Source organism: Rhodopirellula islandica (assembly GCF_001027925.1).
Lineage (GTDB): Bacteria > Planctomycetota > Planctomycetia > Pirellulales > Pirellulaceae > Rhodopirellula > Rhodopirellula islandica.
In genome coordinates this window covers 115343-230685 of sequence record NZ_LECT01000044.1, presented here as the reverse complement: position 1 = coordinate 230685, position 115343 = coordinate 115343, and the positions used below count along the sequence as shown (strand labels likewise).

Sequence of the window (115343 nt, the reverse complement as noted above, 5' to 3'; positions counted from 1 at the left end):
GGGAGATCCGTCTGTGGGTCAATGGCGTGGAGGTTTCCGGCGGCCGAAGTTGCTCGCCCGATGAAGGCTACTTGTGTCTCGAATCCGAAGGCAGCCCGATTCGATTCCGCGAAATTTGGCTGCGTGAGCTCCCCTGAGCACCGATTTAGGAACCATTCGGGATCAAAAAGGTAGCGGAAGGGCGCGAGCCCTCCGGTGACACACCGGGCGGCTCGCGCCGCTCCGCTATAACCGAACTTGATTCCGAACGGTTCCTGAACACCAACAATTGTGAGACCGGGCGATATTTCGCTCAACCGAGAGGTTTCCGAGCGACGATCAACTGGATTCGGACGCATTCGAAAAATCAGCCCTGGTAAATCCACGGGCCAGACACTATCCTTCGCGATTCGAAAATACGACCTTCGGGTCAATTCCCAATTCTCCACGAACCTTTTTCCCGCCATGTATGCCATCTTTGTCGACGGTGGACGCCAATACCGAGTCGAACCAGGAATGGAACTCGACGTCGATTACCGTGACATCGCTGCAGGAGAAAACCTGAAATTTGAAACCGTTTTGGCCGTTGGCGCTGAAGACGGTCTAAAATTGGGTGCTCCGACTCTGGACGGTGTTTCCATCAGTGCGTCGGTATTGGGCATGTCCCAAGACAAAAAGATCTACATTCAAAAGTTCCGTCGTCGCAAACACAGCAAAAAGCGAACGGGACACCGCCAAAAAAACACCCGCATCCGAATTGAAGAAATCGCGGGCGTATGACGCTTTCCTGATCGGCTGGTTCGATGCCCCATCTTCGCCTGAATGATTTTGAACTGGGCGCGGTTCTTGGAGTGGGCACGGTCGGCACGGTTTACGACGGGAAAGTTCGCGACGACATCGAAGTCCATCCTGCCGCTGATGAAATTCGCGGCCAGGATTTGGCCATCAAAAAGCTGCACCCGGCCGTCTCCCAAGACGAGCTGATCCAAGCCCGTTTCCGTCGCGAAATGTTGATTTTGGAGCGTTTGCAGCATCCCAACATCATTGGGTACTTCGGTGGCGGTTCCGAAGACGGACAACTGTTCTATGTGATGGAACGCGTTGACGGCGGAACCATCAAAGACTTGCTGGAAACCAACGGAGCGTTGGCCTGGCCGGTGGTCGTCGATGTGGCTCGGCAAGTTTGCTCGGCACTTCAATGCGCCCACAACCACGGTGTGATTCACCGTGATCTCAAACCGGGCAATCTGTTTCTCACACGAGATGCACTCGTGAAATTGGGTGACTTTGGGATCGCTCGTGACCAGCATTCGTCGGACCTGACGTCGCAGGGTTTGACGGTCGGCACCCACGCTTACATGGCACCCGAACAGATCACTGGGGATGAAGCCATCAGCGGAAAGGCAGATTTGTATGCCCTCGGCTGCGTGCTGTTTGAAATGCTTGCCAATCGCAAAGTGTTTGCCGGCGAAAACTTTGCCCAACTGTTTGAACAGCATTTGCGGACGAAAGCCCCCACCATCGCTTCGCTGGTGCCAGATGTTCCTGCGGAACTGAGTCAAGTCATTGCCGAATGCTTGGAAAAGCAGCCCGATGATCGACCCTTCAACGCTCGATCCGTTCAAGGGGTGATGATTGAGATCGGTGAGAAATACGATCTGTCAGCTCATCCCCAACAATCCCCGCCCACCGCGGGTGATTCCCACGCTGAGAACCATCCTGCTGACGTCAGTGCCGACAGCGTGACCGAAAAAGGACGGCGGTTGTTGGAAGAGCAAATCCATTTCCGCTTGGGCGGAACAAATCGCGAGCCAGTCAGTTTGGCCAAGATCAGTGTCATCGTGGTGGCGCTCATTGTCCTCGTTGTGTTGGCGGTTTTTCTGTCGGGTGGTTCGTAACGATCCAACGGCGTTGGATTCAGCGAGCTCGGGTGAAAGAAAGTACCGTTCCACCGCAACCGAACCATGGCGGACTGTGTCCAACCTGAAACGGTGTTAAAAAACGCCAATTCTGAACCGTGGATTGCCCCCACTTCACCCGGGCGTGAAGTATTCTGCCACGACTGGTATCTTGAATGCAGGCAGCACGAAGTCTCGAAGGTTGTCGGCAATTGTCTGCCCACAACGCGTCTGCTTGCCTCCCTCTTAGGACTTTACCGATGCCCCGTCTCTCCCGCCTGCTTCCCACCCTCTGCTTGGCCACGTTCATCATGACCTCCCCCGGCAACGCTCAAGATGATTCAGCGGCCAAGGTCGATGACCAACTTGGCTACTTCCTCGGATTCACTGTTGGCAGTTCTTTCGTTCAACAAGGTTTCCAATCCACTGACTTCACCGTCGAAGGAATGAACCAAGGTTTGCAGGACGCGTTGTCGCAAAAAGACCCCGCTCTGAGCGACGAACAGCTGCAAGAAATCCAAGGCAAAATTCAGGCCATGATGCAAAAGCGTCAGGCTGAAAAGATGGCCGAGCTGCAAAAACAAGGCGTGCTGAACCAAGAGAAGAGCGCGTTGTGGCTCAAGCAAAACGCCAAGGTCGAAGGCATCAAAGAACTCGAGGGTGGACTGCAATATAAAGTGGTCAAAGAAGGCGAAGGCGCCTCCCCATCGGCCGAAGACACGGTCGCGGTTCACTACACGGGCAAATTGACCAATGGCGAAGTCTTTGACAGCTCGGTCGAGCGTGGCCAGCCTGCCAAGTTCCCCGTCGGTCGCGTGATCCAAGGGTGGCAACTGGCGCTTCAAAAGATGAAGGTCGGATCGAAGTGGATGCTCTTCATTCCACCAGAATTGGCCTACGGCGAAAACGGTTCGCCACCCAAGATTGGACCCAACGAAGTGTTGGTCTTCGAAGTCGAGTTGCTCGAAATTTTGTAGGTCGCCACGGCGGTCCCAATCCAATCGAATGTTCCTGGACGCTCGTCATTTGACGAGCGTCTTTTTTGCTACCTCCACTCATTTCGTTCGTTCTCGCGAAGGTTCCCCCATGAAGAAATCTTGGATTCAACAGCTGCTGCTCAGTGGAGCTGCGACGGCTTGCTTGGCCGCGCCACCCGCGAACGCTGAATCACCGGACGCGGTTGCCAAGCAACCCACCCAGGCTTCGCCCACGATCAACTTGGCCGAGCCTCCCGCATCGCTCGACGTCTCACCGATGCCCGTCGAAGTCGTGGAAGCCTACCCGAACCTTCGCATCAGTCGGCCGGTGATCATCACTGGTGCGGGTGATGGAAGCGGACGATTGTTCGTCGCCAGCCAAACCGGCGAAGTCTACTTCTTTGACGAAAGCGACAGCGAAGTCTCTGAGCCAGAACTGTTCGCCGACTTCAGCGATCTGGTCACGTACAAAGACCGCGAAAATGAAGAAGGCTTTTTGGGAATGGCGTTCCATCCCCAATTCAAAGACAACGGCCTGTTCTATGCCTACTACACCACGTCGGACAAACCGCACGTTTCGGTTCTGACCGAGTTCAGCACCGTCCAAGGCAGCGACAACCAAAAGGGTGATCCCTCGTCCGCTCGCGAATTGCTGCGGATTGAACAACCATTTTGGAATCACAACGGTGGCACCGTTGCGTTTGGCCCCGATGGTTTCTTGTACATCGCGTTGGGCGATGGCGGGAAAGCCAACGACCCACTGCAATCGGCCCAAGACCCAAGTCAGTTGCTCGGTTCGGTCATGCGAATCGACGTCGACCAACGCGAGGGCGACAAGCCGTACGGCATTCCCAAGGACAATCCTTACGTCGGTCAAACTGATGCCCGGCCTGAGATCTATGCGATCGGTATCCGCAACATTTGGCGGATGGCGTTCGATCCCAAGACCGACTTCCTGTGGGCCGCGGACGTCGGGCAGAACGAGTGGGAAGAAATCAACCTGATCCGCCGCGGTGGGAACTACGGATGGAGCCTGCGAGAAGCCAATCACAAGTTCACGCTCAATGGCAACGGTTCTGACGCTCGTCCCGATTTGATCGATCCGCTGATCGAGTATCCCCACACCGATGATTGGGGAAAATCAGTCACGGGTGGAGCCGTCTATCGCGGGACTCAAACACCGATGCTCGATGGTTATTACCTTTACGGCGACTATGTCACCGGAAAGATTTGGGCGTTGAAGTACGACGCAGAGACATCAACGGTCACCGAAAATCGCCCCATCGCGGCAACCGGATTGCCCGTCTTCACCTTCGGTCAAACGGACTCAGGCGAAGTCCTGGTGAGCACCATGATGGCCGGCGGACGAATCTACAAATTCGTCGCCAAGTGAGTCGCGTCACCTCGTGGTTCGTCACAGCTAAAAGTGAGGGTTGATCGTAGTGGACGAGGCGACGAGTCCTTGGATTTGACGCCAGTTCAGGACTCGTCGCCTCGTCCACTACCCTAAGAACAAGTCCTGACAGACCACGAGTGAGACATTGAGGCTCGCGGCGTTCGCTTCCTCCTCCGAACTTGGCATCCGATCAATGGATGTGTCCGGAGGAGGAACATGGAATGAGACTTAGCCACGCGTGAACAACAAGTGACGATGTTAGCGGTGTGGCGCAAGCCGCCCGGTGAGGGACCGGAGGGCTCGCGCCCATCCGCTACTTTTTAAAATCCCGAAAATGGTTCCTCAGCGAGCGATGTCAAACGCGAAAATCAGGTTTTGATCGCGAATGAACAACGTCTGATCCGCCACCACGGGGTGGGCCCAAATCGCACCGCTTCCACGAGGCAAATCTGTTTCGCGAGGGATGGTCAACTTGCCCAGTGGTGACCAACGTTCGGGATTGGGTTCCAACAGAATCACCGTGCCATCTTTATCGTTGTAGCAATACAAACGACCATCGGCGAAACAGATCGAACCGCTCGTGTTGGGACGCAGTTTCTCTTGCCAAAGCGTGTCACCGCTTTCGATGTCCTGTGCCATCCAAACGCCACCACTGGCTTTGGTGAGTCCGTAGATCGTGCCGTCCACCGCCACCACGCCGCCGTGGTGATTCATCATCGACTTTCCGTCGAGATGATAGATCTGTTCGGCGTTGATTCCACCATCGGCAGAAGTCAACTTCAACAACACGTTGCCGGCGCCGTAGTCGCTGGTGTGATAGATGTGGTCACCGAGAATCAGTGGCGTCGGAATGGTGGCGACTTTGTTTCCTGACAAAGGGTTCTCAAACAGCTTTGCACCGGACTCACAATCAAACGCAACCACACCAATGCTGCTGGCGGTGACGTAGTAATTGGTTCCGCCCAGGGAACCCTTCATGGCGGACACGTAGTGTGAGGGCGCGTCGACGCCCTTGGATTGCCACAGCAATTTCCCGGTGCGACGATCCAAAGCAATCATGAAATTGCTGCCGCCCGGTGTGACGACGACGCGATCGCCATCGATCAACACCGACTCGCTGTATCCCCACTTGGGAATCCCACCGCCGTAGTCGGCGACCAAGTCGACGGACCAAAGCTTGCGTCCGTCTTGGCGTCGCAGGGCCGAGACGACACCCACGTCGGACAACACGAAGACCTGATCGCCATCGATGGTCGGGGTGCTGCGTGGTCCGCCACCCCAACCCGTGTTGTAGTCGTCGCCGCTGCCGGCACGCGACACGGGAACTTGCCAGATCGATTGCCCGGTTTTGGAGTCGACGCAAATCGTATAGCAGTTCTGCTCATCCGAGCCCATCGAGAACAGTTTGCCGTCCACAATCGCGGTGCTGCTGTACCCACGTCCGGCGGTGGAAAATGTCCACTTCAGTTTGGGGCCGTCCTCGGGCCAGGTGGCAAGCAAATTTTGGTCGGCTGCCTTGCCGTCTCGGGCAGGACCTCGCCATTGTGGCCAATCGGTGTCACCGGCCAGCAGGTTGGTTCCCAGCACCGTGGTGCCGAGGATCAACGAAGTGGCTGCAATTCGTTTTACCTTTGCCAAGATCGGCCGAGCAGTTTCGAATGAGGGCAGGATACGAAGTCGACGAAGCATGGTGGCTCGTTCCGGAATGGTGTGAAGGCGGGGAAGGTCGGAACTTTTGGTCGAGTTCCGCCTAGGCACTTTAGCAAACCACCCCACGCGATCCAAGCAAGCGGAACGCCCGTCAAGGAACCTCCGGACACCCAGGACAGCATTCGTTCCGGTCAGGGGCTTCGTTTTGCAAACCAAGGTCTGGGAAGAACTTAAGAAGTTGGTCGAAATTCGTAGCGGACGCTAGAATCAGCCCCATTTTGGATCTGAAAACGACATGATTGACCGTGCCGCTGCGATCTTTCACCGATCCCAGTTCAGGCGGGCAATCAACCAGCCGGTGAAACTGGACTAAACTGACAGACACCGTTCCTGCCGAGAGATTTCTGTTGAACCCACCGCGATCTGATTCGACGTCTTCGGACACCACCACCGCTTTGGTGATCGCCTCCAAAAGAGGCGACAACGAAGCGTTGGGGCAATTGATGTTGCGCTACCGGGGATACCTGTTGATGCTGGCTCATCGCTATCTCAGCGATCAATTGCGTCGACGCATTGATCCGGCCGATTTGGTGCAGGTCACGTTCTTGGAAGCGAAACGCGACCTGCATGCGTTTCGAGGCGAATCCTCGGGCGAGTTCGCGGGCTGGTTGCGAGGCATGCTGAAAAACAATGTTGCTTCCGCGGTCGCTCACCACGTGATGACCCAGAAGCGTTCGACAAAGAAAGAAGTGCACGCTGGAGGAGCAGGTGGCGATGGCAGCCAGCCCGACAACTGGATTGCGCAAATGCCTGGAGCCAAGACCAGCCCGAGCGGTGTGGCGGTTCGGCAAGAAGCGGTCAGTGCGATGATGGAAGCACTGCATGAGCTGCCCGAAACGCAGGCCGAAGCCATCCGACTGCGCTACATGGAAGGACTGTCGTTGAAAGAGATCGTCGATCGAATGGACAAAAGCGAGACCGCGGTCGCCGGTCTGCTCAAACGAGGTTTGAAGAAGCTTCGGACGATTTTGGACACCGACAGCAGTCCTTGGTGGAAGACCTGATGGCTGAAACCAACGACGACGGTTTGGACGAGATCTTCGCGTTGTACCTGTCCGCTTGCGACACGGGTGAACTGACTTCACGAGATGACTTTCTGAAACAGCATCCTGAACACGCCGATCAACTTCGCGAGTTGATGGACGCAGCCGATTTGATCGGGACCTTCTCCATGGCTGGATCGGCTCCTGGGGAGACGTCCCACCCGTGGACCGAACCAATCACGTTGCCGCCTGATGTGGATGCCCACGAGGTGGATTTGCGTCTGGCATCGACGGCCAGCCAGATTGATGTTCGAACCGACCTCGCCGACACAATTGGAATTGGCACCGCGTTGTCGGATGATGGTCTGGGGGAACATTCCAACGTGGATCCCAATTTGACGCTGCCAATGGCCAATCGCTCCCAAGGTGATTCGGGTCCGTCGCTTCCATTCGATCTGGGCGACTACCAACTGCTCAAAGTTTTGGGCGTCGGTGGGATGGGAGTGGTTTATCTGGCCAAGCAACGTGACTTGGACCGGTTGGTGGCCGTGAAGATGATCCGCAGTGGCATCTTGGCTGGCCAAGACGAAGTCAAACGTTTTTACATTGAAGCCAAAGCCGCTGCGAAACTCAAACACCCCAACATCGTCGCGGTTCACCAGTTCGGGCGGCGTGCCGGTCACCACTTCTTCTCGATGCAGTATGTCGAAGGGGAAGACCTTCAAAAGGTATTGGCCAAAGGTCCGCTGCCATCCCGCCGAGCGGCCGAAATCGTTCGCGACGTGGCGCAAGCGATTCATCACGCCCACAGCCGAGGAGTGCTGCACCGAGACCTCAAGCCTGGCAATGTGCTGATCGATCCGTCGGGCCAAGTCCATGTGACCGACTTTGGTCTGGCCAAACACACCGACGCGGACAGCAGCGTGACCGGCAGTGGTGCCGCGGTGGGAACTCCTCACTACATGGCTCCTGAGCAAGCCCTCGGACACAGCGACCGCGTCACCCATCACAGCGACATCTATTCCCTCGGTGCGATTCTCTTTGCGGCGATCACCTCACGCCCACCGATCGTTGGCGACACTGTGATGCAAACGTTGTTGAAGGTCGCCCATCAACCCCCGCCAACCCTGCGATCGGTTTGTCCGCAAGCGGAATCGGATCTGGAGGTGATCGTTGCGAAGTGTTTGGAGAAACAACCCAAGGATCGCTACAAAACGGCCAAAAACTTGGCCGATGATCTGAATCGTTTCTTGTGCGGCCAGACCATCCATGCTCGCTCGAGAAGTCGTGCTCGCAAAGTCATCGACTGGTTTGGACAAGTCCCGGTTGTCGCCGCGGTCACAGGGCGTCAGACATCCGGCACACCCATTGGACAGCGCCGATTCCAGAATGGAATTTTGTCCGCTTCGCTGGTTCTTCCGGTGCTGTTGTTTGCCGCGTTGGTGTGGCAACAACGAATCAACAACGCGATGCCCACGCGAATTCGAATCGCAGGCGGTCTTCCCGGCGGCTTGTACAATCGCGTCTCCGAAGAGTTGTCCCAGGGCCTGCAGTCACGCACCTCCGTGCCTTGCGAAGTCATTCAGACCAATGGCACGTGGGACAATCGCGAGCGTTTGTTGGCTGGCGAATTTGAGTTGGCCCCGATCCAAGCCACCGCGGTCAATGGAGAAACGCTTCGCGTGGTGGCACCTTTGTTCTACGAAGCCGTCCACATTCTCATTCGCGATGACAGTGAGATTGATTCCGTCGAAGACCTCTCGGGACAACGAATCGCCGTGGGTCCACACGGCAGCGGTTCACGTCGAGCGGCTGAGATGGTGCTCGAGTCACTCTCCTTGTCTGAGTCCGTTTCGCCTCGCGTTGAGATGCCTTGGGAGACGCTGCAAGAAACCAACCCCGAGGTTTCCGCCGAAGCCGCGATCATTTGCATCGGCGTCGGCAGCGACCTCGTCACGCGAATGCTGACAGAGCATCGATGGCATTTGTTGCCGCTTTCCAATGGGGTCGCGATCGCACTGCAGCATCCAACGCTGCACGCGATGACGATCACCGTCGATGCGTACTCCGGATCCAGCATCCCCGCGTCGGGTATTCACACGGTCGGAACCACCGCGTTTCTGGTTTGTCGCGACACAGCCCCGGATCCTTTGATCGAAAGCACTCTGCATTCGCTTTACGAGGAACCATCGATCATCGGATTGATCCCGGCTCGCCAAGCCGCCGAGTGGCAAGGCCTCGCTTTCCACCGGATCTCCCGTCGCTACTACGACGAATTGGAAGCTCCAGCGGACAAGGCTCCTTGAGCCAGTTCGTTCGAGGTTCAACTGGACTTTGCTCGCTTTTTCGTACGTTTGGGTTGGCCGCGTTTCATGTGGTTGAGGGCGTCCAGTTCGGTTGCTTGGCCTTGGTCACCGCAATGCTGCATCCATCGATCGAGTTCCTGCCGCATTGACCGCATGATGTCTTGCTGTGCTGGGTCGTTGGCCAGGTTGTTCATTTCCAGAGGATCCACTGTCAGATCGTAGAATTCGATTTCGGGACGTTGCGTGTATCGCTGGACCAGTTCGATTGCTTGGCTGTTTCCTGCATCAGCCTCACGTACCCAACTGACAAATTCTTTGGAATTCGTGCAGGCATTTTGAAACGTCACTTCGGGAGTGAAGTTCCAAATGTACTTGTAGCGATCCGATCGAACGCTTCGAATGCCGTAGTGATCTGAACCATTGTTGATGCCGCGAGTCGTCATCTCGCCAAACACCAGCTCTTTGTGAGTTGGTTTGCCAGCCAATACCGGCAGCAAACTCTTGCCGTCCAATTTGGCAGCGGCGTCCGAACTGAGATCACCACCGGCCACCTCGATCCAGGTCGGAAGAAAGTCGATGTACTCGATCATGGCATCGTTGGTCGAGCCGGCGTCGACATGCCCTGGCCAACGAACGATGCAACCTGATTGCAGACCGCTGTCATAACAAGTCCATTTCGCGAAGGGCATGGAGTTGCCTTGTTCGCTGACCACGATCAACAGGGTGTTGTCTGCCACTTTGTATTGGTCGAGCAAGTCGATTGCCTCTCCCACCTGAGAATCAAAGTAGGTGATCTCGGCCAAGTAGCGTGACATTCCCTCGCGAGTTTCGGGCGTGTCCAGGATGTACGGCGGCAGCTCGAGGGTTGCCGGGTCGTACCGTGAGGCGTCGCCTTTGTTCCAAGGCGTGTGTGGTTCGTTGGAACACAGAAACAAGCAGAACGGTTGCTCGGTTTCTGAGCAGCCTTTGACGAATTCTTCCACCGCCTCAAAGTTGGGATTGGAGTTGCCCGGCAAGTGTTCCCAGTCAAACACCGAGGGCGGAGCAATGTGTTTTTTTCCGCTCTGTGCGACCTGGTAACCCAATGGTTTCAGGAACTGAACCACGCTTGCCGTCCCATCCGGAACAAACGTGTGGTTCGGATAAGCACCGGATTTCACGGGATACTGACCGCAGTAAATGCTGTGCCGGGTGGGCGAGCACATCGCGACGGATTGGAAACAACGCGTCAACCGCATGCCTTCCTCTGCCAAGGCATCGATCCGGGGCGTGTGGGCTTGGCCGCCGTAGCAACCGATGTCACGAAAGGTGCAATCGTCTGCAATCACAAAAACCAAATTGGGTTGTTCATTCGCGATGGACGTTTTTTGGGTGCAGATCAGGGCGATGACGAAGGCGGCTGCCGCGAGTAGAAATCGATTCATGAGTCCGCCTTCTTTCGCCACACAGGACGGGCATTGGCTGTGATTTCTTCGTTCAGTTCTTCCATTCGAGCGTGCATTCGCTGCAAGCGTTCTGGCTGTTGTTCAGCCAGGTTGTTTTTCTCGCCGATGTCTTCGGAAAGATGAAAGAGCAAGATTTCTGGTTCCGGAGCAGGCCCCTTCGCGTTCTTTCCTCGGCGAGCAACCTTTCGCAGATACTTCCAGTCACCGATGCGAATGCCCTCGAGAACTCCGTGCGACGAATAAAAAACGAATTCGTCCCGAGGGGATTCTTCCGACGTGAAGGTGGGTGTCAAATCCATCCCATCGATCTTTCGATCGTTCTCAAGTGGCACGCCGGTCACCGAAGCGATGGTGGGCAGCAGGTCCATGTTGGTGGCGAAGGCGTTGCTGGACGTTCCCGCGGGAATCCGTCCTGGTGACCACATGATGCAGGGCACTCGTTGGCCGCCTTCAAATGTGGTTCCCTTGCCGGCTCGCAGGGGACCGGCACTCCCGCCGTGGTTCTTGAATTGCAACCAAGGGCCATTGTCGCTGGTGTAAACGATCAAAGTCTTTTCTGACAAACCAAGGTCTCGAACCGTTTGAACCAGACGTCCCACTTCCGTGTCGATGTGCTCGATCACACACTTGTAAGCGTTCTGTGGATCGGGATCGTAGACATCCTCCGGCACATACAAAGGAATGTGCGGCATCGAGTGAGGCAGGTACAAAAAGAACGGCTTGTCTTGGTTTGCTTCCACAAACTCAATGGCCCGATCCGTGTACCGACGGGTGATGGTCCGTTGATCGGCGGGCAGTTCAATGATTTCTTCGCCTTCTACCAACGGTGTGTTGAACAACGTGACCGCCGAGGATTGGTCCCTCCAACGATCATCCGACGACATTTTGCCGAGTCGCTTGTTGTCGGGGTGATTCATGTCATTGGAATACGGAATCCCATAGTAAGAATCAAACCCGTTGGATGTCGGCAGGGTTTCCTTGTGGTGACCAAGGTGCCATTTGCCGACGCAAGCGGTGGCGTAACCCGCCGACTTCAGGTGGTCAGCGATGGTGACTTCCTCGGGATGCAGCCCGTAATTGCTTTGCGGGAACAGGACATGTTGATGCAATCCAACCCGCTTGGGATAGCAACCCGTCAGCAACGCTGCTCGCGAAGGCGAACACACCGAGCAAGCGGAATAGAAACTTGTGTAGCGACGTCCTTCCTGTGCCAAGCGATCGATGTGAGGCGTCTTGATGTTGGGCGAACCAAAGCATCCCAAATCGTTGTAACCCTGGTCATCTGTGAAGATCACGATGACGTTGGGTTGCTCGGACGTGTTGGTCGACTCGGCCGCAAAGCTCGAGCCACTGAGCAGTGTGAGAAACGCCAGAAGACCGAGGATGACAGCTCGGAAGCGAGGGATTGGGAAAGCACATCTGGAGGACATGACTCGCCTTGCGAAGGAGGGAGGGGCAAAGGTTCCAGCCAGAGCGAAAGAACCGGTGGGTTGCTCCCCATCATAACCACTGCTGCCCGACGACGAACCATCGGCGTTTTGAAGGTCGTAGGCCAGGTTGGAATTGGCAGGGTCCCCTGCCGGTCCACAATGAACTCGCGATCGGTTGCGGAACGCCTCGCTTTGTTCCAAAGCATCGGCTGGGACGCCAGGTCAGGACCTGGCCTACAGATGCGCGACCTCCAAGGCCCCGCCGGATTCACGGTGTTGCCCGTTGGGGCTTGGTAGACCATTTCGAACTTGCATCCGGGCCTTCACAGGCCCAGCGAAGGCTGTGTCGCCACTCCCGATGCTAAACGCTGAACCCCCAAAGAAAAGTCGCCGAATTTCATCGCCCCCAAAGGACTTGCATGAGCCTGATCCGCCTTACGGTCGCCACACAAATTTGCCGTCAACATCAACATGGCCATGCTCGCACTTTCGATCGCTGGCCAAACCATGAACAAACGGATTCCAGTAGATCCCCGGAACAGATTTCCCGATCTCGCCCGAGCGACTGAGGATCCTATTCCGAAATCCCATGATGTCGCTTTTGCCAATCAATTCCGCTTGTTGCAAAATCAAATGATCTTCGACAAAGAGTGCCGAGATACTCGGGCCGCGGAGATTAGGCTCGAACAACCAAGTTCCATCTGGCTTCAGGAACCCATAAAGTTGCGTGCCGTCATCCGTCACAGGCCCCCACAGATCTCTGAACCAGAGCATCGCCTGTCGAATCGATGGCCGAAAAATGATTTCGACCGGTCGGTATGGGATAGAAGGTCTCTGCTCCCTGCGGAACCAAAGGCAGTTCCAACACGAGCCGAGTGCTTTTTGGATTTGTCGACTGACCACCACAGGACGGCAACGCTAGCGCCAATGAGATGCACGAAACAATCAACAGGAGAACCCGGATGAACCGTGGCGGCTTAAGCAGGTCGGCAGGAGTGATCAAGCACAACCATGTGAGCCGTTTGGGCGTTAGCCCCGGTTGTGCGTGAAAACCGTGGCTAACGCCAGCGGCTCACATACCCGATGACACCTGCTTAGCTTCAAGTCGAGGCTCATCCGTTGATTTCATCGGGCTGGATCTATTTGAGAGTGGAGCAGATCTGCCGGAGCTGCGCCGAAGCGGCTTGATCCGGCCTACGTGAGAAATCCCTCTTCGATCAAATCGGTTTCCAAAGAGAGGGTGATGAAACGGCACGACCTCCTCAGCGGGCAAGCAACGCTTTGGTGGCGATCGTGATGTCGGGCTGGCGCATCAGCGATTCGCCGACCAAGATGGCTTTGATGCCACCTGCTTTCAGCATCGCAACATCATCCGCGGTTCGGATGCCGCTCTCGCCGACCACCAAGCGATCCGATGGAATGTCCGCGGCCAAACGGACGCAGTGCTGCAGATCGGTTTCGAACGTTCGCAGGTCTCGGTTGTTGATTCCAACCAACCGGGTCTTGGTCGCCAGAACCGGAGCCAGGTTCTCTGGTTCGTAGAGTTCAATCAGCGTTTGCAAACCCAACTCAGCGGCTTGCTCATCCATCTCGATCAGTTGCTGCGGCGAGAGACATTCGGCGATCAACAACACCGCATCGGCACCGGCGACGCGGGCTTGCAGCAGTTGATAGGGATCGACGATGAAATCCTTGCGAAGGATTGGCAAATCAACCGCCGAGCGAACGGCCCGAAGAAAGTCCAGCGACCCCTGAAAGAACGGTTCGTCGGTGAGCACGCTGATGCAAGCGGCTCCTCCGTCTTCGTATGACTTGGCGATCGTCGGTGGGTCAAAGTCTTCTCGGATCAGTCCGGCTGATGGACTGGCTCGTTTGACTTCGGCGATCAAGCGAACTTGCTCGGTCGCCGCAAGCGAGCCATGAAAGTCTCGGCATGCGGGAAGATCCTTCGCCGCCGCGACGAGTTCCGCAGACGGCACGGAAGCTTGATCACGCGCGATGACTTGGCGGGTTTTTACCAGGATGTCGTCGAGAATCGTCATCGCAATGCTCTCGGTCGATCAGTGTTTGAAGTGACGACGACCGGTGAAGACCATCGCGATTTCGTGTTCGTCGCAAGCCGCAATCACTTCGTCATCACGACGTGAACCGCCGGGTTGAATGATTGCCAGCACGCCGGCTTTGGCGGCCGCTTCGATCGAATCGGGGAAGGGGAAGAACGCGTCGGACGCCAAAATCGATCCCTCGGACCGCTCACCGGCTTTTTTGATCGAGATTTCGACACTGTCGACGCGGCTCATTTGGCCGGCTCCCACACCGATCAGCGATGTGTCTTTGGCCAACACAATTGCGTTGCTCTTCACGTGACGAACCATTTCCCAACCAAACGAGATGTCGTCCCACAAGTCATCGTCGACAGGCGTTTCGGTGACGGTGTTCCACTGCAAAGGCGAGCTGACCATCCGGTCGGCGTCTTGCACCAGCATGCCGCCGCTGATGAATCGGCGTGCGACTTTACGAGCGGGTTCGTCCAAACGGCCGACTTGCATCAACCGAACGTTGTCTTTCCAACGTGGTTTGGTCGTCAGCAATCCAACGGCGCCGGCCTCGTAATCCGGCGCCACGATGGCTTCGATGAACAAACCGGGCTGGCAGAGGAATTCGGCGGTGGCTTCGTCGAGCGTTCGGTTCATCCCAATGACGGAACCAAAGGCGGACAACGGGTCACCGGCCATCGCTTTGTCGACCGCGTCGGACAAAGTGTCGCCGGTCGCAGCACCACAGGGGTTGTTGTGTTTGATGACCGAGACGGCGGGGTCAGCAAAACCGCGAGCGATGTCGAGTGCGGCATCCAGATCCAGCAGGTTGTTGTACGACAACTCCTTGCCACTGATCTGGCGAGCCGAGACCAAGTTCGCGGATCGTTCTGATGAATCGGAATACAACGCGGCGCGTTGGTGTGGGTTCTCGCCGTATCGCAATTGAGTTTTGCGTCGCAGCGACACGTGCATGGTGGCTGGAAATTCGCCACCGACGGCATCACCTTGCATGTAATCGGCAATGGCTCGATCGTAGCCAGCAGTGTGATCAAAGGCTTCGGCGGCGAGCTGGGTGCGAAGCTCATCGGTCGTTCCGCCCGAGTTTTCCAGCTGGTCGAGGATCTCGCTGTACTGCTCGGGGCTGGTCGCGATCGCGACATCGCCGTGGTTCTTTGCGGCAGCACGGACCAGGCTGGGGCCGCCAATGTCGATCTGTTCGATGCACTCTTCGCGGGTCGCTCCAGTTCGGCTGACCGTGGCGGCGAAGGGATACAGGTTCACGACGACCAAATCGAATGGCTCGATGTCATGGTCGGCGATGGTGTCCATGTGCTCGTCGAGATCTCGGCGAGCCAGGATGCCCGCGAAAATCCGTGGGTGCAGCGTTTTGACACGGCCGTTGAGCATTTCCGGAAATCCGGTGTACTCGGCCACGTCTTCGACCTCGATACCGGATTGCTCCAAATGGGCCCGAGTCCCACCAGTGCTGTAAATCGTGACTCCAGCGGCGGACAATCCGGCGGCAAAATCTGCCAGCCCCATCTTGTCGCTGACACTGATCAATGCGTTTCGGACGGGGACCACATCAGACACGGTAAACGACTCGGTTCAAGAAAACGGTTGGAAGCTCGAAAGCTGCTTCCGCCAACGGAAACCGCCATGTTCCTTCCCACCGCCAAGACGGTCAAGGCACCGTTGACGATCCGTCATGTGGCAAAAGGTTCCGCGGGCATCCGAACGGGGATCCCAGCCTCAGCCATGTGCTGCTTGGTTTGCCCGATTGGGTGGGTCCCGAAGTGGAAAATGCTGGCCGCCAAAACCGCGTCGGCTTTGCCATCCCGAATGGCTTCGACGAGGTGATCTGGGTGTCCAGCACCGCCACTGGCGACGACAGGAATCCGAACCGCTTCACTGACCGCCCGGGTGATCGGAATGTCGTAGCCATCGCAGGTCCCGTCTGCATCCATGCTGGTCAGCACGATCTCGCCGGCTCCCAGCTCCTCGACTCGTTTGGCCCACTCGACCGCTTGCAGTCCGGTCGGTTTGCGGCCGCCATTGATGTGCACCTCCCAAAACTCCTCGCCGTCTCTCTGGACTCGTTTGGGATCGATGTTGACCACGATGCATTGTCGCCCGAAACGATCGGCGGCTTGCCGGATAAAATCGGGGTTGGTCACAGCCGCCGAATTGATCGAGACTTTGTCGCAACCGGCCGACAGCAACGCTCGCACGTCATCGACCGTTCGCACACCGCCGCCAACCGTCAGTGGCATGAAGACCTGTTCCGCCGTGCGACGAACGACATCCAACAGGATCGCTCGTTCTTCGTGGCTGGCCGTGATGTCCAAGAACACCAGTTCATCGGCGCCTTCGGCTTCGTACCGCCGAGCCACTTCGACGGGATCGCCCGCGTCTCGCAGGTTCACGAAGTTGGTGCCTTTGACGACGCGTCCGCCATGGACATCGAGGCAGGGAATGACGCGAGCGGAAAGCATGGGGAATCCAGTGGAAATGGCGGACGAGCGAGTGGCTTGTCAAAGCCTCATTTGAGGGTAGCGAAACTCGTCAAGAGTTTTGACTTGCATGACGAAATCTCGAAAGTCTTGACGACTTCCGCTACGGTGATGCTCCTCAACTTTGGTGCTGACGAGGTGCTTACTAACGTACCCAATCGGATTTCAAAAACGCAAGGATGCCAGTCCGACCGATCGAACTACTCCGCCTGGACCTTGAAACGCAGGTCCTGAATCTTGGCTTGCGGGTGTTCCTTGGCCAACTTTTTCAGAATGCGGCGTTTTTGAAAGGTCAGCTCCTGCATCACGACGCTGTCGACCGCGTAGATCATCAGCACGCCGCGTTGCAATTTGCCAACTCGAAACGAAGAAGCGATCGAGGCATCAACGGCCGACTTGATCGTTCCCGTCAAAGCCGACTCGGCCCCCACGGAAGCGTAGCCTCGTCGGCTCATCAATTGTGAAACCAAGCTGCCGATTTTTCGCGGCCCGCTGGGTTTCTCTTCGACCAGTTTAGGAGGTCGTCGTTTCGACGAACTCGCACCGCGACCTGGTTCCTCGCGACGTCGTTCACCCCGACCGGATTCACCGCCGGATGACTGGGGCGGCTGTCCCATGGCGATCACCGATCACGAGCCATCGGCATGATGACGTAAGCGTATCCGTCGTCGGTCTGCATCAGGGCGGGGGACTTCGCCGATTCAATTTCCATCACCACGGTCGACTCGTTGTCCATCACCTTGCAGAAATCGGCCAGGTAGCGATGGTCCATCGTCAGCGTGATCGGCTCGCCGTCGTAAGCGATCGGCAGCTCGATTTGTGATTCTCCCAGGTCAGCGGTCTTGGCTTCCAACTTCAGCGTGCCGTCGGCGAAGGTGAAGTCGACCCCGCGGCTGTCCAGGTCCGTCACAATCGCGGCTTGGCGGAGGGCAGCGAACAACGGCCCGACGACCACATCGATCTGAATCGCGTTTTCTCGCTGGGGCAAAACCTGGCGCCAGTTCGGATAGCGACCTTCGACCAAGCGGCTGCTGATGACCGCTCGAGGGGTCCGAATCAGCAGGTCGTTTCCGCGCGAGGCGACCTCAACGAAATCGTCCTTGTCGCTGAGGGCTCGTTCGATCAAACCGATCGCTCGCGTCGGCACGATGGTGGTCATGCCGCTGGTCGCGTGCCCGCCGACCGATTCTCCGGTGCCTTCCATGCGAGCCAATCGCCGGCCATCGGTCCCCACCGCGATGACGGAATTTTCTTCCATCTCCAACAGCACGCCGCCGAGGGCGTAGCGGCTGCTTTCCGAGTCGGTCGCGAACACGGTCCGGCGGAGCATTTCACGAAACGTGCGGGTGCTGATTTGGTGGTACTTCGACTCGTCGAATTCGTGGACGCTGGGGAATTCATCGGGGTTGTTTCCGGGCAAGCGAAACTTGCTGCGGCTGCCCGAAATTTTGATTCCGGCTTCATCGGTTTCGATGGTGATCGTTTCGTCGTTGCTCTCTCTCAGAATCGGTCCGGTGCGGGCCACTGGCAGCAGAGCGGTGCCCTCGGTTTCGACTTCGATACCTTCGGTCACATCCAACCGAATTCCGACCTCCTGGTCGGTCGCCATCAGCGTGATCTTGTCGCCGGCGGCGGTGACTTTGACGTTCTGCAAAATCTCCTTCGGCGAACGGCTCGGAGCAATCGATGCAGCGAGGACGAAAGCGTTGGCGAGGATGTCTCGTTGGCAGGTGATCTTCATCGGAGCGATTGAAAAAAGAGACAGGGCAGGAACGCCGACAACTGCCGGCCGAGCCCCGCATGCTTCGCGGCAAACACGTTGCTCAGGGCGGTCCAAGTTGTAACGCGATCGCTTCGGATTGGCATCCCCTGAAAGCTTCGCTGGCGAGCCCGAGACGGACACGGACGGAAACCGGGTCTGAGCTGGGGCGGTTCTTCCTTGGATGTTTGCTATCAAATAGTACTAATTGATTTACCGTCGTCGTCGTAATGCGTGGACAGGGAATGTCTGAAAACGCTGTTTGAAACTCGATTGAGACGGCAAAACACGTTCAAAACGACCTTTTCACAGCTGTGGATAACCTGTCGTTTGAATGTCTCAAAACTGTCTGAAGTTGGACCGACTTCGAACACACCTAGACAGCGGCTTGCCGAAGGTGGTCAGAAGTCAGACATTTTTAGACAGACTTCAGACAGTGAAATGACAGGTTATCCACAGGCGTTTCGGGGGTGAAAACGAGGGTCCATGAGCACCAAAAAAGAATCTGAAAACGATCTAAAAAAGTTCGTTTCGAAGACGCCGGAAGACCCTCGTCTGACCGTTTTGTGGTCGACGGTCCAGTCCATGGAGCAGGCGGAGGCGATCGCCAAGGGGTTGCTGCAGGAGCGTTTGGCAGCCTGCGTGCAGATCGATTCCCCGATCATCAGCCACTACGTTTGGGAGGGTCGGTCGTGTTCAGAAAAAGAGTTCCGCGTGGTCATCAAAACCGCTCATCAACGAACCGCTCAGGTGATCGAATGGCTGGTCCAGAACCATCCCTACGATGAGCCTCAGATCATCGCGCTGCCAGTCGAGAACGCGTCGCTGGGATACGCTCGATGGGTCGCCGAATCGACGTCGGAGTAGTCGGCCTCTGGCTCCATCCACAGGCTGAAGGCGCCAGAGCAGGGGGGCATGTTCCGCTGGAACCGAGGGGCGATGGCGGGGCAAAAAAAGCCCTCCCGAGCACTGAGGTAGTGCAGTTTTTTGATGCCGCTTTTCGGCAGATTTACACACGGCGTACCTCTCCCGAAACGAAGTTTGGGGAGTGGTCGAGCGACGCCGTTCAGGCGTACGCGAGGGAGGGGGCCGAGCATGGGATGCGGCGAGGATAGCCTCCCCCGGAAAGCTCGCTTTCCGACCCCTCCCGCTGCACGGGCGGGGTTCTCAAGACGCTGCTGACACAGCACTCGAAAACTGCACGACCTCTCTTGGTGGAGGGCCGGGAGGTCGGCGGCGAGAGAACCGGACGGTGGTCGCTCAGGTCACTTCGAATCGTCGATCTGGATGGCGTCGACGGAGGTGAATTTGCCGACTTCCATGTTGGCTCCGCCCAGCATCACCAAGCGGTCATCGGCGACCGGAAGCATGCGGTGAAAGAACCGGGCCGGTTCGACCTTGGCGACCGTTTCCCAGGTCTCCCCCTCGGCAGCCAAGCGGTGGACAAAACCATCCAGGGTGGTGACGTACAACCGATCGCCGGCGGCGAAAGCAGAGGACCCAAAACCGGCCATTCCGGATCCGGGAAGGGCGGGGCCCAACGACCAAGTCTTGGCCGACGGGTCGTAGACATCGACTCGGGTGGTCGGGCCACCTTCGGACCGCATGCCACCGACCACGAACAGTTTGCCATCCTGAGCGGCGACGCTGATGGCTCGTCGTTGGAAGGGGGGCGTCGCGACGGATTGCCATCCCGCATCGGGGTGGGCCAGATCCAGCGACCAAGCGGTAGAGTGCCAGGTGCTGTCTTCGCTTTCGCCGTTCAGACTCCATCCGCCGAAGACGTAAACGGTGTCCCCGAGAACCGCCGCGTCCAGCGAAGATCGGCCTTCGGGCAGGGCGGGAAGGTCGCTCCAGGATTTTGTCTGGGGGTCAAAACTGGCCACGGCGGATTGCGATCGCAGGTCGTGTTCTTCGCCGGTGTCGTTGACCGCCGTGAAGCCACCGATGCGAATCAATCGGTCGCCATGAGCGACCAAGGCCAACCCTTGCAAACGAGGGCCGGTGGCAACCGTTTCCCACTTCGCGTTCTCGTCGGTGGTGTCCAAAGCCCAGAGGCGATTGGATTGTTCGGCGGTCGAATACGAGTGAGCGCTGCCGGTGTGCCCGCCGTAGGCGTAGAGGGTTCCGTTCAGGAACGCGGCCCCGAAACTGGTCAGTTCCTCGGGCAGATCGGCAAGCCCCGAAGGGTGGATCGATACGTTGCTGCCGGCGATCACCTGGGGTGATTCGGTTTGCTTTTTGGCCGCAGCCGCGTCCGACGAGATTCGAAACGACGCGGTCAAGTAGTCGGCTGTGCTGGAGTATTCCTCGCCGCCGAGTTCCCCTGGGGCGTTCTTGTCGGTGATGCCGGCCATGACCGAGTTGAGCCCCGGTTCAATGATCTCGGAAGAGAACGACACGCGGCCGTTGCTGTTGGTGGTTTCGGTTCCGGCTTCGTGGCCGTCTTCGCAGAACAGTTTGACTTCTGTTTCGGGCAAGGGTTGGCCATCACGCAGCAATTGAACTTGGATGTCGCCATTCTTTGCGGATGTGATCACCGTTTGCAAAGCGGCTCCCGGACGTGGTTCGCTGGGCCAAGCCTTCGCGTCATTCTGTGGCAGGTGCTCGACGTGATAGGTCAGCTTCATGCCGTGGTACAGACCGTAGGTGACCGATCCGGCGATCTCGTCCCCAGTGGGAATCGGTTGCGGGCTTTGGATGCCGACCAAGTCATCCGTTTCAACCGGTTTCATCTCGATCGTTTTGTCAGCAATCGATGCGTTGGTGCTGTGCAATTCGATCTGCTGGACCGCTTCGGGCATCGGGTAAGTGCGGTCGTCGGTCGATTCGCCGAACCACATGACCGCATGTCCCTTGGCATCGGAAGCAAGCCAAGGGAAGTGAGCCGAGGCGGAAGTGGTCCCGCTCAGGATCAGGGCCAGGGTGAGCAGTTGTCGTTTCTTTGAGATTTTCATGATGATTGACTGTTACAGAGGGATTGGGTTTGTCTGGGAAAGAGTCGCTCGCTGGGGCGACGCGACAGTTGACGCGAATGACGTGGCCGAAATTGGCACGCGTCATTGTTCACGTTCTCAACGCTTGGTCAGTTCAAACGTCAACGGTTGGACGTTGGCGGCGTCGATGGTTGCCCGAAGTTGACCGGTGCTCTGATAGCGGGCCGGAATCGATCGAGCGTTCAATGGATCTCGCTCACCGTTCTGGATGGCCGCCACTGCTTCGTTCATTTCAGGTTCCATGGGCGTGATCATCACGTGATGCTCCCCCGGTGAGGGACCATTGGTCGAATCGAAGGCAAAATGTCCTTCTGAAATCATGGTAACGCTGTCGTGAAGCCCCGGTTCACTTTTGATGGCGACAAACCGGATCATCGCACGGGGCAAGGGTTTGCCACCGAGAGTGACATGCCCCGAGACTTCGACACGTTCCGGCTCCGTCGAATCGGAACAACCCAGCGGCAACACCGAGATCAGAGCAACAGCGATCAGGCGCATGCAAGAGAGTTGGGACGAGCGAGTCATGGGGCATCCTCGACCACTTCGTGACCATTGCGAGTGGCCATGGCATTCAGCAGGTCGCGGTCGAGGAACTCCGTCGTGAACCGCACACTGCCGTCGCCAAACAGGAAGTAGACGCCGCCTTCGTGCATGCTTTGGAACCCGCCGTTGTTCGCCGCGTTGTGAACGTTGAGTTCCTTTTGGCTGGTCCCGAGCGAAACCTTGGGGTAGCCAAGCACCCAACGAGCGGTTCCCCACTTCACCGTTCCAGCGACGCTGGCGGGACTGGTCCACAAGTAGTCCGCCATGTCATAGGTCGTTTCGCCATAGGCGATGGTGTTGCTGCTGCCGTCGATCAAGTCTCGGAAGCCAGCCGCCGGGTTGTTGTATCCGTAGGCGGTCCAATTCAAACCAAACATCCCATCGGCTTTGGGCATGTAAGCGGCGGTGCCTTCGCACGCGAGGTAGCTGGAAGGACCACCGGTCTCGTTCAGATCAGTGTCGGGAACACTTCGAGGCAAAACCATCGATGGGCACAGGTAAGTCGCGATGGTTTGTGCTGCGACTTCTTGGTTGATGGGATCGGAGTACGAACGGCTGAAATCAAATTGTTGGTACGTGTTGGCCTCTTCCAAAAACGGCAGGGCAGCCGTCAAAGGGCCCAAGAAATTGCTCAGCCGTGAACCTTCAGGAAACTTCTGGAAGGTGCCGTGGTAGTTGTGAAGGGCCAACCCAATCTGTTTGAGATTGTTGCTGCAACTCATCCGACGAGCAGCGGCTCGAGCGGATTGCACGGCGGGCAACAACAACCCCACCAACACACCGATGATGGCGATCACCACCAACAGTTCGACCAGTGTGAAGGCTCGTCGGTTGCGACGAAGGAGCACGGTTCGGTTCGAGGTCGCCAGCGGTGTATTGGAAGCGGCGACGGAAGTCGAAACGAAAGCAGGGGCGCAGAAGCGCACAGAAATGGGCATGGTTATCTCCAGCCGAGAAGTCACGGAACGGGAAACGTCCCCGGACGGGGGACGGATCGAGCGTGGCTGGCTAGAGAGCGAGAAGCTCGTCGCTTGCTGCGTCGTCGATGCTGATATTGCGAATCAGTTGCAACAATCATGCTTATTCTGACGGTGGTTGCAACCGCATTGGGAGAGAAAAATGGTTCGAACCCGCCAGTAGAAGGGTTTTTGGCTGTTTTTGCAGTCCTTTTGGGTGGTTTTGGCCGGTGTGGACCGGCACGGTGCTGCATTCATGCACGACCCCTCTCGGGAAATGTCGATTTCATGAGTGACTCAGCCGAGTGTGCTGAGCCGCCGTAGGCCGAATGAAGGAGGCTTCGCGACGCACATCCGGCAGCGACATGCTTGGAAAGGTCCGCCGTTCTGTTGGATCAAGATTCCTTGTTCCCCGGCTCTGCCTGGGAACAGACTGTCTTGGAGGCTCCGCCTCCCGATTCTGTCTCAGCAGGCGGAGCCTGCAGTGCATTGCGTTCCCAGGCAGAGCCTGGGAACGAGAAAAGTGGTTCAACTCATAAGTCTCGTCTTAACCAGCATTTATCATCGACCTCCCCGGAGGGAGGGTGATGGAAATTCCCGCGTTCCTTCGACGTCAAGCTTCGGCTTGGCAGGTGTTTTCCAAGCGACCGATGCCATCGATTTCCACCACGCAGCGATCACCCGGTGCCAAGTAGCGAGGTGGTGTTCGAGCGTCACCGACTCCCGATGGGGTGCCCGTGAAAATCAGGTCGCCGGGTTTCAGGGTCATGAACTTCGACAAGTGAGCGATCAGCGCTGGAATGTCGAAGATCAGCTGATCCGTTTTGCTCTCTTGCAGGGTTTCGCCGTTGATATGCAAGCGAATCGGGAGATTCCCTGGATCTGGAATTTCATCGGCGGTGACCACGGCAGGACCCAGAGGTGCGAACGTGTCGAAAGATTTGCCCACCAACCATTGGCCGCCGGGACGCCCCTTTTGCCAATCTCGCGACGACACATCGTGGCCAACCGCATATCCGAAGACTGCCTTCATCGCCTCGCTGGCATCCACGTGGCGGGCGGTTTTGCCGATGACCACCACCAATTCGGCTTCGTAGTCGACTTTGTCGCTGATCTTAGGCAGCACAATGTCTTGGCCGTGCCCGACCAACGCAGAATTGAATTTGCTGAACACGACCGGCAGGGAGGGTTTTTCGGCTCCTGTTTCAATTGCGTGATCGAGGTAGTTCAAGCCAATGCACAGAATCTTTTCCGGGCAGGGCACCGGGGGCAACAGTTGTTCCGGGGCGTCGGTCCACTGAGATTCATCGGGGGTGGGCAGCTGATCGAAGTCCGCTTGGCCGAGCGAAAAGAGTGTGTTGCCTTGGAGCCATTTTTGTTCGACTTCCGCACCCAGTAAATCGCCAACGGGACAAACTTTGGGACGAGGAGCCAATTGGGTTTCGGTTTCTTTTCGAATCGCCAAACGAGTGGCACCGGAAGAATCAACGTAACGACAAAAAGCAACCATGAGGAAACCAATCGAAGTGGCAAGGAGGTGGGGAAATCAAACGCGTGAAGTCAAAATCAACGATTCATTGGTAAGTCGATTTGCTAGCAAATCCGTTCATTTGCAAGCAATACCATAGCGGTCCACTCAAATGAGAGGGGAAGCCTGCAGAGACCAAAACGAATCTTTACACTGCGACCACGCGTCGGCATACTCCGATGCCCACGCCCGCTTTGGAACCCAAGCCGGGCGAGTTCGATCCTCCTCTTTTCCCACCGTCTATGAACACCTTGGCGATCAACCAATTGTCGACTCTTCGATGGGAATTCGAGCAAGACGCTCAAGCGTATTCCGACCGAGGTTTCGAAGGCATTGGCTTGTTTCGACCCAAGCTCGATGACCTGGGAATCGATCGAGCGGTGGAGCTATTGGCCGAGACGAACTTGCAAGTCACCTCGCTGAGTTGGGTCGGTGGGTTCACCGGCAGCGACGGCCGCGGATTCGATGATGCAGTTCGCGACGCGATGGGCGCGGTCCGCGACGCAGCGGAACTGCGAGCCGAAACGTTGATTGTGTTGGCGGGTGGTCGAAACAACCACATTCGCAAACACGCCCGGCGAACGCTCTGTGACGCGTTGTCTCACCTGGCCATCATCGCCGAGGAATTCGGCGTGAAGCTTTCGCTGGAACCCATCCACGCCGGTTGCGGTGTGGAATGGTCGTTCGTCAACGACTTGGAATCGACCCTCGAGATTCTCGATATCGTCGACAGTTCCAATCTGGGAATCGTGTTGGACACCTATCACGTCGGGATGGACGACCGGGTGCTGGACATGTTGCCTCACGTCGTTCCGTTCATGCATTTGATGCAATTGGGCGACGGTCGCCACAGTCCACTCGGCGAGATGAATCGTTGCTTGCTAGGCGAAGGCTGCGTGCCGATTCAGTCACTGGTTCATCGAGTCTTGGAACTGGGATACTCCGGACCGATCGAAGTGGAGTTGATTGGCGAAGACGTCGAACCGCTCAGCTATGAATCCGTGCTCGATCACACACGCTCGTATCTGGACCAAAACATTGGTCCTGTGAAATCGACTTAGCATCGCGTGACAAACAACCGACGTGGTGGACGAGGCGACGAGTCCCAAGCGGCGGGACTCTTCGCCTCGTCCACTACAAAATTTGGCACTTATTTTCTCACGCGATGCTTAGCAACGCTCGACCAACACGACAGTCATGGATGCTCGTCCGGTTTTACAGCAAACGGCAGTGGTTCAGAATCGCGTCCGCATCCGCTTTGTAGCCGACGTAGAAAGGCCCGAACTCGGCGTACTTGGCGCTCGCTTGATCGAATCGCATCTTGTAGACGATGTCTTTGAGGTACTGAGGGTTGCGACCCCACAAGGTCACCATCCATTCCCAGTCATCCAGTCCCACGCCGACTGAAATCAGTTGGCTGACCTTGCCCGCGAAAGCCATTCCGCTTTGGGCGTGTTCGGCCATCATTTGGTTGCGAGCACTGAACGGTTCCATGAACCAGTTGGCACCCGGGACACGGCTCTTGTTCATCGGATAGAAACACGCCGATGGCCAATCCGGAATCTCAGGTTGCAAGCGATTGCGATTCATCATCGGCAAACGTCGCTCGTAAGCAGCCACTTTCGCGGCCAACTCAGGTGAGTCCGGTGCGTTGCCTTCTTTGATCAATCGCCGCCGATACTCTTCGATCGAAGGAACGTATTCGCTCACTTCGCTGACCGAGACGAACGACCACGCGGGTTCAATCAACCGACCAATTCCCGGTGCCATGATCGATTGATGAATGCCATCGACCTTGGCTGGATCGGGATCCATCACCATGACGCCGAAGTCACAATCGTGACCGCTGATCCAGTACGTCGCCAAACGTTCTGGGACCGCATCGCCGGTGGGGTTCAGCGCCGCCAGGAACTGCTCGCGATGATTGGGTGCGATCGCACCGTCAAACATTTCGCGGCGGAAACGATAGAAGTAGTGACCGCAGTGCCAACCTTCTTCTGGAATCACGCTGGGCTCGGGCAGGGGAGCATGTCCGGGTCGGCCAACTCCTGGAGGAGGACCGCCAGCGGAGGAAGCGGGCGGGCGCGACGGCGAAGAATCAGATGTCATGGTGGTCGATCGAGTGGGTGTTTTTTGGGGGACGTCGGCACGATGCGAAGGGTCCTGGATCAGAACCGGTCCTCGTCGAGCCACCCATTGTAGATCTCGGTCGTTGATTTTGCAGCGCGTTATCGCAGCGACCACTGCAAAGATCGATCGTTGTAGCCGTGTTGTCGGGACCAGTGCCGTTTGCCTTCTGCACCGAAATAGCCGTACGAATAAGGTGTTTTCCAGCGTGGCTGAACCGTCGCAGCGGGAATTGCCGGGCGAGCCTGCGGGTTTTTGACCCAGTGTTCGCCCAGCCCCAAGCGGCCGGGGCCTTTGGCTCCCGGGTCATTTTCAACGCCGGGGGGATGGGTCAATGGAGCGACGGCCGCGGCCGCTTTTTGATGGGCATGCTGCCAATGGGGGTGCAGCTGTCCCGAGTTTTGCTGGTGAGAGACTCCCCCGGCAGGTTGACCGAGAGCCGCGTTCGGGTGGTGGTTCCCAGCCGAACTGGGATGCCGAACATTTCGCTGACCGGGGGCCTGAATGATCACATGAGGAACCTGTGCCGGTGCTCCGATTTCGAGCGATCCCGACCAGTAGTCCTCCATGCCAGCGGAGGGGATCCCGGGTTCGTTGGAGGGGACTCCATTCACGTAAGTGCTGGATGAAACAATGGTTTCACCGCTTTGAAGTGGCAATTGAACCGGCGGAGGCAGCTGGGCCCACGCCGAAGACGCCGTCAGCACCACCAATCCAAGGAACAGCAGCACTGCCCGTCCGAACGGTCCGAGCACCACGTTTCGGCCAGGCGTCAATGGATTCGTGGCAGGAAGATTCCTGCTGAAAACTCGGCGAATCGGGGTGTTCAACATGGGATGGCGATCGAGGGAGGAACCGAGGGGCGAGAACAGGTCGTTCCGCGTGCGTTCAGAATGCGAGAGGTCAGCATCCCCCTTTGCGAAAACACGTGGATTCAAGGGATTCCGCTACCAAAGTCGAACTCTCGGTCACAAGATGCGAATCACCCTGGCGAGAAAAACAAGCGACTTGGTACAAGCGATTTTTGGTGGCCATGTGCTCATCGTTGCTGATGCTCTTCATTGGCAGTGCGGATGGTCGCCAGTGCCCTCCGTTGCCATGTGGCCTTGGTAGTCATGTGCACAGCCGAACCCATTTCCCGCTCGCTTGATTTACTTCCATGAAGAGTTTTCGCCGAGTTCTGCAGTTGTCGCTGCGACGTCGCATGTCCTTGTTGGGGATTTTGTTGTCGTCGTTGGTGATTGCAGCTTTGTGGGGCGCGAATATCGGCACGCTGTACCCGATGGTGGAAGTCGTTTTCAAAGGCGACGATTTACCCTCGTACGTTGAGGAACGGCTGGCCAGTTCGCGAGTCCAAGCGGAGCAGCAACGCGAGCAAATTGCGCAGTTGGAGACCGAGCTGGGCGAGCTGAAACAACAGGAAAAAAAAGCGACCGATGCCGCCGCGAAGGCTTCGTTGCAACAACAAATCAACACCACCACCTTCGAAATTTCCTCGGCCGAGTTGTCACAAACCGCGTCTGCAAAAACAGCGGATTGGTTGTTGTGGGTTCAGCCTTGGGTTGACCAAGCCGCTCCTCGAGGAGCGTTCCCGACCCTGGTTTTCATCGTCGCGATGTTGGTTGGCGGAACGGCAATCAAATTGGTTGCGTTGACGATCAACCTGATGCTCGTTCAGTACGTCGCTGAAGGCACGGTGATGGAACTGCGAGAAAAGTACTTCCGCAAATCCTTGCACCTGGACCTCGATCACTTTGGACAAAACGGCTCCGCCAACCTGACCAGTCGTTTGACCAACGACGTCGCTCACATTGCCGTGGGGGTCAGCACGTTGCTGGGACGGCTGATCCGTGAACCGCTGAAGATGGCGGTTTGTTTGTTTGGAGCCGCCACGGTTTGTTGGCGTTTGTTGTTGTTGGTGATGATTGTTTCGCCGTTGATGGCGTTTGTGATGCAACACCTCAGCCGCGCAATTCGCCGCGCCAGCCGCCGAGCGATGGAAGAGATGAGCAGCCTTTACGGGATGCTCAACGATGCCTTTGGTGGCATTCACGTCGTCAAATCATTCAACACACAAGCCTACGAACGAGCTCGCTTTCGTACCCGGGTGCAGGCCTATTTCCGCCGCTCGATGAAGGTGGCGTTGTACAACACACTCGCTCGCAGCAGCAGCGAATTGCTCGGTTTGACGATGGTCGGACTGGCGATTTTGGCTGGCGGGTACCTGGTCATCAACCAACAAACCCACTTGCTGGGCATTCGCATGAGCGTGCAACCGCTGGATGTCGGTCAGGTGCTGTTGTTCTTTGCGATGTTGATCGGTGCTTCGGATCCAGCCCGCAAATTGTCGGATGTTTGGACGTCGCTGCAGCGTGGCATTGCCGCGTCGAATCGCGTTTATGAGATCATCGACGAACCCATTCGTGTCACCGAGCCCGCCAGCCCGGTTCACTTGGATCGACCGCACAACACGATCCAGTTCAAAGGCGTCCACTTCCAATATCCCTCGGGACCGATGGTCTTGCGTGGCATCAACCTGACGATCCCACATGGCGAAACGATCGCCCTGATTGGACCCAACGGTTGCGGGAAGAGCACATTGATCAACTTGCTTTGTCGTTTTGACGATCCGCACGAAGGCGAAGTCTGTTTCGACGATGTTGCGATCAACCGCTTGGCGACACGCGATTTGCGTCGACGCATCGCACTGGTCAATCAACGAACCGTGTTGTTTGACGACACGATCGAGAACAACATTCGCTATGGCAGTCCCAGCGCGGACGCTCACGATGTGGTTCGCGCCGCCAAATTGGCCTTCGCCGATGACTTCATTCGCCGGAAAACACCCGATGGCTATCAAACCTTGCTCGGATCTGGCGGCGTGCGACTGTCCGGCGGCCAAATGCAACGAATCGCACTGGCTCGAGCCTTCCTGCGGGATCCGGACATTTTGATTCTGGACGAAGCGACCAGCCAAATTGATATCGAGAGCGAACAGCTCATTCACCGTGCCCTGGAAATGTTCCTGGAAAACCGCACGGGAATCATGATCACTCACCGGGCCAGCACGCTCGCGATGGCTGACCGTGTTGCGGTGTTGGACATGGGCCAAGTCGCCGATGTCGGAACGCATCATCAATTGCTTGCTAGCAATTCGTTCTATCGCAGCCTCTGCCACAGCGACCTGACCGACGCGGCGTGATGCTGCGTCAAAGCGACAAATGATGGTTTTGGTCGTAGCGGAAGTCGTCAAGACTTTCGCAATTCAGGGTGCAAATCGAAACTCTTGACGAGTTCCGCTACCCGGAAACTGAGTTCTGACGCAGCACTCGATCGGCATCGACCGGTTGCATGCGACCGTCGCAACGGCTGAACTAGAGACTCAGGATTCTGTCCCCTCGTGTTTTTGGTTTCTCCATCATGTTTGCACACGTGCGCCGTTGGTTCTTGTCGGGAAGTTGCATGGTTTTCGCATTGGCTGGAATGTCCAGCGATTCGCATGCTGATGAAGGCATGTATTTGTTCAACGATGTTCCTCGCGAATTGCTGCGAGATCAGCATCAGTTCGAGCCCTCCGAAGAATGGCTGAAACATTTGCAGCTGTCGTCGGTGCGATTCAACTCGGGAGGATCTGGATCGTTTGTGTCCTCCAATGGTTTGGTGCTGACCAACCATCATGTCGCCAGTGACACGCTGGCGAAGCTGAGTTCCAAAGAGCGAAACCTGATTGACGATGGGTTCCTTGCAAAGAGTTTCGCCGAGGAACTCAAGGCGCCTGACTTGGAACTCAATCAACTGATCTCGATCGAAGACGTGACCGAGCGAGTCAACGAGCAGATCACCGAGTCCGCGGATGCCGAAGAGGCCGCCAAACAACGGCGGGCTGTGATCGCGACAATCGAGAAAGAATCGCTCGATGAAACCGGTTTGCGAAGCGACGTGGTGACATTGTTTGGCGGAGCCAAGTATCACCTTTATCGCTACAAGAAATACACGGACGTGCGATTGGTGTGGGCTCCTGAAACCGCCGCGGCATTCTTCGGCGGCGATGCAGATAACTTCGAGTACCCGCGTTACAACCTCGACGCGACGCTGATGCGAGTCTACGAGGATGGGGAACCAGCCAAGCTGGAACACTTCCTGCAGTGGAACGAACAACCTGCCGAAGATGGCGACCTCGTTTTCGTCAGTGGACATCCCGGGCGCACACAGCGAATCTTCACCGTCGAGGCGCTGGAGTACCTGCGTGACGAACGCCTGCCGCACGTGTTGGATTTACTGCGTCGCAAAGAGGTCCTGCTTCAACAGTACCGATTGGAAAGCAAAGAAGCGGCCCGTCGCGGACGCGATGAATTGTTCGGGATCCAAAACGCTCGCAAGGCTTATTCTGGCATGTTGGCGGGACTGCAAGACCCACAAACGTTTGTATCGAAACGAGGCCGCCAGGATCGCCTGCTGACGGAACTGGCAAAGTCGCCTGAGAACGCCGGGCTGGCCGAAGCTTGGAATGAAATCGCGGAAGTGCAGACGGAGAAGGCTGAGTTGCTTGATCGTTCGGTGTCGCTTCGCAGTGAGCTTTTCCAACTCGCGCTTCAAATTCTGATTCTGTCAGAAGAAGACCGCAAACCCAACGAAGAACGACTGCCGGGTTACACCGATTCGGGGCGGGAATCTTTGATGGCTCAGATCCTTTCGCCCGCACCGATCTACGATGATTTGGAAATGGTGAAATTGGCCGATGAAATCGCTTTGTTACTGGAAAGCCGCGGCATGAACGATGCGGTTGTGCGAGAAGTCTTGGCGGGTCGTTCGCCCAAACAGATCGCCAGCGAACTGGTGACCGGGACGAAGATCAAAGACGTGGAGACGCGAAAAGCCTTGATTGACGGTGGGTTGGATGCGGTCCTGGCTTCGGAGGATCCGATGATTCGTTTGGCCCGGGTGATCGCACCCGAGTATCGCCGAATCAATGAGATCAGTGAGCAACTCGGCGAACGCGAAAAGCAAGCTTATGCGGAGATCACCCAAGCGACGACCGCGATTGAGGGAACGGGTGGTTATCCCGATGCGACGTTCACGTTGCGTTTGGCGTTCGGGGTTGTGTCTGGGTACGAAGAACGGGGTGAGACAGTCCATCCCACGACGAACTTTGCAGGTGCATTCACGCATGCGAAGGAGCACGAGGGGCAAGAAGATTTTGACCTTCCCGAATCCTGGATGTCTTCCAAGGAGAACATTGATTTGGATACCCAGCTCAACTTTGTTTGCACCGCCGACATCATCGGTGGCAACAGTGGCTCACCCGTGGTGGATCGCAACGGGGCGCTGGTGGGACTGATTTTTGATGGCAACATCCAAAGTCTGACCAGTGACTATCTTTACACCGATGTACAAAGTCGCGCGGTGAGTGTGTCGGGCGTGGCCATTCCGGAAGCCCTGCGTTCGATCTACCAAGCCAATGACTTGGCCGATCAACTCGGCAACTGAGGCAACTTGGTAAGCAAGTAGGGCCGTCGTGCAGTTTTGAAGTGCCGTGCCAGTAACACGTTAAGAACCCCGCCCGACGAAGTTGGGAGGGGTCGGAAAGCGAGCGTTGAGCGAGATTACCGGGGGAGGGCCATCCTCGCCGCCTCCCATGCCCGGCCCTCACCCTCGCGTACGCCTGAACGGCGTCGCTCGACCTAGTATATCGCTCTCCCCAAACTGTGTTTCAGGAGAGGTTGTTGTTGCATCGAGACCGCCAAAACGCTGCCGAGTGAATTCTGTGGTGTGGGAGCACAGAAAACTCAGCGAGAGCTGGCATTTTTATGAAAACATGTTGATTGCAGGTAACCTGGTCCAATCTGCTGCCATGTTCTTCATGAGATGACCATGAACTCTTTCCCCGACGATCGGCGAGTGACAGATGCTTTGCGACGTGTTTTACGTGGCGAGACAGCTGAATTCGAGGTCGTTCTGCGCCGGTATGAGCGGTCCTTGCGGGCTTGGCTCGCGGCGCACGTGCCGATGGGAATCGACGTGGATGAAATCGCCCAACGCAGCTTTGTGGCGGCGTTTTCTCGCTTGGAAGAGTTCGAATTGGGGACTGATTTTGGGGCCTGGTTGTTCACCATTGCCCGCTACCAGCTGATGACAGAGAAGACGCGATTGCGACGAATCGCGGATTATCACGCTCGCTATGGACCGGAGTTGTTGCAGCGAGAACTGGATCGCCGTTGCCAACAGTCCCCCGAGATTTGGTCGACAAAAATCGAACATTTAGAGCGGTGCGTGGAAACGTTGGGTGAACACCTTGGTCGCTTTTTAAAGTGGCGCTACGACGAAGAAATCCCGCTTCAGGAAATGGCCGATCGCAGCGGACGGTCCGTGCCCGCGGTGAAGAAACAACTCTGGAAGATCCGGGGAAAGTTGCAAGAGTGCATGGATGCAAGGCTCGCGAGCGAAGGAGGTTCGTCGTGAACGACCAGGAACGTTTTGCTGACAGGTGGACCGACTACCTCGAAGGTGAGTTGGACGAACGTGGACTGGAAGAGCTGCACGAATTGCTCGCCAGTGACGAACGGTTTGTGCAGCGTGCCGCCGATTTGTTGCAAACACATCGATTGCTTGGCTTGGTGGTGGCGGACTCGCTGCCGCAACGGGATGCGTTTGTCCGTGAGACGCTCGCGCAGTTGCCGGATAGTCAGGATGAGTTTGTCGCTCAGGTGATGTCGCAGGTGGGTGCTCATCCAAGCAACGTGGAACCGGCCGACAAGACATCGCCAAGGAGCCGTCCGGTTGCCTCTCACTTTGCTGTGGTGGTGGCGGCGTTGATCCTTGTTGTTGGCTCGTTGTTTGTCTTCCGGCCGCAGGGGCAGACTCCCGTGACAGGGAATGGGATGTATCCGCCTGTCACCACGGTGGGCGTGCGTCACGCTCGGTTGGCCAGCAGTTCGCATGCGAAGTTCTTTGGTGAGCTTTCTCCCCCAGTCAATGCGGTGCTCCCGACGTATCGAGAATACGTTCTGATGAGCGGTCTCATTGAAATTGTGTTTCCGACCGGTGCCTCGGCCATTTTGGAAGGACCAGCGGTCTTTCATATTTCATCCGACGAGAGCTTGGATCTGAGTGTTGGTCGCTGTTCGGTCCATGTGCCCCAAGGAGCAGAAGGTTTTCACGTCAACACGCCAGTCACCCGGGTGGTGGATCGAGGGACTCGATTTTCGGTGAACGTCGGCGAAATGAGTGAGACGGAAGTGCAAGTGATCGAAGGCGCAGCCGATATCTACGAGGTTGAGGGAGGTGTCGAGTCTTCCGATTCAGGTTCACACGATGCCAGCGAATTGCTGGAACGATTGGCGGGCGGAGAAGCAAAGAAATACGTGTCCGCAGGTCTGGTTGCGACGGAGCGCGTGCCATTTCAGACGACTTCCTACCGTAGCCAATTGCCCGACCGTGTCGTTTCTTATGAGACAACCCTTGCGGTGGACGGAGGAGCCGAACACCTGACCAGCGTGACCGTCCAACGGGGTGGCAAAGTGAATCGGTTGCCGGTGGACTCACTGATTCCTGCTCGACTGACTTGGTTCCAAGCGACCGAGCCACGGCCGTTTTTGTGTGGTGATGCAACGTACCCAGCGTCCCGATTGGAAGCATTGCTGGACGAAAGTCTCGTCACGGGAGTGATCAATCCCGATGGGAGTGTGGATCCACTGACAACCGATCCCGTTCTCGAAGGTGACTCCGGGACGCCCGGGATGGCGATTCGTTTCGACCAACCGGTCGTGAATGGTCCCGGAGCCGATGTGTTGGTTTTCGATCTGCAGACGTTCGGCAATCCGCTTGATGGCGACGCATTTCACGTCAGCCCGCTGAAGTTTCGCGAAGGGCTCAAGTCCTACACGATTCGAAAGTATGACCTGACGATGGAATCGCCCGAAGCAAAAGTGTTGACAGATTTCCATGTCCACTTTTTTGCGGAACCTGCGAAGTCACTTGCGGAACTCGATTCGCTTAAGATGACACCGCAACAACAAAGCAATAAGTTTCGTGGTCTGGCCGTTGGGATTGATCTCTCTGACTTGGGATACGCAAGCGGTGAGACAATCGAAGGACTCTTTATTCAGGACGCGCTCGACGACAATCACTTTGTCGATCCTGTCTTCATCGCTGGCCTGCCAGAGGAAGAATGAAATGCAATATTCCGGACAACGTCCTCTTCGATCGACTGGCAACTTGATGCGTCTGCTCTCTGGGTTGGAATGGCCAACCGTTGTTGTCGCAGCGTTGTTGCTGGCGTGTGAACTTCCCGTCGCTGCCGGGGAACCTTCGGTCGCAACGCGGGATCAGTTCGAACAACACGTTCGACCGATGCTGCTGTCCAGTTGCATCAAATGTCATGACGACAACAAACAGGAGGGTGGCCTGAACCTGACCACCCTGGAAGGTCTGTTGCGCGGAGGCGACACAGGGCCTGCAATCGTTCCCGGGAATCCTGATGAAAGCTTGCTGCTTGAGGCACTGCGTTACGAATCGTTCGAAATGCCTCCTAGCGGTCCGCTCGAAGATTCCATGGTGGAGGGCATTGCCGCCTGGGTGGCCGCTGGCGCTGACTGGCCGAACGGTTTGCAACTGAAAAAAATATCGAAGATCGACGAGCACGATCGTGACTGGTGGTGCTTTCAACCCGTGGGTGATCCGTCCGTTCCCGAAGTGGACGACAAGGGTTGGTGTCGCAACGAAATTGACCACTTTGTCTTTCAACGTTTAGCTGAAGACAACGTCCACCCTGCTTCAGAAGCCGAACGCACAAAGCTTGCCCGACGTGTTCACTTTTCGCTCACTGGATTGCCTCCTGACGATGAAACGGCATGGTTGCTAGAGAGTGAGGAGGGTTGGTACGAAACACTAGTCGAGCAGTTGTTGGACGGTTCTGCCTATGGCGAGAATCAGGCGAGGTACTGGTTGGACCTCGTTCGCTACGCCGATTCGGATGGTTACAACGCGGATCACTCTCGCCCAGAGGCCCACCATTACCGCGATTACGTGGTGCGTTCGTTCAACGAAGACAAACCGTATGATCGGTTTGTGATGGAGCAACTTGCCGGGGATGAAGTTGATCCAGGGAACAAGGATGCCCTGATCGGCACGATGTTCCTGCGACACTGGATTTACGAATACAACCAACGCGATGTCGAGGGGCAGTGGGCACAAATCCTCAACGACGTCACCGAAACGACCGCGGATGTGTTCCTTGCACAAGGTCTCAAGTGCGCTCGCTGCCACGATCACAAGTTTGATCCTTTGTTGCAGCGAGACTACTACGCTCTTCGATCGTTTTTTACACCACTGCTTCCTCGGGAAGATCAGCCAATTGGTGATGTTGAAACTCGCGCCAAGCACTTTGAACAACAAAAGGTTTGGGAAGAAGCGACCGCGGACATTCGCCAACGTCTGTACGAAATCGAAAGACTCGTGCTCCTCAAAAAAGCGGGAGGGCAGGGGTTCAAGATGTTCACCAAAGAACTGCAATCTCTCGCAGCCAGTCGACGTCACGAAATCACTCCTTACGAGTACCAGATTGTGTCGTTGATGATGCGGCAATTGGTGTTGAAGCCAGAGGAGCTTCCCAAGTCGTTGGAGGAGGAACAGGAAGCCGAGCGTCAAGCGTTACTGAACCAGTTGGCGGAATTCGATCACCTGAAACCAGAGCCGCTGCCAACGATGAAGTTCGTCGCCAGCGATGTCGGACCAGTGGCACCACCGACATTCATTCCTGATTTGAACGATGACACTCCCATTGAGCCAGCGTTCCCGCTCGTTCTGGAAGACGAACAACCCGAGATTCAACCTCCTCATGAAGCACTGCAATCAACCGGCCGACGAACTGCCTTGGCGAATTGGATTGCTTGCGAAGACAATCCTGTGACAGCCCGGGTGATGGTCAATCGCGTTTGGCAACAACACTTCGGGCGCGGGTTGGTGGAAAACGCCAGCGACTTTGGGCATCTCGGAACGCCTCCCTCGCACCCGGAACTGCTGGATTGGTTGGCCCGTCGCTTCATGGAGGACGGTTGGAGCTTGAAAAAGCTGCATCGACTGATTCTGACGTCAGCGACCTACCGTCAATCTTCCGAGCGGCCGATGGACGATCAACTGGCGACGCTTGACCCGCAGAACATCCTTCTTTGGCGGCAAAATCCTCGGCGACTGTTCGGGGAGGAAATTCATGATTGTCTGATGACGGCGAGTGGTGAAATGGGGCCAGGGAAACGAGCGATCTACAAGAATGTCAAACGCAACGCGTTGGACCCACTGTTGGCCGTGTTTGATTTTCCGGATCGCGTCGAGAGTCGCGGCAAACGGCATCGAACGACCACGTCGCCCCAATCCTTGCTGATGATGAACAACCCGTGGATGCACGATCGTTCCAAGAACTTGCTGAAGAACGCTGGTTCGATGAGCCTTGATTCGCTGGTGGAGGAAGCCTACCAGCGTCTCTACTTCCGAAAACCGAGTCCGGAAGAACTGGAATTGGCCTCCGCGTTCGTGGAGTCTTACGAAGCAAGTGTGAAGATCCCTGAACCACCGAGTTTGCTTGCATCGATGCCGAGCGGTGAATCCGCGATTCAGCTCAATCCGAAGAAACCAGTGTCCATTCAAGTGCCGCCGATTGAGGAGTTGATCGATCCGGACACCACGGGTGACTTGACCCTCGAAGCCACGGTGATGTTGAACTCGCTGTACCCCGACGCTTCCGTTCGAACGATCATCACAGGCTGGTCAGGCAACAACTCCCAACGCGGTTGGTCGCTCGGAGTGACCTCGACCAAGAGTGGGTATCAACCTCGCAATTTGATTCTGCAGTTGGTCGGTTCACGCACCGACAAGGACAGCAAACCAGAATACGAAGTCATCGCATCCAATCTCCGACTGGAACTGAATCGACCGTACTCCATCGCAGTGTCAATTGATCTGGACGATCCTTCCAAGGAAGGCATCACGTTTTATCTGAAGGACCTGTCGAAACCAGATGCCGAACCAGAAGTTGCTCATGTTGCTCACAAAGCTCGCTGGAAGGTGCAAGCCAATCGCGCGATTGAAATTGGTGGTCGTTCGACCCATCACCGGTGGGACGGGTTGATTCAAAAGGTTCGTTTGCATCAGGGAGCACTCAGCCAGGACGACTTGTTCGGCGAACCGCGGAGTTCGTCGCAGTTGCTGTTTGATATTGGGTTCACGGACGTCGAAAATCTGGGGCAAGATCAATCAGGGCAACAGCATCATGCCTTGGTGACCGATCGAGAAATGACCTCGACTTCTCCTGCGATGCAAGCACGCATTGCACTGATGCACGCACTCCTTTGCTCCAACGAGGTGATTTATGTCGATTGATCAAGCGAGCCGTGAACTTGTTTCTCGTCGAGAAATGCTGTTGCAGGGAGGAGGGGGTTTTGGGGCTTTGGCTTTGGCTGGTTTGTTGCAAAACGACGAGGCAAAGGCTGCCACCCCGACTGCGGAATCACCGCTGGCTTCCAAGTTGACTCATCATCCCGGAAAAGCGAAGAGCGTGATCTTCCTGTTCATGGATGGTGGTCCAAGCCATCTGGACACCTTTGATCCCAAACCCGATCTCGACAAGTTGGCCGGGAAGCCGATCCCAGAAAGCTTTGGCCGTGTGATCACCGCGATGGGTGAATTTGACTCTCCCATCATGCCGACGCAGCGAAAGTGGAAACAGCATGGGGAAGGTGGGCTGTGGATCTCCGATTGGCTGCCTCATACCGCGAAGATGGCCGACGAATTGGCTGTGATTCGCTCGTGTTGGACCAATGGGATCAACCACTCCGGCGGCATCTGTCAGATGAACACGGGGACTCAGTTCGCCGGTCGACCATCGCTGGGCAGCTGGGTGACGTATGGTCTTGGCACGGAAAACGAAAACCTGCCGGCCTTTGTCGTGATGCAGGAAGGCAAAGGTCGTGTGATCAATGGCGCTCGAAACTGGGGAGCCGGATTCATGCCGGCTGTCTATCAAGGAACCACGATGCAGCGAGAAGGGCCTGCCTTCTCAAATCTGGTTCCACCACAGCATGTCATGCCGGCTCAGCAGCGAAAGGAACTCGATTTCCTTTCGCAACTGAATCGACGGCATGCCGAATCGCGGCAGGACAACACGGATCTCGACGCCCGCATCCGCAGTTTTGAACTCGCATTCAAAATGCAGGCGCATGCTCCCGAGGCCGTGGATCTGTCTCAAGAGACGGCCGAGACCCAAAAAATGTACGGCATGGATGATAAGAAAACAGAAGCGTATGGACGCAATCTGTTGATGGCACGTCGTTTAGTTGAACGAGGCGTTCGATTTGTGCAGTGCTACCACGGCGCGGGTAGTAAATGGGATGCCCACTCGGACATGGAAGGGAACCACACCAGGATGTGTGGAGGCATGGATTTGCCGGTCGCAGGATTGCTGCGAGATCTCAAGCAACGAGGATTGCTGGAACAGACGTTGGTCGTTTGGGGAGGCGAGTTCGGTCGAACTCCGATGAGCGAAAAAGGTGACGGTCGTGACCACAACCCAACTGGATTCACCATGTGGATGGCCGGTGGTGGAGTCAACGGTGGGCGAGCCTACGGAACGACGGACGCCTTGGGGCTGCATGCGGTCGAAGATCGCCTGCATGTTCACGACATTCATTCCACCATCCTGCATCTGATGGGCGTGGACCATAAGAAGCTGGTTTACATGCACAAGGGCCGCCCCGAACGGATCGATCAAAACGAAGGCCGGGCGTACACGGAGATCGCATCCACATGAAATTCGCCACGCCAGTATTTTTTGTCCTGTTGGTTTTGATCGTGGCGAGCCCATCGCACGCCCAGACGGACCTTGGAACGAGTGCGTTCACACGCTGGGATTTCGGGAGCGAGGCGACAGCTCGGCTGACGCTGCACGGAAACATCATGCGTGATCAGGCCGGCCCTCGCCCTCCTGAATTCCCTGAGATGGCAGCCAACAACACCGCCGTCAAACTCGATGCCGGAGCGTATCTGTCGGTTTCGGATCCCGGGCCCAAAAGCGATTTCGACTTCCAGAACGGGGACGCAATCACACTGGAAGCCTGGGTCAACCCAAGCAACATTCGCGACGGTCAGCCACAATACATCATGGGAAAAGGCCGCACAGGTTCGCCAAAATTTGCTCGCGACAACCAGAACTGGGCGTTTCGAATCATGGGCAAGGAGGGCGAGGCGCGTGTCAATTTTCTGTTTGCGACCAAGCTGACCGGCACGGGCCAGCACTGGCATCGCTGGACATCCAAGGCAGGTTTTCCGGTTTCCACGGGATGGCACCATATCGCCGTCACCTATGAATTTGGAAAACCAGAAACGATCCGCGGTTGGGTCAATGGGCAGCCGACCGATGGCGCCTGGGACATGGGCGGAGCGACCAAAGAAACGCCTGTGGTGGATGATGACGAAGTGCGCATCGGCGAACGCTTCTCGGGAATGTTGGACGCGGTCGCGATCCACCGCACCGTTCTGGACGACAAGATATTGGCCGCCCGTTTCAACCGCGTGGGAAAAGAACGCGTTGTGAGACTGGCCCCTGAAGTGATGCCCGACGTCGGAGAGATCCCTGAAGGTCAGGTTTTGTTTCAGATCAGTGAAAACATGCCCGCGGGGAATCGTTGGTTGTATGAAAGCGAATCGTGGCCAAGCGAGACGACTCGCTGGTGGGGCGATTCGTTTTTGCTATCTCGAATTCCGGTTCGATACGATGACTGGGGGATTCGCTCGAGTTGGAACGCACCCATGTTGCTTCGCATCGCAGGCGACGTCGAACTTCCCACCGGTAAACACCGCTTCCTGATGCGCGATCGTTCGCTTGGTCGATTGTGGATTGACGGCCAAGTGGTCGCTCGCACCAAAACCGTTCGCAGTCGCAGTGGGAATTTGGAACCAATCGTGCCGGTCCCGGATCCGTTGGTCTCCAATGCTCGACTGCTGCCGTTCCCGCAACAGGAAGCGTTCACGGAATTTGAAATCAAGTCGGATTCTTCGGACGACACAAAACGTGTGCGGGTCGTCCTGGAACTGCTGGTTGGTGGCAACGGTGATCGAACGGAATCGGGCGAGGTTTGCGTGGCGATGCAGCCATCCAGTGAAGGACCGCTGTACGTGTTGAAGCCAGATGCTTCCTCCCCTCTGGAGTTCACCGATGCTGTGGTGGAACCGAAACTCCGTCAGTTCGAAGCCACGCTGGTCGCTTTTGAAAATGTCACCCGGCGCGAAGCTGCCCAATCACAAGAAGCGTTTTGGGAAGAACGACACCAAGTCGCTAAGAAGGCTGTCCAAGAAAAACTGTCTCAACGAGAGAGTGCCGAAGGGCATCCCGTCGATCAATTCGTCGCTGACAAAATCGCTCGTGCACTCGACCAAGCAGCACAGAACGATGAGGCGACGACCGAGCACTTTCATCGCGATGTTCTGCCAATCCTTTCTGAGCAGTGTTTCCGTTGTCATGGCGAAAAGGCACAGGGCGGTTTGCGTTTGAATTCTCGCGAGCATGCACTCTCGATGGGCGATTCGGAAATGGCCGCGGTTGTTCCGGGCGACCCAGACGCCAGTGAGATGATGGTGCGGATCCACTCCGGCGACATGCCGCCAACCGAAACAGGTTTGTCTGACGAGGAGATTGCGACGTTGGAGAAATGGATCGAAGGCGGAGCTATTTGGCCCCATCCTCCGATCCCTTCCGAAGCAATCGCTGACGCTCCCGTGAGTGACGACGCTGCGTTCTTGCGACGTGTTTATCTCGACACGGTCGGAACCGTTCCGACCGAAGCGGAGGCTCGCGAATTTTTGGATTGCGATGATCCTGGGAAGCGAGCGGATTTGATCGATCAACTCTTGCACGACCAGCGTTACGCTGACAACTGGGTGAGTTTGTGGCTGGATTTGCTGGCCGAGAATCCCACGCTTTTGAACCAGTCACTCAACTCAACCGGACCGTTTCGTTGGTTCTTGTATGAGTCACTGCGAGATGGCAAACCGCTGGATCAAATGGTGACCGAGTTGATCTTGATGCGAGGGAGTCCGGGTGACGGAGGCAGCGCAGGCTTTGGGTTGGCGGGCGAGAACGATTCGCCGATGGCTGCGAAAGGTCACATTGTCGCGTCCGCTTTTCTCGGCATCGAACTGCAATGTGCTCGCTGTCATGACTCACCGTATCACAGCACCTTGCAGGAAGACTTGTATTCGTTGGCCGCGATGCTGAGTCGCAAACAGCTCACACCGCCGAAAACGAGCCGTGTGCCTGATGCATTCTTTGAAGGCATTGGCCGTGAGTCATTGATTCAGGTGACCTTAAAACCAGGTCAACAGGTTCAACCGAAATGGCCCTTCGCCTCGTTCACCGGGGTGGAAGATGGTCCGCATATCGACGCTCTCGTTCGCAACCCGAAAGACTCACGCGAACGTTTGGCGGCGTTGGTGACTTCTCCGCAGAATCACCGTTTTCCTCAGGTGGTCGTCAACCATCTTTGGAATCGCGTGATGGGGGCTGGGATCGTTCAACCGGTCAATGATTGGGAAGGCAAAACGCCCAGCCATCCGGAACTGCTGGCTTGGTTGGCAAATGAATTGGTTGCCAACAACTATGATGTGCGGCATGTCTTGAAGTTGATCATGACGTCCGAGACCTATCAGCGGGAAGCCATTGGTCAGAACCAACTGGTCTCGGCGGAACAACGATTCTTCAACGCTCCTGACCCAAGACGATTGACGGCGGAACAGGTCGTTGACTCATTGTTCACAGCAACCGGCAGTGAAATGGATACCGGAGAGTTGACATTCACTCATGATGGAGCGGAACCCATGTCGCGGCGATTGTCGCTTGGCTTCCCCGATCGAGCCTGGATGTTTGCTGGCTTGAATAACGAACGTGACCGACCCAGTCTCGCGTTGCCACGTGCTCAGCCCATCGCCGATGTTCTGGAGGCGTTTGGGTGGACCGGGACAAGACAACAACCGATTGTCGATCGTGAATCCGAACCCAACCTGCTGCAACCTGGCATTCTGGCCAACGGCACGTTGTCGATGACTCTGACACGAGCGGCTCATCAGAGTGAGCTGGCGTGCTTGGCAATGGATGCGAAATCGCCCGAAACATTATTGGATTCGTTGTTCCTTCGATTCTTCGCTCGCTATCCAGACGCACAAGAGAAGTTGGATCTCTTGCCGGTGTTGGCGTCTGGATTCAAGGAACGCGAAATGCCAGCTGACCAAGTGCAGCCACCGCCGGTGGATCGCCCGTTGCCAGTCTCCACCTGGACGAATCACTTGGTTCCCGAAGCGAACGAAATCCAAAACGAATGGCAACGCCGAATCATTCGTGGCCCCGCCCCGGCGCCACAACTCCGGCCAGAGTGGCGGGAGGTCTATGAAGATGTCGTTTGGAGTCTGGTCAACGATCGTCAGTTTGTCTGGATCCCCTGACGACAGAACGCAACCCGCAGCGGCCTGTTGATTGAGTGACCCGGCGCGTGAGCGAGGAATTCGATGGGGTCCCTCGCTCACGCGTCGGGTTATGATTTTCATGTCAACACTCAATCGACAGAACGTAACGTGTCGGGTCACTCAAGTAGAAAACCACTCCCCACCAATCCTTCCCCAGGATGAACCATGAGCAATTCCACGCGACGCCAGTTTCTTGCCAGCAGTGCCGCGGCGGCCGGTGCCGTCAGCCTGGCTCCGATCGCAACCGCGAATGGGGTGGGAGAACGATTGCAAGGGAAAGCCGAGCATGTCATCTCGATCTGGCTCGGGGGCGGAATGGGGCAGATTGATACGTTTGATCCCAAGGCCAAGGGAGATCCAAAAGCGAAGAAAGCCGGAGGTTACTACGATGTGATCGACACGGCTGTTGAAGGGGTTCAGGTTTGTGAGCATCTTTCAGAAACGGCCAAGGTGATGGACCGCGTCACAGCGGTTCGGACCGTGAATCACGATGTCATCGATGAACACGCCGCCGCAACAAATCGGATGCACACCGGTCGCGCGATCAGCGGCACAGTCACCTATCCTTCGCTGGGATCTTTGGTTGCGCATGAGCGGGGCCCCGTCAACGAAGACGCACCTCCCTACGTGCTGATCGGCTATCCCAACGTGACTCGTGGTCCTGGTTTTCTGGGCTCGAAACATGGTTACCTGTACCTCACCGAAACCGGACGTGCCCCCGCTGGCTTGTCGCGTCCCGATGGCATTTCCAATGACCGTCAAACACGCCGCGAGCAGTTCCTTGCCACGCTGAAAAACAGTCGAGGGCAGAGCAAAATCTCGAAGTTCTTGGACTATGAGTCGGCGATTGAACAGAGCATGAAGTTGAGTGGTCCAGACTTCACACGCGTCTTTCAGTTGGATGGCGAGCCGGATGACCTGCGGAACCGCTACGGGGGTGAGTTCGGTCAACGCTGTTTGTTGAGTCGTCGGCTGGTTGAGAGTGGTGTGCGGTTCATCGAAGTCAGTCACAACCTGAATTTTTTGAATGGAGCGGGTTGGGATGTCCACAACAGTGGAATCGTCAATCAACACAAGCTGATCCAGGAGCTGGACACCGCTGTTTCGACTCTGATCATGGACCTCGAAGCAAAGAAGCTGCTCGATAAAACGTTGATTGTGATCACGTCTGAATTCGGTCGTCCACCGGAGTTTGACAGTGGTGGAGGTCGCGGTCACCAAGGTTCCGCATTCAGTTGTGTGCTGGCGGGCGGTGGATTGGCACACTGTGGTGCTTATGGTGAAACGGACGAACTTTCGAAGAAGATCGTCTCCAACCCAGTCGGGGTTCCTGACTTCTTCGCCACGATTTGTGCTGCACTTGGAATCGATTACAGCAAGAATCTTTACGCCGGTGATCGGCCGGTTCCGTTGACCGATCAGGGCCAACCCATCCGCGAATTGTTCGCGTCCTGATAGGGCACCGCAAACGTTGTGACGATCTGCCACGACGAACCCGGATGAACCGAGATGTTGGATGAGCCGGTGGCACGCGATCTGGAACCCTGTCTCGCAGGTGACTCCAGATTCAGCCGAGACAAAACAGCAGGCCCCCCCAAAGAGCAACTTCGATGCAATTCGATCCCACAGGCGTCATTCCCGCTTGTTTGATGCCGTTCGATTCCGATCTGGAAATGGACGAACCTGCCTATCGCCGTCACCTCCGTGATCTCGCCGGCGTCGAGGGCATCACCGCCATCACGGTCAATGGACACGCTGCCGAGGTGCACGCTCTGAGCTTCGAAGAGCAGCAACGCGGCATTGAGATTGCCCATGATGAACTGGCTGGAAAGCTGCCGTTGGTCGCCGGCATTCACACCGGCAACACCCGTGAAGCGGCTGCACTGGCCACGATGGCCTCCGCCGCCGGAGCGGCAGCACTGCTGGTGTTTCCCTCCGAGGTGCTGACCATGGGCGGCCAGCAGAAACCGGAGTGTGCCCGAGCCCACCTGAATGCGATCGCCGAGTCGACCGAGCTTCCCTTGATCCTGTTTCAGTATCCAATCTCGGGAGGGCTTGGCTATCCGCTGGACGACCTGCTCAAGCTCTGCGCCGAGTTCCCTTCGATCCGAGCGATCAAGGATTGGTGCAACGATCCTGTCCTGCACGAGCGTCATATTCGCGAATTGCACGCCTTGGACTGCCCAGTGAAGGTGCTTTCGACGCACAGCATGTGGTTGCTCAGTTCCTTGGTGCTGGGTTGTGACGGATTGCTGTCCGGCGCCGGCAGTGTCATTGCCAATCTGCAAGTCGCCCTGTTCCAAGCTGTGCAGAGGAACGACCTGCAAGCAGCCCGATCCATCAACGATCGGATTTATCCAACGGTCCGTGCCTTTTACTCCGATCCACTGCTCGACATGCACAACCGCATGAAGGAGGCGCTCGTGTTGCTGGGCCGACTCGATGCCGCCCATGTGCGACCGCCGCTGATGAAACTGCAGCCATCCGAAACGGAGCGGATCGGCTCGCTCCTGTCCGAGGCCGGGATCACCCCTTCCACGATCTACCAAAACGAAATGTAGCAGACTGTTGATTGAATAAGTTTCAAAGATTGAACGATCAGCCGTCGGACGCTAGCCCACGGTTACCAGAGACGAACTGGACGCTATCGCGTTCCGGCTGACTAAACCGGTACGCAGATGTCATCGGGTATGTGAGCCGCCTGGCGTTAGCCACGGTTCCCGCACTCAACCGGGGTGAACGCCAAACGGCTCACAGGATTCGACCCAATCATTCTTGCGTACCTGCTCAAATCAACAGGCTGCAAGTCGTTGTCCAGCAAAACAGACCAGCCGGGAACTGGGTTCTGAAACAGACCCAGCCGGGAACACTGGGTTCTGACAGAAGAGCAGCCTTCCCTTTCCCCAAACGAAAGCCGAAAGATTGTTGTTGCCAGAAACAAACCGAATGGCGATTTGGTGGATGCTGCTCTTGATCTGGGTCGCAAGCGGCCTCTCAATTGGAAGGGTTGAGGCCGAGGAAGCTGACGATCAGTTTGAACTGCAAATCGCTCCGCTGCTGGCACGGCGGTGCCTGTCTTGTCACGCGGGCGAGACGGCCAAAGGAGGGTTTTCGGTGCAAGAGTCCGCGGCCTTTTTTGCCGACGGATTTGTCGAACCAGGTGATTCCGCAGCGAGTCATTTGCTGGATTTGATCTCGCCGGAAGGGGGCAAGGCGGAGATGCCCAAGGATGCGGATCCATTGACCGCAGCGGAGATCGACGCGATTGCGAAATGGATCGACCAGGGTGCGACTTGGCCGGATGGTTTCATGGTGGAAGAAGCCTTGGTCGACAACTTCGATTGGTGGTCGTTTCAGCCGAACTCACGGCCTTCGATTCCCCAGTTGGACGATCCTTGGGCAAGATTTCCGATCGACCAATTTGTACTCCGGACTCTGAAGAACAAGGGGCTCACGTATTCTCCGCCCGCCGACCGCCGGACGCTGATTCGTCGTCTCACTTACGATCTGATCGGATTGCCTCCCACGCCAGTGGAGGTCGAACATTACGTGAGCGACCCCGATTCCGACGAGAAGGCTTACGAGAAACTGGTGGACCGGTTGCTGGAATCGGAACACTACGGGGAGCGATGGGCGCGGCATTGGTTGGACGTCGCCAAATACGCCGATTCCAATGGTTATGACAAAGACAAACTGCGTCCCAATGCATGGCCTTATCGCGACTATGTGATTCGATCTTTCAATGAAGACAAACCGTACGCGAGATTTGTTCAGGAGCAGATCGCGGGAGATGTGCTGTTTCCTGGAACCGCTGATGGCACGCTGGGATTGGGTTTCATTGCCGCGGGTCCGTGGGACTTCATCGGTCATGTGGAGGTGCCGGAATCCAAGCTGGATGGCAAAGTGGCCCGCAACCTTGATCGTGACGACATGGTCTCGGGGGCATTCAATACGTTTTGCAGCATGACGGTCCAGTGCGCGCGGTGCCACAACCACAAATTTGATCCGATCACGCAGCAGCAATACTACGGCATGCAAGCGGTCTTCGCCGCCGTCGATCGCGCCGATCGAACGTTTGATGCTGATCCGAATGTCGCTCAACGACGCCAGCAGTTGCGAGATCAGGTGTCGAAGGCCAAGGCTCAGCAAAAGAGTGTGGAAGACGAGCTTGCAGCGGCAGGGGGCACCGAGTTGGCTGAGCTGACGACACAGATCAACACGCTGAACAAAAACTTGAAGCCGATCAAGGTGGTGGAACATGGTTACCACAGTGAGATCGCTGCCACGGAGGATTCAGAAAAATGGGTTGAGGTGAAACTGAAGTCGGAAGTGTTGGCATCGCGAATCGTGCTGCATGCCTGCGACGACGACTTCAACAAGATCGGCGCAGGGTTCGGATTCCCCAAGCGGTTCAAGATTGAGTTGTTCGATGACGCTGGCAACCGGAGCATCCTTCATGAAGTTCGCGAGGATGACTTTCCCAATCCGGGATTGATGCCGGTCGAGTTTGCGCTCGAGAACCAGCCTGTTCGTCGGGTTCGTGTCACCGCGACTCGGCTCAACGAACGCAAATCCGATTTCCACTTCGCACTCGCGGAACTGCGAGTCGTGTCCGGTGGCCGGAACGTCGCGATCGGCGCAACGGTCGATTCACTTGATTCGATCGAAGCCCCCATTCGTTGGCGTCGTCAGAATTTGACGGACGACAAATGGCCGCGTATCGGAGACCCGGAGGCAACCCGCCGGATCGCTGAAGCAACCCGGAAGCGGGATGCTATCCTTGCCGCGGTGACCACTCCCGAACTTGTCGCGCGACGCAGCGATGCGAAGCGGAAGACCGCGGAGGCTGAGTCTCTGTTGTCCTCCCTGCCACCGCAGCAAACGGTGTATGCGGCCGCGACCGATTTTTCGAGCCAGGGAAATTTCAAGCCAACCGGAGGCAAGCCAAGAGAGGTGTTTGTGCTTCATCGCGGGGAGGTTTCGCTTCCCGGTGACCCTGCGGTGCCCGGCGTGATTCCGTTGTCCAGCGATTCTCAGTGGCAATTCGATGCGAGCCTCAATGAAGCCGAGCGTCGAGCGAAGTTGGCCACCTGGTTGACTGATCGAGAACATCCCTTGGTTTGGCGTTCGATCGTGAATCGCATTTGGCAGTACCACTTTGGTCAGGGAATCGTCGCCACACCCAATGACTTTGGTCGCATGGGTGCTGAACCGACCCATCCCGAATTGCTCGATTGGTTGGCGGTCGAGTTTCGTGACGGGGGTCAATCGATGAAGACCCTGCACCGGATGATCGTGACCAGCAACACGTATCAACAGACGTCGGCAGACAACCCCGCGAATTCCGCGATCGACGGCAGCAACCAATTTTTGTGGCGGGCCAACCGACGCCGGCTTTCGGCCGAAGAGCTGCGTGATTCCATCCTTTCGGTGAGTGGGACGCTGGACACAACGATGGGTGGACCAGGTTTCTATCTGTTTGCTTTGTCGAAGACCGAGCATTCACCACACTTTGAATATCACAAGTTTGACCCGAGCGACGAACGATCCCATCGCCGCAGCATCTATCGGTTCATCGCTCGGTCGCAACCCAATCCCTTTCTGACGACACTCGATTGTGCCGACTCATCGCAGAGTACCCCGCGTCGCAATGAAACGCTGACCTCGTTGCAGGCGCTTTCATTGATGAACAACAAGTTCAATTTGGTGATGGCCGAAGCGTTTGCAAAACGACTGGAATTGGAGAGCGACAATCTTCCCGGTCAAGTGGAGCGGGCGATGCGATTGCTTTGCCAACGAGTTTCGACACCGGCCGAACGCGATGAATTGGTGGCCTACGCCGATGACCATGGTTTGCAGAATCTGTGCCGGATCTTATTCAACCTGACTGAATTCGTGTTTGTGGATTGAACGTACCCATGCAAAGTCGACGAGAATTCCTCCGTCAGGCAGGCACCAACTTTGGTGCGTTGGCAATGGCGGCCATGCTACAAAGCGAAGCTCAATCGGCCAGCGGACGCGCTGTCGAAGTGCTGCATCATCCGCCCAGAGCAAAGCGCGTGGTGCAGTTGTTCATGGCCGGTGGAGCCAGCCAAATCGACCTGTGGGATCACAAACCGTTGCTGGAAAAGCTTCACGGCCAGCAATCGGACTTCGGTGAACCGGTCGAAGCGTTCCAAAATGGCTTGGGGCCGTGGATGAAATCGCCTTTCAAGTTTGCGCCGTATGGAAGTTCAGGCAAGCAACTGAGTGAGGTGGTGGCACCCTTGGGCGATTGTGTGGACGACATGGCCTTTGTCCACAACATGGTGGGCAAAACAGGCGTTCATTCGCAGGCCACTTACCTGCAAGCAACGGGTTTCCAACGTCCCGGATTCCCCGGCATGGGAGCATGGGTCAGCTATGGGCTGGGTTCGATCAACGAGAACCTGCCGACTTTTGTTGTGTTGCCCGATCACCGTGGCTTTGCCAGCAACGGACCCAAGAACTGGGGTTCCGCGTTCCTGCCCGCCAGTGCGCAGGGGACAACTATCTTTCCGCAACGAGCCAATCCTATTGAGGACCTGACGGCCCGCGCCGATTTTGTGACCGCTGCAGGGGACCGTGATGGCCTGGCGGTGCTCGAACGAATGAACCGTCGCCATCTGGAGCAACATCCTGGCGACTCACGGTTGGAGGCTCGGATTCGATCTTACGAATTGGCGGCGGCAATGCAGTTGAGTGCACCCGAAGCGTTGGACATCTCGGGCGAAAGTGCGGAGACGATGAAGATGTACGGATTGGATCGGATGGGGGCCACGTATCCCGACAAGATCAATCCCGCCGAGGAGGCAGAGTATTTTGGACGCAAGTGTTTGATCGCCCGTCGATTGCTCGAACGCGGGGTTCGTTTCGTACAGATTTGGTCTGGAAACGACAATGGTTTCCCACGACGCAACTGGGATTCGCACGAGGATATCGAGCGCGATCACCGACCACTGGCAAGTGGAATGGCAGTCGGAACCGCAGCGTTGCTGAAAGACCTGAAACGAACCGGGATGCTGGAAGACACGATTGTGCTTTGGACCACGGAGTTTGGCCGAATGCCCAGCACCCAAGGGAGCAAGGGACGGGACCACAACCCGTACGTATTCACCAATTGGATGTGCGGGGGTGGCATTCGCGGCGGCGTCACCCACGGCGAATCAGACGAGTGGGGATACAAGCCGTTGGACCGTTTGAACCCCACGCAAGTCTACGACATTCATGCCACGATCCTGCACCAATTGGGGATCGACCACAAACAGCTGACGTTCCGCCACGATGGAATTGATCGCCGTCTCACTGATGTCCATGGACATGTCATCAACGAGTTGGTGTGAGGTCGCTGATCAGCGAACGATGACCAGGACTTCGGTGATGAAGTCGTTGCCGGTGCTGGCAGCTTCCGGGGAGCCCAAAGCAAAATCAATTCGTTTGGTGAACGATTCAGCTTGGACAGGCATGAAGTCACGATTGCTGAGGGCCACGCCAAGTCGTTGCAACGAACGTCTGTCGTCTGTGTTCAGGTCATAAGCGACCGCGTTCGAAGGCACCACGTCTTCTTCTTGTTGCCACGCGATCCCGGAGACGGCATTGCCCATCGCCATCGACATGCCAACTGACTCAATCGAGTCTTCATCCGCAAGCAATTCAAGGAACAGACGGTCCAACTGTTTCGCGGGACCTCGCAGCAACAGAATTTGATACCGGGTGTCGTCCTCCAACGCGACCGATTCACGGGTCGCTTCGATCAAACGCTCGTTGACCAGTTGTTTGCTCGACGCGGCCAAACCGGCCGTCGTCATGGCTTGGCGAACCGGGTCATTGTCCAGTGCGAATGGGTTGCGAGCTCCGGGATCACGGGCTTCTGGTTTCAGCTGGACGTCATAGATCAACACCGCGCCGGACAGCGATTGAATCTCGTTGCTGTTTCCAACTGCGACGGTTGCCGACAGATCCATGGGGGCCGCGTTGAGTTGCTCGGTCGCTGACGCGATGGAACTCAGTTCGGGTTGAGATGGTCCACCGGGTTGATTGGAACCATCCATCCCAGCAGCGGTTTGATCGATCGAGGGAACCGCTGCGGGGGAGGACCCTTCGCGATTGACGCTTGGTAGATCGCTTGATGCGATCGTTTCGATGTTGGGTGCACCCTGGGAATCCAATCCCGACATCGGATCGGGGTCCGAGTTGGCCGGATCCGCTTGAGCGATCGCGGTGGATGGGTCGATCAGCGGGTTGTTCGGACTCGGATCATTCCCGCGGTTCTGCAAGGTCACGACAAACAGTCCTGCCGCGGCCAGTCCAGCGATGGCTGCCACCCAGGTTCTGCGGCCGTGGCGACTCGATGGACGAGCCACCGTTTCGACCGGGGCTGAGACCGGCAGTTTTCGCAGGGGATGATCGGACGACAAATGATCGTCGATTGCACGCTGCTGGGCTGCGGCGACAACGCGAGATGCGAAATCGGCAGGCAAGCGCGAGGTGGTGCTTGTATTTTGGTGCAGCGATCGCAACATTTGACGATCGAATTCCGCATCGGCCAGTTGCTGGACCAAGTCAGCGTCCGTGCGCAACTGCTCGGTGAGCCATTGCGATTGATCCTCGCTCAAACGACCATCCAAATGGTCGCTGATCAGTTGATCGATCTGTTCAGGTGTGAAAGACATCATGCTGTTCTTTTGCAGCGAAAGCGAGGTTTGAAACGTTTTCGAACCAACGCGACGCGTCCATGCGTAGGGTTACAGTGTCGACAAGCCTTCCGCCAGTGCGGTGATTCGGGCTGTCAAGGTGTCAGATGACGGATGAACTCAGAAAGTTCCCAAATTAACCGCAAATCAATCCGTCTGGGGTATCCGCCATCGACCGTGAGACCATTTTAGGGGCCAATCGAAAGGCTTATCAGCGGATGACGGCGGCTGGATCTCCCCTGTGCCAAATCGTTTCGGACGAGGAATTAGCGGCTCCGCTGCAAACCGTTGACGCTGCCGGGTGGCTGGGCGGCAATATTTCTGGGCAAAAAGTTTTGTGCCTCGCGGCAGGCGGGGGCCGGCAGAGTTGTCTCTACGCCGCTGCGGGCGCTCGTGTGACGGTCGTGGATCTGTCGCCAGCGATGTTGGAACAGGACCGAGTTGCCGCTCGCCAGCGGGGGCACCAGGTCGAACTGATCGAGGGTTCCATGGACGATTTGTCAATGTTGCCGGCGGGGCATTTCGACATCGTGATTCACCCGGTCAGCACGTGTTATGTGCCTTCGATCACGGCGGTGTACGCACAGGTTGCCAGGGTGATTCGTGGCGGAGGCGTTTACATCAGTCAGCATAAATCGCCGTTCAGCCTGCAAACATCGACCCAGCCACGAACAGCGGTCGATGGTTCCCCCCGATACACGGTGGAACATCCGTACTACCGCAATGGATCCTCGACCCAGGCCGTCCCCAACGCCCCTGTTCCGCCGCCCCCGATCAATCCGGTTGCCGCTCGGCTGAGGGAACCTGGTGCGGTGGAATTCCTGCATCGTTGGGAAGAACTGATTGGCGGGATGTGTCGATCCGGATTCGTGATTGAGGATCTGTCCGAACCAATGCATGCCAAACGGGATGCTGAACCAAGCAGCTTTGCTGAGCGAGCTCGCTTTGTTCCGCCCTATGTCCGAATCAAGGCTCGACGGCGAAGCGAGCAGGTGGCGGAGTCCTCCGCCGTTCCCACGCTGTGGATTCCAGAAAACTGATCTAGCCGAGCCGCCGCGGCAATTGATAGTTCCAAAGCTCCCGTGCTCTGTCGCCCATTTTTCTTCGTCATCTTATTTTGCTGTGCAGAATTGGCTGGCGAATGACAGCATGTGGCAAATTCGTTGACTTTGGAAACCATTGAGTTGCACGCTTTGGCCAACCGCATCCAGCCGTTCTGTTCGCATGCGAAAATGCTGACAATGATCACACTGTTGTTCATTGTCTGCACGGGTTGTGTGCGTCGCCGAATGACCGTGCGGACCAGCCCACCGGGAGCAACGGTTTCAGTTGACAACCAATTGATTGGAACGTCTCCAGCGGCCACCAGTTTTGAATACTATGGCACGCGGGAGGTTCGTATCGAACGCGAGGGTTTCCGAACGGAAACCGTTCTGCGGAAGATCAAACCGCCGTGGTATCAATTGCCAGGTCTGGACTTTGTGAGCGAAACCCTTTGGCCTGGTGAAATTCGTGATGAGCGGATCATCGACATCGAATTGGTGCCTCAAGTGATCGAACCCTCTGAGGATGTTCTGAACCGTGCCGAAGCCCTCCGCAATCAATCGCGAAGCGGAGTCATGCCACAGGGCTGAGTCGACCGGTTTTCAGTGGTTAGCCCTCATTGGACCACTGTGCATCTTGATCTTGATGGCCTCCGTTTGGTCGGGCCGCGATCGCTTGGCATTTCGTGACGTCAGTCATTTCTACACGCCGCTGTATCAATACGTGGGTGAGCGATGTGCCGAACGCCCGCTGTCGTACTTCTGGACGGCGATGTGGAACCCGCTCGACCAAACGGGAATGCCGTTGGCCGGAGAAACAACGACGGCGGTCTACTATCCGATTCGACACCTGGTGTATTCGCTTCCGCTGCCGGGAAACGAGTCTCGTGTTGCCCAGGGGGCGGTCAATGAGTTGCCCGAAGATGCGTCGCTCGCGTTGGCCGTGTATGTGACGCTGCACTTGGTCTTGGCATCGCTGGCGGCTTTCTGGGCCGCCCGCCGTCTGGGCTGTGAACCAGCGTCTTCCGTTGTTGCCTCGCTGATTTATCCGTTGTCAGGCAGCGTCTTGTTTCTCGCGACCAATCCGCCGTTTTTGGTCGGTGCGGCGTGGTTGCCGCTGGCGCTCGTGCCGTTGTTGGACCCGAGTCGTCGCGCTTGGAAATTGCCAACGGTGGCGCTGGCGATGATGGTGTTGGGGGGCGACCCACAAACGGCACTGCACGTGGGCATGCTCGTTGGTTTGTGGTTGTTGCTGCAGTTGGCATGGGCTGCTTGGAAACAAGAGGCTTGGCACGAATGGCTGGGAGGTCTGATCCGATTGCTGGGTGTCGCCGCCGGATCCGCCGTGTTGGCAGCTCCTCAGATGGCTGCTTCTCTGAGTTGGGCACGCCACAGTGGACGGGTCTGGTCACCGCAGGAGGCTTCGCAGTCGTTGGCCTTTTCAGTCGCACCATGGCGGTGGTTGGAGTTGGCGATGCCATCGGTGTTTGGTTCGCCCTGGCCAGTGAACCATCGTTGGGATCGGCCGTTGTTCCTGGGCGGAGAAGTCAGTCCGATCGACGCCTTGTGGACGCCCAGTTTGTATGTCGGTTTGTCCACGTTGATTCTGGTGGTGATCGGTTTGCGGCGAAGCGACCGAAAGCAATTTCGCGGGTGGGGTGTGTGGGGCTTTGTGTTGCTCACATCGAGTTTGGCCGCGATGGGTTGGTACGGGCCTTGGCATGCACCGTATCAATGGTTGATCGATTGGATGCCCGGATACGAGGCGTTTCGTTACCCGGCGAAATGGTTGCCGTTGGGAGCCCTTGCTTTGGCCATCCTGGCCGCGAAAGGAAGCCAGGTCCTTTTCCAGCAGGGGACCGAGTTCGAATCTCGCATGCAACGAATGTTCCAGCGCCGCGCCGCATCGATCGCGGCCGTGGGAATGATCGGAGGTTTGTTGAGCAGCCTGTGCGTTTGGTACGCGATGGATTCGATGGAAGCCGCGCCGGCAGATCATGTTTGGGGACCGTTTCAAGTCGACGAAGCATGGTTGAGTTGGTTGAGGTCCCTTGTTCATGTGTTGGCGGTGGCAACGATAGCGAATTTGGTTTTGGTCGCCGTGCTCTTTCGATCACGGACCCAGGTCATGAGATGGGGATGGGTGACCTTGGTCGCTTGTGATTTGTTGATTGCCCATTGGAACTTGGTTCCCACGATCAACCGCAACGCGGAACGCGTCGCTTGGCAGGAACTCAGCCACACCGCATCGGAGGCCGAGGACACAACACGCTGGATCCGTACGGCGGGCGGTGGCGAATACCCAGCGGAATGGACGACCACGCCGGATCGGCAGCGTTTACTCGCAATGGAAGTTCACGACCGTCGACGGTGGTACGGTCGCTGGCACTTGGTGCAGGACGAAGCCGTTTTCAACAGCATCGTTTCGATCCGTCCTTGGGCGATCGATCAGTTTTGGACCGCGACTCGCCAACATCCCACGCCGATGGATTGGCAACGGACGGCGGCTTGGTTGGGAGTGGGCGGTTCTCGATCACCAAATGGCCAGAGGCATGTTTGGTCGACACAAATGATACGAATGCATCGTCGCGACCAAGTGATGCTGGATCGACAATCTCCATGGTCGAAACGGGTTGAGATGGCATCCCAACGCGGGGACCAAGCCGATGCGATTGTTGTTCGCGCCGCAGCCTTGTCAGCGCCTCGAACCGGTGAGACCTTTGTGTCGCGGCGTGTTTACCAAGACGGTGGATGGCGGGCCGAACTGCATTCTCAGAACTCGTCGCTCAATCCGTTCCCGGTCTCGGTGTTTTCCGCCGATGGCATCGGACAAGGCGTTTGGTGTCCGCCCGGTGAGTGGACGATTCGTTGGATCTATCAACCACCGTGGCACAGGGGTTCGGTGATCGTTTGGGTTCTGGGTTGGCTGGTGATGGGAATGGTTTGGGTTGGGTCGATCAGTCGTGGACGCGACTGGTCACCGTTCTGAGCAGGCCACTACTGATCAGGCCAGGCCGGTACGCAGGTGTCTTCGGGTATGTGAGCCGTTTGGCGTTAGCCTGGGCTGTTCAATCTTTGGTGTTGACACAGCGTCTTCGTGGACAGTTTCTTGCCTGTTACCTCTCCCCCGACGAAGTTGGGGGAGAGGTCGGAGCGAGCGTTCAGCGAGATCCGGGTGAGGGGGCACGCGATGTGTGAAACGAGGCCAAAAAGGCGGTTTGCTGTGAATCGCCCCCTCACCCGAAGAGGGCCTCCATCGGCCTGTTCGACCTCTCCCCCAGCAAAGCTGAGGGAGAGGTGACTTGTCGATGTGAGACAGAAACTTGCGCACACCAGAAACGCTGCAACCCCAAAGATTGAACAGCCCAGCGTTAGCCCCGGTTGTCCGTCAGAACAGTGGCGTTTGCCAAAACAGATCCAATACCGAGTGACTCGTGCCGACCCGCTTATGAATCGTTATGCACTGCTTTTTGCCGCAGCGGTTTTGAGCCTGCCCGGTTGCGATTCTCAAGTGTCAAACCGCTTGGAATGGGACTTTGATGGGATTGTCCATGGCTTTGCCAGTGTCCCAAACAGCGAGGTGGATGTTCGCCGGTTAGTTGACAACGCCTTGGTATCGAGACGGTCGGTGATGTTCATTGATGTCGACTGGGCGATCACAGAAATCTATCACCGGCGATATGCAGAGTTTTTGGTTGCGTACCACACCCAGCATCCCAACGACTCGCTGATGTTTCATTTCGTTGACTGCAGTTCCGTGTCGCAGGATTATGGTCCGTTGCGAGAGATTCCGGGTTGGCAACAGTTGATGGTCGATGCTGGCACTGCGATGATTCATGGGAATGGAGAAATCGCGTGGATCGAGAACGGTCGAGTGTTGCATGTCCAGTCGATTCGAGCATTCAACACGGCTTCAGAACTGGTGGAATTTACCGAGACGCTGATGCCTACCAGCCGAGGTCATTGAATTGCGAAAGTCACATACCGAACTCCGCAAAGAGACCGAAAAGATGCGAGACGAGTTCGAAGCGTTCCGAAAACAGGAAGCGGCTGACTCGGAGGGCCTCAACGACGCACCCTCGAAAAAGGACGACGCGAACAAGGAATGAAGGTTTCCATCGGCTCACGCCGACGGCTAAAACCTGTCGCCACTTCGTGGCTATCTCAGTCCCAACGGGACGGCACATTGTCGCCACGGGCGCGAGCCCGTGGATTTGAAATCGCGAGCAGCACCAAAGACCTGAAAGGGTGACAGTGCGACCTGCCGTCCCTTCGGGACTTCCCGGAAACGTTGCTCACGGTTTCCATCGGCTCACGCCGACGGCTAAAACCTGTCGCCACTTCGTGGCTATCTCAGTCCCAACGGGACGGCACATTGTCGCCACGGGCGCGAGCCCGTGGATTCGAAATCGCGAGCAGCACCAAAGCCCTGAAGGGGTGACAGGAGTCGTGTGCGACCTGCCGTCCCTTCGGGACTTCCCGGAAACGTTGCTCACGGTTTCCACCGGCTCACGCCGACGGCGACAATCTGTCGCCACTTCATGGCTACCACAGTCCCAACGGGACGGCAGGTTGTCGCCACGGGCGCGAGCCCGTGGATTTGAAATCGCGAGCAGCACCAAAGGCCTGAAGGGGTGACAGGAGGCGTGTGCGACCTGCCGTCCCTTCGGGACTTCCCGGAAACGTTGCTCACGGTTTCCCTCGGCTCACGCCGACGGCTACAATCTGTCGCCACTTCGTGGCTATCTCAGTCCCAGTGGATTCCTGGGCGGTCACGGGAATCTATCACCGGCGATATGCAACCTGTTTGATCGTCTCTTCCAATCATCATCGTTGTCCGGTTGAAACTCATGGATCCTGAGCTGAACTCGCCGTACACCCCGCCACTCACCACCGACAGTGTTGCCCCATCGCGATTCCGGCGTCTTGCGAGATGGAGAACGATTCCGGTGGTCGTGTTCGGCTTGGGTGGGTTAGCGGGAATCGCCAGTGGGTTATGGTTGACAGCCTATTTCTGGTACACCGCGTTCGCTTGGGACGCACCGCTGATTTACCCCGACAATTACAGGGCCCTGGTTCGCTGGCCGATCTTCACCGTTCTCTCCGTGATCTGCTTTTGGGGAGCGATCAAAATCTGGCGTGGCGGTTTCAAGGTGGGACTCTTGGCTTCCATTGGGGCATACTGTGCCGCACGACTAGTATTCATCCTGATCAACGACCTGTGGTGATTGTTTCCCCAAACAGTTCAACTGCCGAAAGACTGCTGCTGACCTGATTGGCGATGAGTGATCGGAATGGTGTTTCAGTTGGGGCGTTCGTCGTGGCGGGAGCCTCCCAAACATTGCATTCCCAGGCAGGAGCCTGGGAACGAGTGGGGCAGAGGCGTCCGGGCATACAAAAAGCCTGGCCAAAATTGCTTTTGAACAGGCTTGGGAAGGCATCCAAGTGGGCGATGCAAAGTTCGAATCTGTGACCTCTGCCGTGTGAAATCGAATTTTCGCCCTTACGCAAATCACGTTTTTCGCGTGAAAACCCCCACTTTCGTGGCGTTTTTCATCATATCAGGTGCAAAACAAATTGCAACCAACGGCGTTGATTGCGGTACTATTCGCGGTATTTTACCGATAAACGGTAGTCGTACCGCAAACGATCCGCGTCTGACCGGCCTCCGAGTAGCCGGATCAGCACCGATCTCAGTGGCCTCCGATTGGAGCCCAGCACCGCGGTCGGCCGCTCCTCCAAACGATGCACGGAGGAGCGAGATCGAACGGAGAACCAACAGCCACACCCGAGGCGTCAATCAAGGCACTCGTCTGCTCCGTCTCACCCAAGTCCGACGCGGCCTTCGCAACCAGCATTCGTTCGCTGGGCATGTAGTGTTGCCCCATCATGACCGCCATCTCTTGTCCGACTTCAAACACAGTGTGGATCATGGAGCGGCGGTTTGCTGACTCTGATCTGTTGCATGCTGTGATCCTCCATGATTGCTGCGTCCGCGAAGAGTGTGAGTGATGCGTCGGTGATTGCGATGGCAGTGAGATTGCGGGCAGCCCAGATCACATCGTGCCGATTGGTCGATTTGCAACCACCGCATAGGCTCAGCAAACCGCACAATTGGACCCCCTCTCCGAAAATGGGTTCGAGATAGTCCGATGCAAAGATACCCCATGCAGGTATCTTGCCGATCTGAAAGGCAAGCCGAGATGCCGCTGCTCAGATCAAAGGAGTCACTTCAGTGCGATCGTTTTTGTTCAAGTCCGGACTATCAGTCATTGCGACTGCCGGAATGTTTTGTACCGCCGCCAGTGCTCAAATGCCTTCGGTGGATAGCCCGGCTTCGGCAATTGGTCGCACGTTCACGCCTCCACCGCCAATGCCATCGGCACCTTATGGACTGGAGCAGCTCGATCCCAGCGGGCCGTTGTTCCCCGGTGCTCGCATCGACGGCAGTGACTTTGGTGGCACACCGGCTCCCGTCTACGTTGACGGAGAAATGATCGCCGAACAGTTCTCAATGGAAACCGAAGTCCAAGGGTATCGGCTAGAAGATTTCTTGACACTGGCGGCTCAGAACAATCCCACGATCCGTCAAGCTCGACTGCAGATCTCAGCACAGACCGCCAAGGCATTGCAGGCTGGTTTGTACCCCAACCCGACGCTGAACTACATCGGCGAACAGATCGGAGTTGATGTCGAAGGCGACAAGGATTCCCCCGGCGAGTTTCAGGGAATGACGGTAACACAACGTTTCGTCACTGCCGGCAAGTTGAAGCTGAGTCGTGAGAAATACATGCGTCGTGCTCATGTCTCCGAACACCTCGCGATGGCTCAACAGTTCCGTGTCTGCAATGACGTTCGTATCCACTTCTTTCGCGCATTGGCCGCTCGCGAGATCGTTGAGCTCCGAAAGGAACTGCTCAAGACAGCCGAAGACAGTGCTGTCACTGCTCGCGAGCTTTACAACCAAGGCCAAGCAACACGACCACAAGTCCGCAAGTCGAGCATTGCACTACAGCGGGCGAGGCTGGACGTGCTGTCCGCAGAGAATCACTACCGAGAATCGTTTCGGCGGTTGGTTGCGATCGTGGGTGTCGACTTGACCGACGGTGTCGTATCTGGCGACCTGATGCCACAAGGTGAACCGCTTTCTTATCAAGAGGCGATGTCTTTGGTGCTGACGGAAAGCCCAGAACTTGCTGCCGCCCGGGCGAAGTTGGCAGCGGATCGCGTCACGCTAAGCCGCGAACAAGTTGAGTGGGTTCCCGATATCGTTGCCGAGGGCGGAGCGGGATACAACTTCGAGGCGAAAGAAACAACCGCTGCCGCGGGCGTGTCGATCGAGCTGCCCGTGTTCGATCGCAACCAAGGCACGATTCGGCAAGCCCAGTTGGACTATCGCCGGCAACAGGAAGAGATTCGCCGCACGGAGTTGATGCTAGGGCAGCAGATGGCCAACGTCTACCAACAGTATCTGACGGCATTGCAAATCGCGACCGAATACGATCGCGTCATCATCCCCGAGGCAAGATTGGCTTATCAAGAGTTGCTCGAAAGCTACAAGGCAAACCGCGTTGATTGGCCGACCGTGTTGGACGCACAGATGGACTACTTCGACTCGCGTCTCACTCGTGTGCAGCATCTTGAGCAAGTCCGCACCAACGAAGTACTCGTCCGAGGCTACCTACTGCACGGCGGATTGATGGCGGCACCTGGTCCAACTCCGCCGGGGCACATCGACGCGGTTGCGAAGCCGAGGTGAGAAAGTTGGGAGATGGGGAGTCAGGGAGAAGAGGAGTCGCGTGGCTTTCGCTTCATGGCTAATCGGAACACGATCAATTTGTTGAGAGAACTTGAACATGTCGAACACCGAACAACGACGCGGATTCTTGAAAGCTGGCTCCATTGCCGCAGCGACGGGCTTCGTCTCCAACCTGCTCGGCGGCAACGCCGCCGCACAGCACCCCATTCTCAACTCCCCGTCTCCCACTCTCCCTGACTCCCCCACCCTCAACTCCGAATACGACGGATTCTCGCGGTTCAAACCCAGTCGCGGACTTGATCCGGATTCGGATTACTACATCGGCAAGCTGGTTCCGGGTTTTCGCAAGGCTTCCGATGGCCCTGCACCGTTTGAGGCTCCCGACGTTCCGAAGATGCCGTACAAGATGGACGGCGGGGTGAAGGTGTTTGAACTCGTGCCGATGGCGGTTGAACAAGAGTTTCATCCCGGCGTGAAGATGAACGTTTACGGCTACAACGGCAGCATGCCCGGCCCGACGATCGAAGTCACTCAAGGCGATCGTGTGCGCATCATCGTGACCAACGAGTTGCCCGAAGATACCTTCATGCATTGGCATGGTTTCGAGCTTCCCGTTCAGTATGACGGTGCCGCCACACTGACTCAGAATCCCATCAAGCCGGGCAAGACGAAGGTTTTTGAGTTTGACATCCATGAAGAGGGCACGTTCTTCTATCACTCGCACGTAGCGATGCAAGAAGCGTTTGGACAGGTCGGTTGGTTCATTGTCCATCCCAAGAAAGTCTTCGGCCCGCCCGTCGATCGCGATTTCGGATTGCTGTTTCAGAACTTTCACATTCCACCGACACACACGATCAGCGATTCGTGGGCAATGGACTGGAACTGGCACACGATCAACGGCAAGAGTGGCCCCTACACGACGCCGCTGGTCTGCAAACACGGCGAACGTGTCCGTGTGCGACTGTTGAATTTCTCCCCGATGCAACACCACCCAGTCCACTTGCACGGACACACCTTTTGGGTGACCGGTCACGAAGGGGCTCGCATTCCCAAAAGTGCCTGGGTTCCCCGCAACAACGAATTGGTCGGTGTCGCCCAAGCCTCATGCTTCGAGCTCATCGCCAACAATCCCGGCGACTGGATCTTTCATTGCCACATGGTCCATCACATGATGAACCACATGGTCAAACAGGTCGGACCGCGAATTCGAGATGACGCATCGGTCGATCAGTACCTCGCGAATCTCAGCAGCCGCCCCCAAGTCGACGCTTCTCGCTCGGCCAAGTTCGACGTTCCGGGCTATCCGCAAAAAATGCAAGGCATGGAAATGTCCAGTGACTTCATGAAGGCCATCTGGAGTCGCAAGGAAGTTCGGGGGATGCGAGCGAACTACCCGATGAGTGTGAAAGGATTGATGACGGTCCTGCGTGTTCTGCCCGATGACCTCTACGACTTGGTGATGAACAGCGACCAAGACGTTGAAAAGGGAGCCGTGTTTGCTGAGATTGTTCGGCGATTCGGGGATCCGTCGAAGTATGAAGCCGCGCCGAAAATGATGATGTGAAGCAGACTGACGTTGATGGCGATCGCCCGCTAAAATTGGCGAACTATCGCGGCAAGCCCAACCGAAGTCTCCACGAATGCTCTCCGAAGACGAGAAAAAGAAGCTCGCCCACCGACTCCGCCGGATTGCCGGTCAGGTAGCGGCGGTCGAGCGAATGATCGACGAAGACGCTGATTGCGTCGACACCCTGATGCAAATCTCGGCGGCGACCGGTGCGCTCGACAAGGTCGGCCACTTGGTCCTCGAGAACCATCTGAAGACTTGCGTTCGGAATGTGATGACCACCGGCGACGCGACCGAAGTGGATGCGAAACTGGAGGAGCTGATGACTGTCTTTCAAAAGTACAGTCGATAGTCTCTCTGCTTATCCCTCAAGTTCCGCGATCAACTGTTTCATCTCGGCGATTTCTTTTCTCTGTGCTTCGATGATTTCGTCAGCCAGTTTGCGAACACGTGGGTCTGAGATGTTCGCCCGCTCACTGGTCAGGATTGCGATGGAGTGATGCGGGATCATTGTCTTCATCCAAGACACGTCGTCCACCGTTTGCTGACTGCGGACGAGAAACAACGACGTCGCGAATACGATCGCGCTGCCAACAAAAATGCCGATGTTCGCTTTCTTGTTTTTGTACATCCCAAACATGAACGCAAGCATGACAGTTGCCATCGTCGCTCCCATTAAAATCGCCATGTAAAAACGAGTTTCGCTCCAGAAGATGTGATCCAGCGAGTAGGTGTTCAGGTACATGAGCCCGAGCATTACGACGGAGGAGGTCGCAATCATGGCAGCAAAGGTTCGGTATTTCATTGTTTTGTCGAAGTAGGGAAAGAAGGCAGGGGTGGCGTGCCGCTTCAACTCTGCCAAAGGCAACGCATCGGACAGGACACCACCCCCGCGTGGATTGAAACTGGGATTGAGTTGGGAGTTGCTTTGCTCCCAGATTCCTTCCCTTCGCTCAGCGAATCGCTGGAGCATCGACTCCTTGCGATTTCAGAACAGCCAGATACTTCTGCGGCTCTGCGGCGATCTTTTTCGCGCAACCTGGACAGCAGATGTAGATTGCTTTGCCATCGGCGTTGACTTTGTAGGGGCCACCCATAGCGTCGAGTGGTTCGTCCATGACGGGGCATTTTTTCTGTGCCGCAATGAACGGCTTATCCGCATCGGACACTTTAAACACGTCTGGTCGGACCGCGTCAGTGCCTGCTGGTACGACGTTTCCCCTGACTCTCTCACTCCCCTTCTCCCCATCTCGATAGACCATCGCCAGATACTTTTCAGGTTCGGATTGAACCTTCTTGATGCAGCCTTTGCAGCACAGGAACAACGGTTTTCCACCGACCAAGAGTTTGATCGGTTGGCCCATTCCGCCGAGCGGTTCGTCCATCACGGGGCAGACCGCTTGCTTGGTGATGAGTGCCGCGTCTGATTCGGTGAACTTGACGACTTCGACTTTCGGCCTGGCTTGGGTGAACTTTTCAGGATTGGCTTTCAAGGCGTCAACGCATCCAGCACAGCAAACGAACAATCGTTGCCCTGCGACTTGCACGGCGACGGGATTGCCCATGCTACCGAGTGGCTTCCCGCTGACGACGCAGACCTTTTGTCGTGTGATCGCGACCGCATCCAGTTCGGATTGCGCCGGCGAAAGAACCGTCACATCTTGGTAAGCGAGGGTGTCGGGGGCTGCACCGACAAGTTGAACGTCGACCGTTAGTTGCCGACCAACGACGCGGGACAGATCAACATCAGCTTTGAGTGCGTTGTCCTCGCTGGGGAACAAGTCGTAACGATACCGTTTGGCGTTGCCTTCAACAGAGAGACGAGCCACACCGCGACTCTGTTGAACAGAAACGGGTTGGCCGCCAAGATCATAGAGGTAGACCTTCAATCCGGCAGGGGTGACAAGCGTTTCTGCTTGAAGGTTGCCGACCGCTTTGAGGGGCCCTTTGTGCGGACCAGTGGTCGACGTCTGATGTTGCGCGTGTTGGTGGTTGCCCGCATGCGGTACTGCTTGCTGGGCAATCAGGGTCGTCGGAAGACTAGCCAACGCTAGCAGTACCACCAACGTTGGATGGGCCAGCAATGGAAAGGTAGTTGCGTTCATTCTTGCTCTCCTGAAGCAGAAAGATTTGGCACACGTCCGTCGTGTGCCAGGAATGCGAATTGATTCAATGAATTACGCTGCATGAGAAATCTCTTCCCGAGGCGTGTCTTCGGTGCCCGCCCAATGATGATCAGCTAGACCGAAATTCATCTTGAACTCTTTGAAGCCGCAGTAGACGACGGGCACCACAAACAGAGTGACGATTTCGACCGCCATGCCACCGAAAACGGGCAGAGCCATCGCTCGGGCGACGTCAGCACCTCGGCCGGTCGCCATCAGAACGGGAACGAGTGCGACCAGCGTGGTTGCGGTGGTCATCAAGCACGGCCGAATTCGCCTGACGCCCGCGTCAATCGTTGCGGCTCGAATGTCAGCGACTGTGTTCAGTCGTCGTCGCGTGAAGACTTGATCGAGATAGGTGGCGATCACGACGCCGTCGTCAACTGCGATGCCGAAGAGGGCGATAAACCCAACCCAAATCGCGGTGTTCATTTCGGCTCCGTAGATCGCCAGAAGAATCATGCCGCCGCCAAAAGCGACCGGGATTCCAGCGAACACGGCCAGCGTGATCGGAACGTGACGAAATTGCAGGTAGATGACCAACAAGTTGATAACGATGACCAGTGGCACCAACCACATCAGCCGATTGTTGGCTTCGATTTGATTGCGGAAACTTCCGACGGCTTCGAGTGAGTAGCCGGGCGGGAGCGAAAGGCGATTGGCGTTTCCCTCGGGCAACGCCTGAGCTTCGAGCAATGTTTGTTCAATAGCGGCGACGGATTCCAAATCTCCGGTCGCCCCGTTAGAGGAAAAGGAAACGTGAGCGATCAAACGAGCGTTCTCGCTGTTGATCGCACCCGGTCCCCACGTCGTTTCTAGCTTGGCCAATTCACCCAGTGGAACCACGGCTCCACTATGCGTAACCACTGGCAAACGATCGAGTTGTTCGACTCGCTCACGCAGATCGCGGTTGTAACGCAAGCGGACGGGATAACGCTCTCGCCCTTCGACCGTATTGATCAGGTTCATCCCGCCGAGTGCAGTCTCGATGACTTGGTTCACCATCTGAGCCGACATGCCGTACCGCGACGCGGCTTCACGATCGACGGTGAATTCGATGTACGGCTTCCCAAGAACGATGTCGGGATTGACCGTTCCTGAGTTGATGTAAGGCGATTGCTTGAGATGTTCGGATACTTGCATCGCTGCATCGGCGAGTGTTTGCAGATCGTCGCCGTAGATACGAATCGCCATCGGGGCTTTGATGCCGCTTTGCAACATCACGACGCGGCCCTCGATGGGTTGAAGTGGCGAAGCGGGCGTCACTCCCGGCAGCGTGGCAACGCGGTTGATTTCATCCCAGACATCACGAGCCGTCACTCCGGGCCGCCATTGTTCGCGGGGTTGAAGCATGACGTAGGTTTCGATCATCGCGGCGGGGGCAGGATCGAGGGCCGAATCAATTCGACCGATCTTGCCCAGAACGTCCTTGACCTCTGGGATTTGGCCGATCAACACGTCCTGCGTTTGCAGCATCTGCATCGACTGACTGAAGCTGGCCGCCGGGTAGAGCGTTGGCATGTAGAACCAACTGCCCTCGTCCAGTGCGATCCAGTCGTCGGTCTGAAGCCCGGTGAACGTGTGCTTGAGGTCGACGTAGCCGGGCAATTCGTTGGGGCGAACGCCGAGTTTCTGGACGACTCGCTCAAACGGAGCGACCACAAATGGAAGCCCGAACCATCCGCCAAGTCCCATTAGGACGATGAACGATGGCAATAGCAAAAAGGCGAATTTGTGCCGCAGGAACAGCGAGAGCGTTGGTCGATAGACCCAAACGATCGACCGACTGACAATGTTTTCATCCGTTGGTCGGACGCGTTCACGAGTCAACATCCAACCCGCTACCGCGCCGAGCATTGCTGCCGTTGCTGTGACTGCCGATAGCGGCAAATCAAACTCATCGACGACGTGATGCCCCCAGACAAAAAAGGCGGTCAGGCCGAACAATGCGGCACCCGCAATCGCCGCTATCAACGCGGTTTGCTTTCGATAGTTCGCACTGCGAAGCAGCAATTGGCAAAGCGTGGGAACGATCGTCACAGCCGCAATCAACGCCGCTGATATGGCAAACGTCTTGGTCATCGCCAGTGGCGCGAACAGCTTGTAGTCTCGCCCCGTTAGGAAAAACACAGGCAGGAAGCTGACGATGGTTGTCGTGACAGCGGTAAGCACGGCGGGCGCAACTTCCACCGCCGCATCGTAGATGACATCAGAACGTTCACGCTCTGTGTCTGCCTCGGCTTCCCATTCCGCCAAGTGTTGATAGATGTTCTCGCTGACGATGATTGCCATGTCGACCATCGTCCCAATCGCGATTGCAATTCCCGCCAGAGACATGATGTTCGCCCCAACGCCAAACACGTTCATCGCGATGAACGACAGCAAGACGGCAATCGGAAGCGTGACCGCGACGATGAAGCTGCTGCGGATGTGCAACAGGAACAGCAAAATGACGACCGCCGTGATCAGGATTTCATCCCGCAGTGCGGTGGAAAGTGTCGCCACCGTTTCGTCGATCAGGCTGGTGCGATCGTAGATGCCCTTGATGGTGACGCCTTCGAGCGACGGTTCGATTTGAGTGATCTTTTCTTTCACTCGTTCGATGACCGCTCGTGGATTCTCGCCGTATCGCATCACGACGACGCCACCGACCGCCTCGGCTCCGTTGTAATCGAGTGCCCCACGGCGAAAGTCTGGCCCGAGTTGCACGGCAGCAATGTCGCGAACTCTGACTGGCACGCCTTCTCGCTGCAGAATGACGGCTTGCTCGATGTCTCGGATGGCCTTTTCGGTGTCACCGTCGCTGCCGAGAAACCCCTTGCCGCGAACGATGAATTCCATACCGCCGGTTTCGACGGTCTTGGCTCCGACATCGAGATTGCTTCCGCGTATGGCCGTCACGACTTGGTCGAGCGGGATGCCATGAAAACGAAGTTTGTCTGGGTCGACTTCAATTTGATATTGGCGAACGTAACCTCCGATGGAAGCGACTTCGCTGACACCCTCGACGGCCTGCAAGTCGTACTTGATAACGAAATCCTGCAGACTCCGTAGGTCAGCCAGACTCATGCCATCCTTGGGCGGCACCAAGACGTAGTAGAAGACTTGTCCAAGCCCGGTCGCGTCGGGCCCAAGCTGGGGCACAACGCCGTCTGGAAGCTGCGAGGCGGCGGAGCCGAGTTGTTCGGAAACCCGGCTGCGTGCCCAGTAGAAGTCGACACTGTCCTTGAACGTGACTTGAACGAAGCTGTATCCGAACATGCTCTTGCCGCGAACCGATTCGGCTCCCGGCACCGCCAGCAGCGAAACGCTTAGCGGGTAGGTGACTTGATCTTCGATGTCTTTCGGCGAACGTCCCGGCCAAGGTGTCAGCACGATGACTTGGTTCTCGCCAATGTTTGGAATCGCGTCAATCGGAACACGGTTGTAGCTGATCCAACCAAAGACAGTGACGCCGATCGTCAGCAGGACGACCAACCAAGGCTCTTTGACGCAAAAGCGAATGATGCGAGACAACATGGCTAACGCCTCTCGCCTTTCGCCTGCGGCTCAACTGCCATGTCGGCAACCGTTTCACCACAGGAAAGCATTTCGCTGCCCCAATACGGATTGACCAGCTCGTCTTCAGGTTGCATCCAATCGCCACCACCACCGGGAACCATCGGGCAGTACATGTGAACCAACTTCGTTGCTGTCTGCTTGCCGCGAGCGATGGTCGCCGCACGGAGGAGCGAATGGCTGAGCGGCCGGAAGGATTTCCGGACCTGCTCCAGCGAACCTTGCATTCGTGCTAGGGATCGCTTGGCACTTTGCAGATGACTTTGCGCCTCATCGGGAACGTCCGCCAATCTCGTCAGCATGCCCAGCGATTCATCGAGCTTGTTCATCTCCAGCGGCGGAGGACTTTGGTCGGCGGCCAGAGCTTTCTGAATTGCAAAGTAGGCGGCATAAGCTCGGTCAAATTGCTCGGCACTCTCGCCGGTCAATGCGATCGGTTCGTTGTCAGGCAGTTCCAGAGGTCCAGGCGGATAGCTGGCCGCTTTGCTTGGGTCCATCAGCGAAGGATTCCCGGCGAGCTGCATCTGCGAATCAATCAGGAAGTTGCCATTCGTTGCAACCGTTTCGCCCGACGACATGCCTTCCAAGATGACCGCCCGATCGTCCGTCATCGGTCCCACCGTCACTCGGCGAATTTCAAAACGACCAGGATCCGTTTCGACATACACGACACTGTTCTCGCCCGTCATCAACACGGCATCGCGGGGAACCGTGACAACTTGCTGTTTCGGCAATGGCTCGCTGGCATAACCGAGCTTCGACGTGGGAATCAAATCCATGCCACAGATGGGGCAATCGCCCGGTTGCTCGCGGATGACCTGTGGGTGCATTGGGCTGATGTACTTTCCTGCGAGCACCGGATCGTAGATTCGATCTTGTCGAATGGCTGGAACGTAGACGCGTGCGGTCGCGTAGTCGCCCGGCTTTAGTTCCGCATCCGGGTTCAGCATTTCGACCCGAATTTGAACGGTGCGGGTCTTGGAATTCACGGTCGGGTCGATGAAGGCAACCCGTCCCGTGAAGACTTCGCCGGGTAACGATGAGACTTCCGCTTCAACCTGTTGTCCGAAACGAATGCGAGCGGCATCGTCCGGAAATAGATCGAGCATCAACCACACCGTCGACAGATTGGCGATGCGATAGATCTTGTCGCCCGTCTTGATATAGTCACCCTCAACGGCGTGCTTCTCGATCACGGTGCCTTTAATCGGCGAGCGAACACGAATCCGGCTTTCAGCTTTCCCGCGTGAACGAAGCTCGGCGACTTGGTCCTCAGTCAAACCAAGTTCGATCAGCTTTTGTTTCGAGAGTTCACCCATGTTGGATGAACCACCCAGTCGTTTCAGTTCGCTTCCTTGCACAGCGGTCAGGTATTCAACTTGGGCTGAATACAAATCGGGACTGTAGATCAACGCGAGGTCATCGTTCTCTTCAACCGGCACACCGACGTAGTTGGCGTAGAGCTTCTCGATGCGACCACCTACGTAGGCGGAGATCGTTGCCAACTTGCTCTCGTCATAGTCGACTGATCCGATCGTGCGAATGGTTTGCGAGACGGGACCGAGTTCGGCGGTTGCGGTTTGAATTCCAATCAAGCGGCGAGCGGCCGGTTCGATCGTCACTGACAATCCATCGCCGCCACCACCGCCGGTTGCTTTGACCAGCTCCATTGCGCAAACCGGACAACGTCCCGGTTCACTTGATGGCGGAGTACACATCATCGGACAAATATAGCGGTCATCCCCGGCGTCGGCGTTCGCGACAGAGGGCTTCGCCGAGTCAGCAACCGGCACCAACTTCATCGCACAAATCGGGCAATTTCCCGGCTCGTCCTGCCGAATCTGCGGATGCATTGGACACGTATATATCGTTTCTCCATTGTTGGAACCGGCATCGTCGCTTGTCGCGACCATATCGCCGTTGCGAATCCAGCCCTGCCTCTGGGCCAAGCCAACAAGTGCAATGCCCAACACGAACACAGCCAACAAGACACCGGCATGCGTAACCGTCCGGCCAAGCCATTTGAGGGCGGATAGGCGGTCGCGAAGTCGCACCTTGGACGCAACATCAATGCTCGCCTTTGGCGATGTTTCGTCGCTGCCGACTCGTTCGGACGCACCGGTTGCGGACGCTTCCGCCAGTGGCGTTTCGGTATGTTTGGATTTGTTTTCACTCATGGATCACTCCACCTAGCGAAGCAGCCGACGACAGCATGCGAGAAGCGATGCTGCCGTCGGTTTTGTCCGCGGGCTGCGTGAGAAGCCTGACTATTCGGAGGCGTGTTCTGAGTGATCGTGCCCTTCGGCATCGTGGTCGTGCCCGGCGTGAGCGTCGACTTTGGCGAACTTCTCCGCCTTCTCTTCGTCGCTCAACGCAGCCCACTTTTCCGGGCAACCTTCGCAGCAGAATCCGATCGTTTTGCCGTCGTATTCGGCCGTCAGTTCTTCGGTCGGCTCGCCGCCCATGATGGGGCATTCGGAATTGGCAAAGCTCATCGGCGTCGCCTCAACTGGGGCCGTCACCGACGGTGCCGTTGTGGTCTGGTCCGTTTCAGCACAACCCGTAATGGTTGCAGTAAGAAGCAGAATCAGAGCTGCAGGAATTGCATGATAGCGCATGGAAGTTCTCTCTGTAGGACGACGGAAACAGTTCCGTCAGAAGGTTTGGGGGGTCGTTGAAGATTCGTTTTGGTGAGCGCGCACGCTCCCCAACGAACTTCGTTAGATCCGCCAAACGCAGAGAAAACGCTGAGAGAAATCAGCCCGACTTCCGAAAGAATCGTCGATCGCTTGAGGCCGATCGAACGCCAGGGGCGTTTCGTCTAGGACGACAAAGTCCAGCACCGAAAGACGATTCACGAGCTCGCGAACGATTTGTTCGCGGTGATCCGTTCGGTCCATCGGTGGCGTGGATACACCGCAGGTGCATTGCGATACCGTCGGATAAGCCCCCGCTGCCACCAGAGCTTCGATGCTCTTTTCGGGCTGCCGTTTATGCTTCTCGGAGGGCTTTGTTTCATGCGTGCAGCAACAGCAGCGATCGCTCGCTGATTGCACCTCACAGCAGCCACAACCCGGACAGTTCTGCGTTTGCTCGCAAACCTTGTCCGCACAGTCGCCAGACATCGCCAGCGCAGCCATCGGCTGAATCGTCGTGCTGACGATCAGGCAAGCTGTAACGGCAATGTGGATTGTTGCGAGATTCATTCGGAACGACCGGAGGAAACATACCCTAATAAGGTATGCACATTATCGCTCGATGCCGAAAAGAGTGCAAGAGGAAACATCGTTACCAACGGAATCTTGGGTGCAACACGAATGGGCCAGCGTCGGACAACAGCAGCGGAACTGGCTCGGCGCAGGAACCGAAAGTTGCTGGTCGCCCTGTTGCTCACACTGCCTGGGTGCCGAACGGCACGCGAATCCATTGTATCCAAACCCGCCCTGCCGACGCCGAACTCGTATGCTTCGATCGAGTCCCGCGATAAAGGCGACTTCATTCAGGAAATTTCGGGGCGTGATCAGGGCGTTGAGAAAGGCACCGATGCAACATTGGTGGGATTCAGAATCCATCAGGATGATTCCGAATTGGATGATCAGGACGCAGTCGTGTCATCTGAGCAAAGCAACAATGATGACATCGAGTTTCGAAACGGCGACGAGCAGTCGGACGTAGCGACTGAATACACCTTCGCAGGGTTTTTGGATGGCGTCGAAGTCGAATCAACGGAGCCGGGAACTCCCGTGACGCTCGACGAACTGATCGCCACGGCCGTTGCATCTCATCCGTCAATCGCCGCTGCTCGACAAAAGGTCGCCGCCGCATCGCATCGCATTCCTCAAGCCACCTCGCTCGAAGATCCCGTCGTGGGCAACACGTTCTGGCCCATTCATGACCAAGCCCTTCAAACGGCGGGCGGACGCATAGGTCATCAGTTCTCACTCAGCCAAAAGGTTCCCTGGCCGGAGAAGCTAGACGCTCGTGGGCAGGTCGCATACCGCGAAGTCCAAGTTGCTCGCGCAGAAGTCGCACGACGGCAAATCGAAATCACCGAAGCCGTTCGCTTGGCTTACTACGAACTTTGGCTCGCCGCCGAATTGTTGCGGATCGTCGATGACAACACCGAGATCGTCGAAGACCTCATCGCGGTATCCGAAGCCCGCTACCGAACAGGTGGCAGTCAACAGGATGTGCTTCGTGCGGAACTCGAAGGCGATCGTCTGGCCGAACAACTGATTGCTCTACGCCGACAACGCGAACAAGCCCGAGCCGATCTTGGTGCCCTCGTTCGGATGCCAATGAACTACATGCCTGTGGCGGCCGATGAACTCGAGGTCGATGAAGCGGCCCCGCAAATCGAACAACTTGTCGCCCAAGCGGAGCAATGCAATCCAACTCTGCAAGGACTTGCCGCCGAAATCGCCCGCGACCGAGCCAAAGAGTCCCTCGCCTGTTTGCAGCAGTACCCCGACTTTCAACTTGGTCTTGGATACTCGATTGTCAGCGACGATCACAACGTCCTCAGCCCCGTTGCGAATGGCCACGACAACATCAACTTCTCGATCGGCGTGACGCTTCCGATTTGGCGAGACAAGATCAACGCGGGCATCAGTGAAGCAGCCCATAACCGCAGCAGCACGACGCTACGCCGAGAAGCTGAACGCGACCGTCTGCGTGGAACGCTCCGCCGCCAAGTCGCCGCCGCCTACGCCGCGATCGAACAACTTGAACTGTTGCGTACACGGCTGATTCCACGGACCGAACAAACACTCACGATCAGCACGGCCGACTATCAGAACGAGAAAGCCGACTTCACCGACCTGGTCGCTACCTACCGCGAATTGCTCGCCCTGCAAGTCCAAGTGGCCCGCACCAAAGCCACCCTTGCCAGCACCCTCGCTCAAATCGAACGAACCGTCGGCTGCCCAACCTGAACGACGAACAACCATCCAGAGCGTCTGACGCAAGGCTTGATTAGTACCTGCTCTGCCCACACTCGCGATCAAACCAGTCGCTGCCGCCGGCAAGTAGCAGGCTCCATCAACAAGCCCTCGTTTTAGTTGGTAAACCGACGACAATTACGCGATTTTACGGTGAAACCTGCGGGCCAAAACGGAACCATGCTCCGATCGTCAGCGTTGCCAATACGACGCCCAGACCAAAGCTTGGCCAGAACGATAGTCCTGTTTTTGAGGACATTGCCAGCGGCACAAAAAACGGCAATCCGAGTGGCACCAGCACCAACGTCTCGCGAGCGAGTTTGCTGATCGCGATCATGTCGTGGTCTTTGTTCCAAGCCATGATGAACGCGAGAATGCTGATGATCGGCAGTGTCAGCAATAACGCACCCAAACGAGGCAGCCGAGACGACAACTCGGCCACGGCGACTATCACCGCAGCTGAAATCAACGCTTTGACGATCAACCACATTCGCTTAGTCCTGGTTGAAAGAGTGCAGCCTATTCATGGTCGTGAGCTTCTTCTTTGAAGTCGCCTGAGTACGGCGTGCCATCAATCACACCTGTCATGCTTCCTTCGTACTCTTGAACGACAACAAGCTTTTCATGCGTGCCGATGAATCGTGACGCTTTGCCGTTGGGGTCGTTTTCTTCCGGCGAAGCATTCAGGGTCACCGTCATTTCTGGATTGACAATATTCAGCTCGATGGTTTCTGCGTCAATTGGGACGGGTGTCTTTTCATCGCCACCTAACACATACACCGTTGCTTGAGTCTTGTCGTGATCGACTGTGAATTCGACGTGGAATTTCCCGCCGCCCCAGTCGGCGATCGTGCCGTCGTGAGGGCCAGTGCCATGGCCATGACCGGTAACACTGTGATCCATTTCATCGCCTTCGGCGTGTTCGTGTCCGTGGTCCTCTGTTTCGACACTTGGCGTTGGTGTTGTTGATGCGGTTTCTTGCTTGCAGCCGACGAAGCCAAAAAGACAAGCGACGGTGAACAGTGAGGTGAACGTGTTTTGAATCTTCATGGAATAGTTCCTTTGGATAGGAAGTGAGAGTTTTGTCGTACCAGTCGGGTGTGTGGATCAAATCATTGCCAGTTCGTCCTCCTCTGTTTCTTGCTCGGCAAGCCTTGCGGCGTCTCGGCCGCTGAACTTCCAAAACAGTCCGGGGTGAATCAGGAATTCGCAAAACGTTGACGTGGTCAATCCACCAAGGATGACCGTTGCCACCGGGTACAGAATCTCACGTCCAGGTTCTTGACCACCTAGAACCAATGGGATCAGTCCAATGCCGGCGGTAAGTGCCGTCATCAACACGGGTGCGAGTCGTTCGAGACTTCCGCGAATGATCATCGCTTGCGAGAAGTCTTCGTTTTCCTCTTTCATCAAGTGGAAATAGTGCGTTACCAAAAGGATCCCATTGCGAACCGCGATCCCACCAAGCGAGATGAAGCCAACCAAGCTGGCGACCGTGAGGCTTTGCTGCGTGATGACCAAAGCCAGCACACCGCCGACAAAAGCAGTCGGCAGGGCGTTGAGAACTTGCAGGACGATCCGAACCGATGGGAACAGCAGCATTAGCACCACGAACATGCCAACGATGGAGATGCCAGCCAGCACGACGATTAGCTGAGTCGCACGCTGCTGGCTTTCAAACTGCCCGCCATACTCGATGAAGTAGCCGACCGGCATTTGCACTTCATCGCCGACTCGTTGTTTGATTTCACCCACCGCACTGGCAAGATCGCGGCCCTGCGTGTTGCAGCGGATTACGATCCGTCGGCGGGCGTTTTCCCGATTGACGGAGTTTGGCCCGGTGCCTTCACCGATGTCTGCGACCTCTCGCAGTGCAATCTGCCCGCGTTCGGTTTCGTCGGCTTGATGCGGCAAGTCAATGCGAAGACGCCCGAGATTGGCATAGTCCGCCCGATACTCCTCTTCCAAGCGAACAAGCAGATCAAAGCGCCGTTGGCCTTCGAGTACTTGCGAGACCACCTCGCCTTGCAAAGCCGTTTGCAACACGTTGGCGACATACTCTCGCGACAATCCGTGCAGGGCCAAGTCGTCCGCACGCAATTCGATATGCAACTCAGCCGTTTCGCGAATTGGCTCGACAATCGGCGGCGTGATGCCAGGAATGTCTTGGATCGAGTTTTTGACTTGCTCGGCGACTCGGCCAAGAGTGTCGAGATCATCCCCGTGAATTTTGATCGCAATTTGAGCGTAGACCCCCGAAACCATGTGGCTGATCAAGTGGGCAAGCGGTTGTTCGACTTCAATGTCCACGCCCGGTGCTTCATCGCTGATCTTCTCCAACAACTCGGCCAGGATGTCTTCGCGATTGGTCTCGGAATCCGGATTCATGCTGAGAATGTATTCGCCGAAATTCACTGGCGACGCATGTTCGTCCATCTCGGCCCGACCGGTTCGACGAACGAAATACAGAATCTCTCCGTCGGGCCTTTCATCGGTCTTTTGCATCGACTGAAAGACCGCGTCGATCGAACGCGAAACTTGGTTCGACGCATCCAGCGACGAACCAGGCGGAAGCGTCACGTTCACTTGGATGCTGCCTTCGTCAAAAGGCGGCAAGAAGTTTCTGCCCAATTTGGACATTTGCCAAGCCGCGAGCGCAACGGCGATCCAGGTCAGGAGCAGCAGCGTGCGAGGCATCGCCATGCTAAGTCGTATCAGCGGCGTGACGAGGTTCTTTAGCCCGCGTAGCAAGAACCCATCGCCTTCACGGTGGGTCGCACCTGACTTGGGCAGCAAGTAATACGAAAGCACCGGCGTGACGGTCATCGACACGACGAACGATGCTAGTATCGAAACGATGTACGCAAACCCGAGTGGTGTGAACAAACGGCCTTCCACGCCCGAGAGTGCGAAGAGCGGCAGAAACGAAAGGATGACAACCGCGGTGCCGAAAACGATCGAGCTGCGAATCTCTCTGCTAGCTTCAAAGACAATGACAATCGACGGCTTTTGCCCTTCGGTTGGTAGGGTGTTGTTCTGCTTAAGACGTCGGAAAATATTTTCAACATCGACAATCGCGTCGTCGACCAATTCACCCATGGCAACGGCGATACCGCCGAGCGTCATGACGTTGATCGACAGTTCGCTGCCGCTGAGGATTCCGACCAGACGGAAGACGAGCGTGGTCAACACAAGCGACAGCGGAATGGCGGTGAGCGTGATGAACGTCGTACGAAAGTTCAGCAGGAATAGAAACAAGACGATGATGACCAGCACCGCACCGATCACAAGTGCTTCCGCAACGTTGAAGATTCCACGGTCAATGAAGTTCTTCAAACGAAACAATTCGCTGTTGACGATGATGTCGGCTGGCAGCGACGCTTCGACCTCCGCAAACGCCGCCGCAACGTCGTCGGTCAGTTTTCGCGTATCAACATGCGGTTGCTTGACCGTCGTGAACACGATCCCTGGCCGTCCGTTGACGCTTCCGTCGCCACGCTTCAATTGAGGTCCCTCGGTGACTCGAGCGACCTGTTCGAGCAACACGGAGCGTTTGGGGTTGCTGCCGACGGGAACCTTTTTGAGGTCTTCAATGACGACTCTCGGTTGCGGCCCGAGTCGCCCAAGCACACGAATCGGACGCTCCGTCTCGCCCGTCACGGCGAATCCGCCGCTCGTGTTGATGTTGCTTTCCCGCAGTGCTTTCTCGACATTCTGCACCGTGATGTCGTATTCCAGCAGTGCAGTGGGATCGATCAGGATTTGATACTGTTTTCGATCGCCGCCCTGCATGAAGACTTCCGCGACGCCGGTTGTTTTTAATAGGCGAGGCCGGATGATCCAATCGGCGATCGTACGCAGTTCAAGTTGTTGCTTGGCGTCGGAATAAAAGTTGGCTTCATAAGTTCGTCCGTCGATCTCAATCGTCGCCGTCCCGACGTTCGGTTCCTCTGCCGCCGACCAGTCAACCGATTTCGGCGCAAGTTTCTCCCACGTTGCAAAATCGTGTCGATCGCCTGGTCGCCAAACTTCGATGTGCGGCGTTTGACCATCGGCCACGGTCATTTCCGCCATCAGATTGGTCGTTCCGACTTGAGCAAGCTTTCCGCCATCGGGACCGTCTTGTCGATAGATGCCTGCGACGACGATCTGGCCCATGATCGAGGAGGGCGGTGTCATCTGAGGCTGAATTCCCGCTGGCAAGATTCCTTCGAGTGTTGTCAGTCGTTCTTGCACGGTTTGGCGAGCTGCACGGATCTCGGTCGACCAATCGAACTCGACAAAGATGATGTTCAAACCTGATGTCGACTGACTGCGAACGGCTTGCACTCCGTTGGCACCCATCAATGCGATTTCGATCGGCTGAGTGACCAGCGTTTCGACTTCTTCGGTCGCCAAGCCCGGTGCTTCGGTGATGATGACTACGCGAGGCCGGTCGAGGTCTGGGAAGACGTCGATCGACATTTGCGTCGCAAGGTACGAGCCGTAGACCAGCACGACCAAACTGACCACGACGACCAGCATGCGGTAACGCAATGAGAACCTAATAATAGAATCGAGCATGTTGAATTCTCAGTGTGCGGCGTGAACAGTGCCGTCCGGATGGACGTGGAGGCCGGGCTGCTCGCCGCTGGCTGTTTGCGATTTCAAGACTCGGTTCAACGATGCGGCGGAACTCTGGGCCAAGTAGCTCCCACGTGGAATGCTGCCGTCGTTGGCGATCACTATTGACTGACGGTCTTCGTGCAGGACATGAACCGGAAACCGTTTGAAGAGGTCGCCGTTTTGACGGAACACATACGCCTCAGGGCCTTCCCGAACCACGGCTTCAGCGGGCACAACGATGACATTTTCAAATTGTTCCACCGGAACGCGAATCCTTGCTCGTTGGCCAGGACGGAATCGCCAAACCAAGAACTGATTGCCCGATTTCGTGTAGGCGTGCGACTGATTCGACAAAGGGACAAAGAAGTCAAAGGTGCGGCTAGCAGGATCGATCGAATTCGATAGATGCCGAATATGAAACGTTTGCTCGATCATGGGCCAATCGCCGGCTTTATCCTCCGCAAACTCGATCTCCACGGGACGATTCTCCGCCGCCGCCTTCTCCAAAAACGACGCTTCGCGTTTGAAGGCGTGTCCGACCACGTACAGCGATTGATGGTTCGATAACTTGGCAAGCAACTGGCCGGCCTGCACCTGCTGACCCATCTCCACGCTCAACTCTTGAACCTCATAGGCAATTTCGCTCGGTGAGACGGAATCTGTGATCAGACTCGCTTGCTGAACGGGGTTACTGGGTTCGCCGGTTGAAGCGACTTGTCCAGCCAATGGTGGAGGAGCGGTGACTTCGATCGTTGAGACGAACTGCCCTTGTTGTTGAACGAGATCAATCTGCTCAGGACGCAGGCCTCGCGTCAGCAAATCCTGCCGAGAGGATTGAATGATCGCTTGTTGACGGCTCATGTCTGCTTGCAGTTCGATCATCTTCGCCTTGGACACCGCACCAGTGCGAACGGCTCCAGACAAGCGGTCGATCTGTTCCTGGATGATGCCCGTTTCTTGATTCGCCTTGAAGAGCTGCGTCTGCGTGCTCTGCAAGTATTCGCTGAACAATCGAAGCGTGAACAAGGCATCGCCCGGCCCCATCGTATCGCCCGGAAACGCGTGAATCGCGGTCACAATGCCAACAGCGGGCGATGTCACACCACGATCCGACAAACCCGGCCGATCCGCCACGACACCAGGAATCGTGACTGATCGCCAGTACGCTTGCGGCTTCGCGGGAGCGGACGACAAGCCAAGGTTTTTCCTTGCTTGCTCGCTGATCTCAAGCACCGTTTGCTTCTCGGCAGACTCGCCCGACGAGCTAGCAGTCGGCGTTTCGCTCAACTCTCTACTACCGAACAATTCTGCTCGGAAGAACCAAATCGCGGCGACAACAGCGATGATGATCCCTGGCCCGACCAGGGCTTTCAGAACGGATGTGATGTGTTTCATTGTGGGGTTCGTTCTCGACGGATTCTCAGCGGGCAGCACAGACCGGCAGCGAAAATCCGGAGAGACTTTCGGCTGGGCCGACGTGGTGGATCGAAACTCTCAGTGAGTTTCGCTATGGAGAGGCGGGGGCAACACAGTCAACGAGTGTGTGCAGGCGTCCGCTACAGCCGAAGAGAGGCCGTGAGAAGATAGATTGGCAGCGTCCGATAGCGATCCGGCGGATCACTGGTGCGCCATCTTGGTCGAAGGGCGACGGGAAGCGGATCTGAAAACGCGACCCAGTCTACCGAGTGGAACTCAAGCCCGATCACCCCCGAAGCTCGCGTCAGCGAATGACCCGAAGCAGCCAAATAGACGGCATCCGAATCGTGTTCGGCAGCTAGCGAAAGCAAGTCGTTTGGCGATGCCGTATCGCCTTCACCGTCATGCTCATGATGGTCGTCATGGGCGTGACCGTGCATATGCACATGCGGCCGCAAAGTATGACCGTCCGATTCAGCCACGCCGCTACCCGCGTGCGAATGAGGCAAGCATTGCCCGAGCACGAAAAGGGGAATCAGCAGTAGTGAAAGAACACGGTTCATGCAAACAGCTTAACTGCCAATTCGAAGATTCGCTATAGCGACCAAGCAAGTACCTAGTGACGGAAAACCCCGACACGGCCAACGTCAACCCTCAGGACTTGATCGAGCGTCATTGACATGATTCGCTGCCGATGCGAAATCGCCAACCAGTTTCATCCGTTGACAACCCCATGCAACCACGGATGACGAACATCATTGGGCTGTGAACGATTGTCAAATTGAACCTGCGATAGCTCGCAATAGACAGAATCCCCGTGGCAATACTTGCCAGTTCAAGTGGTTGCATCCAACTCCGACGGCAGGATCGAATGCGAAATGTCAACTTTCGCCGCTTCTGCGACGTCGTGTTGATCGTCCGCGACTCGCGGGCCTCCCCAAAATGCATCGCTTGAATGGGCGCTGCTTGCTTGCAGCATCGTGTGAATTCGGCTTGGGAAGAAAAGCCGACACCTCAATCGGCCCAGCGTTTGCTACTTGGTCCTGGAAAACGAGATCTCTTGGGCAACGCAATCTGCTGCTCAAGCAACCGATCCCCATTCCACAAGGATTCACTGATGGCCACGCAAGCATACACCTACACCGACGACGACCTCAGCACTTGGGAACGCGTCAAGAAGGCGTTCGCTAATGACTGGGAACAAACCAAAGCGGACTTTGGCTCCGACTCGTCACGCGACATGGACCAAGATGTCGATGACACGCTGAAACAAATGTCTGGCTCGGACGATGCCTTTGAAAACCGGGAACAAGCCTTCCGGTTTGGCTACACGGCCCAGCACCGTTTGGGCGCTGAGCATCCCAATTGGAACGACAACGTCGATCGACATCTACGCGAGGAGTACGACGGCGACTACGCAGCCGATCGAGCCTACATCCAACATGCCTATGGCTATCGCGCCCGAAGCTAATCGCCAGGATCGCGGGCAAGATCGGAACGACCCCATGAGTGACCGAGGCGTTGCCCCGGTGACTCGTGTGGGTGGAGGCGAGTGCAAAGCACGGAACGCTCTCAGGGGAACTTCACGCCGGTTTCTGGAGTGCCCATCAAGCGGAATCGGCGATCTCTTCCCTAGGACCGTGCCCACTGCAACTGGATCTCCATGCCAGTGCAGGAAGACAAAGATGCCACCATGAAAGTTGAACCGGTGACCGCATGGTCGCTTCTATTGGGCCTGATCTTTCTGCTCGCTGCGTTGGGCCGAGGGCCGCTGCGACGTTGGCCGGTGTCGATGCCCGCGATCTTCCTGTTGATCGGTGCCGCGATCGGACCGTGGGGACTGGGATTGCTCGATTTCGAGTTGATCAAACATGTCAAAGTGGTGGAATCAGTGACCGAAGTCGCTGTCTTGATCAGTTTGCTCACCGCCGGATTGCAACTCAAGCCACAGTGGAAGCACTACCTAAGGGCACCCATTCCACTGGCATCCGTGACAATGATCGTCACGATCACCGGAGTCGCCATCGTGGGAACGATGTTGCTGGACTTGCCCTTGGGAGCCGCCATCTTGCTGGGAGCCGTTCTCGCACCGACGGATCCAGTCCTGGCCAGTGACGTGCAAGTCAAAGATCATCAAGACACCGATCGACTGCGATACGCACTCACCGGAGAAGCGGGGCTCAATGATGGTGCCGCTTTTCCATTCATCATGCTTGGCCTGGGATTGCTTGGGCACCATGAACTCGGCGAATATGGTTGGCGATGGATCACGGTGGATCTTTTGTGGGCAACCACAGCAGGACTCGGTGTGGGTTGGATAAGCGGTTACTCGGTCAGCCGCGCGGCAGTGTGGATCAAACGGCAAGCCAACTCGCCCGCCGCCTGCGAAGAAGCGTTGACGCTGGGACTGATCGGACTGAGCTATGGAGCAGCACTGTTGCTCCACGCCTATGGATTCCTGGCGGTCTTTGCTGCGGGCGTTGCGATGCGACGGTACGCGGACCGGCAATCTGATGACGAGCAGCCTGACAAGCTGATGCACACGGTGACCGAAGTGAACGACCAGTTCGGACACATCATCGAAGTCGCCGTTGTTGTGCTGGTGGGCGCCCTCGCGACTTCCCACTGGACCATGGCGAGCGATTGGTGGATCGCGATGCTCGTGTTTTTCCTGTTCCGACCAATCGGCGTGCTGCTCGCACTGGCGCTCAAAGACATCCGCTTCTCGCAAAAGATCCTGATCTCTCTGTTTGGCATTCGCGGAATCGGATCACTCTACTACCTGAGCTACGCGATCAGTCATGGACTGGAGGATCCCATCGCCAATCGACTCGCTGGAATCGTCCTCACCACCATCACACTTTCGATCATGATCCACAGCAATGTCGCATCGCTGATGATGCGAAGGTACGCCGAAGAAAAGGATGCCAAAACAACGCCCGCCACTTCATGATCGTGCTCCGATGCGACGATGATGGCCAGTCCGTACGTCAATCAATCCTCGCAGACTTTTCGAATCGCTTCCTCAATTCGATCTCGGGCGGATTGAGACAAGCGTGCCAGACCGATACTGCGAGCCAATGCGATAGCGGGATCGTCTTCCGCCAAGAGCTCTCGCTGCTGATGGATCAATCCGGAAAGCTCGGCAATGGAGATTTCATCGACGCTGCGTCGGTCATCGTCTGATTGAGCGAACCGAAAATTCACGACCGTCTGTGGCTCTTCGCTGGACCAGAGGAAGCGGCCGGTCGATTCGTCGGTTGCGACCACGTCCCCGAGCAGTTCCAGGATGCGGTTTCGGATGTTGGCTCCCGTTCTTGCGAATCCATGTGCGCGGGCAATCTGTTTGGCGAGAACATCATCGCGAATGGGGGCTTCTTGTTTCAAGACTTCCATCGCCATCTGCTTCAGTTCGTCATCGTAGGACGCGTCGTAAAACCGATCTTGGTTGCCAGATGTGTCCGGTAACTGGACGCGAGCATAGTTGGCATTGGAATCGTTGTTCGCGGCGGAGCTTGCCGATGACTCTTCATCGGCCTGGGCCGGCTGGGAGGGGGCGTTAGCAGGTTCTGCTTCGTCAGGCACTGCTTGTGGGGTTTCGATTTCTGGCTTGGAAATCCCGGATTCTTCGCTTCGCGACTGTTCCAACAACTCAGACAATTGTTGGTCAAGCGTTTCTGTTGCCGATTTCGCGTCGTACCACCAATCGGGCGACCAAACTCGCAAGATGTTCCAACCAAGGTTCTCCAGCACCAACTGCCGAGTCTTGTCTCGGTCGCGGGCCACCGCACTGCGATGATAAGTCGCTCCATCGCACTCGACGCCGGATAGAAACGCTCCTGGTTTGTCGGGATGTCGAATACCCAGGTCGACGCGAAATCCAGACACGCCGACTTGCGGCACGACTTGCCATCCCCTGTCTTGCAACGCCTCCGCAACAGCCTCCTCGAAGGGCGAATCGAATCCACCGACACTCCCTTCGATCCGTGCCGCGATTGCTTCGGGACCTTTCTCGGCGTATTCCAGGAACGCTTTCAGGTCGCTCACGCCTCGAGCTTTGGATCGTTCCGCATTGAGTTCGTCAGCCTTGAAGGACGAGAAGACGACCAGTTCCTGTCGTGCCCTTGTAACAGCCACGTTCAATCGCCTCTCGCCACCGTCACGATTCAACGCACCAAAGGTCAGGGGGATGCTCTTGCCGGAGATGTCGCGACCAAACGTGATCGAAAACAACATCACATCACGCTCGTCGCCTTGGACGTTCTCGAGATTCTTCACCACGGTCGGCTCAATCCGTTCGTCGGCAAAGTACCAATCCAACTCGGGGCAATCTCGCTGGGCTTGATCGAACAAGTCTTGGATCAGCGACTGTTGCTGAGAGTTGAACGTGATCACACCAAACGTCAATCGCTTCTCTTCCGGCAGACTGAGATTGCGTTTCATCCTCTCGACGGCATCGCGAACAATCGCTTCTGCTTCTTTGCGATTGGTGCGGCTCTTGCCACGATCGTAGACCGCATCGGGAAGGTGGACGAACGAGACGCCCCGATCCTCCGATTCCGCCGCGGGAAACGTGACCAAGTTGTTGCCGTAGTAGTTCCAGTTCGAAAACGCGATCAAGGATTCATGGCGACTGCGGTAGTGCCAGTTCAACTGGAGTGTTGGCAGTCCCGATGCCTTCGCTTCGTCCAGGATGCTTTCGAGGTCTTTCTCGTGATCTTCGATATCGTCATTGGTTTCATCATCGTCGGTTCGACCAAAGAAGTTTGTCGGCGGCAGTTGCTTGGGGTCGCCCACGATGATCGTTTGTCGGCCGCGAGCGATCGCACCGATCGCGTCCCACGTCGTGATCTGGGACGCTTCATCAAAGATGACGACGTCAAACAAGGCCTGGTCCGACGGCAGGTACTGTGCGATCGAAAGCGGGGACATGAGCAAACACGGCGCAAGCTTTCCGAACGCCTCCGGCATCGCACTAATCACCTCGCGAATCGACTTGCTGGGACGAGTCAATCCGATTTGATGACGTAGCAGCCCTAGTTCACTTTTCTTGGGAATGCCTTCGACAGGCAAGTTGTGCGAAATCGCCTGTTTGGCACGCGTCGATGCTGCCGCTCGGGCCTGCTCATCCAATTCCCGAAAGTCAGCGATCGCATCTTCATGCTTGAAGCGTTGGAACGAGCGCAGGACATCGTCCCGGTCGATCACGCCCCGAATCCACCACTTCGCGTAGGCCAGCCGAAAACGGTCGACTAAGTCGGACGCGTTCAATTCGCCTTGCTCCAGGGCGGTTACGAAAGAAGCGAGCCCCGCTGTCTTCGCCTCCTTCTTTACCTCACACCACGACGTCCAACGTTGCAGGCCACTTCGATTCGTTTCAACGCCCTGCGCGGCGGCGATCGCGGCTTCGACGATTCCCGAGGTCTCTTTTGACAGAGGCATCGCCCCGGAGGCATCTGAAAACGCTTTGATACCAACTAGAAATGCTTGCGTCGCTTTCTGGAATTGCGCGGCAGCCACGAACGGAGGTGCTTCAACGTTCTCTCCATTGATAGACGGATGAACTGCTTTTGAAATCTCGTTCGTCGCGTTCAGCAGTTTTCCGATGGCGACAATCGAAGAGCGAAGTTCGCTGGCCTTTGCCACCTGAGTTTCTAGCTTGGACGTGTCGGTTTCGGTGCCATTCCAGTGGCTTGTCTGATGAGCGAGCGGACTGGCCGCGATGGTCGTCAATTGCTGTCGGACCGATCGAACGCCCGCGATATCCGTTTCCGGATTGGCGACACCACTCGATGCGTATGTCTGCAACAGACGAGTCACCTTTCGCTTGGCGAACCATGACATCGGAAAGAATGCTGAAACCGCTTGACGCCAGCTTTGGTCGATCTCCTCAATCGGAATTGTGTCGAGCGAATCAGCGTAGTCCGCGTCCATGGACTGCATCGCGTCACGGTAGGCGTCGATCGCGGATGCCAATTCGGCTTTGGCCGCGGGGAATTTCGCAAATTGCTTGTGGAACAGCATGCGAACATCCTCGCCGGCACAATCGACCAAGGACCTTGCCAACCGATTTAAACCATCCATTTCCGCCAACGAACAATCCAGCTTCGGGCCAATGCCGATCGCTTTGGCAAAGACTTGCAATGCGTCTCTCAAATCACTCGCGACACTCTGCAACTGCCCACACTGAGCAAGCAGCGTTTGCTCCCATGAGGCTGACCACTGCGTCTTCTTCACCATCGGCAACGCGGATGCGGGATCGATCGCGCCGTAGGTGAGCGCCAGTGAATCGACGATGCGGGCTAGGTTTTGATAGGCGTCGCGATCGTGCTGCACGTTGTCGGCCCAATCCAAAGGCGGCGTTGGTTGGTCGCCACTTTTCACACATGTGCCCATCGCCTCGAATGCGGACCAGCCGTTGGGATGCGTCTGGTGAATGGAGGCAACGTAGGCGTTCAATTCGTCTCGGCGGATTTTCAGACGCTCACTGATGGTGAGCCAATCGTTCTCGTCGACTCGCCGGTTGTTTTGCCATGCCGAATTCAATTGGTCGAGGAATTTCCGGCGTTCGGCCTTGTTGCTATGCAGCTCAAGACAGCAATCGCCCAACCCATGTTCTTTCAGCCTTCTGTAAACCACATCGAGGGCGGCTGTCTTCTCCGCAACGAACAACACGGTTTTGCCAACTGCCAAGCACTGCGAAATGACGTTGGCGATTGTCTGGCTTTTTCCCGTTCCCGGCGGTCCTACCAGAACAAAGTCCTGCCCCTCGGAGGCTGCCATCACGGCGGCCAACTGCGACGAATCGGCTGGGAGCGGGTGATAGATGTCTTTGGGAGCAAACCGAACGTCGATCTCCCCAGGATTTGGGATCGAACCCGACGCGGATTCAAACGCCTGGTCGGGGCTGTCGATCAAGTGGCGGACGACTCGGTTTTGCTTCAGCGCTTCGATGCGATCAACCAAGTCCTTCCACATCAAATACTTCGCGAACGAGAACGTTCCCAATGCCGATTCATCGACGACTTCAAAGCCGGGAATATCGCGAACTTCTCGACGCATCGTGGCAAGGATCTTCGGAACATCGACGCCGCTCTCGTCGCGAGGAAGATCTGACTCAAAGAACGACAAATCTCGATCGAAGTCCTTTTTCAGCAACTGAATCAAGGTCGCGTTGAACCGGACATCGTCTTCGTGCAACGCGAGGTAATACGGCGACAACGCACTTTTTCGAGTCAGTTTGACGGGCACCAGCAGCAACGGTGCCCGGTAGGTCTTGGACTCTTCCGGTTTCTGCTTCCATCGCAAGAATCCAACTGCCAAAAACAGCGTGTTCGAACCTCCTTCGGAGAGATCGTTCCGGACGTTGCGATAGAGCGTGGTCAGTCGTTTCGACAGTTCATCCTCGGTGAGGGAGCAAGATACTTCGTCACGATTCAAAGCCTGGCGTGCAAACTCGACGTCCAGATCCTGGCTGGTTCGCTGACGATGCGTTTCCGCGTCACGTTCGCCGAGCGGGTTTTGCTTCGGCAGCGAAAGCAACCGCAGCTTCTTGCCATCTGCCAAGCGATCCTCGAGCAAAGAGATGTCAGGGCAAAGGATTGGTACCGATTGCTTGTTCGGCTTGAAATTCAACAGCCGATTGCGAAGCGAGAGGTCCAGTAATTTGCGTTGCCAACGGTCTATGCGACCTTCAGGCGTGGCAGGCGTCTCATCCGCCACCTCCATTGCGAGATCGGCGATTGCGGGAGCGGCGGGCAAAGGAAGCGGTCCACGTTCTTCTTGAGGTTCTTCCGCGTTGTTCGCCGCGGCTTGATGCGAAGCGAGCGGACGAATTTGGCTCATTCGCGCACGCCCGATGTCGATTGTCGCGAGGTAAGCGTCTTCTTTTGCCTCGCTGGTCGCTGCCGTTGCTGTTTTGACCGCATCTTCAAATCGGGCTGGCGGACGTCCGGTAACGAGCGTGGTCTCAAAGGTGATCAGTTCGCGAGCGGCGATTGCTTTTCGGATCTCACTGCAATCTCGCTCGATCACATGCCCAAGTGTTTTCTCGATCAGCCACGCGCCGACGAAACAGTGACCTTCCACCATCACCACGACGGGATTCAATCCGACCGCTTCAATCGCGGCGGCGAACAGCAGCGTGCTGTCCAAGCATGTGGCCAAGCCATCCGTCATCACCGTGGCGGGACGACGAGTTTTCTGGCCAACCAATTCGAAACTTCGTGGCGGGTTCGCATAAGTCAACGAGCGAGACGCGACCGCCGACCACAGGGACGCGACAAGCATGTATGCACGTCGTGGGTCACGGCTCTGGTAACCATCGAGTGCTGAGTCGTAGCCGTGTTTCGCTAGCACATCGCTGGCAATCTTCAGCACCTTCGCGATGGCGGGATCGTTCGGCATCACAAACGCCGCCAGCAACTCGCCTCCTGAATTCAAGCCTCCCCACTCGTCTCGGGCCAAAACGCGAATTGCTTTCTCCGCCGTCCCAATGACTTTCTCACCATGACAGAGCGTGAACCTCAGGACACCGCGTTCGGCTTCGTTCAGACCGTTCAAGTAGTCTGCATCCAATTGCACATCGCGATCACGAAGCACGTTTTCGGAATTGGCATCCAGTCGATCAAGCACCCACTGCTTGGGGCGGATAAAGCTCGGTGACGAAGCGACCGACAGTCTGACATCTTGAATCGCTTCGCCTGTTCGGTTTCGGACCTGCAATGACTTCACCAGCGGGACCGAATTCTGCCAAGACGCATAGTTCAAGCAATCAACCGATTCCACTTGGATGCAAACAGGTTCCGAAGTCACGTTCAATTCGTCAGTCATGATGTCAAGCCAGCCCAATGTTCCTATCTGAAAGCGGGATGAGATTGTAGATGGCTGCGAGCCAATCAACATCTCGCAAAGATGCGCGGAGCCGAATCGGAATTTTCGATGAAACGAACATGCCGGTTACGTTGACTTTGTCACTCAACAACAGAACGTTGTGGTGTTATCAAACGATGGGAATCACCATTCTCACCACGAGCGACAAACCAGCTCAAAGCAGGACGTGTTGAACTGCGTCGTATGCGAGGCATGCACGGGGATTGCGTTTGGACAATCCCGCTGCCCCAAACTGATCACGACAAGGTGATCACCGGAAGTGAGCACACGATCTCTGTCACCAATCAGGCGAAGTGAATGCCTGCACTCGGCAAATTCTTGAACAGGCGGACTGGCTGCGGGCAGTTGTCTCGGTGGGCAATCGCATGGGATGGTGTCGCATCGACAATCGTGATCGAAATACCAAACCGTCACGAACCCTTCGGGCGCTTCTGCTGTCTCGTTTCGTCGTCGGTCCCCGCCTGTTTTGTTTCCGCCGAAAATGTGTCAAACCAATCCTTGGATCAACTCGAACCCTCCAGCGACGATCTGCTGCGAATTGTCTTTTCAAACGTGGATGAATCAATGCTTCGTGAGATCGCCGCCGCGGACTACGGAGAGGTTTTTGATGAGCACCTTGAACAGCTTGCGGTGATCAAGAGCGGCAAAATCCTCGCCCCAATGCAGTGGGAACCGAAAGAGGTTCTCGAGCTGATCCGGTGGTCGGAACCGGAAGATCCAAGTTGGTCGCCTGGATCGACTGGCGATCGAGGCCATTGGATGCGTCTGTTCGCGTGCGTAGGCAGGTCCGCAGGAATGATCGGGCATCACCGTGTGAGCCGTTTGGGCGTTAGCCCCGGTTGTACGTGGAAGCAACCACGCTTGCCAAGACATTTCAAATGCCGAAAGACTCCTGCCGACCTGCGTAGCGTTGCTTCGCGCAGCGAGCGAACCCGCGAACCAAGGCTATTTTACCGGGGAAGATTCGACGATCATTCAGCTCGTTGAAAGTGCGATGAAACTTGGCGACAAGACTTCGCACGCGGCGCTGAAGTTTCTTTGCTGGTGCATGCAAACACGCCCACCCGAAGAGACGGAGCGTCCGTACTTTGCGATCGGGACACTGATCCTGCTCGTTCGGCTCGACAAGCTAGAGCCGGGGATTTTTGACGCTCTCCAGCCCGCAACCAAACCGTCTGGCTTGTATCCAACAAGGTTGTTCAAGGACTGCCAGACGTCCAAAACTTGGCACCGGCTTGTCACGGAAGTGCTGATCGAATCAAACCATTCCAGTCAAGACGTCCGAGATTTCGCGGGCAGTCTCCTCCAGGACAGTGACGCGGACGCAGGGGCGTGAAAGAGGCACGCGATGGATTACAGTGTCTGTCGCTACCTGACTGCACCGTTCCGCAAGCAGAACGAATCGATTCCTTGTCCAGGGATCCGTTTTCTTCGCGGCCAGTTCGATCACCTTCAAGACCGGAAGCACTTCATCTTGTCAAACTCGGGCGTCTACTTCATCACCAGCGAGTTCCTCGGCAGACGATTCGTGAAGATCGGCCGATCCACCAACATCGCACGACGACGAAATCAACTGCAGTCGGGATGCCCATTCCGCTTGAAGGTGGAACACATCGAAGTGATGTCCGAGTCCGAAGCCGTCGCGAAAGAGAAGAAGTGGCGTGCAATGTTCCAGGACATGCGAAAACGATGCGAGTGGTTCAACGCCAACACGAATGAAGTGAACACCCAACTCATGTTCCATTGGTTCCCCTACGAGAACGAAATCGAAGCGTTCATCGAAAACCGAATAGCACAAGACGCAACCACCGAGTTCAACGACGAAGTCGCCCCAGCTCACCAAGAACAACTCTTGTTTTGATGGCCAGGAGCGTTTCGCAGCGAACCACAGCCTATTCAACTCATCGGCTCACCATTAAATCGATCTCACGGATGCCCCTTTCAACCTTCGGCAGGCGTCGGGTTGGTATGAACCAACCTTGGCGATCCGCACGCCTCGCAGTCGCGATAGAAGCAGGGCCCTTTCTTGCGAAGCTTCGCCTTCGCATCACACACCTCGCACTTCTGCGGCGAATTTTGCGTTTGATTGCAAGCTCGGCACCGAAGGTAATAGCCATAGCGACCTGAGAGGTTCTCGACATCCGACTCGCCGCCCGCTTCGCACTTCATCCCAGCATCCGACGGACTGGCATCCGCACGGGGGCGTCACCAACCAACTCCATCGCCACGATCCAACTCAGTCCCAACGGGACGACACGTTGTCGCCACGGGCGCAAGCCCGTGGATCCCAAATCGAAAGCAAAAAAAAGCCCTGAAGGGGCGACACGACTCGCTGCAGGGATTCACGCAACGCTTGCCGCACACCTACTCCGCCTCATCCAAATCCGACGTCACTTTCGCGATCAGCAATCGCTCACTGGGCACGTAGCGTTGCCCCATCGTGAACGCAGTCGGCTTGCCGGACTTCGAACGTTTGTCGTTTGGGATGGGCTGGTCCAACGTGATCGTGTCGGGCGAATCCGGTGCCGACAGCATCATGACTTTGAATCGTTCCCCTTCGGGCCGATGCCCTTCGTCCACCAAAGTGTTGACCAATTGCCCCAAGGCTCCCGCGTGGGAGTTCTTCTCCATCACCACATCATCGAACGACGCCGTGATCCGCGGGATCAACGGATAGATCACGCCCTGAGAATAGAAACCCATCCGATGCACGATTTGAAAGGAGCGATTCGGTTGGCAGACGTACGCATGCAACTCCTGGTATTCCGGCCAAGCATTCCGAGCGGCCACGACCACCGTGTCATTCAGGCTGGCCGTCAGTCCCTCCGTCTCCAGCATCGACTGCAATTCACGCAGCAAAAACGCCTCGCGTTCCGACACAACCTCCTTGGGATCTTCCAAGAGTTCATTGATCGCTTGATCCAGCGTCGTGAACGAAGTCCAAGCGACACGATCATCGTTGACCTCATCCAGTGTTTTCGGACGCACATCATCCGGCGTCAGCATCAGCAGCGTCAGGTTGGTTTCGCTGGCTTCATCCAGAAGAGCCAGATGGCGAATGACCTGGTCCTTTCGGACCGTATTCCGCTGAGTCTTGGTCTCGATCAGCAGTCGCAAACTGCTTTGGATGATTGCATCGGGAATGCCTGCACCACCCTTGGACGGTTGGTTCTCAAAGCGAATCAACTGGAACTCTGATTGCTCCAACAGAGCCCCGATCAACCGCTCCATCCGATCAATCGAAAGCGATCGAAGAACGGCAAGGCAAGAAGCCGTGACCCGATTCTCACCGGTCGAATAGGTCGAGAAGATGCTGGTCATTTTGGTTTTAGCTTGCGGAGATAGCGGACAACTCGTTTCGGCAAGCTTCCAAATGTGGTCGCAGTGCCGCTTCAAGCTTTATCATGTTATCAACCATTTGCTGTTGAATAGCAGGCCAGGATGATTCGTCGCTTCTGTAGCCTCCGATCCCAATGTTGGCTGCAATTCGACAGCTCCGTTTTTGATCAAGTCGCTGCCATGAAAGAGGTCCGCCGAATTGCAGCTCAATGGCTTTTTTTCTAGCTAACAGCCAATCAAATATCTGCTTGTTGGCCTCGAGATGGCCAGCTCCTCGATCGATATACAGTTCCGCAGTCGCCTCATCCTTTCTAATGACATAGTTAAATCCTAAGCCACGGATTCCAGAACCAGCGCCAATCCATGAGTGTTCGCCAGGTGAAATGTTGGCGTGCAACTGGGTGCACGCCAAAGACCGCCGAAGCATTTGCTGCCAAAATTTGTAGCGGATGCCATACCGTTCTGCACGCTCTTGACGACCGCGTTGCTCTTTTTCGCGGACTTGAACCTGGTACTCAGTTGCTTCTGGAAGTGGGATCACCTGCTGAACATCGAGAAGCAAACGATTGCCATCCTGATAGGGGCGCATTCGGACGCAGCGAATGTCCACCCCTCGCTCGCCCAGCCAGATCACCGCCGTGGTTAGTTCTTTTGAGAATTCAGCGGAAGCCAGGACAATTCGGACATCCTGCGCGAAAGCTTCCTCATCGACTGATTCCCAATCGAGGAACTCAAGCAGGCTTGCTTTTGGATCCAGGTCTTCACCAATGCGTTGCAGGTAGCGTTCGTAGATTTCAACGACCTTGTTGAATGTCATTGTTGAAATCATGGCGGCATATCGAATCGCCTGCAGCTCCATGTGTCCGCCATCTTCCGTGCGTTTGAGTTCGATCACAACCAAGTTTGCGTCTCGATCGATGGCAAGAAGGTCGATCCGACGTCGGGAGTCTTCCCAATCTCCAAACTCTTCGCTGACAACAAGTGTATCGGGGGCTATTACATCGACTTGACGACGGAGTAATCGCTGCAAATCGCCTCGTTCAGTCACGCCCGCAGTGCTGAAAGTGGTCTCAGTGATTTTCCGAATCGTGTCGTCGCTGAGTTCGTAGATGGCCATCAGTTTTCCGGAGGTTCTTGCTGTGCATCAGGTGTTGGCGTCGACAACAGACTCGATCGCGTCAAGCGACTGCTTATCCATCGCTGCCAACTTCCGAAACAACTCCGGCCGCTGCCGGATCCGCTTGCGAATTGACACCGGAACCTTGTCGGCCAATAGCAGCAATTCGTCCTCATCCGCTTTTAGCTCACCGGCCAGCTTATGGATGAATTTCTCTGATGGATAATCGCCGAAATGCAAGCGGTCATTCTCGACCTTGCTGATGTACGAAACGCTGACGCCGGTTTGATCAGCGACCTGCTGCTGCGTAAGTGAAGCAGCCATTCTTAGCTGTCGCACTCGCTCGCCGAAGTCACGAGATTTTCGATCGTTGGATTTGCGATTCATGCTGACCGGGTCCTCTAATTGTGAACGCCCTGCTGAGAAGGTATGCTTCCGAGACTTTTTGGTCAACAAGCTACCGGCAGAACCAACGCGACCTCGCTCGATGTCATCCTTACAACCAACCACATTGACGCCTTACCATGCGAAGTACTACGCGCATGATCTGACGCGACAGGGGACGGCCGGATTGGATCGGCTTTCGATGTCTTTGTTCGACGCCGCGGTTGACCTGAACCCGCACCAGATCGAAGCCGCATTATTCGCGTTGCAGTCGCCGCTATCCAAAGGCGTGATTCTGGCCGATGAAGTGGGTCTCGGGAAAACGATCGAGGCCGGCATTGTCTTGTGTCAGTTTTGGGCCGAACGCAAACGCCGCCTCCTAGTCATTGGTCCTGCCTCCATTCGCAAGCAGTGGGCGATGGAGCTGGCCGAGAAGTTCCATCTGCCTACGCTCGTGCTGGATGCAAAGGCCGCTCGCGATTTGAAACGAGCCGGCCGCGATCCATTGGCCGAGAAAGCCGTCTTGGTGATGTCGTTCAACTACGCGAATCGCATCCGCGACGAGTTGAAAACGATCGCATGGGATTTGGTCGTCATCGACGAAGCCCACAAACTGCGTAACGCGTATCGAACCAGCAACAAAGTCGGTCAAGGCATTCGATGGGGGACCGAAGGCTGTCGCAAACTACTGCTGACCGCGACACCGCTACAGAATTCATTGCTGGAACTGTTTGGTCTTTCGACCTTGATCGACGAACACCTATTCGGTGACGTCAATTCGTTTCGGTCCCAATACGCGTCCGCCGGAAGCAATCTTGACGCCCTTCGCGGTCGGCTTGCCTCGTTCTGCAAACGAACGCTGCGGAGCGACGTGACCGAATACATCCGATACACCCAACGACTACCTATCACGCGGCCGTTTCGACCCAGTGACGACGAACACTCGCTTTACGAAGCCGTTTCGGAGTTTCTGCAGCGAGAAAATAGTTACGCCCTGCCGGCACGCCAACGCCACCTGACCGCACTGATCCTTCGCAAACTACTCGCATCTTCCTCTCAAGCCATCGCCGCCACTCTGACGACGCTGAAAACACGCTTGGAAACGCTGCGAGACGAAAAACTCGGCAATGACCCGGAAGTCGTCGAAAACCTGGTTGCCGACGAAGAGCTCGAAGACGAGCTGTTGGACGAGATTCTTGGTGAGGACGAAGACGGCGACGCGGATACCGAGAGCGAAGCTGAACCCATCAACCGAAAACAGCTTGCCGAAGAGATCGCCGATCTCGATCGCTTGGCCACATGGGCCGCCGGCATCGGTGTCGATACCAAAACACGCACGTTGCTGACGGCGTTGGAAATGGGCTTCGAGAAGATGGCCGAGCTGGGGGCGGCTCGCAAAGCATTAATCTTCACGGAATCTCGACGCACCCAGGATCACCTCAAGTCGTTCCTCGAAAGCAACGGTTACGCCGGCCAAGTCGTTCTATTCAACGGAACCAACAGCGGTCCCGAGGCAAACGAAATCTATAAGAGCTGGGTGGCGAGAAACCGATCCGACGGTCGCGAGAGCGGATCCAGAGCCGTGGACGCTCGCACCGCCATCATCGAACACTTCCGCGACAAAGGCACAATCCTGATCGCGACCGAGGCTGCCGCCGAAGGCATCAACCTGCAATTCTGTTCTTTGGTTGTCAATTATGACTTGCCATGGAACCCGCAACGGATCGAACAACGGATTGGACGCTGCCATCGGTACGGTCAAAAGCACGATGTCGTCGTCATCAACTTCTTGAACGAACGCAACGCTGCCGACCAGCGTGTGTTGGAATTGCTTTCCGAGAAGTTTCAGTTGTTCAACGGCGTCTTCGGTGCATCCGACGATGTCCTTGGCTCCATTGAATCCGGCGTCGACTTTGAAAAGCGAATCCTGTCGATTTATCAGCAATGCCGCTCGCCCGAAGAGATCGACGGAGCCTTCAAAGAACTGCAATCGGAGATGGAGGAACAAATCGCCTCGCGGATGCAGGACACTCAGCAGACGCTGTTCGACTATTTCGACGAAGACGTTCATCAGCGATTGCGGTTGCGTTTGGCCGATACCAAAGCCCAGCTCGATCGCGTCAGCAAGCGTTTTTGGACGGTGACCAAATTTGTCCTCGACCAGCACGCACGTTTCAACGACGATCGACTGACGTTTGACCTGCACGCCCCACCATGCGAATCGGTTCCGAGTGGTCGGTACCACTTGATCTCAAAAGCCGCTCCCGAGCCCGACAGAGACGAGAAAGACGAAAAGGCAACTCTCTCAACCTTGTCCGATGTCGCGCCTTCCGACGATTCGCCTGCTCTCGTCGCGGAGCCAGGAGTCGCGAACGCCTACGATGCCGACCAATATCTGTACCGATTGTCTCATCCGCTTGGCGAACACGTTGTCGGGACCGCCAAGCAAGCGCCTACACCAGTCGCGTCGATCGAATTCGATGTCACCGGTCATGCGACTCGCATTCATGTGATCGAAAATTTGAAAGGACGCAGCGGTTATGCCGCCCTGATCCATCAAACGATCCAGTCCTACGAGACCGAGGAATACCTGCTGTTCTCAGGCTTTGATGACGACGGTCGCTCGGTCGATCAAGAAACCATGGAAAAGCTGTTTCAGTGCGGTGGTACGGTACGGGAACTGTCTCTCATTCCCGAAGACGTTCGCACACGGATTGAAACCGAATCCGCAGTTCACACCAAAGCCAACGTCAGCCGATCGTTGGAGTCCAACAGCAAGCACTTCCAGGCCGCTCGAGAAAAGCTTGAAAGCTGGGCCGACGACATGGTCCTGGCCGCCGAAAAGTCGCTGCGTGACACCAAAGAACGCATCAAAGTCAAACAACGCGAAGCCCGACAGGCGACCACGATGGCCGAGCAACACGCGATCCAGGAAGAGATACAGAAGCTGGAAAAGGCTAAACGTCGTCAGCGACAAGAGATCTTCAAAGTCGAAGACGAGATCATGGACAAGCGTGACTCACTGGTCGACGGCCTGGAAAAACGACTCGCTCAGAAAACCGCCAGCGAACAACTCTTTTTCATTCGTTGGACCGTCGTTTGACCAGACGTGTCAAACCGAACTGATAGACACATACCATTCAAACCAACCTGATTGCACGGCCACCGATTGGCAGGGAAAGCAAAACAAGCGATGAGTAAAAAGTACGAGAAACTAAAGGGCCTGCTCAAGGAACTATTCCAGCTCGATCAACCCGATCTGGACTTCGGCTTGTACCGAATCATGCACGCCAAGAGTGCCGAGATCACTCAGTTTCTGGACAAGGACCTACTGCCGCAAGTGAAGGCGGAGTTTGCTCGCCATGAATCGGGCGAAACAGCGGAGCTGCAGAAACAGCTCCAAGAACGCATCGAACTGCGGCAAAAGCTTGGCGATGATCCCGACCAGGATTCCGAGGTGCAACGATTGCGTGCCGAGATCGCCAGTAGTGGTTCGTCGCCGGAGCAATTGGAATCGGAAGTCTACGATCACCTGTTCGGTTTCTTTCGGCGTTATTACTCCGACGGTGACTTCCTGTCCAAACGGGTCTACAAGCCCGGCGTGTACGCGATTCCTTACGAGGGCGAAGAAGTCAAATTGCACTGGGCCAACGCGGACCAGTACTACATCAAGACCAGCGAGTACTTGCGTGACTACGCATTTCGTTTGCGAGTCGATAACGACGAAAATCCGATGCGCGTCCACTTCCGGCTGGCCGACGTCGTCGAAGGCGAGCACGGCAATGTCAAAGCCGCCGAGGGCAAAGACCGCGTCTTCATCCTCGCACCCGAATACGATCGGAATGAGTCGACGGCGCAAGCTGCGGGTTCCGACGATGGTGATGAAGATGAAACCAAGGCTTCCCCCGAGCGACACAACTTCATCGAAGAAGAACCCGGCGAGCAAGGCGAAGAACTCGTCATCCGTTTCGAGTACCGGCAAGCGACCACCAACGACTGGCCCGAATCCAACCGCAAAGGACAAAAGAAGCCTCCCAGCCAAAAAGACCTGCTTGAGATCGCGGAATCTCGAATTGCGGCATTCTTCGCTGAAAACGAAGGTCTGAAAAATGAAAACTGGCACGAAACGTTAGCGAGTGCCCACACCAAGGCCAACGGCGAGAAGGCAGACTACTCAAGGTTGCGTGCCCACCTCAACCGCTACGTCGCCCGCAACACGTTCGACTACTTCATCCACAAAGACCTGGGCGGATTCCTCAGTCGCGAGCTGGACTTCTACATCAAGAACGAAGTCATGCACCTGGACGACATCGAGAATGAGACCGTCCCGAGAGTCGAACAGTATTTGTCGAAGATCAAAGTCATCCGCCGAGTCGCTGGAAAGATCATCAGTTTTCTTGCGCAGCTCGAAGATTTCCAGAAAAAGTTGTGGTTGAAGAAAAAGTTTGTCGTGCAAACGGGGTATTGCATAAGTCTAAATCATATTCCGGACGTGTTTTTAAACGAGATAGTGGAAAACGAATTGCAGCTGGATCAATGGATTGAACTATTTGCGATTGATGAGATCGAAGAAGATCCCAGCACGCCGTTGCTTAAAGACCAGCAAGTGCCGTATTCCAAACCACTAACGCCAGCATTTCTTAAGCAAAACAAGGGACTTATCGTAGATACAACTCTATTCGATGACTCGTTTACTGAGCGGATTCTGAACGCCATTGATGGAGTTGACTCTTTTAGTGACGGCACATTGGTTCATGGTGAAAATTTTCAAGCTCTAAGCTTAGTGGAACGTAAGATGCGTGAGCAATCGCAATGTGTATATATCGACCCACCGTACAACACGGCGAGCAGTCGAATACCGTATAAGAACGACTATCAGCACTCGACCTTTGCTTCACTTATGCACGATCGAGTCCAGCTCTTGCATCGACTGCTGACATCAGACGGTGCAATATTCGTGAGCATCGACAAAACAGAGCGACAGGTAGTCGAGCATGTTCTCGAGAATGTGTTTGGAAGTTCAAATAAAGTCGAAGAGCTCGTTTGGGTCATGAACACAAACAACAGTCAGGCTCCAAATTACTCAACAAATCATGAATACGTAATTGTCTTCGCCAGAGACAAAGCGATTGCTGAATCCAAGGCCGGGATGTTTCGTGAACCAAAGCCCGGATACGAAGAGGTGATGGAATTAATTGCTCCTTTGAATGCCAAGTTTGCAACAATCGCGGAGATTGAGTCTGCGGTAAAGGCACTGTACCAAGAGCGGCGGATAAGCTACCGCGATGACATTGAAGCACAAGGACTTGATTATGAAAAAGAAAAGTCAAATGACCCTTGGAAAGGTATCTTCAATTACACACATGCAGAATATCGAGACGCTTGCGGGCGATTGGTGGACGAATCAGAAGCTGAGTCCAAGAATGCAAAGATATGGATTTGGCAGGAAGATAACATGTCGATGCCTGCATCAAAGCAAGCAGCATCGACCAAAGATGAGGATCATCCGAACTTTCGGTTTTACAATCCGCCACATCCTGTAACCGGAAAGCCATGCCCACGTCCAAAGCGAGGGTGGAACTGTGCGTACGCCCTCGATGCGAACGATCCATCGAGGCGTAGTTTTCAGATGCTAGACGCTGATGGACGCGTCGCCTGGGGCGAGGATGAGAATAAAGTTCCTCGCATCAAACGTATGCTGCACGAAGTCGAAACCAACGTTGCGAAGAGCGTTTTTTCTGATTACTCAGATGGGGAAAAGCAGACATCTGCAATGTTCGGAAAGACGGGAATGTTTCTCGCGCCGAAACACGCGTCGTTTGTTTCGCGTTTCATAATGCACTCATCGGACTCGCAAGGTCTTGTAGTCGACTGTTTTGGTGGCTCAGGTAGTACCGGTCATGCGGTTGTGTCACTGAACAGATCTGATAGGGGGAGTCGGCAGTTTCTGCTGGTGGAGATGGCCGAGTACTTTGATCGCGTGCTGAAACCTCGTACGCTGAAGTCCATGTACGCTTCAGACTGGCGTGATGGTAAACCGAAATCTCGACTTGCTGAACGTCATATCGTCAAAGTTGTTCGCCTGGAGTCCTATGAAGACTCGCTCAATAACCTCCAGACCAGACAGTCGGGACAACAGACTCTTGCTCTCGAAACCAACGACGAGATGCGTGAGCAGTACATGCTGCGTTACATGCTCGACGTCGAAACGGCGGGGAGTCCTTCGCTTCTGAACGTGGCTTCCTTCATCGACCCGACGGCTTACAAGCTGAAGGTCAAACGCCCCGGATCGGATGAGACCCGCGAAACTAATGTCGATCTGATCGAGACGTTCAACTGGCTGATCGGATTGACCGTTCATCACCTTGCCGCCCCGCAATGCTTCGAGGCCAAGTTCCAGCGGGACAAGGAAAAGCGAATGAAACTGAACGGACGCTTGAAGTCGAAAGACGACGCCCCGCATTGGTTCCGAACTGTCACCGGCACGACGCCGGACGGTCGCAAGACACTGGTGATCTGGCGAAAGCGACCCGGCGGCGAAGATCCCGAAGGCGTCGAGCAAGACAACTTGGTGCTGGATGAGTGGTTCACCAAGAGCGGCTACAGCAGCAAGGACAGCGAGTTTGACCTGATCTACGTCAACGGGACCAACAACCTAGAAAACCTTCGTACCGCCACGGACACCTGGAAGGTCCGCCTGATCGAAGAGGATTTTCATCGACTGATGTTCGAGGACACGGAATAGTCATGGCCAAAAAACGCAAAGCAAAGAAGAAGCCAGTCGTTCCGTTCCCCTACAAGCTCATCCTGAACCAGTGGCTGTTATCACGCTTCGGTGTCGACTCGCTGGAGAAACTGGCCGAGTACCTGAAGAACGAAGCTCTGGAAGGGCTGGACGAAAACAACGTCCATCATCTCCATCACGCGTTGACCGAACAGTTGTTCAACCTGACGGAGATGACGACCGAAACGCTGCTGGAATACGACCAAAACATCGTTCGGCACACACTGCAACTGAACGAACCACGAATCACTCGTGGCGACGAACCGTTAGTGTGGAAGTACTTTCAGTATCTCTCGCTGTTGTTTACGGAAATCTATCTGGACGAGTATTTCCGCGATCCCGAGGGACTGCGCCGCAGCATCAATGCGCAGGTCGCAAAGTACAACGAGGACAAAGATGATCCGGACAAGATCACTCCGCTCGATGAATCGGTCGAGGCTTGGCCGCAACTGAACAAGCTGGCGTTCTGGATGGCCACCGGTAGCGGTAAGACGTTGCTGATGCACGCGAACATTTTGCAGTTTCAGTTTTACCTGGACAAACACGGTCACCGGCGTGATTTGAATCGGATCTTGTTGCTAACGCCCAATGAAGGATTGAGCCAGCAGCACAAGAAGGAGTTTGACGCGGCCGGCATCTACTCTGCGATGTTCTCCAAGGACAGCAAACCGCTGTTTGAAGGCAAGGCGATCGAGATCATCGAGATGACTCGATTACGTGACGAGATGGGTGACAAAACGGTCGCCATCGACGCGTTTGAAGGCAACAACTTGGTGCTGGTCGATGAAGGCCACCGAGGGGCCAGTGGCGGCGCGGATGGGACGTGGATGCGGGCACGTAATGCGTTGTGCGAGAAAGGGTTTTCGTTCGAGTATTCGGCGACGTTCCAGCAAGCGATCACGGGCAACGCTGATCTGACGGACCTATACGCCAAGAACATACTGTTCAATTATTCGTACCGCTATTTCTACGGCGACGGGTTCGGCAAGGATTATCAAATCCTGAACCTGGACGATCAAACGCAAGAAAACCACCTGGAACTGTATTTGACAGCTTGCTTGCTGACCTTCTTTCAACAGCAACGATTGTTCAAGGAGAACGGCGAGCATTTTCGACCGTTTAACATCGAGAAACCGCTTTGGATCTTTGTCGGCGGCAGCGTGACCAAGACGCTCGCGAAGCAAGACGCGTCGGACATTGTCGAGATCTTGAAATTTTTGTCTCGTTTCGTGTCGCAGCGGAGTGAAAGCGTCAAGCGTATCGAACGAGTGTTGAATCAGGGTTTGGTGACGACGGATAAGAAGAATCTGTTCTCAGGGCGATTCGCCTACCTGAACACGCTTGGTTTGACGCCCAAGCAGATATTTGACGAAGTTCTCGCCACGCTGTTCAACGCTTCCGGGGGTGGTCAGCTTTACGTCGAGAACCTGAAAGGCGCGACCGGCGAAGTCGCATTGCGAATTGGTGCCGAGAATGAACCATTCGGCGTCATCAACGTGGGCGATGATGCCAAGTTGGTCAAATTGTGCGAACAACACGATCTGCAAACCGGTGAATTGGAGTTCTCCGGATCGCTGTTCCACCAGATCAATGACGACGATTCGACGGTCAACGTGCTGATCGGATCAAAGAAGTTCACCGAGGGGTGGAGTAGCTGGCGTGTGAGCACGATGGGCTTGATGAATGTCGGCCAGGGCGAGGGCGCTCAGATCATCCAGTTATTCGGACGCGGTGTGCGGTTGAAGGGCTACGACATGAGCCTGAAACGCAGCAATAAAACGCAACTGCCCGATGGCGTTGAGCGCCCCAAGCACATCTCGACCCTGGAAACGCTAGGCATCTTCGGCATCCGCGCCGACTACATGGCCGAGTTCCGCAAGCACCTGAAGGAAGAGGGACTGCCAACGAACGAGGAACGAGTGGAGTTTCTGTTGCCGGTGATCAAAAACCTGGGCACGGTACCGCTAAAGACCATCCGCTTGCAAAAGAAGATCAACGGCGTCAGTACCGAATTCGGTGACGCGTTCCGCAAGCTCGGGCCGATCCCCACCGTGGCGGCACCCGATCCGAGTACTGATAAAGACACCGAGTACTTGCAAAAGAACCAGGTGGTCGTGAACTGGTATCCAAAGATCAAGGCGATCAAGTCCGAAGGCGTCAAAGGCGGCGATGCGGACGAGCAACCCAATCGCACACATTTCCAAAAGGGACACACAGCGTTCTTGGACGTCGACAAGCTGTACTTCGAGCTAGAGCGTTTTAAGGCCGAACGTGGTTGGTTCAACTTAAACCTCACACGAGACGGCATTGTCGAACTGCTGGCTGATTCTTCGTGGTATGAGTTGTTGATTCCACCAGAAGAACTGGCATTCGATTCGTTTGAAAAGGTCAAGTTGTGGCAAGAGATCGCGCTGTCGCTTTTGCGAAAGTACACCGAGCGTTATTACACGTTCCGCAAACGCCAATGGGAAATGCCGTACTTGGAATACCAAGAACTTGGACATAGCGATCCAAATATGCTTGGCATCGGTGAATCTGAGGATGACGACTATTACCGGATCATGCTGGATGAATCGCAAGTCGAAATCATCGCCAAGTTGAAAGAGCTGAAGAAGGTTATCAAGAGCGGCAAGATGAAGGATCTCGACTTCGCCGGTTTGAAGACGCTCTGGTTTGGCCGGCACCTGTACCAGCCGCTGCTGTGCCTGAAAGAGAAGATCGTCGAGATCAGCCCCACGCCACTGAACAAGGGCGAGCGGAGATTCATCGAAGACTTGTCCGCATTTCACACGACCGAAGAAGCCAAGTCGAAGGGTTTTTTCAACGGCAAGGAACTGTACCTGCTGCGGAACCTAAGCCGCGGCAAGGGCGTCGGCTTCTTCGAGGCCGGCAACTTCCACCCGGACTTCATCCTGTGGCTCTTGGTCGGCAAAAAGCAACACATCATCTTCGTCGACCCCAAGGGCATCCGTCAGATCGGCGTCACCGATCCAAAGGTGCAGTTCTTCGACACGATCAAAGAAATCGAAACCCGTCTGGGCGACAAGAACACGCACTTGCATTCGTTCCTCGTCTCCGGCACCGCCTCTCACGTCATGCGAGGAATGTGGGGTTTAGAAAAATCCCAGATGGAAGAGCGAAACATTGTTTTCCAAGAGGAAGACAAAGACACGTACATCGAACAGATGCTTTGCACTGCGGTTGCGAATACACGCACCCAGCTTGCATCGACGTAGACAATAGCAGACATTTTCTTTCGAAGTGAAGCAACACCATCATGACGATCCCAAGACAATTACTAACAAACATAAACTCGGGCAAGTGTTTTGCACTAGTAGGATCAGGTTTCTCGACTGCACTTCGCTACCCTTCGTGGAAGCGAATGGCACAAGACGCCGTTGCTCGAGCAAAGCTCGATGCAACTGAATTGGATATTCTCCAGAATTTGATAAAGAATGAGGATTTCCCAGAAGTGTTCGAGCGATTGGTCGAACCCGCTGGCGGGATGAAAGCTCTCTGCGATGAGATATCAGCATCATTTAGTCCAGGTTCTGGCTTCGGCGATGCCTATCGCTTCATAACGAAATGGCCAATTCGTTGTTACCTGACTACGAACTACGAGGATGAGATTGCCAGGCATCTCGATGAAGTTGGTGTTCACTTCACAACACTGTTGAACTCGCAAGCCGATTTCGCTCAAGTAATAGCAAGCACACAGAATCGGATCGTTAAGATTCATGGCGATCTAACAACGCCGGAAGACATCGTGCTCACAACAAGCCAATATTCTGAATTCAGCTCGGGAGGTGCGCGACAGTATTTCCGGTCTAAGCTAACAAGTATTCTCCAAATGGTCCCCGTGCTTGTTGTAGGTCATAGCATGGCTGATCGTGACCTCCAATTCATTCTCGAGCTTGCCAAGGAGTCTGCATCGGCGACGAACCCAATTTTCATGATCGTTGCCGATGCTGACCGAGGACAATCAGAAAAGCTCTTGAAGCAATACAACATACGAATCATTTCATATTCGAACGCTGACGGTGATCATCGAAACTTGGCCAAGCTGCTTCGACAAATCGACCGTTTTGTCGTTCCGCGGTCTGGCAGTCGGCGAGTTCCGCTCGATTTTCCTGATTCTCGCGAATCTGAAACCGCAGTTTCACTCTACGTGCATTCATCTCTTGGGTTTGGCGGCCATGAGGGAATGCTGCAGCGAGCAATTCAACCTCAAGTCCTGTCCGTAGTTGTGAGCGAGCCTTCCGGCATCGAAATTGGGGAAATTCCATCGCACTTGCTTCCGGTTGAAATCCAAAAACTGTCTACATTCGATGCCGAGCTCCAAGCATCAGTCAACGAGCTAGTGTCAATGCAACAAGTAGTCGAAGACAAAGGAATTGTGGAGGCAACAGACTCCGGCAGAGCTGAACTCGCGATTATGCAGGGCAAACGCAGCTCCGACGAAGATCAGTTTTACGGAGCACTTGAAAAAAGGCTTCGCAGATGCAAGGACAGCGACGATGTTCAAGTCCTTATCCAGGGATTCAAGAAGGCGATCGTTGAAGTTTTTCGAAAGCGAGGTCTCGCGACTGCTGAGATGCTCTTTAAAGGTAATTCCTTTGAGCCAGCCGATATGCCGGAGCTCTTCGAGTCCGTTTTCCCACCAGCGGCTGAAGTTGAGGATTTTGATCTTCGAACAGAATATTGCAACGCAATCATGGATATCCTCACGGATCCAAACGAAGACCAACAGCGATATCTCGCTCATTTAAGTCAAGGTTTCTTCGCGTTCCACATGTTTGGACTTGATCCAACTGGCCAAGAAATTCGCAAAAAGATCGCGCAAGACACTTTGTGGATTCTGGACTCCAACATTCTCATGCCTATTCTCGCTAAGCAATCATCGCAACATGAGTTCATGGTTTCGCTTGTCAATAAGCTGAAAGAGCTTGGGATTCGATTCATAACAACGCCCAAGATCGCAAAGGAGATACATATCGCATGGAATTGGATGCAGCAACAACTACGCAATGTGCCAAATGGCGGAGAGCGAGTGGCTTTGCTACAGACGATTCAAAGTGATTCTTATACTGAAAATCCGTTTGTCGATGGCTTTATCAACGGTGCGGTCGTTGCGGATTGGCGTGGGCTAGATGAGTACCGGTTGAGTATCGGCTTTAATCCAACGTCGGGTTTCATAGACGCACTTGAGAGATTAGGAGTCGCGATAGTTGAAGTCGATGCAGTTGACCCAAGCGTTGACTCGAATGAAATCCAGTTACTGAGCGACGAGATTTATTCAAAACGAGAGGATGCTGGCACTCTTCGAGCCGGTGCGACGCAGACAACAGCCGAAGCTGAGGTCATCTACCTGATTCGACATTTGCGAACAGAAAAGACTTTTCGTGGCGAAGCGGTTAGTGAGGCATTTTTTGTCAGTACCAGCAGATTGTTGGATCACATGTACCAAAAAACAGATGGTTTGATCACGTGGTATCCCGACAGTCTTCATAACCATTTGAGCTACCTGCATGGCGGTGCGATTGATCCCGAAGCGGCGTTCGACGCCATTACTACAAGCTTTTATGCCGCGGGTGTTTCCGTAGTCGACAAGGGGGTGTACCAACGTTACTTCGCCCCTGCAGTTTCAGAAGCAAGTGCAACCCTGGGCAAGGAAATCGACAACTATGCGGCGGCCGTGTCATCCACAGTAGCAGAGGTTCAGCAAGACAAAGAACGGGTTCAGAGTCAATTCGCACGGCTGCCTGAACTCGAGAAACCAATGTTTGTCGAACAATTGGGATGGGAAGCTGCACGTCGAAACGAGCAACGTGCGAATGCCGCAGAGGCCGCAAAGCAGGAATCCGACCGACTTCGAAAAATCGAAATTGAAAATATCAAGAATCAATATGATCGAAAAGGTTCCGAGAGAGCCAGGCATGAAGCAGGAAGGCAAAAGAATCTTTCAAATCCAAAGCATCAACGTAAGCTTGAGCGACAAAAAAAGAAGCGAAAAAAGAAACGCTAAGTCAACACGGCAATTCAACCCGTATTAGATCAACGCGTTTTTTTGTACTGAAGGGTTCGCATCCTGGATGTATCCTCAATTTTCCGCAACGATTCCTGCTAGCTGCGTTTATCGACCGAATGCGCGGAATCTTCTTGAATCAGTTTCTTGGGTGCAGGTCAGCCTCAAGCGGCGGTTACGCGAAGATGCGATCTTCACAACAGTGTTCATGCCAAATTCCCGATCCTCTACCTAGAGAGAACGAGTGTATTGGCATCAAATTCAATCAATTCCAATGATTTCGCGGCACTTCGGGTAGTTGGTGCAGGCCCAGAAGCGTTTGCCAGCGTGTGCGCCTTTCGATGCTTTGCGTTGGACCATTGCGGTGTGGCATTTTAGGCAGGAGGGTTCGCTTGATTCCGCTTGCAATGGCGGTGGGGCTGACATGTTGGATGCGGTTTCGGGAAGAACGCTCGCGATTTGGTGCCCAACTTCGGCGATTGAATAGGTGCGAGCGGCTTTGATGTGCAGGATGGCCAGGCCGGCGGCGGTGAGGGCTTGGTCGAGGAAGGCGTCGCGTTCTTGCCGGTCTTTGCGGTTGTGGCTGGCGTCGTCGAGCTCGATCGCGAGGATCGGCTGCATCGTGCTGGGGTCGCAAAGCAGGAAGTCGATGTGCTTGCTGCTGATCTTGTTTTCGTACGTGCGGCTGTCTTCTCGTCGCGGGACGCACAACACGTCCCACAGTCGCACCTTGTTGTTGATCGAGTAGGTTTCCCCGACCGCTTGCTCAAGGACGCGGTAGAACGCCAACTCGGCGGCCGACAGGAAGTTGTCGCGTAGACGGTACGGGAGGTCGTTCCGTCCTTTTCCCGATCCGGCACCAGGACCGATGCCCAACAGTTTCAGAAAGAAACCGAGACAGCCACTTCGCTCTGGATTATTGTCCATTACTCGGCTTCCTGCTCTGGATGGATTGCAAAAATCTCTTCGTCGCCGAGCGATACCGAGTAGTCTTTGGTGATGAAAGTTCCGATCGAAATGACCTGCTTATAATTCTCGCTTCGGATCCAGAATATGGACTGAGATGCTGGAGGCCGACCTACTGCGCCCCACTTCCCGTCTTGGAAGGAGAGCGTTCCGCAGAACACAAGAGGTTTCCGAGTTTGCAACGCACCGGCTTCCCCTCGCGACATTGGGATCACTATCGGCTGCGTTGTCGTGATATTAAAAGGCAGTCTCGCAGACGGCTTGTATTTGCGAATCGGCGAGTGTGTCTTTATCGTCGCTAGTTCGTTCCGCCAATCGACTGATTCGATTCTTGCGTCATACTGCAGAATGACGCCATCAAATTTGACATGGATTTCCTCACGCAACTTCTTGAGCGAGTCCTCTTGCTCCAACTTTTTATTTCCAACAGGGACGCGTCGAGCAAACAACTGCATCTCTTTGAAAAAGAGCTCGACAGGCATCACTACCGGATCGGCGGATGCGGAGGGCTCATCCGCCCTCGCGGTGTTGCCGCCAAGCAACAGCCCAAAGATGACTGAAACCATCGCCGAAACTACACCAAGATTTCCCATGCCCACGCTTTGCCCCTACCGAACGAAAAGTTAGTATTCTTTGCTTCGGCTCTGTTTTACCAGATCAGGCATAGATGCTAAATCGGGTAGCTTGATGAACCTACTTCCTCAGTGATACCGTCCTATGGTAAACCGGGTCTCGGATATTCGCATTGGCGCCTTGTCTACATCGAAAACGCATAAACAATCGAACGTAACTGCATGAAGATTTGGTTCATTTCAGACACGCATAACGAGCACCTTGGATTACAGGTTCCTGAGGTGCACTTGGTGATTCATTGCGGCGACGAGTCGACGCATGGCAATGCTTGGATGAATGAACCCGAGGCGAGACGGTTCTTTGATTGGTACGCAGACCTGGACATTGCAACCTAAGCACGTCGGCATGTGTGATTGGGTGAAATTGGCGTTTGATTTGCAACGTTGAGTCAGTGGGAACCCTTTGGATTTGCTAGCAAAACGCCTGGTGGTCAGGCGGCAATGCACGGTGGATTTCTCCCGGCAATCAAGGGAGTCAAATCATGGCACGGCCTGCAAGCGTATTCGCAAAGATTCAGTCCAATCAACAACGCAGCGAATTGGCTGCTCTCTGGAAAGAGAACCCGCATCACCACACCCGAATGCGCGCTCATGCGATCATCCTCAGTGACGATCAATACGAAATTGAGCAGATCGTTGAAATCTTTGGAGTCAAACGGGATACGGTTCGTGATTGGATTCGACGATTTGAGCAGGGCGGCGTCGATGCACTTCGGGACGAAGATCGTCCGGGTGGCCCGAGGAAACTCAATGAAGAAGAGGAGTAAATTCCTCAAGACCTCTTGAGACGATATCCTTCCCGGCCAGCGACCGTCATCGCTCGCTTGCGGGCGAGAACGGGCAAGTCGATTGGACGAGACACACTACGACGATACGCCAAACGGTTTCCCTTGAGTTGGAAGCGTTTTCGTCGCAGCCTACGCAAAAAACGGGACGAAAAGGCGTTTCGACTGGCTCAAGATGAACTTGCCGAGTTGCTCAAAGAACCGGAACTCGATGTTGTGTACTTCGACGAGGCGGGATTTTCGCTCAAGGGCGTCGTCCCCTACGGATGGCTTCCAGTAGGCAAGCGGAGGGATGTGCCCGTGACCGGTGCTCACGGATCGAATGTTCAAGCCATCGGATTTGAGCATCAAGATGGTCACACTCAAACTTACCTTCACAAGGGCTATGTCTCGACTGATACGGTGATCCAAATCATGGATGACTTCTGTGAGACGATCGAGCAGACGACCGTCGTGGTGCTCGACAATGCTTCGTGCCATACGAGTCACGCTTTCAAAGCCTGTGTGGAGCGCTGGGCGGCTCGTGGTCTGCTGGTCTACCATCTTCCACCCTACAGTCCCGAGCTAAATTCGATTGAACGACTCTGGAAGAAACTGAAATACCAATTGATGCCCGCCGAGGCCTGGGAGAAGTTCTCAACGTTACTCAATACTTTGACGAGCAAGCTCTGCGACATTGGCGAAGTCATCTTCATGCCGTCATTGGAGAGTTGTGCCCAATGACTCCTGCAGACGTGCTTAGGTGTTCGTGCCGGGCAATCACTCGACTGCCGTGGAACAGGGACTGATCCACGCCGAAGAGTATCCCGGTATTCGGTTCCTGGTCCATGAGTCGATGCAGTGGAACGGGCTGAAGTTGTTCGGCTCGCCATACACGCCTCGTTTTCACGATTGGGCGTATATGAAGAAGTGAGGGCAGCTTGATCTCGTTTGGCAATCGGTTCCCGATGATGTGGACATCCTGATCACGCATGGTCCGCCAAAGGGCGTCTTGGATATCACGCATGATATCGAGTCAAAGGAACTCGTTCAGGTCGGATGTGCAGCTTTGCGAAGACACATTGAAGAGCGAATCAAGCCGAAGATTCACGCTTTCGGTCATTTGCACGACGAGAAAGGTATCAGCAACTTCGGGATGTTCACTCGTGGTGTGACGCAGTACATCAATTGTTCATGCTGCAATCTCGCAGCAAAGTTGAAGAACAATGGGTTTGTTATCGAGTTGTAAATGATGAAGCAAAAAACGCCCGCGGGGGATTGCTGCTCCGCGGGCGTTTCAGTTTTGTTCGTCTTTCGACTTGCAGTTCAATGGATTCGACTTCGCGTACGAAGCGTGATGCGTCGCTTTCTAGGAACGATGAGACGACGTTGAACACGGAGTCACTGAAGCCACCGATGTTCAGGATGTTGTCTCGCTCGGGTGCTTGCGTGGTTCCGTAGGGTTGAATGTCGATGCAGAGGAATCCAGATTTCGCAGTTCCCTTTGTCGCAATTCTGTGAGTTACGGAGCGAAGTCCTCGCGTCGACAATGCTGTTGACCACCGCCGCTTGCCGGCCGGTGTTCTGCAGTAGGATTGCTTCCTTGATCTCGACCGCCTTCGGCACGAACGGCGTCGTTTGTCGCGAGTGGTACGCGATGAACTTCACCGCGATCCACGCTGTCGGCACTTCCTGCTCGCTGCCCGCGTCATCGCCACCGTCAACCGAGATGTCCGCTAACATCATCAACCATCACGTCTCTTCGCCATTGCATCGATCGCACGAATGCCATTCTCCATCTTCGTCCGTGCTGACACCTTTGCCGAGTGGACAAGCATCGCCGGCGGAACAAATCCGTGCAACGCGACCTGTTATTCGATCCAAAGGACAACGTCGTATCCCGTGCCGCGATCGTCATCGCCAAGATCGTGATCCAGGCTGAGATCGGTAACGATCCCGGTTTTCAACAACGCGATCGCTTCATCGGGCCAATACACGCGATGCCAACCATCAGGCGTCGTACGTTCATCGTCGAGGTAGACTTTCATTGTTTACCGAGCAAACGGAACTCCTCATCACTCAATTCAGATTCGCCGTCCAAGCGGGAAATAGCCAGTTTTCCGGGTTTTACAACGCTACCGAACACCTAATCGCATCAGATGTTGTTGATGTTCGAACGGTTCTAGCGAACGGTTTAACGGATCCGCATATCGGTGCATGTCACCAATGATGTCGTACGCCCACCATCTATTCGTCCACGCCATTCACTGTGGATGCTTTCTCGAGCGATTGTATTCGATCTCGAAAAACTCGGTCGAAACTAGTTAGCTGGTCAATCAGCCAATCGTATTGCGTCTGCCATTGGTCTCGATCGTCAAATGAAACGTCGTATCGAGTGATTCCAATACGCCATTCTTCCTCTTCAATGAAACCGGCGTCTTTGTGGAAGGCGGATTGGTCGATTATCCAATTGCCGATGTGTGCCGCAGCGTGTTCGTGACACAATTGCAGCTTGGCTTCTTCGATAGCGTCGGGTAATTCAACGAGTTGACTTCGGTAGCTTCCAATTCCAAGCGAAGGAATCCGTAGCTGAAAAACGCAGCTTCACGAATCGAGCCCCAGCCTGTGCTGCATAGCGAGATGGTCGTTTTCATCGAATGCAGGCAAGAACTCGAAGCCGTAGCGTTGGTATAGCTTTTGAGCGGCTGCATTCTCCCGATGGACTCGCAGAGTCAACAACTCGACATGTTTCTTGGGAGGCTTGTCTTCTTGAATTTGTTTGGCCGCGACTACTGCTTGGCCAAGCAAGTGTTCCATGATCTGGTTGGCATACCGGAACTCAGGCGATCGCGGCTTGCCCCGATACTTGTGGTCCAAACCAAGCTGTGGAATGTAGAGAAGACGCGAACGCTTCCCGTTTGGTGGAGGCCAACGCCACCAACCGGTCACGGTTAATGATGCGAAGCCCACAATCGAATCGTCGGCTTCGCTATTGCGATAGACCCAGACCTTGGTCTGCTGTGACTCGATCGAGTCGATGACTTCCGATCCATTGATCCACTCCATGGCCGCACGCGACCACGCTTCATCACCACAATGCAGATTAGCTAGGAACGGTGGATCGTTACGCGTGAACTCATCTGCAAAAAGCAACTTATCTTCGGGCTCAGGCAATTTCTATCGCCCTGGCCGGGAAGGCAGTTCACGCGTCTTGACCCGCGTGGGCGATCGCGAAAGAGCTTTGTCTAACGCTTCGGCTTGAGCGGCGGTGAGTTGTCGATCACTCGCGAACTCAGCAGTCGTGTCGAGGATCGAAGCGACTTCGAGGTCTGGCCACAGTGCGGTAGGTTCGACGTTGAGTGCAGTTGCCATTTTGAGGATTGTCTTTCGTTGCGGTCGCGATTTACGACTAAGCATTTTGGAGACCGCCGATTGAGTGCAGTCGATACGCTCCGCAAGTTCTTCTTGAGTGATGTTTTTTTGTTGTAAAAGCGTTTTGACACGATCGGCAAACGTGGCTTCCTGAGAATCCATTTGTTTCTGGCGATCGGCAATGATTGGTCGCCAAGCAGGATCGGGGTGTTTCGTCGCGATCTCGGTCTGCGATTTTCGGAAGTCGAGACCGTGGCCCTCTTGTGGGTTCAGATGCAAAGCGTCTGCGATGGTCGCAAAAGCACGATGCCGATCGTCGTCCGTCGTGTCCTCACTTTCAATGACCGCGAACATCGAACGAACAACCGATTGCACCTCGTCACTGCATTCCATGTACTTGTGAATGAAGTCGCGTTGCTCTGGGGTGATTCGCAGCACCGCGCGAAAAGCGTCGTTTGGTAGTTCGCTAAAGTTGGTTATCGACATTTTGTCACCTCAGTCGGCTCGCTCTCGAAGGATTGCTCTGCGACCTGAATAGATTGTGTGTTGTGAACCGTTGAACGGCTCGCCAGCTCGCATCCCGCCGATAATCCACAGCGTGGGAACAGACGGGGTGGGCGAATGCCTCGCAGAACAGCACGCGAACAGTGCCGACGACACCGTCATCGAGCCGCACCAGCAGTTCAGACAGGCCGTTGGGCTGTTCCAGCCATTTCCACTGCAAATCAATGACCAAAGGCTCATCGGGATTCCACCAGCGAAGTTTGGGAAGCTGTCGGTTCAGTTCGGAACGAACCGAATAGCGGGGCAAGAGGCGTTGGAAGTCCTGAAATGCGGGGCGGCAAATTCGCAACCGCCACTCCAAGCCCTCGGTTCCGATTATCGGTTCCCTCATCACAATACTATGACGTAATTATGACGTGGCAAGTTCGGCTGTTCTGATTCGGCGATCAGTTGAGGCGCAAGTGATTGATTTGTAAAGCTTTACGCAATTCCCTTTGCTTTTCCAAGCCGACGATGAATGTTCGGTTCCCGATGAAAAACGGCGGTTTTGTCTCAAACCTGCACCCCGAAGGGCTTGTCTTCGTCGGCGATGGGTCCAGGGCAAGACTGAGGTAGGGATCCGCTTTTGCATCCCGCTTAAGCTGCGCGATCTGTTTTCGAAACGGTCGGCGTCGTTGTTCGACGGCGGCGAAGGTCGCAGTGTCTCTGCTTGAACCGCTTCCGCCTGTTCTTCCGTTTGCTTCAGTTGTTCGGTGAGCATTGCAATGGGGGCTCGGCAATCAGTCTCAATCTGCTGTTGCTTGGCCTTGTTGAGCGTCGGCTTTCATGAGTTTGGTTGATTCTCGTGCTGTTCAGGGTTGAACCAGATACCTGATGGACTCCCGGAGTACGTGCGTGGTTGCGGGAGTGTCTTGAAGACGGTGGCTGAGCGAGTGGCTCGCCGATCGACTTTCAAGGCTCGCACGGGGGCTGAAAGTGCAAACGGAAATCGCGAGCACCGGTGGCCAACATCTCGTCAGCTTACGGACCGGTTAGAATTATCCAACTAAACTTCTCGACAACTTTGATCGCCTGAATACCGCGGAGATGATGACAAATGAAAGATGACTCTGAAACGCCATCGTCGCCCGAGCCTCACGATACAGAGACACTTGCCACACCGACGCTTGCCTACACCGCCAGCGGCAACTTGGAAGCTCACGCAATTGTCACTTGGCTGCAATCCAACGGTGTCCGTGCTCATGCGGTCGAAGACAACTCGGGTGTGAGCCTGTTTGCGTTCGGCACCATCAGCCAATTTCACAAGCCACAGGTGTTCGTTGAGAAGTCGGACCTCCAGCGTGCCGGAGATTTGCTGCGACAATTCGAGAGTCAACGAGATCGACGCCGAGCGGACTTGGACAACGCACCAGCAATCAAATCCGAGTGCGAAGAATGCGGTGTGACCAGCGAGTTTCCCGCGTCCCAAGACGGCACAACGCAAAATTGTCCTAAGTGCAACGCGTTTATGGATGTCGGAAAGTTTGACTGGCCCGACGACTTCGATTTCGGCGACGCCGATGAAGAGCCGGAACAAGAGCTGTCCGCCGACGATGCATTGGACGCTGCCTCGCGACTCCATCAACTCGGCGATTGGAACGAGGCGATTCAGGCTTACCAGCAAATCAAAGCACGTTGGCCAGAGCACGCAACCTACACGGCGAACTGCATTGCACAGATCCAGCAAAAGATTGACGCAGCAGCCGGAGGCTAGAGATCGCCACCCGTTCGTCGCAAACGACCCACACTGCAACAACTCCGGAAGCTTGAACCTTGTCGAACTCGGGCGTCTACTTCATCACCTGCGAGTTCCTCGGCAGACGATTCGTGAAGATCGGCCGATCCACCAACATCGCACGACGACGAAATCAACTGCAGTCGGGATGCCCATTCCGCTTGAAGGTGGAACACATCGAAGCAATGTCCGAGTCCGAAGCCGTCGCGAAAGAGAAGAAGTGGCGTGCAATGTTCCAGGACATGCGAAAACGATGCGAGTCGTTCAACGCCAACACGGATGACGTGAACACCCAGCTCATGTTCCACTGGTTCCCCTACGAGAACGACATCGAAGCGTTCATCGAACGCCGGAAAGCACGAGACTCAGCCACCGAGTTCGACGAAGAAGTCGCCCCAGTTCACCAAGAACAACTCTTGTTTTGATGGCCAGGAGCGTTTCGCAGCGAACCACAGCCTAGTCAACTCACCGGCTCACCATTGCCTCGATTGATCGAATCCCACTTTCAACCTTCCGCGGGCGTCGGGTTGGTATGGACCAGCCTTGGTGAGCCACACGCCTCGCAGTCGCGATAGAAGCAGGGCCCTTTCTTGCGAAGCTTCGCCTTCGCTGCACACACCTCACACTTCTGCGGCACGTTTTGCGTTTGATTGCAAACTCGGCACCGAAGGTAATAGCCATACCGACCGTAGAGAATCTCGACATCCGACTCGCCGCACGCTTCGCACTTCATCCCAGCATCCGACGGACTCGCGTCTGCCTTCGAAACGGGCGCCGCCGCTCGCTCCACGGCCGTTGGAGCCTTGGATTCAACCGTCGGTGGATTCGTTGTTCGCTGACGTTTGCGTTGGCTCAATAGAAACTCGCGGATGGACGCCAATTCTTGATCCGTGAACGGAGCGATATGATGATCTTCCATCCGCTTGGCTTGCTCCTTCCCCGCCTTCACGAACTTGACAAATCCCTTGATGCCTTGGGTTTCTTCGTAGGCGTTCGCCTTTTCGGTCAGTTCCGCGACCACTCGGTCCGCCTTCATCAACTCGGGCGGATTGGTGCCATTGCGTTCGATGACGCCCTGATCCGAGATCGCCACAAAGACCTGGAAACGTTCATCACCAAAGGATGGCTGAACCGTGCCCATCAACTTCTTGGGACGCAGCGATTCCTTCGCATCGTTGAGCAGGCCTTGTAGAAGCCGGGCCTGCAATCGAGCCTGTTCGATCGGCGACCGCATTCCAGAACGTCGCCCACGAGAGTTGCGAACGAATTCAAGATGCTCGTTCACTTCGACGGTGCCTGTGATGGACTTGCTTTCGACGATTGCGAAACCGAATCGGTGCATCACCAGATGATCGATCTGGGCTCGCTCGCCATTTCGTTCGAACGTGACGTCGTTGAACACAAAAACGTCGGACGCTTCTGCGAAGGCACGTCGCAGGAAGAACGCCATTTGCTTTTCAGCTTCAAACCCAGCTTTCCCCATCGGATCCTTCGGCCGCGGAGACTCTTTCTCTTGGACGATCACGGTGCACTCACAAAATTCAAATCGTTTGAACGGACATCAAACCCAGCAGATTAAAACCCCCAGAACGCCGCATCAATCCCGATTGAAAGGACAGCCGACATCCGCAAGCACCAGCCCGGCGTCCGCACGGGGGCGTCACCAACCAACTCCATCGCCACGATCCCATTCAGTCCCAACGGGACGGCATGCTGTCGCCACGGGCGCAAGCCCGTGGATCCCAAATCGAAAGCAAAAAAAAGTCCTGAAGGGGCGACATGAAAGAGTGCCGGGATGTCGCATGTGCGATTGAATCTCTCTCGCTCGGATACACAAACGATAGCAGCACATGGAAATGCTCTTGCCGCCGCCCTACGAATGCCAGAACACTCCCGCCTTTCGCCAGCCCGGTTGCACCTCGTCGCCGTAGGTGGCTC

General features: G+C 55.7%; 82 protein-coding genes and 1 pseudogene (2 of these 83 running past the window's edge). 43 read left to right on the top strand and 40 right to left on the bottom strand.

Features of this window, described 5'->3' with window-relative positions; genetic code table 11:
- The 5 genes from RISK_RS22140 to RISK_RS22120 form a co-directional block, all read left to right on the top strand.
- Positions 1 to 137, top strand: partial view of a 3-keto-disaccharide hydrolase gene (locus tag RISK_RS22140; RefSeq protein WP_047816468.1) — the 3' end only. It extends 667 nt beyond the left edge of the window; 137 of the gene's 804 nt are visible here — the last part of the coding sequence; its start codon lies off the left edge, out of view; its stop codon occupies positions 135 to 137.
- 307 nt (positions 138 to 444) lie between these two features.
- A complete protein-coding gene (gene rplU / locus RISK_RS22135; RefSeq protein ID WP_047816713.1) occupies positions 445 to 759 on the top strand; it encodes a 50S ribosomal protein L21 in 315 nt (104 codons plus the stop codon).
- A 23-nt stretch (positions 760 to 782) separates the two neighbouring features.
- Positions 783 to 1877 (top strand): serine/threonine protein kinase, encoded by a 1095-nt coding sequence (locus tag RISK_RS22130; protein ID WP_083435116.1) that lies wholly within the window; start codon positions 783 to 785, stop codon positions 1875 to 1877.
- Between the two features lie 311 nt (positions 1878 to 2188).
- On the top strand, positions 2189 to 2854 hold the full coding sequence (locus tag RISK_RS22125; protein ID WP_047816711.1) for an FKBP-type peptidyl-prolyl cis-trans isomerase: 666 nt from the start codon (positions 2189 to 2191) through the stop codon (positions 2852 to 2854).
- Positions 2855 to 2963: 109 nt separating this feature from the next.
- On the top strand, positions 2964 to 4247 hold the full coding sequence (locus tag RISK_RS22120) for a PQQ-dependent sugar dehydrogenase (RefSeq protein WP_047816710.1): 1284 nt from the start codon (positions 2964 to 2966) through the stop codon (positions 4245 to 4247).
- Between the two features lie 345 nt (positions 4248 to 4592).
- Here RISK_RS22120 and RISK_RS22115 read toward each other — a convergent pair whose 3' ends face one another.
- Entirely contained in the window at positions 4593 to 5939 is a 1347-nt protein-coding gene (locus tag RISK_RS22115) for an outer membrane protein assembly factor BamB family protein (RefSeq protein WP_047816467.1), read from the bottom strand.
- A gap of 368 nt (positions 5940 to 6307) precedes the next feature.
- Here RISK_RS22115 and RISK_RS22110 point away from each other — a divergent pair, with 368 nt between their 5' ends.
- The gene (locus RISK_RS22110) at positions 6308 to 6964 is read left to right on the top strand and encodes a sigma-70 family RNA polymerase sigma factor (RefSeq protein ID WP_047816466.1); all 657 of its coding nucleotides are present in this window, start codon (positions 6308 to 6310) and stop codon (positions 6962 to 6964) included.
- Complete coding sequence (locus RISK_RS22105; RefSeq protein WP_047816465.1) at positions 6949 to 9249, top strand: serine/threonine-protein kinase; 2301 nt, start codon at positions 6949 to 6951, stop codon at positions 9247 to 9249. Before RISK_RS22110 ends, RISK_RS22105 begins: the two co-directional genes overlap by 16 nt.
- A gap of 17 nt (positions 9250 to 9266) precedes the next feature.
- On the opposite strand, the gene RISK_RS22100 is transcribed toward RISK_RS22105, so the two are convergent.
- The 8 genes from RISK_RS22100 to dnaN all read right to left on the bottom strand — a co-directional run bounded on the left by RISK_RS22100 (position 9267) and on the right by dnaN (position 18417).
- Positions 9267 to 10673 carry a sulfatase family protein gene (locus RISK_RS22100; RefSeq protein ID WP_047816464.1) on the bottom strand — a complete coding sequence of 469 codons (1407 nt, stop codon included), beginning with the start codon at positions 10671 to 10673 and terminating at the stop codon, positions 9267 to 9269.
- Positions 10670 to 12124 (bottom strand): sulfatase family protein, encoded by a 1455-nt coding sequence (locus tag RISK_RS22095; RefSeq protein WP_047816709.1) that lies wholly within the window; start codon positions 12122 to 12124, stop codon positions 10670 to 10672. The genes RISK_RS22100 and RISK_RS22095 overlap by 4 nt, the downstream gene beginning before the upstream one ends.
- A gap of 435 nt (positions 12125 to 12559) precedes the next feature.
- Positions 12560 to 12898: a hypothetical protein gene (locus RISK_RS22090; protein WP_047816463.1), complete on the bottom strand. Its 339-nt coding sequence runs from the start codon at positions 12896 to 12898 to the stop codon at positions 12560 to 12562.
- A gap of 488 nt (positions 12899 to 13386) precedes the next feature.
- Positions 13387 to 14166 (bottom strand): indole-3-glycerol phosphate synthase TrpC, encoded by a 780-nt coding sequence (gene trpC / locus RISK_RS22085; protein ID WP_047816462.1) that lies wholly within the window; start codon positions 14164 to 14166, stop codon positions 13387 to 13389.
- Between the two features lie 18 nt (positions 14167 to 14184).
- On the bottom strand, positions 14185 to 15756 hold the full coding sequence (purH, locus tag RISK_RS22080) for a bifunctional phosphoribosylaminoimidazolecarboxamide formyltransferase/IMP cyclohydrolase (protein ID WP_173442714.1): 1572 nt from the start codon (positions 15754 to 15756) through the stop codon (positions 14185 to 14187).
- A gap of 113 nt (positions 15757 to 15869) precedes the next feature.
- Positions 15870 to 16658, bottom strand: a complete 789-nt coding sequence (hisF, locus tag RISK_RS22075) for an imidazole glycerol phosphate synthase subunit HisF (protein WP_047816461.1) — start codon at positions 16656 to 16658, stop codon at positions 15870 to 15872.
- 218 nt (positions 16659 to 16876) lie between these two features.
- Positions 16877 to 17293 (bottom strand): DUF721 domain-containing protein, encoded by a 417-nt coding sequence (locus RISK_RS22070; RefSeq protein WP_236696574.1) that lies wholly within the window; start codon positions 17291 to 17293, stop codon positions 16877 to 16879.
- Between the two features lie 5 nt (positions 17294 to 17298).
- Entirely contained in the window at positions 17299 to 18417 is a 1119-nt protein-coding gene (gene dnaN, locus RISK_RS22065) for a DNA polymerase III subunit beta (protein WP_047816459.1), read from the bottom strand.
- Between the two features lie 504 nt (positions 18418 to 18921).
- Here dnaN and cutA point away from each other — a divergent pair.
- The gene (cutA, locus tag RISK_RS22060) at positions 18922 to 19302 is read left to right on the top strand and encodes a divalent-cation tolerance protein CutA (RefSeq protein WP_047816458.1); all 381 of its coding nucleotides are present in this window, start codon (positions 18922 to 18924) and stop codon (positions 19300 to 19302) included.
- Between the two features lie 398 nt (positions 19303 to 19700).
- Here the strand turns inward: cutA and RISK_RS22055 are convergent, their stop codons facing one another.
- The 4 genes from RISK_RS22055 to RISK_RS22040 form a co-directional block, all read right to left on the bottom strand.
- On the bottom strand, positions 19701 to 21392 hold the full coding sequence (locus tag RISK_RS22055; RefSeq protein ID WP_047816457.1) for a Kelch repeat-containing protein: 1692 nt from the start codon (positions 21390 to 21392) through the stop codon (positions 19701 to 19703).
- A gap of 117 nt (positions 21393 to 21509) precedes the next feature.
- Entirely contained in the window at positions 21510 to 21956 is a 447-nt protein-coding gene (locus RISK_RS22050) for a transthyretin-like family protein (protein WP_047816456.1), read from the bottom strand.
- Positions 21953 to 22912, bottom strand: coding sequence for a DUF1559 family PulG-like putative transporter (locus tag RISK_RS22045; protein WP_236696573.1), 960 nt, complete (start codon positions 22910 to 22912; stop codon positions 21953 to 21955). The genes RISK_RS22050 and RISK_RS22045 overlap by 4 nt, the downstream gene beginning before the upstream one ends.
- A 631-nt stretch (positions 22913 to 23543) precedes the next feature.
- The gene (locus RISK_RS22040) at positions 23544 to 24440 is read right to left on the bottom strand and encodes a fumarylacetoacetate hydrolase family protein (RefSeq protein WP_047816455.1); all 897 of its coding nucleotides are present in this window, start codon (positions 24438 to 24440) and stop codon (positions 23544 to 23546) included.
- 260 nt (positions 24441 to 24700) lie between these two features.
- Between RISK_RS22040 and RISK_RS22035 the strand changes: the two genes are divergently transcribed.
- Positions 24701 to 25519, top strand: coding sequence for a sugar phosphate isomerase/epimerase family protein (locus RISK_RS22035; protein WP_047816454.1), 819 nt, complete (start codon positions 24701 to 24703; stop codon positions 25517 to 25519).
- A 154-nt stretch (positions 25520 to 25673) separates the two neighbouring features.
- Here RISK_RS22035 and hemQ read toward each other — a convergent pair whose 3' ends face one another.
- Both hemQ and RISK_RS22025 read right to left on the bottom strand, forming a co-directional pair.
- The gene (gene hemQ / locus RISK_RS22030; RefSeq protein WP_236696571.1) at positions 25674 to 26567 is read right to left on the bottom strand and encodes a hydrogen peroxide-dependent heme synthase; all 894 of its coding nucleotides are present in this window, start codon (positions 26565 to 26567) and stop codon (positions 25674 to 25676) included.
- Between the two features lie 119 nt (positions 26568 to 26686).
- Positions 26687 to 27418 (bottom strand): hypothetical protein, encoded by a 732-nt coding sequence (locus tag RISK_RS22025; protein WP_236696570.1) that lies wholly within the window; start codon positions 27416 to 27418, stop codon positions 26687 to 26689.
- 326 nt (positions 27419 to 27744) lie between these two features.
- On the opposite strand from RISK_RS22025, the gene RISK_RS22020 reads away from it, so the two are divergent.
- The 11 genes from RISK_RS22020 (at position 27745) to RISK_RS21970 (ending at position 50449) form a co-directional block, all read left to right on the top strand.
- Positions 27745 to 29787, top strand: a complete 2043-nt coding sequence (locus RISK_RS22020) for an ABC transporter ATP-binding protein (protein ID WP_047816453.1) — start codon at positions 27745 to 27747, stop codon at positions 29785 to 29787.
- Between the two features lie 218 nt (positions 29788 to 30005).
- Positions 30006 to 32072 carry a S46 family peptidase gene (locus RISK_RS22015; RefSeq protein WP_236696569.1) on the top strand — a complete coding sequence of 689 codons (2067 nt, stop codon included), beginning with the start codon at positions 30006 to 30008 and terminating at the stop codon, positions 32070 to 32072.
- A 384-nt stretch (positions 32073 to 32456) separates the two neighbouring features.
- Complete coding sequence (locus tag RISK_RS22010; RefSeq protein WP_047816703.1) at positions 32457 to 33044, top strand: sigma-70 family RNA polymerase sigma factor; 588 nt, start codon at positions 32457 to 32459, stop codon at positions 33042 to 33044.
- Positions 33041 to 34756: a FecR domain-containing protein gene (locus tag RISK_RS22005; RefSeq protein WP_053061274.1), complete on the top strand. Its 1716-nt coding sequence runs from the start codon at positions 33041 to 33043 to the stop codon at positions 34754 to 34756. The genes RISK_RS22010 and RISK_RS22005 overlap by 4 nt, the downstream gene beginning before the upstream one ends.
- 1 nt (position 34757) lies before the next feature.
- Entirely contained in the window at positions 34758 to 37958 is a 3201-nt protein-coding gene (locus tag RISK_RS22000; protein WP_053061273.1) for a DUF1553 domain-containing protein, read from the top strand.
- Entirely contained in the window at positions 37948 to 39384 is a 1437-nt protein-coding gene (locus tag RISK_RS21995) for a DUF1501 domain-containing protein (protein ID WP_047816452.1), read from the top strand. The genes RISK_RS22000 and RISK_RS21995 overlap by 11 nt, the downstream gene beginning before the upstream one ends.
- A 146-nt stretch (positions 39385 to 39530) precedes the next feature.
- A complete protein-coding gene (locus RISK_RS21990) occupies positions 39531 to 43067 on the top strand; it encodes a DUF1553 domain-containing protein (RefSeq protein WP_236696568.1) in 3537 nt (1178 codons plus the stop codon).
- Positions 43068 to 43253: 186 nt separating this feature from the next.
- A complete protein-coding gene (locus tag RISK_RS21985; RefSeq protein WP_047816450.1) occupies positions 43254 to 44543 on the top strand; it encodes a DUF1501 domain-containing protein in 1290 nt (429 codons plus the stop codon).
- Between the two features lie 155 nt (positions 44544 to 44698).
- Positions 44699 to 45649, top strand: a complete 951-nt coding sequence (locus RISK_RS21980) for a dihydrodipicolinate synthase family protein (RefSeq protein ID WP_047816449.1) — start codon at positions 44699 to 44701, stop codon at positions 45647 to 45649.
- A 385-nt stretch (positions 45650 to 46034) separates the two neighbouring features.
- Positions 46035 to 48998, top strand: a complete 2964-nt coding sequence (locus RISK_RS21975; protein WP_083435139.1) for a DUF1553 domain-containing protein — start codon at positions 46035 to 46037, stop codon at positions 48996 to 48998.
- A gap of 8 nt (positions 48999 to 49006) precedes the next feature.
- The gene (locus RISK_RS21970; protein ID WP_047816448.1) at positions 49007 to 50449 is read left to right on the top strand and encodes a DUF1501 domain-containing protein; all 1443 of its coding nucleotides are present in this window, start codon (positions 49007 to 49009) and stop codon (positions 50447 to 50449) included.
- Positions 50450 to 50458: 9 nt separating this feature from the next.
- Here RISK_RS21970 and RISK_RS21965 read toward each other — a convergent pair whose 3' ends face one another.
- The gene (locus RISK_RS21965) at positions 50459 to 51781 is read right to left on the bottom strand and encodes an anti-sigma factor family protein (protein WP_236696567.1); all 1323 of its coding nucleotides are present in this window, start codon (positions 51779 to 51781) and stop codon (positions 50459 to 50461) included.
- Positions 51782 to 52017: 236 nt separating this feature from the next.
- Here RISK_RS21965 and RISK_RS21960 point away from each other — a divergent pair, with 236 nt between their 5' ends.
- The 6 genes from RISK_RS21960 to RISK_RS21940 all read left to right on the top strand — a co-directional run bounded on the left by RISK_RS21960 (position 52018) and on the right by RISK_RS21940 (position 58070).
- Positions 52018 to 52839 (top strand): class I SAM-dependent methyltransferase, encoded by an 822-nt coding sequence (locus RISK_RS21960; RefSeq protein WP_047816447.1) that lies wholly within the window; start codon positions 52018 to 52020, stop codon positions 52837 to 52839.
- Positions 52840 to 52962: 123 nt separating this feature from the next.
- On the top strand, positions 52963 to 53433 hold the full coding sequence (locus tag RISK_RS21955; RefSeq protein ID WP_047816699.1) for a PEGA domain-containing protein: 471 nt from the start codon (positions 52963 to 52965) through the stop codon (positions 53431 to 53433).
- Between the two features lie 55 nt (positions 53434 to 53488).
- The gene (locus RISK_RS21950) at positions 53489 to 55831 is read left to right on the top strand and encodes a YfhO family protein (RefSeq protein WP_236696566.1); all 2343 of its coding nucleotides are present in this window, start codon (positions 53489 to 53491) and stop codon (positions 55829 to 55831) included.
- 438 nt (positions 55832 to 56269) lie between these two features.
- Positions 56270 to 56809 (top strand): hypothetical protein, encoded by a 540-nt coding sequence (locus tag RISK_RS28425; RefSeq protein ID WP_236696565.1) that lies wholly within the window; start codon positions 56270 to 56272, stop codon positions 56807 to 56809.
- Between the two features lies 1 nt (position 56810).
- Positions 56811 to 56951 carry a hypothetical protein gene (locus tag RISK_RS32335; protein WP_160311486.1) on the top strand — a complete coding sequence of 47 codons (141 nt, stop codon included), beginning with the start codon at positions 56811 to 56813 and terminating at the stop codon, positions 56949 to 56951.
- 741 nt (positions 56952 to 57692) lie between these two features.
- Complete coding sequence (locus tag RISK_RS21940) at positions 57693 to 58070, top strand: hypothetical protein (protein ID WP_150122677.1); 378 nt, start codon at positions 57693 to 57695, stop codon at positions 58068 to 58070.
- A 465-nt stretch (positions 58071 to 58535) separates the two neighbouring features.
- On the opposite strand, the gene RISK_RS21935 is transcribed toward RISK_RS21940, so the two are convergent.
- Entirely contained in the window at positions 58536 to 58775 is a 240-nt protein-coding gene (locus RISK_RS21935; protein WP_150122676.1) for a hypothetical protein, read from the bottom strand.
- Positions 58776 to 59128: 353 nt separating this feature from the next.
- Here RISK_RS21935 and RISK_RS21925 point away from each other — a divergent pair, with 353 nt between their 5' ends.
- The 3 genes from RISK_RS21925 (at position 59129) to RISK_RS21915 (ending at position 62520) form a co-directional block, all read left to right on the top strand.
- Positions 59129 to 60601 (top strand): TolC family protein, encoded by a 1473-nt coding sequence (locus tag RISK_RS21925; protein ID WP_236696564.1) that lies wholly within the window; start codon positions 59129 to 59131, stop codon positions 60599 to 60601.
- Positions 60602 to 60698: 97 nt separating this feature from the next.
- Entirely contained in the window at positions 60699 to 62165 is a 1467-nt protein-coding gene (locus tag RISK_RS21920) for a copper oxidase (protein WP_047816441.1), read from the top strand.
- A gap of 76 nt (positions 62166 to 62241) precedes the next feature.
- Positions 62242 to 62520 carry a metal-sensitive transcriptional regulator gene (locus RISK_RS21915; RefSeq protein ID WP_047816440.1) on the top strand — a complete coding sequence of 93 codons (279 nt, stop codon included), beginning with the start codon at positions 62242 to 62244 and terminating at the stop codon, positions 62518 to 62520.
- A gap of 9 nt (positions 62521 to 62529) precedes the next feature.
- Here RISK_RS21915 and RISK_RS21910 read toward each other — a convergent pair whose 3' ends face one another.
- The 6 genes from RISK_RS21910 to RISK_RS32690 all read right to left on the bottom strand — a co-directional run bounded on the left by RISK_RS21910 (position 62530) and on the right by RISK_RS32690 (position 71097).
- On the bottom strand, positions 62530 to 63141 hold the full coding sequence (locus RISK_RS21910) for a DUF305 domain-containing protein (RefSeq protein WP_236696563.1): 612 nt from the start codon (positions 63139 to 63141) through the stop codon (positions 62530 to 62532).
- Positions 63122 to 64273, bottom strand: a complete 1152-nt coding sequence (locus RISK_RS33210; RefSeq protein WP_053061271.1) for a hypothetical protein — start codon at positions 64271 to 64273, stop codon at positions 63122 to 63124. The genes RISK_RS21910 and RISK_RS33210 overlap by 20 nt, the downstream gene beginning before the upstream one ends.
- Before the next feature lie 72 nt (positions 64274 to 64345).
- Positions 64346 to 67852 (bottom strand): efflux RND transporter permease subunit, encoded by a 3507-nt coding sequence (locus RISK_RS21900; protein WP_047816439.1) that lies wholly within the window; start codon positions 67850 to 67852, stop codon positions 64346 to 64348.
- Between the two features lie 2 nt (positions 67853 to 67854).
- On the bottom strand, positions 67855 to 70068 hold the full coding sequence (locus RISK_RS21895) for an efflux RND transporter periplasmic adaptor subunit (protein ID WP_053061270.1): 2214 nt from the start codon (positions 70066 to 70068) through the stop codon (positions 67855 to 67857).
- Positions 70069 to 70158: 90 nt separating this feature from the next.
- Positions 70159 to 70386, bottom strand: a complete 228-nt coding sequence (locus RISK_RS21890) for a hypothetical protein (protein WP_236696562.1) — start codon at positions 70384 to 70386, stop codon at positions 70159 to 70161.
- Between the two features lie 225 nt (positions 70387 to 70611).
- Positions 70612 to 71097 (bottom strand): hypothetical protein, encoded by a 486-nt coding sequence (locus tag RISK_RS32690; protein ID WP_173442712.1) that lies wholly within the window; start codon positions 71095 to 71097, stop codon positions 70612 to 70614.
- A 165-nt stretch (positions 71098 to 71262) separates the two neighbouring features.
- Here RISK_RS32690 and RISK_RS21880 point away from each other — a divergent pair, with 165 nt between their 5' ends.
- On the top strand, positions 71263 to 72825 hold the full coding sequence (locus RISK_RS21880; protein ID WP_236696561.1) for a TolC family protein: 1563 nt from the start codon (positions 71263 to 71265) through the stop codon (positions 72823 to 72825).
- Between the two features lie 154 nt (positions 72826 to 72979).
- Here RISK_RS21880 and RISK_RS21875 read toward each other — a convergent pair whose 3' ends face one another.
- The 5 genes from RISK_RS21875 to RISK_RS21855 all read right to left on the bottom strand — a co-directional run bounded on the left by RISK_RS21875 (position 72980) and on the right by RISK_RS21855 (position 79415).
- Complete coding sequence (locus tag RISK_RS21875) at positions 72980 to 73321, bottom strand: DUF3147 family protein (RefSeq protein ID WP_047816436.1); 342 nt, start codon at positions 73319 to 73321, stop codon at positions 72980 to 72982.
- 29 nt (positions 73322 to 73350) lie between these two features.
- Positions 73351 to 73881, bottom strand: coding sequence for a hypothetical protein (locus tag RISK_RS21870; RefSeq protein ID WP_047816435.1), 531 nt, complete (start codon positions 73879 to 73881; stop codon positions 73351 to 73353).
- A 57-nt stretch (positions 73882 to 73938) separates the two neighbouring features.
- Positions 73939 to 77394: an efflux RND transporter permease subunit gene (locus RISK_RS21865; protein ID WP_047816434.1), complete on the bottom strand. Its 3456-nt coding sequence runs from the start codon at positions 77392 to 77394 to the stop codon at positions 73939 to 73941.
- A 9-nt stretch (positions 77395 to 77403) separates the two neighbouring features.
- Positions 77404 to 78831, bottom strand: coding sequence for an efflux RND transporter periplasmic adaptor subunit (locus tag RISK_RS21860; RefSeq protein ID WP_047816433.1), 1428 nt, complete (start codon positions 78829 to 78831; stop codon positions 77404 to 77406).
- 161 nt (positions 78832 to 78992) lie between these two features.
- The gene (locus RISK_RS21855; protein WP_047816432.1) at positions 78993 to 79415 is read right to left on the bottom strand and encodes a hypothetical protein; all 423 of its coding nucleotides are present in this window, start codon (positions 79413 to 79415) and stop codon (positions 78993 to 78995) included.
- 554 nt (positions 79416 to 79969) lie between these two features.
- On the opposite strand from RISK_RS21855, the gene RISK_RS21845 reads away from it, so the two are divergent.
- Together RISK_RS21845 and RISK_RS21840 are read left to right on the top strand one after the other, a co-directional pair.
- Positions 79970 to 80323 (top strand): hypothetical protein, encoded by a 354-nt coding sequence (locus RISK_RS21845; protein WP_047816693.1) that lies wholly within the window; start codon positions 79970 to 79972, stop codon positions 80321 to 80323.
- Between the two features lie 222 nt (positions 80324 to 80545).
- The gene (locus RISK_RS21840) at positions 80546 to 81805 is read left to right on the top strand and encodes a cation:proton antiporter (protein ID WP_236696560.1); all 1260 of its coding nucleotides are present in this window, start codon (positions 80546 to 80548) and stop codon (positions 81803 to 81805) included.
- A 41-nt stretch (positions 81806 to 81846) separates the two neighbouring features.
- Here the strand turns inward: RISK_RS21840 and RISK_RS21835 are convergent, their stop codons facing one another.
- Complete coding sequence (locus tag RISK_RS21835; RefSeq protein WP_053061269.1) at positions 81847 to 87684, bottom strand: DUF3320 domain-containing protein; 5838 nt, start codon at positions 87682 to 87684, stop codon at positions 81847 to 81849.
- 1408 nt (positions 87685 to 89092) lie between these two features.
- Between RISK_RS21835 and RISK_RS21815 the strand changes: the two genes are divergently transcribed.
- Positions 89093 to 89605, top strand: coding sequence for a GIY-YIG nuclease family protein (locus RISK_RS21815; RefSeq protein ID WP_236696559.1), 513 nt, complete (start codon positions 89093 to 89095; stop codon positions 89603 to 89605).
- 80 nt (positions 89606 to 89685) lie between these two features.
- Here RISK_RS21815 and RISK_RS31075 read toward each other — a convergent pair whose 3' ends face one another.
- The 4 genes from RISK_RS31075 to RISK_RS21800 all read right to left on the bottom strand — a co-directional run bounded on the left by RISK_RS31075 (position 89686) and on the right by RISK_RS21800 (position 92653).
- The gene (locus RISK_RS31075) at positions 89686 to 89913 is read right to left on the bottom strand and encodes a hypothetical protein (protein WP_236696558.1); all 228 of its coding nucleotides are present in this window, start codon (positions 89911 to 89913) and stop codon (positions 89686 to 89688) included.
- Between the two features lie 195 nt (positions 89914 to 90108).
- Positions 90109 to 91065 carry a hypothetical protein gene (locus RISK_RS21810; RefSeq protein ID WP_047816427.1) on the bottom strand — a complete coding sequence of 319 codons (957 nt, stop codon included), beginning with the start codon at positions 91063 to 91065 and terminating at the stop codon, positions 90109 to 90111.
- A 7-nt stretch (positions 91066 to 91072) separates the two neighbouring features.
- Positions 91073 to 92200: a DUF4268 domain-containing protein gene (locus tag RISK_RS21805; RefSeq protein WP_047816426.1), complete on the bottom strand. Its 1128-nt coding sequence runs from the start codon at positions 92198 to 92200 to the stop codon at positions 91073 to 91075.
- Between the two features lie 27 nt (positions 92201 to 92227).
- Positions 92228 to 92653 (bottom strand): helix-turn-helix domain-containing protein, encoded by a 426-nt coding sequence (locus RISK_RS21800; RefSeq protein ID WP_236696557.1) that lies wholly within the window; start codon positions 92651 to 92653, stop codon positions 92228 to 92230.
- A 34-nt stretch (positions 92654 to 92687) separates the two neighbouring features.
- On the opposite strand from RISK_RS21800, the gene RISK_RS21795 reads away from it, so the two are divergent.
- The 4 genes from RISK_RS21795 (at position 92688) to RISK_RS21780 (ending at position 105393) form a co-directional block, all read left to right on the top strand.
- On the top strand, positions 92688 to 95687 hold the full coding sequence (locus RISK_RS21795) for an SNF2-related protein (RefSeq protein WP_047816424.1): 3000 nt from the start codon (positions 92688 to 92690) through the stop codon (positions 95685 to 95687).
- Positions 95688 to 95777: 90 nt separating this feature from the next.
- Complete coding sequence (locus RISK_RS21790) at positions 95778 to 99329, top strand: DNA methyltransferase (RefSeq protein WP_047816689.1); 3552 nt, start codon at positions 95778 to 95780, stop codon at positions 99327 to 99329.
- 2 nt (positions 99330 to 99331) lie between these two features.
- A complete protein-coding gene (locus RISK_RS21785; RefSeq protein ID WP_047816423.1) occupies positions 99332 to 102604 on the top strand; it encodes a DEAD/DEAH box helicase family protein in 3273 nt (1090 codons plus the stop codon).
- 146 nt (positions 102605 to 102750) lie between these two features.
- Complete coding sequence (locus tag RISK_RS21780; RefSeq protein ID WP_047816422.1) at positions 102751 to 105393, top strand: SIR2 family NAD-dependent protein deacylase; 2643 nt, start codon at positions 102751 to 102753, stop codon at positions 105391 to 105393.
- 261 nt (positions 105394 to 105654) lie between these two features.
- Here RISK_RS21780 and RISK_RS21775 read toward each other — a convergent pair whose 3' ends face one another.
- Both RISK_RS21775 and RISK_RS21770 read right to left on the bottom strand, forming a co-directional pair.
- Complete coding sequence (locus RISK_RS21775; protein ID WP_047816421.1) at positions 105655 to 106320, bottom strand: DUF2726 domain-containing protein; 666 nt, start codon at positions 106318 to 106320, stop codon at positions 105655 to 105657.
- Entirely contained in the window at positions 106320 to 106952 is a 633-nt protein-coding gene (locus RISK_RS21770; protein WP_047816420.1) for a hypothetical protein, read from the bottom strand. Before RISK_RS21770 ends, RISK_RS21775 begins: the two co-directional genes overlap by 1 nt.
- A gap of 201 nt (positions 106953 to 107153) precedes the next feature.
- Here RISK_RS21770 and RISK_RS32330 point away from each other — a divergent pair, with 201 nt between their 5' ends.
- The 4 genes from RISK_RS32330 (at position 107154) to RISK_RS32325 (ending at position 108689) form a co-directional block, all read left to right on the top strand.
- Complete coding sequence (locus tag RISK_RS32330; RefSeq protein ID WP_160311485.1) at positions 107154 to 107327, top strand: hypothetical protein; 174 nt, start codon at positions 107154 to 107156, stop codon at positions 107325 to 107327.
- Positions 107328 to 107473: 146 nt separating this feature from the next.
- On the top strand, positions 107474 to 107758 hold the full coding sequence (locus RISK_RS33205; RefSeq protein ID WP_236696556.1) for a helix-turn-helix domain-containing protein: 285 nt from the start codon (positions 107474 to 107476) through the stop codon (positions 107756 to 107758).
- A gap of 15 nt (positions 107759 to 107773) precedes the next feature.
- A complete protein-coding gene (locus RISK_RS21765) occupies positions 107774 to 108499 on the top strand; it encodes an IS630 family transposase (RefSeq protein WP_236696555.1) in 726 nt (241 codons plus the stop codon).
- Positions 108500 to 108548: 49 nt separating this feature from the next.
- Complete coding sequence (locus RISK_RS32325; RefSeq protein WP_160311484.1) at positions 108549 to 108689, top strand: hypothetical protein; 141 nt, start codon at positions 108549 to 108551, stop codon at positions 108687 to 108689.
- A gap of 937 nt (positions 108690 to 109626) precedes the next feature.
- Here RISK_RS32325 and RISK_RS33200 read toward each other — a convergent pair.
- The 3 genes from RISK_RS33200 to RISK_RS21735 form a co-directional block, all read right to left on the bottom strand.
- Complete coding sequence (locus RISK_RS33200; RefSeq protein WP_236696554.1) at positions 109627 to 109803, bottom strand: cyclic-phosphate processing receiver domain-containing protein; 177 nt, start codon at positions 109801 to 109803, stop codon at positions 109627 to 109629.
- A gap of 556 nt (positions 109804 to 110359) precedes the next feature.
- The gene (locus RISK_RS21740; RefSeq protein ID WP_150122675.1) at positions 110360 to 110908 is read right to left on the bottom strand and encodes a GNAT family N-acetyltransferase; all 549 of its coding nucleotides are present in this window, start codon (positions 110906 to 110908) and stop codon (positions 110360 to 110362) included.
- A 24-nt stretch (positions 110909 to 110932) separates the two neighbouring features.
- The gene (locus RISK_RS21735) at positions 110933 to 111613 is read right to left on the bottom strand and encodes a helix-turn-helix domain-containing protein (protein WP_047816416.1); all 681 of its coding nucleotides are present in this window, start codon (positions 111611 to 111613) and stop codon (positions 110933 to 110935) included.
- A gap of 1114 nt (positions 111614 to 112727) precedes the next feature.
- Between RISK_RS21735 and RISK_RS21720 the strand changes: the two genes are divergently transcribed.
- Positions 112728 to 113384 (top strand): putative signal transducing protein, encoded by a 657-nt coding sequence (locus RISK_RS21720; RefSeq protein ID WP_047816413.1) that lies wholly within the window; start codon positions 112728 to 112730, stop codon positions 113382 to 113384.
- Between the two features lie 59 nt (positions 113385 to 113443).
- Positions 113444 to 113830 carry a GIY-YIG nuclease family protein gene (locus tag RISK_RS21715; RefSeq protein ID WP_083435108.1) on the top strand — a complete coding sequence of 129 codons (387 nt, stop codon included), beginning with the start codon at positions 113444 to 113446 and terminating at the stop codon, positions 113828 to 113830.
- Between the two features lie 80 nt (positions 113831 to 113910).
- Here RISK_RS21715 and RISK_RS21710 read toward each other — a convergent pair whose 3' ends face one another.
- Together RISK_RS21710 and RISK_RS21705 are read right to left on the bottom strand one after the other, a co-directional pair.
- Positions 113911 to 114930 carry a nuclease-related domain-containing protein gene (locus RISK_RS21710; protein ID WP_047816412.1) on the bottom strand — a complete coding sequence of 340 codons (1020 nt, stop codon included), beginning with the start codon at positions 114928 to 114930 and terminating at the stop codon, positions 113911 to 113913.
- Positions 114931 to 115281: 351 nt separating this feature from the next.
- A pseudogene (locus RISK_RS21705) lies at positions 115282 to 115343 on the bottom strand (type I restriction endonuclease); its annotated part runs 883 nt beyond the window's last position; the annotation flags it as partial.

Excerpts from the sequence above, each read along its gene's own strand:
- RISK_RS22020 (WP_047816453.1), top strand. The coding sequence starts at position 27,745 with ATGAAGAGTTTTCGCCGAGTTCTGCAGTTGTCGCTGCGACGTCGCATG.
- RISK_RS32330 (WP_160311485.1), top strand. The coding sequence starts at position 107,154 with ATGAAGATTTGGTTCATTTCAGACACGCATAACGAGCACCTTGGATTA.
- RISK_RS22100 (WP_047816464.1), bottom strand. The coding sequence starts at position 10,673 with ATGAATCGATTTCTACTCGCGGCAGCCGCCTTCGTCATCGCCCTGATC.
- RISK_RS22050 (WP_047816456.1), bottom strand. The coding sequence starts at position 21,956 with ATGACTCGCTCGTCCCAACTCTCTTGCATGCGCCTGATCGCTGTTGCT.
- RISK_RS21890 (WP_236696562.1), bottom strand. The coding sequence starts at position 70,386 with ATGAGCTTTGCCAATTCCGAATGCCCCATCATGGGCGGCGAGCCGACC.
- RISK_RS21805 (WP_047816426.1), bottom strand. The coding sequence starts at position 92,200 with ATGGCCATCTACGAACTCAGCGACGACACGATTCGGAAAATCACTGAG.
- RISK_RS22070 (WP_236696574.1), bottom strand. The coding sequence starts at position 17,293 with ATGGGACAGCCGCCCCAGTCATCCGGCGGTGAATCCGGTCGGGGTGAA.
- RISK_RS21970 (WP_047816448.1), top strand. The coding sequence starts at position 49,007 with ATGCAAAGTCGACGAGAATTCCTCCGTCAGGCAGGCACCAACTTTGGT.
- RISK_RS21915 (WP_047816440.1), top strand. The coding sequence starts at position 62,242 with ATGCTCTCCGAAGACGAGAAAAAGAAGCTCGCCCACCGACTCCGCCGG.
- RISK_RS21910 (WP_236696563.1), bottom strand. The coding sequence starts at position 63,141 with ATGCTCCAGCGATTCGCTGAGCGAAGGGAAGGAATCTGGGAGCAAAGC.
- RISK_RS21720 (WP_047816413.1), top strand. The coding sequence starts at position 112,728 with ATGAAAGATGACTCTGAAACGCCATCGTCGCCCGAGCCTCACGATACA.
- RISK_RS21790 (WP_047816689.1), top strand. The coding sequence starts at position 95,778 with ATGAGTAAAAAGTACGAGAAACTAAAGGGCCTGCTCAAGGAACTATTC.
- RISK_RS21785 (WP_047816423.1), top strand. The coding sequence starts at position 99,332 with ATGGCCAAAAAACGCAAAGCAAAGAAGAAGCCAGTCGTTCCGTTCCCC.
- RISK_RS22115 (WP_047816467.1), bottom strand. The coding sequence starts at position 5,939 with ATGCTTCGTCGACTTCGTATCCTGCCCTCATTCGAAACTGCTCGGCCG.
- hemQ (WP_236696571.1), bottom strand. The coding sequence starts at position 26,567 with ATGACATCTGATTCTTCGCCGTCGCGCCCGCCCGCTTCCTCCGCTGGC.
- hisF (WP_047816461.1), bottom strand. The coding sequence starts at position 16,658 with ATGCTTTCCGCTCGCGTCATTCCCTGCCTCGATGTCCATGGCGGACGC.
- RISK_RS21900 (WP_047816439.1), bottom strand. The coding sequence starts at position 67,852 with ATGTTGTCTCGCATCATTCGCTTTTGCGTCAAAGAGCCTTGGTTGGTC.
- RISK_RS22130 (WP_083435116.1), top strand. The coding sequence starts at position 783 with ATGCCCCATCTTCGCCTGAATGATTTTGAACTGGGCGCGGTTCTTGGA.
- RISK_RS22045 (WP_236696573.1), bottom strand. The coding sequence starts at position 22,912 with ATGCCCATTTCTGTGCGCTTCTGCGCCCCTGCTTTCGTTTCGACTTCC.
- RISK_RS22120 (WP_047816710.1), top strand. The coding sequence starts at position 2,964 with ATGAAGAAATCTTGGATTCAACAGCTGCTGCTCAGTGGAGCTGCGACG.
- RISK_RS22095 (WP_047816709.1), bottom strand. The coding sequence starts at position 12,124 with ATGTCCTCCAGATGTGCTTTCCCAATCCCTCGCTTCCGAGCTGTCATC.
- RISK_RS21965 (WP_236696567.1), bottom strand. The coding sequence starts at position 51,781 with ATGATGTCTTTCACACCTGAACAGATCGATCAACTGATCAGCGACCAT.
- RISK_RS22125 (WP_047816711.1), top strand. The coding sequence starts at position 2,189 with ATGACCTCCCCCGGCAACGCTCAAGATGATTCAGCGGCCAAGGTCGAT.
- RISK_RS33205 (WP_236696556.1), top strand. The coding sequence starts at position 107,474 with ATGGCACGGCCTGCAAGCGTATTCGCAAAGATTCAGTCCAATCAACAA.
- RISK_RS22015 (WP_236696569.1), top strand. The coding sequence starts at position 30,006 with ATGTTTGCACACGTGCGCCGTTGGTTCTTGTCGGGAAGTTGCATGGTT.
- RISK_RS21925 (WP_236696564.1), top strand. The coding sequence starts at position 59,129 with ATGTTTTGTACCGCCGCCAGTGCTCAAATGCCTTCGGTGGATAGCCCG.
- RISK_RS21960 (WP_047816447.1), top strand. The coding sequence starts at position 52,018 with ATGACGGCGGCTGGATCTCCCCTGTGCCAAATCGTTTCGGACGAGGAA.
- RISK_RS21985 (WP_047816450.1), top strand. The coding sequence starts at position 43,254 with ATGAGCAATTCCACGCGACGCCAGTTTCTTGCCAGCAGTGCCGCGGCG.
- RISK_RS22000 (WP_053061273.1), top strand. The coding sequence starts at position 34,758 with ATGCAATATTCCGGACAACGTCCTCTTCGATCGACTGGCAACTTGATG.
- dnaN (WP_047816459.1), bottom strand. The coding sequence starts at position 18,417 with ATGAAGATCACCTGCCAACGAGACATCCTCGCCAACGCTTTCGTCCTC.
- RISK_RS21840 (WP_236696560.1), top strand. The coding sequence starts at position 80,546 with ATGAAAGTTGAACCGGTGACCGCATGGTCGCTTCTATTGGGCCTGATC.
- RISK_RS21845 (WP_047816693.1), top strand. The coding sequence starts at position 79,970 with ATGGCCACGCAAGCATACACCTACACCGACGACGACCTCAGCACTTGG.
- RISK_RS21875 (WP_047816436.1), bottom strand. The coding sequence starts at position 73,321 with ATGTGGTTGATCGTCAAAGCGTTGATTTCAGCTGCGGTGATAGTCGCC.
- RISK_RS21795 (WP_047816424.1), top strand. The coding sequence starts at position 92,688 with ATGTCATCCTTACAACCAACCACATTGACGCCTTACCATGCGAAGTAC.
- RISK_RS33200 (WP_236696554.1), bottom strand. The coding sequence starts at position 109,803 with ATGAAAGTCTACCTCGACGATGAACGTACGACGCCTGATGGTTGGCAT.
- RISK_RS22090 (WP_047816463.1), bottom strand. The coding sequence starts at position 12,898 with ATGCTCTGGTTCAGAGATCTGTGGGGGCCTGTGACGGATGACGGCACG.
- RISK_RS21815 (WP_236696559.1), top strand. The coding sequence starts at position 89,093 with ATGGATTACAGTGTCTGTCGCTACCTGACTGCACCGTTCCGCAAGCAG.
- RISK_RS32690 (WP_173442712.1), bottom strand. The coding sequence starts at position 71,097 with ATGAATCTCGCAACAATCCACATTGCCGTTACAGCTTGCCTGATCGTC.
- RISK_RS21920 (WP_047816441.1), top strand. The coding sequence starts at position 60,699 with ATGTCGAACACCGAACAACGACGCGGATTCTTGAAAGCTGGCTCCATT.
- RISK_RS21860 (WP_047816433.1), bottom strand. The coding sequence starts at position 78,831 with ATGAAACACATCACATCCGTTCTGAAAGCCCTGGTCGGGCCAGGGATC.
- RISK_RS21990 (WP_236696568.1), top strand. The coding sequence starts at position 39,531 with ATGCGTGATCAGGCCGGCCCTCGCCCTCCTGAATTCCCTGAGATGGCA.
- RISK_RS21950 (WP_236696566.1), top strand. The coding sequence starts at position 53,489 with ATGGCCTCCGTTTGGTCGGGCCGCGATCGCTTGGCATTTCGTGACGTC.
- RISK_RS21735 (WP_047816416.1), bottom strand. The coding sequence starts at position 111,613 with ATGTCGATAACCAACTTTAGCGAACTACCAAACGACGCTTTTCGCGCG.
- trpC (WP_047816462.1), bottom strand. The coding sequence starts at position 14,166 with ATGACGATTCTCGACGACATCCTGGTAAAAACCCGCCAAGTCATCGCG.
- RISK_RS33210 (WP_053061271.1), bottom strand. The coding sequence starts at position 64,273 with ATGAACGCAACTACCTTTCCATTGCTGGCCCATCCAACGTTGGTGGTA.
- RISK_RS22025 (WP_236696570.1), bottom strand. The coding sequence starts at position 27,418 with ATGTTGAACACCCCGATTCGCCGAGTTTTCAGCAGGAATCTTCCTGCC.
- RISK_RS21780 (WP_047816422.1), top strand. The coding sequence starts at position 102,751 with ATGGCACAAGACGCCGTTGCTCGAGCAAAGCTCGATGCAACTGAATTG.
- RISK_RS21775 (WP_047816421.1), bottom strand. The coding sequence starts at position 106,320 with ATGGACAATAATCCAGAGCGAAGTGGCTGTCTCGGTTTCTTTCTGAAA.
- RISK_RS22055 (WP_047816457.1), bottom strand. The coding sequence starts at position 21,392 with ATGAAAATCTCAAAGAAACGACAACTGCTCACCCTGGCCCTGATCCTG.
- RISK_RS21770 (WP_047816420.1), bottom strand. The coding sequence starts at position 106,952 with ATGGGAAATCTTGGTGTAGTTTCGGCGATGGTTTCAGTCATCTTTGGG.
- RISK_RS22035 (WP_047816454.1), top strand. The coding sequence starts at position 24,701 with ATGAACACCTTGGCGATCAACCAATTGTCGACTCTTCGATGGGAATTC.
- RISK_RS21980 (WP_047816449.1), top strand. The coding sequence starts at position 44,699 with ATGCAATTCGATCCCACAGGCGTCATTCCCGCTTGTTTGATGCCGTTC.
- RISK_RS21835 (WP_053061269.1), bottom strand. The coding sequence starts at position 87,684 with ATGACTGACGAATTGAACGTGACTTCGGAACCTGTTTGCATCCAAGTG.
- RISK_RS21975 (WP_083435139.1), top strand. The coding sequence starts at position 46,035 with ATGGCGATTTGGTGGATGCTGCTCTTGATCTGGGTCGCAAGCGGCCTC.
- RISK_RS21940 (WP_150122677.1), top strand. The coding sequence starts at position 57,693 with ATGGATCCTGAGCTGAACTCGCCGTACACCCCGCCACTCACCACCGAC.
- RISK_RS22010 (WP_047816703.1), top strand. The coding sequence starts at position 32,457 with ATGAACTCTTTCCCCGACGATCGGCGAGTGACAGATGCTTTGCGACGT.
- RISK_RS21995 (WP_047816452.1), top strand. The coding sequence starts at position 37,948 with ATGTCGATTGATCAAGCGAGCCGTGAACTTGTTTCTCGTCGAGAAATG.
- RISK_RS31075 (WP_236696558.1), bottom strand. The coding sequence starts at position 89,913 with ATGAAGTGCGAAGCGGGCGGCGAGTCGGATGTCGAGAACCTCTCAGGT.
- RISK_RS21870 (WP_047816435.1), bottom strand. The coding sequence starts at position 73,881 with ATGAAGATTCAAAACACGTTCACCTCACTGTTCACCGTCGCTTGTCTT.
- RISK_RS21865 (WP_047816434.1), bottom strand. The coding sequence starts at position 77,394 with ATGCTCGATTCTATTATTAGGTTCTCATTGCGTTACCGCATGCTGGTC.
- RISK_RS21855 (WP_047816432.1), bottom strand. The coding sequence starts at position 79,415 with ATGAACCGTGTTCTTTCACTACTGCTGATTCCCCTTTTCGTGCTCGGG.
- cutA (WP_047816458.1), top strand. The coding sequence starts at position 18,922 with ATGAGCACCAAAAAAGAATCTGAAAACGATCTAAAAAAGTTCGTTTCG.
- RISK_RS22040 (WP_047816455.1), bottom strand. The coding sequence starts at position 24,440 with ATGGTTGCTTTTTGTCGTTACGTTGATTCTTCCGGTGCCACTCGTTTG.
- RISK_RS21935 (WP_150122676.1), bottom strand. The coding sequence starts at position 58,775 with ATGATCCACACTGTGTTTGAAGTCGGACAAGAGATGGCGGTCATGATG.
- RISK_RS21810 (WP_047816427.1), bottom strand. The coding sequence starts at position 91,065 with ATGACCAGCATCTTCTCGACCTATTCGACCGGTGAGAATCGGGTCACG.
- RISK_RS21895 (WP_053061270.1), bottom strand. The coding sequence starts at position 70,068 with ATGAGTGAAAACAAATCCAAACATACCGAAACGCCACTGGCGGAAGCG.
- rplU (WP_047816713.1), top strand. The coding sequence starts at position 445 with ATGTATGCCATCTTTGTCGACGGTGGACGCCAATACCGAGTCGAACCA.